Origin of the sequence: Agreia sp. Leaf244 (assembly GCF_001422695.1) — a bacterium.
Taxonomy (GTDB): domain Bacteria; phylum Actinomycetota; class Actinomycetes; order Actinomycetales; family Microbacteriaceae; genus Agreia.
Map to the genome: position 1 here is coordinate 57,672 of NZ_LMLX01000001.1, position 115,343 is coordinate 173,014.

The 115,343-nt window shown below is 68.1% G+C and carries 100 protein-coding genes, 2 tRNA genes and 1 riboswitch (2 of these 103 cut by a window edge); of the genes, 39 read left to right on the top strand and 63 right to left on the bottom strand.

The features are described 5' to 3' along the window. Positions 1 to 428, top strand: partial view of an acetyl/propionyl/methylcrotonyl-CoA carboxylase subunit alpha gene (locus ASF06_RS00260; protein WP_055941911.1) — the final stretch only. It extends 1,345 nt beyond the left edge of the window; 428 of the gene's 1,773 nt are visible here — the last part of the coding sequence; its start codon lies off the left edge, out of view; its stop codon occupies positions 426 to 428. A gap of 94 nt (positions 429 to 522) precedes the next feature. Here ASF06_RS00260 and ASF06_RS00265 read toward each other — a convergent pair whose 3' ends face one another. Then, positions 523 to 1,959: an NAD(P)H-quinone dehydrogenase gene (locus ASF06_RS00265; RefSeq protein WP_055943955.1), complete on the bottom strand. Its 1,437-nt coding sequence runs from the start codon at positions 1,957 to 1,959 to the stop codon at positions 523 to 525. 97 nt (positions 1,960 to 2,056) lie between these two features. Between ASF06_RS00265 and ASF06_RS00270 the strand changes: the two genes are divergently transcribed. Beyond that, positions 2,057 to 2,890: a purine-nucleoside phosphorylase gene (locus ASF06_RS00270; RefSeq protein WP_055941913.1), complete on the top strand. Its 834-nt coding sequence runs from the start codon at positions 2,057 to 2,059 to the stop codon at positions 2,888 to 2,890. Further along, positions 2,887 to 4,587, top strand: coding sequence for a phospho-sugar mutase (locus ASF06_RS00275; RefSeq protein WP_055941915.1), 1,701 nt, complete (start codon positions 2,887 to 2,889; stop codon positions 4,585 to 4,587). The genes ASF06_RS00270 and ASF06_RS00275 overlap by 4 nt, the downstream gene beginning before the upstream one ends. A 58-nt stretch (positions 4,588 to 4,645) precedes the next feature. On the opposite strand, the gene ASF06_RS00280 is transcribed toward ASF06_RS00275, so the two are convergent. After that, positions 4,646 to 5,212 (bottom strand): TetR/AcrR family transcriptional regulator, encoded by a 567-nt coding sequence (locus ASF06_RS00280; protein ID WP_055941918.1) that lies wholly within the window; start codon positions 5,210 to 5,212, stop codon positions 4,646 to 4,648. Positions 5,213 to 5,283: 71 nt separating this feature from the next. Here ASF06_RS00280 and ASF06_RS00285 point away from each other — a divergent pair, with 71 nt between their 5' ends. Next, positions 5,284 to 5,859 (top strand): dihydrofolate reductase family protein, encoded by a 576-nt coding sequence (locus ASF06_RS00285; RefSeq protein WP_055941921.1) that lies wholly within the window; start codon positions 5,284 to 5,286, stop codon positions 5,857 to 5,859. Positions 5,860 to 5,931: 72 nt separating this feature from the next. Here ASF06_RS00285 and ASF06_RS20090 read toward each other — a convergent pair whose 3' ends face one another. From ASF06_RS20090 to ASF06_RS00320, 6 genes are all read right to left on the bottom strand, one after another. Next, a complete protein-coding gene (locus ASF06_RS20090) occupies positions 5,932 to 6,909 on the bottom strand; it encodes an HNH endonuclease signature motif containing protein (protein WP_082500695.1) in 978 nt (325 codons plus the stop codon). A 1,434-nt stretch (positions 6,910 to 8,343) separates the two neighbouring features. Then, positions 8,344 to 8,616: a PTS sugar transporter subunit IIB gene (locus ASF06_RS00300; protein WP_055923621.1), complete on the bottom strand. Its 273-nt coding sequence runs from the start codon at positions 8,614 to 8,616 to the stop codon at positions 8,344 to 8,346. A gap of 22 nt (positions 8,617 to 8,638) precedes the next feature. Further along, a complete protein-coding gene (locus tag ASF06_RS00305) occupies positions 8,639 to 9,094 on the bottom strand; it encodes a PTS sugar transporter subunit IIA (RefSeq protein ID WP_055941930.1) in 456 nt (151 codons plus the stop codon). Positions 9,095 to 9,096: 2 nt separating this feature from the next. Further along, on the bottom strand, positions 9,097 to 10,218 hold the full coding sequence (locus ASF06_RS00310) for an adenosine deaminase (protein WP_055941933.1): 1,122 nt from the start codon (positions 10,216 to 10,218) through the stop codon (positions 9,097 to 9,099). A gap of 10 nt (positions 10,219 to 10,228) precedes the next feature. Continuing rightward, positions 10,229 to 10,975 (bottom strand): IclR family transcriptional regulator, encoded by a 747-nt coding sequence (locus ASF06_RS00315; protein ID WP_157439022.1) that lies wholly within the window; start codon positions 10,973 to 10,975, stop codon positions 10,229 to 10,231. 2 nt (positions 10,976 to 10,977) lie between these two features. Further along, positions 10,978 to 12,153, bottom strand: a complete 1,176-nt coding sequence (locus ASF06_RS00320) for an adenosylhomocysteinase (protein ID WP_200920277.1) — start codon at positions 12,151 to 12,153, stop codon at positions 10,978 to 10,980. Between the two features lie 70 nt (positions 12,154 to 12,223). Here ASF06_RS00320 and uriH point away from each other — a divergent pair, with 70 nt between their 5' ends. Beyond that, positions 12,224 to 13,171 carry a uridine-preferring nucleoside hydrolase UriH gene (gene uriH / locus ASF06_RS00325; protein WP_055941936.1) on the top strand — a complete coding sequence of 316 codons (948 nt, stop codon included), beginning with the start codon at positions 12,224 to 12,226 and terminating at the stop codon, positions 13,169 to 13,171. Between the two features lie 2 nt (positions 13,172 to 13,173). On the opposite strand, the gene ASF06_RS00330 is transcribed toward uriH, so the two are convergent. The 12 genes from ASF06_RS00330 to ASF06_RS00385 all read right to left on the bottom strand — a co-directional run bounded on the left by ASF06_RS00330 (position 13,174) and on the right by ASF06_RS00385 (position 27,766). Beyond that, on the bottom strand, positions 13,174 to 14,112 hold the full coding sequence (locus ASF06_RS00330) for a nucleoside hydrolase (protein WP_055941940.1): 939 nt from the start codon (positions 14,110 to 14,112) through the stop codon (positions 13,174 to 13,176). Between the two features lie 127 nt (positions 14,113 to 14,239). Then, positions 14,240 to 15,325, bottom strand: a complete 1,086-nt coding sequence (locus ASF06_RS00335) for a BMP family lipoprotein (protein WP_055941943.1) — start codon at positions 15,323 to 15,325, stop codon at positions 14,240 to 14,242. A 146-nt stretch (positions 15,326 to 15,471) separates the two neighbouring features. Beyond that, the gene (locus ASF06_RS00340; protein WP_055941946.1) at positions 15,472 to 16,188 is read right to left on the bottom strand and encodes a VOC family protein; all 717 of its coding nucleotides are present in this window, start codon (positions 16,186 to 16,188) and stop codon (positions 15,472 to 15,474) included. Next, positions 16,185 to 17,783 carry an amidohydrolase family protein gene (locus tag ASF06_RS00345; RefSeq protein WP_082500590.1) on the bottom strand — a complete coding sequence of 533 codons (1,599 nt, stop codon included), beginning with the start codon at positions 17,781 to 17,783 and terminating at the stop codon, positions 16,185 to 16,187. The genes ASF06_RS00340 and ASF06_RS00345 overlap by 4 nt, the downstream gene beginning before the upstream one ends. A gap of 380 nt (positions 17,784 to 18,163) precedes the next feature. Further along, entirely contained in the window at positions 18,164 to 19,453 is a 1,290-nt protein-coding gene (locus ASF06_RS00350; RefSeq protein WP_055941949.1) for a thymidine phosphorylase, read from the bottom strand. Positions 19,454 to 19,508: 55 nt separating this feature from the next. After that, positions 19,509 to 19,952 (bottom strand): cytidine deaminase, encoded by a 444-nt coding sequence (locus ASF06_RS00355; RefSeq protein ID WP_055941952.1) that lies wholly within the window; start codon positions 19,950 to 19,952, stop codon positions 19,509 to 19,511. A 10-nt stretch (positions 19,953 to 19,962) separates the two neighbouring features. Beyond that, positions 19,963 to 21,246: an ABC transporter permease gene (locus tag ASF06_RS00360; protein WP_055943963.1), complete on the bottom strand. Its 1,284-nt coding sequence runs from the start codon at positions 21,244 to 21,246 to the stop codon at positions 19,963 to 19,965. A 107-nt stretch (positions 21,247 to 21,353) separates the two neighbouring features. Continuing rightward, positions 21,354 to 22,640, bottom strand: coding sequence for an ABC transporter permease (locus ASF06_RS00365; RefSeq protein ID WP_235500849.1), 1,287 nt, complete (start codon positions 22,638 to 22,640; stop codon positions 21,354 to 21,356). Further along, a complete protein-coding gene (locus ASF06_RS00370) occupies positions 22,637 to 24,172 on the bottom strand; it encodes an ABC transporter ATP-binding protein (RefSeq protein WP_055941955.1) in 1,536 nt (511 codons plus the stop codon). The genes ASF06_RS00365 and ASF06_RS00370 overlap by 4 nt, the downstream gene beginning before the upstream one ends. A gap of 106 nt (positions 24,173 to 24,278) precedes the next feature. Then, positions 24,279 to 25,358, bottom strand: a complete 1,080-nt coding sequence (locus ASF06_RS00375; RefSeq protein ID WP_055941958.1) for a BMP family lipoprotein — start codon at positions 25,356 to 25,358, stop codon at positions 24,279 to 24,281. Positions 25,359 to 25,536: 178 nt separating this feature from the next. Further along, positions 25,537 to 26,592, bottom strand: coding sequence for a BMP family lipoprotein (locus tag ASF06_RS00380; RefSeq protein ID WP_055941961.1), 1,056 nt, complete (start codon positions 26,590 to 26,592; stop codon positions 25,537 to 25,539). Between the two features lie 55 nt (positions 26,593 to 26,647). Continuing rightward, a complete protein-coding gene (locus ASF06_RS00385) occupies positions 26,648 to 27,766 on the bottom strand; it encodes a mannose-1-phosphate guanylyltransferase (RefSeq protein WP_055941964.1) in 1,119 nt (372 codons plus the stop codon). Positions 27,767 to 27,907: 141 nt separating this feature from the next. Between ASF06_RS00385 and ASF06_RS00390 the strand changes: the two genes are divergently transcribed. The 5 genes from ASF06_RS00390 to ASF06_RS00410 all read left to right on the top strand — a co-directional run bounded on the left by ASF06_RS00390 (position 27,908) and on the right by ASF06_RS00410 (position 32,683). Beyond that, a complete protein-coding gene (locus ASF06_RS00390) occupies positions 27,908 to 29,059 on the top strand; it encodes a glycosyltransferase family 4 protein (RefSeq protein WP_055923657.1) in 1,152 nt (383 codons plus the stop codon). A gap of 164 nt (positions 29,060 to 29,223) precedes the next feature. Continuing rightward, complete coding sequence (gene sdhC, locus ASF06_RS00395; RefSeq protein WP_082479639.1) at positions 29,224 to 29,655, top strand: succinate dehydrogenase, cytochrome b556 subunit; 432 nt, start codon at positions 29,224 to 29,226, stop codon at positions 29,653 to 29,655. A 2-nt stretch (positions 29,656 to 29,657) separates the two neighbouring features. Beyond that, on the top strand, positions 29,658 to 30,110 hold the full coding sequence (locus tag ASF06_RS00400; RefSeq protein WP_055923663.1) for a succinate dehydrogenase hydrophobic membrane anchor subunit: 453 nt from the start codon (positions 29,658 to 29,660) through the stop codon (positions 30,108 to 30,110). 11 nt (positions 30,111 to 30,121) lie between these two features. Next, positions 30,122 to 31,924: a succinate dehydrogenase flavoprotein subunit gene (gene sdhA / locus ASF06_RS00405; protein WP_055941969.1), complete on the top strand. Its 1,803-nt coding sequence runs from the start codon at positions 30,122 to 30,124 to the stop codon at positions 31,922 to 31,924. Next, complete coding sequence (locus tag ASF06_RS00410; protein ID WP_055923669.1) at positions 31,925 to 32,683, top strand: succinate dehydrogenase iron-sulfur subunit; 759 nt, start codon at positions 31,925 to 31,927, stop codon at positions 32,681 to 32,683. An 86-nt stretch (positions 32,684 to 32,769) separates the two neighbouring features. On the opposite strand, the gene ASF06_RS19310 is transcribed toward ASF06_RS00410, so the two are convergent. Beyond that, entirely contained in the window at positions 32,770 to 33,354 is a 585-nt protein-coding gene (locus ASF06_RS19310; protein ID WP_157439023.1) for a hypothetical protein, read from the bottom strand. Between the two features lie 185 nt (positions 33,355 to 33,539). Between ASF06_RS19310 and ASF06_RS00420 the strand changes: the two genes are divergently transcribed. Genes ASF06_RS00420 through trpS form a run of 3 tightly spaced genes read left to right on the top strand, consistent with a single transcriptional unit; the run spans position 33,540 to position 36,576 of the window. Further along, entirely contained in the window at positions 33,540 to 34,649 is a 1,110-nt protein-coding gene (locus ASF06_RS00420) for a YihY/virulence factor BrkB family protein (RefSeq protein ID WP_055941973.1), read from the top strand. Between the two features lie 9 nt (positions 34,650 to 34,658). Beyond that, positions 34,659 to 35,507, top strand: coding sequence for an exodeoxyribonuclease III (locus tag ASF06_RS00425; protein ID WP_055941977.1), 849 nt, complete (start codon positions 34,659 to 34,661; stop codon positions 35,505 to 35,507). A gap of 58 nt (positions 35,508 to 35,565) precedes the next feature. Further along, complete coding sequence (gene trpS, locus ASF06_RS00430; RefSeq protein WP_055941980.1) at positions 35,566 to 36,576, top strand: tryptophan--tRNA ligase; 1,011 nt, start codon at positions 35,566 to 35,568, stop codon at positions 36,574 to 36,576. Between the two features lie 16 nt (positions 36,577 to 36,592). Here trpS and ASF06_RS00435 read toward each other — a convergent pair whose 3' ends face one another. The 4 genes from ASF06_RS00435 to ASF06_RS00450 form a co-directional block, all read right to left on the bottom strand. Beyond that, positions 36,593 to 37,723 carry an FUSC family protein gene (locus tag ASF06_RS00435; protein ID WP_235497091.1) on the bottom strand — a complete coding sequence of 377 codons (1,131 nt, stop codon included), beginning with the start codon at positions 37,721 to 37,723 and terminating at the stop codon, positions 36,593 to 36,595. Between the two features lie 9 nt (positions 37,724 to 37,732). After that, entirely contained in the window at positions 37,733 to 39,565 is a 1,833-nt protein-coding gene (locus ASF06_RS00440; RefSeq protein WP_055941983.1) for a hypothetical protein, read from the bottom strand. Positions 39,566 to 39,588: 23 nt separating this feature from the next. Then, positions 39,589 to 40,341, bottom strand: a complete 753-nt coding sequence (locus ASF06_RS00445) for an SDR family NAD(P)-dependent oxidoreductase (RefSeq protein WP_235500850.1) — start codon at positions 40,339 to 40,341, stop codon at positions 39,589 to 39,591. Positions 40,342 to 40,437: 96 nt separating this feature from the next. After that, on the bottom strand, positions 40,438 to 40,968 hold the full coding sequence (locus tag ASF06_RS00450) for a GtrA family protein (protein ID WP_055941989.1): 531 nt from the start codon (positions 40,966 to 40,968) through the stop codon (positions 40,438 to 40,440). A 277-nt stretch (positions 40,969 to 41,245) separates the two neighbouring features. Between ASF06_RS00450 and ASF06_RS00455 the strand changes: the two genes are divergently transcribed. The 5 genes from ASF06_RS00455 to ribH all read left to right on the top strand — a co-directional run bounded on the left by ASF06_RS00455 (position 41,246) and on the right by ribH (position 45,840). Beyond that, positions 41,246 to 42,019, top strand: a complete 774-nt coding sequence (locus ASF06_RS00455) for a polyprenol monophosphomannose synthase (RefSeq protein ID WP_055941992.1) — start codon at positions 41,246 to 41,248, stop codon at positions 42,017 to 42,019. Between the two features lie 33 nt (positions 42,020 to 42,052). After that, a riboswitch (FMN riboswitch) is annotated at positions 42,053 to 42,225 on the top strand. A 94-nt stretch (positions 42,226 to 42,319) separates the two neighbouring features. Continuing rightward, positions 42,320 to 43,411 carry a bifunctional diaminohydroxyphosphoribosylaminopyrimidine deaminase/5-amino-6-(5-phosphoribosylamino)uracil reductase RibD gene (ribD, locus tag ASF06_RS00460; RefSeq protein WP_055941995.1) on the top strand — a complete coding sequence of 364 codons (1,092 nt, stop codon included), beginning with the start codon at positions 42,320 to 42,322 and terminating at the stop codon, positions 43,409 to 43,411. Between the two features lies 1 nt (position 43,412). Further along, positions 43,413 to 44,024, top strand: a complete 612-nt coding sequence (locus tag ASF06_RS00465) for a riboflavin synthase (RefSeq protein ID WP_055942000.1) — start codon at positions 43,413 to 43,415, stop codon at positions 44,022 to 44,024. A 35-nt stretch (positions 44,025 to 44,059) separates the two neighbouring features. Beyond that, complete coding sequence (gene ribA, locus ASF06_RS00470; RefSeq protein WP_200920278.1) at positions 44,060 to 45,364, top strand: GTP cyclohydrolase II; 1,305 nt, start codon at positions 44,060 to 44,062, stop codon at positions 45,362 to 45,364. Continuing rightward, on the top strand, positions 45,361 to 45,840 hold the full coding sequence (ribH, locus tag ASF06_RS00475; RefSeq protein WP_055923703.1) for a 6,7-dimethyl-8-ribityllumazine synthase: 480 nt from the start codon (positions 45,361 to 45,363) through the stop codon (positions 45,838 to 45,840). The genes ribA and ribH overlap by 4 nt, the downstream gene beginning before the upstream one ends. Positions 45,841 to 45,844: 4 nt before the next feature. On the opposite strand, the gene ASF06_RS00480 is transcribed toward ribH, so the two are convergent. Further along, positions 45,845 to 46,660 (bottom strand): ribokinase, encoded by an 816-nt coding sequence (locus ASF06_RS00480; RefSeq protein WP_055942005.1) that lies wholly within the window; start codon positions 46,658 to 46,660, stop codon positions 45,845 to 45,847. Positions 46,661 to 46,921: 261 nt separating this feature from the next. On the opposite strand from ASF06_RS00480, the gene ASF06_RS00485 reads away from it, so the two are divergent. The 3 genes from ASF06_RS00485 to ASF06_RS00495 all read left to right on the top strand — a co-directional run bounded on the left by ASF06_RS00485 (position 46,922) and on the right by ASF06_RS00495 (position 50,564). Then, positions 46,922 to 48,322, top strand: coding sequence for an MFS transporter (locus tag ASF06_RS00485; protein ID WP_055942007.1), 1,401 nt, complete (start codon positions 46,922 to 46,924; stop codon positions 48,320 to 48,322). 93 nt (positions 48,323 to 48,415) lie between these two features. Next, the gene (locus tag ASF06_RS00490) at positions 48,416 to 48,625 is read left to right on the top strand and encodes a hypothetical protein (RefSeq protein ID WP_055923712.1); all 210 of its coding nucleotides are present in this window, start codon (positions 48,416 to 48,418) and stop codon (positions 48,623 to 48,625) included. A gap of 106 nt (positions 48,626 to 48,731) precedes the next feature. After that, positions 48,732 to 50,564: an ABC transporter ATP-binding protein gene (locus ASF06_RS00495; protein ID WP_055942009.1), complete on the top strand. Its 1,833-nt coding sequence runs from the start codon at positions 48,732 to 48,734 to the stop codon at positions 50,562 to 50,564. A 14-nt stretch (positions 50,565 to 50,578) separates the two neighbouring features. On the opposite strand, the gene ASF06_RS00500 is transcribed toward ASF06_RS00495, so the two are convergent. The 11 genes from ASF06_RS00500 to topA form a co-directional block, all read right to left on the bottom strand. Beyond that, positions 50,579 to 52,045: an NAD-dependent succinate-semialdehyde dehydrogenase gene (locus tag ASF06_RS00500; protein ID WP_055942012.1), complete on the bottom strand. Its 1,467-nt coding sequence runs from the start codon at positions 52,043 to 52,045 to the stop codon at positions 50,579 to 50,581. Between the two features lie 21 nt (positions 52,046 to 52,066). Beyond that, a complete protein-coding gene (locus ASF06_RS00505) occupies positions 52,067 to 54,289 on the bottom strand; it encodes an MMPL family transporter (protein ID WP_200920279.1) in 2,223 nt (740 codons plus the stop codon). A gap of 8 nt (positions 54,290 to 54,297) precedes the next feature. Beyond that, the gene (locus ASF06_RS00510; RefSeq protein WP_055942018.1) at positions 54,298 to 54,891 is read right to left on the bottom strand and encodes an isochorismatase family protein; all 594 of its coding nucleotides are present in this window, start codon (positions 54,889 to 54,891) and stop codon (positions 54,298 to 54,300) included. Between the two features lie 87 nt (positions 54,892 to 54,978). Further along, positions 54,979 to 56,448, bottom strand: coding sequence for a D-alanyl-D-alanine carboxypeptidase/D-alanyl-D-alanine endopeptidase (dacB, locus tag ASF06_RS00515; protein WP_055942021.1), 1,470 nt, complete (start codon positions 56,446 to 56,448; stop codon positions 54,979 to 54,981). 71 nt (positions 56,449 to 56,519) lie between these two features. After that, complete coding sequence (locus ASF06_RS00520) at positions 56,520 to 57,506, bottom strand: Gfo/Idh/MocA family protein (protein ID WP_055942024.1); 987 nt, start codon at positions 57,504 to 57,506, stop codon at positions 56,520 to 56,522. A gap of 63 nt (positions 57,507 to 57,569) precedes the next feature. Further along, positions 57,570 to 57,645 (bottom strand) — tRNA-Thr (locus ASF06_RS00525). A 74-nt stretch (positions 57,646 to 57,719) separates the two neighbouring features. Then, positions 57,720 to 58,349: a TetR family transcriptional regulator gene (locus ASF06_RS00530; RefSeq protein WP_055942027.1), complete on the bottom strand. Its 630-nt coding sequence runs from the start codon at positions 58,347 to 58,349 to the stop codon at positions 57,720 to 57,722. 2 nt (positions 58,350 to 58,351) lie between these two features. Beyond that, positions 58,352 to 59,929: an alpha/beta hydrolase gene (locus ASF06_RS00535; protein ID WP_055942029.1), complete on the bottom strand. Its 1,578-nt coding sequence runs from the start codon at positions 59,927 to 59,929 to the stop codon at positions 58,352 to 58,354. Further along, positions 59,926 to 61,083, bottom strand: coding sequence for a DNA polymerase III subunit delta' (locus tag ASF06_RS00540; RefSeq protein WP_055923742.1), 1,158 nt, complete (start codon positions 61,081 to 61,083; stop codon positions 59,926 to 59,928). Before ASF06_RS00540 ends, ASF06_RS00535 begins: the two co-directional genes overlap by 4 nt. A gap of 34 nt (positions 61,084 to 61,117) precedes the next feature. Continuing rightward, positions 61,118 to 61,771 (bottom strand): dTMP kinase, encoded by a 654-nt coding sequence (gene tmk / locus ASF06_RS00545; protein WP_055942032.1) that lies wholly within the window; start codon positions 61,769 to 61,771, stop codon positions 61,118 to 61,120. Further along, positions 61,768 to 64,689, bottom strand: coding sequence for a type I DNA topoisomerase (gene topA / locus ASF06_RS00550; RefSeq protein WP_055942034.1), 2,922 nt, complete (start codon positions 64,687 to 64,689; stop codon positions 61,768 to 61,770). Before topA ends, tmk begins: the two co-directional genes overlap by 4 nt. 223 nt (positions 64,690 to 64,912) lie before the next feature. Between topA and ASF06_RS00555 the strand changes: the two genes are divergently transcribed. Beyond that, entirely contained in the window at positions 64,913 to 65,155 is a 243-nt protein-coding gene (locus tag ASF06_RS00555) for a hypothetical protein (protein ID WP_055942037.1), read from the top strand. Between the two features lie 11 nt (positions 65,156 to 65,166). Here ASF06_RS00555 and ASF06_RS00560 read toward each other — a convergent pair whose 3' ends face one another. From ASF06_RS00560 to ASF06_RS00580, 5 genes are all read right to left on the bottom strand, one after another. Continuing rightward, positions 65,167 to 65,946: an Rv3654c family TadE-like protein gene (locus ASF06_RS00560; protein ID WP_162237664.1), complete on the bottom strand. Its 780-nt coding sequence runs from the start codon at positions 65,944 to 65,946 to the stop codon at positions 65,167 to 65,169. Continuing rightward, positions 65,943 to 66,314 carry a TadE family type IV pilus minor pilin gene (locus tag ASF06_RS00565; RefSeq protein ID WP_055942042.1) on the bottom strand — a complete coding sequence of 124 codons (372 nt, stop codon included), beginning with the start codon at positions 66,312 to 66,314 and terminating at the stop codon, positions 65,943 to 65,945. Before ASF06_RS00565 ends, ASF06_RS00560 begins: the two co-directional genes overlap by 4 nt. Before the next feature lie 14 nt (positions 66,315 to 66,328). Continuing rightward, a complete protein-coding gene (locus ASF06_RS00570; RefSeq protein ID WP_082500592.1) occupies positions 66,329 to 66,565 on the bottom strand; it encodes a DUF4244 domain-containing protein in 237 nt (78 codons plus the stop codon). Positions 66,566 to 66,664: 99 nt separating this feature from the next. Beyond that, the gene (locus tag ASF06_RS00575) at positions 66,665 to 67,591 is read right to left on the bottom strand and encodes a type II secretion system F family protein (RefSeq protein WP_055942045.1); all 927 of its coding nucleotides are present in this window, start codon (positions 67,589 to 67,591) and stop codon (positions 66,665 to 66,667) included. Further along, a complete protein-coding gene (locus ASF06_RS00580) occupies positions 67,591 to 68,691 on the bottom strand; it encodes a TadA family conjugal transfer-associated ATPase (RefSeq protein WP_082500593.1) in 1,101 nt (366 codons plus the stop codon). The genes ASF06_RS00575 and ASF06_RS00580 overlap by 1 nt, the downstream gene beginning before the upstream one ends. A gap of 393 nt (positions 68,692 to 69,084) precedes the next feature. On the opposite strand from ASF06_RS00580, the gene acs reads away from it, so the two are divergent. Then, the gene (acs, locus tag ASF06_RS00585) at positions 69,085 to 71,037 is read left to right on the top strand and encodes an acetate--CoA ligase (RefSeq protein WP_055942048.1); all 1,953 of its coding nucleotides are present in this window, start codon (positions 69,085 to 69,087) and stop codon (positions 71,035 to 71,037) included. 14 nt (positions 71,038 to 71,051) lie between these two features. Here acs and ASF06_RS00590 read toward each other — a convergent pair whose 3' ends face one another. Together ASF06_RS00590 and ASF06_RS19755 are read right to left on the bottom strand one after the other, a co-directional pair. Further along, positions 71,052 to 71,522 (bottom strand): RidA family protein, encoded by a 471-nt coding sequence (locus ASF06_RS00590; RefSeq protein WP_055923769.1) that lies wholly within the window; start codon positions 71,520 to 71,522, stop codon positions 71,052 to 71,054. Continuing rightward, complete coding sequence (locus ASF06_RS19755; RefSeq protein WP_200920280.1) at positions 71,522 to 71,692, bottom strand: hypothetical protein; 171 nt, start codon at positions 71,690 to 71,692, stop codon at positions 71,522 to 71,524. The genes ASF06_RS00590 and ASF06_RS19755 overlap by 1 nt, the downstream gene beginning before the upstream one ends. A 110-nt stretch (positions 71,693 to 71,802) precedes the next feature. Between ASF06_RS19755 and ASF06_RS00595 the strand changes: the two genes are divergently transcribed. The 3 genes from ASF06_RS00595 to ASF06_RS00605 all read left to right on the top strand — a co-directional run bounded on the left by ASF06_RS00595 (position 71,803) and on the right by ASF06_RS00605 (position 75,367). Next, positions 71,803 to 74,280, top strand: a complete 2,478-nt coding sequence (locus ASF06_RS00595; RefSeq protein ID WP_162236909.1) for a transglycosylase domain-containing protein — start codon at positions 71,803 to 71,805, stop codon at positions 74,278 to 74,280. Positions 74,281 to 74,288: 8 nt separating this feature from the next. Continuing rightward, on the top strand, positions 74,289 to 75,233 hold the full coding sequence (locus tag ASF06_RS00600; RefSeq protein ID WP_055942051.1) for a metallophosphoesterase: 945 nt from the start codon (positions 74,289 to 74,291) through the stop codon (positions 75,231 to 75,233). A gap of 57 nt (positions 75,234 to 75,290) precedes the next feature. Further along, positions 75,291 to 75,367, top strand: a tRNA-Pro gene (locus ASF06_RS00605). Between the two features lie 77 nt (positions 75,368 to 75,444). Here the strand turns inward: ASF06_RS00605 and ASF06_RS00610 are convergent. Genes ASF06_RS00610 through ASF06_RS00625 form a run of 4 tightly spaced genes read right to left on the bottom strand, consistent with a single transcriptional unit; the run spans position 75,445 to position 78,983 of the window. Then, on the bottom strand, positions 75,445 to 76,059 hold the full coding sequence (locus ASF06_RS00610; protein ID WP_055942054.1) for a thymidine kinase: 615 nt from the start codon (positions 76,057 to 76,059) through the stop codon (positions 75,445 to 75,447). 42 nt (positions 76,060 to 76,101) lie between these two features. After that, complete coding sequence (locus ASF06_RS00615; RefSeq protein ID WP_082500594.1) at positions 76,102 to 77,196, bottom strand: Rv2578c family radical SAM protein; 1,095 nt, start codon at positions 77,194 to 77,196, stop codon at positions 76,102 to 76,104. Between the two features lie 39 nt (positions 77,197 to 77,235). Further along, a complete protein-coding gene (locus tag ASF06_RS00620; protein ID WP_055942058.1) occupies positions 77,236 to 78,195 on the bottom strand; it encodes a ThiF family adenylyltransferase in 960 nt (319 codons plus the stop codon). Continuing rightward, complete coding sequence (locus ASF06_RS00625; protein WP_055942061.1) at positions 78,195 to 78,983, bottom strand: GNAT family N-acyltransferase; 789 nt, start codon at positions 78,981 to 78,983, stop codon at positions 78,195 to 78,197. Before ASF06_RS00625 ends, ASF06_RS00620 begins: the two co-directional genes overlap by 1 nt. 203 nt (positions 78,984 to 79,186) lie before the next feature. Here ASF06_RS00625 and ASF06_RS00630 point away from each other — a divergent pair, with 203 nt between their 5' ends. Then, entirely contained in the window at positions 79,187 to 80,044 is an 858-nt protein-coding gene (locus ASF06_RS00630) for a hypothetical protein (RefSeq protein ID WP_082479429.1), read from the top strand. Between the two features lie 5 nt (positions 80,045 to 80,049). On the opposite strand, the gene ASF06_RS00635 is transcribed toward ASF06_RS00630, so the two are convergent. The 8 genes from ASF06_RS00635 to ASF06_RS00670 all read right to left on the bottom strand — a co-directional run bounded on the left by ASF06_RS00635 (position 80,050) and on the right by ASF06_RS00670 (position 90,652). Beyond that, positions 80,050 to 80,694, bottom strand: a complete 645-nt coding sequence (locus tag ASF06_RS00635) for a response regulator transcription factor (RefSeq protein WP_055942064.1) — start codon at positions 80,692 to 80,694, stop codon at positions 80,050 to 80,052. Then, complete coding sequence (locus ASF06_RS00640) at positions 80,691 to 83,018, bottom strand: putative bifunctional diguanylate cyclase/phosphodiesterase (protein WP_055942066.1); 2,328 nt, start codon at positions 83,016 to 83,018, stop codon at positions 80,691 to 80,693. The genes ASF06_RS00635 and ASF06_RS00640 overlap by 4 nt, the downstream gene beginning before the upstream one ends. A gap of 34 nt (positions 83,019 to 83,052) precedes the next feature. Then, positions 83,053 to 84,534, bottom strand: coding sequence for a malate:quinone oxidoreductase (locus ASF06_RS00645; RefSeq protein ID WP_268750634.1), 1,482 nt, complete (start codon positions 84,532 to 84,534; stop codon positions 83,053 to 83,055). Further along, a complete protein-coding gene (locus ASF06_RS00650; protein WP_157439024.1) occupies positions 84,531 to 85,673 on the bottom strand; it encodes a hypothetical protein in 1,143 nt (380 codons plus the stop codon). Before ASF06_RS00650 ends, ASF06_RS00645 begins: the two co-directional genes overlap by 4 nt. Positions 85,674 to 85,678: 5 nt before the next feature. Continuing rightward, on the bottom strand, positions 85,679 to 86,827 hold the full coding sequence (locus tag ASF06_RS00655; RefSeq protein ID WP_055942075.1) for a sensor histidine kinase: 1,149 nt from the start codon (positions 86,825 to 86,827) through the stop codon (positions 85,679 to 85,681). Positions 86,828 to 86,892: 65 nt separating this feature from the next. Beyond that, positions 86,893 to 87,498 (bottom strand): response regulator transcription factor, encoded by a 606-nt coding sequence (locus tag ASF06_RS00660; protein ID WP_157439025.1) that lies wholly within the window; start codon positions 87,496 to 87,498, stop codon positions 86,893 to 86,895. Positions 87,499 to 87,604: 106 nt separating this feature from the next. Then, positions 87,605 to 88,303: an SGNH/GDSL hydrolase family protein gene (locus ASF06_RS00665; RefSeq protein WP_055942082.1), complete on the bottom strand. Its 699-nt coding sequence runs from the start codon at positions 88,301 to 88,303 to the stop codon at positions 87,605 to 87,607. 6 nt (positions 88,304 to 88,309) lie between these two features. Next, a complete protein-coding gene (locus ASF06_RS00670) occupies positions 88,310 to 90,652 on the bottom strand; it encodes a glycosyltransferase family 2 protein (RefSeq protein ID WP_082500595.1) in 2,343 nt (780 codons plus the stop codon). A 157-nt stretch (positions 90,653 to 90,809) separates the two neighbouring features. Here ASF06_RS00670 and ASF06_RS00675 point away from each other — a divergent pair, with 157 nt between their 5' ends. Continuing rightward, positions 90,810 to 92,345: a chitinase gene (locus ASF06_RS00675; protein ID WP_200920281.1), complete on the top strand. Its 1,536-nt coding sequence runs from the start codon at positions 90,810 to 90,812 to the stop codon at positions 92,343 to 92,345. Here the strand turns inward: ASF06_RS00675 and ASF06_RS19760 are convergent. From ASF06_RS19760 to ASF06_RS00710, 7 genes are all read right to left on the bottom strand, one after another. Next, entirely contained in the window at positions 92,342 to 92,932 is a 591-nt protein-coding gene (locus ASF06_RS19760; RefSeq protein WP_055942088.1) for a DUF1707 SHOCT-like domain-containing protein, read from the bottom strand. The two genes, ASF06_RS00675 and ASF06_RS19760, sit on opposite strands and share 4 nt — an antisense overlap. 77 nt (positions 92,933 to 93,009) lie before the next feature. After that, a complete protein-coding gene (locus tag ASF06_RS00685) occupies positions 93,010 to 94,077 on the bottom strand; it encodes an aspartate-semialdehyde dehydrogenase (protein WP_055942090.1) in 1,068 nt (355 codons plus the stop codon). A gap of 138 nt (positions 94,078 to 94,215) precedes the next feature. Further along, positions 94,216 to 95,172, bottom strand: coding sequence for a hypothetical protein (locus ASF06_RS00690; RefSeq protein WP_157439026.1), 957 nt, complete (start codon positions 95,170 to 95,172; stop codon positions 94,216 to 94,218). 201 nt (positions 95,173 to 95,373) lie between these two features. Continuing rightward, positions 95,374 to 96,669: an aspartate kinase gene (locus ASF06_RS00695; RefSeq protein ID WP_055942096.1), complete on the bottom strand. Its 1,296-nt coding sequence runs from the start codon at positions 96,667 to 96,669 to the stop codon at positions 95,374 to 95,376. A gap of 60 nt (positions 96,670 to 96,729) precedes the next feature. Beyond that, positions 96,730 to 98,442, bottom strand: a complete 1,713-nt coding sequence (locus ASF06_RS00700) for a bifunctional 3'-5' exonuclease/DNA polymerase (protein ID WP_235500851.1) — start codon at positions 98,440 to 98,442, stop codon at positions 96,730 to 96,732. Between the two features lie 2 nt (positions 98,443 to 98,444). After that, entirely contained in the window at positions 98,445 to 99,044 is a 600-nt protein-coding gene (recR, locus tag ASF06_RS00705; RefSeq protein ID WP_044441714.1) for a recombination mediator RecR, read from the bottom strand. After that, the gene (locus tag ASF06_RS00710; RefSeq protein WP_055942097.1) at positions 99,045 to 101,246 is read right to left on the bottom strand and encodes a DNA polymerase III subunit gamma and tau; all 2,202 of its coding nucleotides are present in this window, start codon (positions 101,244 to 101,246) and stop codon (positions 99,045 to 99,047) included. A gap of 239 nt (positions 101,247 to 101,485) precedes the next feature. On the opposite strand from ASF06_RS00710, the gene ASF06_RS00715 reads away from it, so the two are divergent. The 11 genes from ASF06_RS00715 to ASF06_RS00765 form a co-directional block, all read left to right on the top strand. After that, complete coding sequence (locus tag ASF06_RS00715; RefSeq protein ID WP_055942100.1) at positions 101,486 to 102,031, top strand: hypothetical protein; 546 nt, start codon at positions 101,486 to 101,488, stop codon at positions 102,029 to 102,031. Next, positions 102,025 to 103,083 carry a phosphate ABC transporter permease subunit PstC gene (pstC, locus tag ASF06_RS00720; protein ID WP_235500852.1) on the top strand — a complete coding sequence of 353 codons (1,059 nt, stop codon included), beginning with the start codon at positions 102,025 to 102,027 and terminating at the stop codon, positions 103,081 to 103,083. Before ASF06_RS00715 ends, pstC begins: the two co-directional genes overlap by 7 nt. Positions 103,084 to 103,089: 6 nt before the next feature. Then, positions 103,090 to 104,493, top strand: a complete 1,404-nt coding sequence (gene pstA / locus ASF06_RS00725) for a phosphate ABC transporter permease PstA (protein ID WP_082500596.1) — start codon at positions 103,090 to 103,092, stop codon at positions 104,491 to 104,493. Next, positions 104,490 to 106,154, top strand: a complete 1,665-nt coding sequence (gene pstS, locus ASF06_RS00730) for a phosphate ABC transporter substrate-binding protein PstS (RefSeq protein WP_055942103.1) — start codon at positions 104,490 to 104,492, stop codon at positions 106,152 to 106,154. Before pstA ends, pstS begins: the two co-directional genes overlap by 4 nt. A gap of 81 nt (positions 106,155 to 106,235) precedes the next feature. Then, the gene (locus tag ASF06_RS00735) at positions 106,236 to 108,953 is read left to right on the top strand and encodes a hypothetical protein (protein ID WP_055942106.1); all 2,718 of its coding nucleotides are present in this window, start codon (positions 106,236 to 106,238) and stop codon (positions 108,951 to 108,953) included. A 105-nt stretch (positions 108,954 to 109,058) separates the two neighbouring features. Next, positions 109,059 to 110,114 carry a substrate-binding domain-containing protein gene (locus tag ASF06_RS00740; protein ID WP_055942111.1) on the top strand — a complete coding sequence of 352 codons (1,056 nt, stop codon included), beginning with the start codon at positions 109,059 to 109,061 and terminating at the stop codon, positions 110,112 to 110,114. A 58-nt stretch (positions 110,115 to 110,172) separates the two neighbouring features. Then, positions 110,173 to 111,537 carry a hypothetical protein gene (locus tag ASF06_RS00745; protein ID WP_055923838.1) on the top strand — a complete coding sequence of 455 codons (1,365 nt, stop codon included), beginning with the start codon at positions 110,173 to 110,175 and terminating at the stop codon, positions 111,535 to 111,537. Between the two features lie 126 nt (positions 111,538 to 111,663). Beyond that, positions 111,664 to 112,752 (top strand): WxL protein peptidoglycan domain-containing protein, encoded by a 1,089-nt coding sequence (locus ASF06_RS00750; RefSeq protein WP_055942114.1) that lies wholly within the window; start codon positions 111,664 to 111,666, stop codon positions 112,750 to 112,752. Continuing rightward, positions 112,749 to 113,501 (top strand): hypothetical protein, encoded by a 753-nt coding sequence (locus ASF06_RS00755; protein ID WP_055942116.1) that lies wholly within the window; start codon positions 112,749 to 112,751, stop codon positions 113,499 to 113,501. Before ASF06_RS00750 ends, ASF06_RS00755 begins: the two co-directional genes overlap by 4 nt. Next, positions 113,498 to 114,454, top strand: a complete 957-nt coding sequence (locus tag ASF06_RS00760; protein ID WP_055942119.1) for a sortase — start codon at positions 113,498 to 113,500, stop codon at positions 114,452 to 114,454. Before ASF06_RS00755 ends, ASF06_RS00760 begins: the two co-directional genes overlap by 4 nt. An 11-nt stretch (positions 114,455 to 114,465) precedes the next feature. Then, positions 114,466 to 115,343 carry the 5' portion of a phosphate ABC transporter ATP-binding protein gene (locus tag ASF06_RS00765; protein ID WP_082500597.1) on the top strand. It continues 43 nt past the right edge of the window, so 878 of the gene's 921 nt are visible here — the first part of the coding sequence; the start codon lies at positions 114,466 to 114,468; the stop codon falls past the right edge of the window.

Consider the following 115,343-nt stretch of genomic DNA (forward strand, 5'->3'; position numbering starts at 1 on the left):
AGTACGTCAACGACATCGAGCCCTGGTCGGGCGAGATCGAAGAGACCGCCCCCGCCGCCGAGCGCACCACCGTGGTGCTCGAGGTCGACGGCAAGCGCGTCTCCGTCGCCCTGCCCGCGCACTTCGGCGGCGGCTCGTCGCCTGGCCGTTCCGCGACCTCCGGCTCCGCTCCGAAACGCCGCGGCGCCGCATCCGGTTTCTCGACGGCCACGGGCGACTCGGTCAAGGCGCCCATGCAGGCCACCATCGTGAAGATCGCCGTCGCCGAGGGCGACACCGTCGTCAAAGGCGACCTCGTGCTGGTGCTCGAGGCCATGAAGATGGAGCAGCCCATCACCGCCCACAAAGACGGAACCATCGGCGCGATCTCCGCGGCCGTGGGCGCCACCGTGTCGTCGGGCACGGTTCTGCTCGCGATCACCGACTAGGCGCTCCCGTTCCCTGAGCCCGCCGTTCCCTGAGCTTGTCGAAGGGCCACCTTTATCGGGGCCCGCAGGCAAAGCTCAGGGAACGGAACCAGCGCTACAGAACGATGTGCATCGCGCGGGCCGCATCCGAAATGCTGCCCGACAGCGACGGGTACACGCTGAAGGCGCGGGAGACCGCGTCGACCGTGAGCCGGTGCTCCACGGCCAGGGCGATCGGAAAGATGAGCTCCGAAGCGTTGGGGGCCACGACGACTCCGCCGATGACGGTTCCCGAACCCGTGCGGGCGAAGAGCTTCACGAAGCCCTCCTTGATGCCCATCATCTTGGCGCGAGGATTCTCCGAGAGGGGCAGCTTGTAGATGTCGCCCTGGGCTATGCCCTCTTCGATCTGGCGCTGTGTCCAGCCGACCGTGGCGATCTGGGGCTGGGTGAAGATATTCGACGACACGTTGCGCAGCTCGGTCGGGTTGACCGCGTCGCCCATGGCGTGGAACACGGCCGTGCGGCCCTGCATCGAGGCGACGGATGCGAGGGGTAGGAAGGTCGTGCAGTCGCCGGCCGCGTAGATCGACGGCATCGACGTGCGGGCGACCCTGTTGACGCGGATGTGCCCGGACTCGGTGAGCTGCACGCCGGCTTCGGCCAGCCCGATGCCCTCGGTGTTCGGAATGGATCCGACGGCCATGAGGCAGTGGCTGCCCTCGACTGTTCGGCCGTCTGCGAGGGTGGCGACGACGCCCTTGTCGGTGCGCATGACCGAGTCGGCGCGCGACTTCGAGAGAACCGTCATGCCGTTGCGCTTGAAGACGTTCTCGATGACGGCCGCGGCGTCGGCGTCTTCGCCCGGCAGAACCTGGTCGCGACTCGAGATGAGCGTGACCTTGGAGCCGAGGGCCGTGTAGGCGGAGGCGAACTCCGCGCCGGTGACACCAGATCCGACGACGATGAGATGTTCGGGGACGGTCTTGAGGGTGTAGAGCTGGGTCCAGGTGAAGATGCGCTCGCCGTCCGGCACGGCGGAGGCGAGGATGCGGGGGCTCGCTCCGACCGAGACGACGATGGTGTCGGCCTCGATCTCGTCGAAGTCGGTGCCCTCCTCTCCCTTCGAGGTCGACACGATCACCGAGTTGGCGCCGTCGAGGCGTCCCTCGCCGGTGACGATGCGCACGCCCGAGCGGATGAGGCTGGACTTCATGTCTTCGGACTGCTGGCGGGCGAGGCCGAGCAGACGCTTGTTCACGGCGGCCAGGTTGACCGCGATCTCGGGGCGGACCGGCTTGCCGGTGCCGCCGCGGGTGAAGAATTGCACGCCGAGGTCGGCCGCTTCGCCGATGGCGTTGGTGGCCTCGGCCGTGGCGATGAGGGTCTTCGACGGAACGACATCGGTGAGCACGGCCGAGCCGCCCACTCCGACACGCTCGATGAGGGTGACGTCGGCACCCAGCTGGGCCCCCGCGATGGCGGCGTCGTACCCGCCCGGTCCGCCGCCGAGGACGGCGATTCTCTGCTTGCGCTCGAACTCATAGACCATGACGGCCATTCTCCCGTGTCGCGCACGCGACCGCCAAACCCGCGCCCCGCGCATCCGCCGCCTGCCGGTGAACACCGCGTTAATCTAAGGTGGTTCAATGCTCACCACCACACCCAATCCCCTCGATTCCGCCGACGCCGATCCGTTCGAGATCGCCCGCGAGGCGGCCGCCCAGATCGCCGAGAAGACGGGCGTCGCCGGCCATGACATCGCCCTCACGCTGGGCAGCGGATGGGGCAAGGCCGCAGACCTGCTCGGCGAGACGATCGCCACGGTGGATGCGACGGAGATCGTCGGGTTCTCGGCCTCGGCCGTTCCCGGGCACGGCGGCACCCTCCGCTCGATCCGGCTGCCCAACGGAAAGCATGCGCTGGTCATCGGTGCGCGTACCCACTACTACGAGAACCACGGCGTGCGCAGGGTCGTGCACAGTGTGCGCACCGCCGCCGCCACGGGTGCTACGACCATGATCCTCACGAACGGGGCCGGAGGCATCCGCGAGACCTGGACACCGGGAACCCCCGTTCTCATCAGCGACCACATCAACCTCACGGCCGATTCGCCCCTCGAAGGCGCCACTTTCATCGACCTCACCGATCTGTACTCCTCTCGGCTGCGCGACATCGCGCGCACGGTCGACGCCGACCTCGACGAAGGCGTCTACGTGCAGTTCCGCGGGCCGCACTACGAGACCCCGGCCGAGGTTCAGATGGCGAAGGCGATCGGCGGCCACATCGTGGGCATGTCGACGGCACTCGAGGCCATCGCCGCCCGGCAGGCCGGTATGGAGATCCTCGGCATGTCGTTGATCACCAACCTCGCCGCCGGCATCCAGAAGACGCCGCTGAGCCACGAAGAGGTCATCGAGGCCGGAAAGAACGCCGAGGGCAGGATCGGCTCGCTCCTCGCCCGCATCGTGGGCGAGCTGTGACCGACGTCGAGCTGCTCGATGCGGCTCGCGCGTGGCTCGCCCAGGATCCCGATGACGAGACGCGTGCCGAGCTGTCAGCGCTGATCGACTCCGCCGAGTCGCAGGATGCAGGGGCCCTCGCCGAGCTGCACGATCGTTTCGACGCGCGCCTCGCGTTCGGCACTGCCGGGCTTCGTGGCGAGATCGCGGCCGGGCCGAATCGCATGAACCGGGTGCTGGTGTCGCAGGCCGCAGCGGGCCTGGCCGCGTTCTTGATCGCGCGGGCGGGCGATGGCGAGCAGCCCAGCATCGTGATCGGATACGACGGGCGCAAGAACTCGGCCGTCTTCGCAACCGACACGGCCGAGATCATGGCGGGCGCGGGCATCCGGGCCATCCTGCTGCCCCGCCTGCTGCCGACACCCCTCGTGGCGTTCGCCGTACGGCACCTCGATGCGAGCGCCGGGGTCATGGTGACCGCGTCGCACAATCCGCCGAACGACAACGGCTACAAGGTCTACCTGGGTGGCGCAGACGAGGGATCACAGATCGTCGCTCCGGTGGATGCGGAGATCGCGGCCCAGATCCTGCGCGTGGCCTCCGAAGCGCACGTACTCGAGTTGCCTCGCTCCGATCGCTACGAGATCGCCCCCGAGTCCGTCGTCGAGGCCTACGTGGCCCAGACCGCGTCTCTCGCGTCCCGCCCGACCGCGCAGCCGAAGGTCGTCTACACAGCGATGCACGGCGTGGGATGGCAGACGTTCCGGTCTGTGCTACAGACCGCGGGCTTCGACGAGCCCACGGTGGTGCGCCAGCAGATCGAGCCCGATTCCGCATTTCCCACGGTCTCCTTCCCCAATCCCGAGGAACCGGGCGCGCTCGACCTGGCGTTCCAGACGGCGCGCGAGGTCGATGCAGATCTCGTGATCGCGAACGACCCCGACGCCGATCGGCTCGCCATCGCCATCCGCGATTCGTCGCAGCCGGCGGAGTTCCGCGCCCTCACCGGCAACGAGGTCGGCGCGCTCCTCGGCTGGCGCGCCGCAGAGCTTCTCGATGCCTCGGCGCGCGACGAGCAGTCCGCCTCGGGCACGCTCGCCTGCTCGATCGTGTCGTCTCCGGCGTTGCGCGCTGTCGCCGCCGACTACGGCCTGGAGTTCACCGAGACCCTCACTGGTTTCAAGTGGGTGTCGCGGGCGCCCGGACTCGTCTTCGGGTTCGAGGAGGCGCTCGGATATCTGGTGAATCCCTCGACCGTTCGTGACAAGGACGGCATCTCCGCAGCCGTGGCCCTGCTCGATCTGGCCAGCGGGCTCGCGGCGCGAGGCTTGACGCTCGACGACCAGCTCGATGCCTTCAGCATGCGGTTCGGTCAGTTCGCGTCAGGCCAAGTGTCGGTGCGCGTCACGGACCTGTCGCAGATCACCCGGGTCATGGCGAGGCTGCGGGCCGAGCCGCCCGCCGAGATCGGCGGCATCCGGGTGTCATCGATCGACGACCTCCTGGGCGACGGCGGCGCACTTCCGTCGTCGGACGTGCTGCGTATCCACCTCGACGACGGATCGCGGGTGATGGTGCGCCCCAGCGGCACGGAGCCCAAGCTGAAGGTCTACCTCGACACGCAGTCGAGCGACGGGTCCCTCGAGGAGCGCCGGACCGCTGCAACTGCGGCCCTCTCGCGTCTGGAGGAGGGCGTGCGGGGGCTGATCGCGGACTGAGTGCTGTGCCCAGCAGATTGTTGGGGCACGCACTGATGACGTGCGGCGCGAAGTGGGATCACCGAAGAATGCGGTCGACCAACCGGTCTATGGCGGCGTCGACAGAGAGTCCGCTATCAATCGGTGCGGTGAGACTGTCGAGCATCAGTCCGTCGATGGCGTAGTGGAACAGCGCGATCTCGGTTCGCCCCCCGGGCAGGCCGGACTCATTGTTGAAGGCGACATCGTCCTCGAATGCTCGCTGCCTCCACGCCCCGAGAGCCTTGGCGACGGCCGGACGCCGGGCGGCTTCCAGTCGCAGTTCGAAGAGGGCGAGCGGCACGTGGGGGTCAGTACTGAGTCGCCGCACGGCATCGCGCAGGTAGTCGGCGAAGAGGTCACGATCCGGAGTCCGAGCGGCACGTGACGAAATGCGCGTGGGATCAGGCATGAGTCGCTGTCCGATGCGGTCGACCAATGCGGAGATGAGATCGTCGCGGGACGGGAAATAGTTCGATGCGGTGCCACGCGGGGTGCCGGCTACAGCGTCGACGGCACGATGCGTGAGACCGCGAGCCCCCTGCTCGGCCAGCACGCGAATGCCGGCGTCGGCGAGAGCGGAGCGTCGTTCTGTATTGCGAGCCATATCGATGATGCTAGCCATACCACGACTCCCGTAGTACTTTAACCACGACAGTTGTCGTGATTGGAGACCCTGTGCGAAAACTCATTTACTACGTGGCCGTCAGCATCGACGGATACATTGCCGACCGGGCCGGCGGGTTCGATGCATTCCTCATCGAAGGCGATCACGCGTCAGTCGTGTTCGGCGAGTACGCGGATGCGCTGCCCGCGCACGTGCACGCCGCTCTGGCAATCGAGCCGCCGAAGACTCGATTCGACACGGTCATCATGGGGTGGAACACCCTGACCCCGGCGCTCGACGCTGGAATCAACAGCCCATACCCTCATCTGCGTCAGATCGTCGCAAGCCGCCACGCACGCGACGTCGATCCGGCGATCGTCCTGACCGACGATCCCCTCGACACTGTGCGCGAGCTGAAACGGGAAGAGGGCCTGGATATCTGGCTGTGCGGTGGCGGCCAGCTCGCAGGCGCCCTCATGCCAGAGATCGACTACATCGTCCTGAAACGCAATCCCATCGTCTTCGGCTCCGGCACCCCCTTGTTCGGCGATGCCACCACCCAACCCCGCTCGTACGCCTTGACCAGAACCCGCTCCTTCGAGTCGGGTGTCGTAGTCGAGGAGTACGCCTCACGCGGCAGAGCGTGAGTTCTCGCGACATCGCCCGCCGCCTGAGTTCTGCCTCGCGTCTGCCCTGTGCGAAGGTGCGCGATCGGTAGGTCACCATGGTCTGCCTGTTCGTTGGTGTCCGGCGGGCCGGGGTGTTCGATTCGGATCTTGCCAGCTCGGTGGTCTGACGTGCGGCTTGCCCTTGATCATCACCAGCTGCCACGCCGAGGCGTGGATCGTGGCGTGGTGAAGCGGACACAACAAAGCCAGGTTGTCGATGTCGGTCCTTCCGGGTGGATAGTCGTGGCTCACCCACGGGGTCACGTGGTGGGCCTGGCATCGTGAGGGTGGCGCGGTGCAGCCGGGGATGACGCATCCTCCGTCGCGGGCGGCGAGTGCTCTGCGTTGTCTTCGGGTGGCCAGGCGTTTCGTCTTGCCGTGATGCAGGACCTCGCCATGGTCACCGAAGACGGTGGTGATCGTGTCGCCATGGCAGCGAAGCTGGTCAATGGCGCTGATGGGGATGGGTTCGGTGCTGCCGTCGATCCATGCGGCGCCGCGCCCGGATTGGAGGTCGTCGAGGGTGACGTGCACGTTCACGGTCGGTGCCGCCCCGTTCAGCAGCGACGCGGACGGTGCGGCAGCGGCCATTTCGAGGAGGGTCATGACCGCGTCGAGGAGCTTCTGCTCCGCCGTGCGCGAGTCGATAATGGTGTGGTCGTCTGGGGTGCCGCTCTTCGCCCGTTTTCTTCGTCTCGGGTGACGCCCTGATTGCCGGTGATGCCTGAACCGGCATGACCGAGACCGGTTGCCTCCGGGCCCGCCGCCTGTGGTGGCGGATTCGGTGTGTCGGGCGTGCGCGGGCTGAGGATGGAGTCGACCGCTGCGAGGAACACGCCCAGTTGCAGAGGTGGGAGTGCATACCGGCCGCGGGCCACACCGTCTGCGCCCACTTTCGGGTAGCTGAACCCACGCAGCGACTGCTTGACGGCGTCGCGGGGTTCGGCGCCGTCGGGGTCGAGGTGTTCCCGGATGCGGATCGCGAGCCGGCTGATCTCCTCGACCGTGTACCGCCTCGGCACCCTCCACAAGGCGTCCGCGTCGTCTGTGCCGCCTCCCTCGTCCAGACCTGCATCCGCGCCGGCATCGGCGTCGGCGTCAGTATCGGTATTGGCATCGATGGCGGCATCGGCGATCGTGGCCNCTGTGCCGCCTCCCTCGTCCAGACCTGCATCCGCGCCGGCATCGGCGTCGGCGTCAGTATCGGTATTGGCATCGATGGCGGCATCGGCGATCGTGGCCATCGCGGCGGCGACCAGATGCCGTTCGGCCCGGTCGGTGTCATCCGACCAGCCAGTGCGGTTCACCACCTCGGACAGGGTGCGGCAGATCACCGCCGCCGTATCGACACCCACCTGACCGGCGAAGAACGCCTCCTCCACGACCGGGAAGAAACTGCGGTTCACCACCTCGGACAGGGTGCGGCAGATCACCGCCGCCGTATCGACACCCACCTGACCGGCGAAGAACGCCTCCTCCACGACCGGGAAGAAACTTGGGTTCGGGGTTCCCGAGATCGAGATCGACGACCGCAGCCGCTGACCCAGGGCGATGCGGGTCGCGGCGGTGCGCTCGGAGATGTTCGTGGTCGCGGCGAGGAGCTTTCGCGCTGACGGGAACCCGTGACGGTAGGCGAGACCGGCGGTGTCGAGTTCGCGGCGGGACTCGTTCGCGACTTCGGCCGCGACCCAGGTGCGGGCCGCGTCGCCGGCGCGACCGATCGCCTCCCAGGCGTGGGCCGNGTTCGCGGTCGCGGCGAGGAGCTTTCGCGCTGACGGGAACCCGTGACGGTATGCCAGCCCTGCGGTGTCGAGTTCGCGGCGGGACTCGTTCGCGACTTCGGCCGCGACCCAGGTGCGGGCCGCGTCGCCGGCGCGACCGATCGCCTCCCAGGCGTGGGCCGCTTCGAGCAAGGCGTCACCGGAATCGGCACCCGGGCCGGCACCGGTGTTCACGGCTGCGCGGTTCTCGTCGAGGAGCTCACGGAGACGCTCGGCGATGTCGCCGAGGGATGCGTCGTGGAGGTCCATACGAGAAGTCAAACAGTAGCCACCGACATTGGGTCGGCAGGGGCATTCAATGCATGATCAGGGGATATTGGTGTGGATAACTTGGCCAGAACGGGGGCTGTGGAGGAAAGGAGCGAGGCGAGCTCGGGCGACCCTTCGACAGGCTCAGGGGACGGCGGCCCTTCGACAGGCTCAGGGAACGGGTAGCTCGGAGCGCGGGGGTCTCGATACGCGCTGCTCGTTCCTCGCGAGCGCTACTCGACCGGCGCATGGGGCGAGGCGGACCCGGGCAGCCCTTCGACAGGCTCAGGGAACGGCGGGCTCAGGGAACGCGGCCCTTCGGCGGGCTCAGGGAACGCGGCCCTTCGACGAGCTCAGGGAACGGCGGCCCTTCGACAGGCTCAGGGAACGGGTCGCTTAGCGCGCGGGCGGCGCAGGAGCGCAGCCCAGGCGATCAGCCGAGCGCGATCTCCAGTTTGCGGGTGAGCTCGTCGAGGTCGAAGTAGTTCTCGATGACGACCACGTCGGCATACGTCTTGCCGATGAACTTGACGAGCTCGGGAGAAGCCAGGATGACCTGCGCGTCTTCGGCGGCCACGGCGAGCCCGGCGATGTCTGTGGCCTCGATCTGAGCGTCGATTCCCAGTCGGGCGAGGGCCCGTTCGGCGTTCACCTTCAGAATGGCCGATGTGCCGATGCCTGCGCCGCAGAAGGCGATGATCTTCATGGGGTCAATCTTAGCGTGGCCACTAGGACTCGGATTGAGTCCGAGCCAGCACGGCGCGCACCGCATCGGGTGTCGTCGCCTGCGCGATGGCCCGCGTCGCGGTGGGATCGTTGAACGCGTTGGCCAGCTCCGCCAGAACGGTGACGTGGCCCTCGGTGCTCGTGACCGCGAGCGCCAGCACGACCTCGACGGGGTCGTTGTGCGGATGCCCGAACGCGACGGGCTCGTCGAGCGTCACGACCGCGAGCCCGTCGTGCAGAATGTCGGGCCCGGGCCGCGCGTGCGCGAGCGCCAGACCGGGCGCGATCACGATGTACGCGCCGAACTCCTCGACGACCTGCACCATGCGCTCGGTGTAGGCATCCGTCACCACCCCGCCGGCGACGAGGGCATCGCCGGCGAGGCGCACCGCCTGCCGCCAATCCCCCGCACGCGCCCGCAGCTCGATGACGTCATCGGGCAGTTCATCGAGGCGCATGGCTAGGCGTTCTGGAAGCCCGCGATGATCGTGTCGGCGAGGTCTTGACGCTCGTCGAGCGGCAGGAACGAGGCGTTCGCGGCGTTGAGCTGGAACACCTCGAAGTCTTCGAGGTCGTAACCGAAGGCGTCGGACAGCAGCGAGAGCTCCCGGCTGAGCGAGGTGTTGCTCATCAGCCGGTTGTCGGTGTTGACGGTGACGGTGAAGCCCAGCTGGTAGAGCAGGTCGAACGGGTGGTCCTCCAGCTCGTCGCCCCACGCGGTGATGGCGCCGGTCTGGAGGTTCGACGACGGCGAGAGCTCGAGGGCGATCTCCCTGTCTTTGACCCATTGGGCGAGGCTGCCGATGGTGACGAAGGTGTTCTCGTCGTCGCTCGACTCGATGCGGATGTCTTCGGCCAGGCGCACGCCGTGGCCGAGCCGGAGTGCGCGGCCATCGAAGAGGGCACCTCGGATGCTGTCGAGGCCGTCGGCCTCGCCCGCGTGCACGGTGACGGGGAAGTAGTTCTGCGCGAGGTAGTCGAACGCCGCGCGGTGGTTGCCTGCGGGGAACCCGAGCTCGGCCCCGGCGATGTCGAATCCGACGACGCCACGGTCGCGATGACGAACGGCCAGCTCGGCGATCTCGAGACCCCGGTCGGCGTGACGCATCGCGGTGACCAGCTGGCCAACTCGAACCGACTTGCCGTCGTTGCGCGCGTCGTCGATGCCCTGTTCGATTCCCCGCTGCACGGCCTCGACGGTCTGGTCGAGGGTGAGACCCTTCGACACGTGCTGCTCGGGAGCCCAGCGCACCTCGCCGTAGACGACACCGTCGGCGGCCAGGTCCTGAACGAACTCGCGGGCGACGCGGCTGAGGCCCTCTTCCGTCTGCATGACCCCGACCGTCACGTCGAACGTCGCGAGGTAGTCGACGAGCGATCCAGAGTCGGCCGAATCCTCGAACCACTCGCCGAGAGCTGCGGCGTCGTAGGCCGGCACCTCGAAGCCGATCGAGTCGGCGAGCTCGATGATCGTGGAGGGGCGGAGGCCGCCGTCGAGGTGGTCGTGGAGGGACACCTTGGGGAGAGCATTGATGCTCGTTCGGCCGTTGGCGAGCGTGTACTGCTCTCGTGAATCGTTCATGAGGATCAGCCTAGGGCGTCGATGCCGGGAACAGGCTGGCGGCGATCTGCGAAGCGGTGTCGCGGGCGAGTCGCACCACCTCGTCGACGCTGCTCACGCTCACCCTCGTCGCGACGTAGGGAACCGTCAGCGCAGCGACGGCACTGCCATCGGGCCTCAGCACGGGAAAGACGATGTCGATCACGCCGGCATGCAGCTCATCACCGCGCTCGACGTGACCCGCCGCGCGAACGGCACCGAGATCGGCGTCTCGCGCATCCGGAACCGTGTCTCGAAACGCCCTGAGCACCTCGCCGGTCGCGGACTCGACGAGCGGGAACAGCGCACCCACCCGCACGCGGAACCCGAAGTCGCCGGGACTCTCGACCTGGGCCACGACCCGGGAGAGACCCGCGTCTTCGACGCTGAGGCTGCACGACTGCTCGGTCGCGTCGGCGAGCGCCCGCATCGGGCCGGCGGATGCCTGCAGCAGGCCGCGCAGGGGATCGTGACGGTGGGCGAGATCGAACAGCCGCAACGACAGCACGTAGAGCCCCGACTGCGGATCCCGGTGCGCGTAGCCGCGGCGCTCGAGCGTGCTGAGCACGCGGAAGATCTGGCTGACGCTGCGCCCGACGCCCGCAGCGACCTGGGCCTGGCTGAGGCCTCCGCTCGTGGAGGCGAGGAGTTCGAGGATGTCGAGCCCCTTGTCGAGCGCGGGCGCCGCATACTCCGGCTCGACGGGCGCGGGCGCAGGCACGGCGGGCACGGCGGGCACGGCTACAGGCTCGCGCCCATGGCGGCGACCATCCGACGCGCGATCTCGCGCTCGAGGTCGTCGGGCACGGGCTGGGCGCCCGCGACCAGGGTGCTCGCGCCGGTCGCGACCCGCTCGAGCGACAGCACCTGCAGCAGGAAGCCGAGATCCATCGAGTCGAGCGAGTTGCCCTTCGGAGCGGTGCCCGCGAGATTGAACATGCGCCCGCCGGCGATCAGGATCACGTGCCGGCCGTTCGGCAGGTCGATGCGCTCGATCGTGTCGCCGATCGCCCGGGTCGAGGTCGCAGCCGTACGCAGCGACGCCGTGTCGATCTCCCAGGGGAAGTGGCCGCAGTTCGCGAGGATCGCGCCGTCTGACATGCGCTCGATCGCCGACATCGTGAGCACGTTCGCGCGGCCGGTCGCCGTGATGAACACCTCACCCCACTCGGCGAGGCCGTCGGCCGTGTCGACCCGGAACCCGTCGAGGGCCGCCTCGAACGCCTTCAGCTCGTCGACCTCGGCAACGGCCACCTTGCCGCCGAGCGCGCGCAGGTACTGGGCGACTCCGCGGCCACACCATCCGTAACCGACGACCACGAAGCGACGGCCGGGAATCATGAGGTTCGTGATGCGCATAAAGCTCTCGACGACGGACTGGCCGACCGCATGCTTGTTCTCGCCCAACTGCTTCAGCAGGCTGTCGTTGATCACGATGACCGGGAACGGAACCCGCCCGAGAAGTTCGTCGCGCAACCTGTCGCCGCCGGATGTCGTCTCCTCCGTGCCTCCGATCAGCGAGGCTCCCGCGCCGCGGGCCACGATTCCCGCCGCCAGATCGGCGCCGTTGTCGAGCAGGATGTCGGGGGTCGCGTCGAGCACGGCGGCCACGTTCGCGTAGTGCTGCTCGAGCGTGTCGTCGCGGCGACCGAAGAGGGTCATGCCCTGGTTGCGCAGGTAGGCGACCACGTCGTCCTGCGTAGAGCCGTGGTTTCCGGTGCCGACGATCTCGGCGCCTCCGGCCGCGAGCGTCTCGAGAAGAACGGCCGTCTTCGGCTCGATGTGCAGAGACATGCCGATGCGGTGCCCCTCGAAGGGCCTCGTCTCGGCGAACTGGCGGCTCACCGCCGCGAGCAGGCGCATGCGCGAGCTGATCCACTCGACTCGGGAGGCCGCTGATTCGATGAGGTCTGTCATAGCAGCCAGTGTTGCATATATGAACGTGACTTTCATATATGATTCAGAGATCGACCCGAAGGAGTTGTGCATGCCGCGCAAGATCATTCTCGACTGCGACCCCGGTCACGACGACGCGATCGCCATTCTGCTCGCGCACGGCAACCCCGAGATCGACCTTCTCGCGGTGACGACGGTGGTCGGAAACCAGACCCTCGAGAAGGTCACCCGCAACGCCCTGGCCGTCGCGGAGATCGCCGGCATCGTCGGCGTGCCCTTCGCCGCCGGATGCCCGCGGCCGCTCGTGCGCACCATCGAGGTGGCCGCCGACATCCACGGCGAATCCGGCATGGACGGGCCCGTGCTCCCCACCTCGAGCCGTGAACTCGACGGCCGCCACGCGGTCGACCTGATCATCGACACGATCATGGCGAGTGAGCCCGGCGAGGTCACGCTGGTGCCGACCGGCGGCCTCACCAACATCGCCCTCGCCGCGCGCAAGGAGCCGCGCATCGTGCCCCGCGTTCGCGAGGTCGTCCTTATGGGGGGCGGTTTCCACGTCGGAAACTGGTCGGCCACGGCCGAGTTCAACATCATCATCGACCCCGAGGCGGCGCACATCGTGTTCAACGAGTCGTGGCCGCTGACCATGGTCGGCCTCGACCTCACGCATCAGGCACTGGCCACTCCCGAGGTTCGGGCGCGCATCGAGGCCATCGACACGACTCCCTCTCGCTTCGTGGGCGAGCTGCTCGACTTCTTCGCGACGACCTACCTCGAAGCGCAGGGCTTCGTCCATCCGCCGGTGCACGACCCGTGCGCGGTGGCGTACGTGATCGACCCGACCGTCATGACCGTGCGCAAGACGCCGCTCGACGTCGAGCTCACGGGCACGCTGACGCTCGGCATGACCGTGGCCGACTTCCGCTCCCCCGCACCCGAGGACTGCACAACCCAGGTGGCGGTCGACCTCGACACCGAGAAGTTCTGGGCCCTGATCGAAGACGCCCTGCGCCGCATCGGAGAGCCCACGCGCTGAGCTCACGGCAGGCGCGCGATGAGGGCCAGCAGGCGGTCGTAGAACGCGTCGGCGTCGACGTCGCGCAGGTAGGTGATGTTGCGCGGCAGCTCCGTGATCTGCCACCAGTCGGCCGCGAGCATGCCCATGGTGAGCTCGCTCGAGATCTCCACCCGGGCGTTGATGAGGCGACCTGAGAACAGCTCCGGATACAGGCAGTACAGCGGAACGACAGGCCCGTGCAGGGGCGCACCCTCCCAGCCGTACTTGTCGAGATCGAACGTCTCCGAGAACGTGAGCAGGCGCTCGATGACCTGACCGCAGCGGTTCCCGAGGGCCGCGAAGCGGTCGAGCCTCTCGCGCGTGTTGCGCAGCTGATGCGTGACGTCGAGCGGCAGCATGGCGATGGGGACGCCCGACGAGAGCACGACATCGGCCGCGTGCGGGTCGACGTAGATGTTGAACTCCGCAGTGGGCGTGATGTTGCCGACCTCGAAGTAGGCGCCCGCCATCATGACGATCTGCTTGATCGACGCGGCGATGTCGGGCGCCTCGATCAGGGCCACCGCGAGCGTCGTCATGTTGCACATCTGCAGGACCGTCACCGATTCGGGCGGCGCGGCCCTCAGCATCCGGATGATCGCCGCGACACCCGCTTCATCTTCGGCCTCGAGACGTGGCCGGGGCAGGTCGTAGCCGTCCATGCCGGTGGCCCCGTGCACGTGCGCCGCTGTGACGAGCTCGCGCACGAGGGGGCGTGGCGCCCCGCGATAGACCCGGATGCCCGTGCGCCCGGTGAGCTCGACCACCTGCAGGATGTTGCGCACCGTGTGGTCGAGCGTCGTGTTGCCCGCCCCCGCGACGATGCCGAGCACGTCGAACTCCTCGGGCGCCGCGAGGATCGCCATGAGGGCCGCGGCCTGCTCCTGGCCGGGATCGGTGATGATGATGGTCGGCCTCATGGGGCTGGTCCTTTCGGTGGGAGAGGTGGGAGGAGTGGGGTTCCCTGAGCCTGCCCCCTTCGACAGGCTCAGGGAACGGCGGGCAGGACTGCCCTTCGACAGGCTCAGGGAACGAGGGAACGGCGCGCTACGGAACCGACGGGCTGTCGACGGTGATGCCGCCGTCGACGATCTGCACCCGCAGGGCCTCGATCTCGTCGGCGAGCGCCGGGTCGACCTTCGACTCGTAGTCGTGGAACGGCGAGATCGCCACTCCCCCGTTGGCGAGGGTTCCGATGTACGTCTCCTTCGAGAAGTCGCCGGCCTCGGTGTCCTCGATCACGGTCGCGATCGACAGCGGCATGTCGCGGGCGATCGAGGTGAGGAACAGGTCGGCGTACTCCGGTGCGCTGGTGTACATGTCGGTGTCGACGCCCAGCAGGGCGACCGGTGCCGAGGAGTCACGGATGGCCTCGGCCGTTCCCTGGTAGATCGGGCCGCCCACGGGCAGGATCACATCGGCGCCCTGCTGGATGAGGCCCTCCGAGAGGACCTTGGCGGCGTTGATGTCGGTGAAGTTGCCCGTGAACGAGCCCTCCTGCGTGTCGAAGTCCCAACCGAGCACCTTCACGTCGGTGCCCTTGTCCTCGTTGTACCGGGCCACACCCAGTGCGAAGCCGTCCATGTACAGCGTCACGGGCGGGATCTGGGCTCCGCCGAACGTGCCGACCATGCCCGACTTCGAGTAGCTCGCGGCCGCGTAGCCCACGAGGTAGCCCGACTGCGAGGTGTCGAAGAGGATTCCCTTCACGTTCGGCAGGTCGATCGAGTTGTCGTCGATGATGATGAAGTCGACGTCAGGGTTGGCCTTCGCCGACTCCTCGGTGGCCGCGGCCAGCAGGTAGCCCGCCGCGACGACCACGGTGCAGCCCTGGTCGACCAGGTTCTGGATGTTCGGGGCGTAGTCGCCCTCGGATGCGGACTCGACCTTGATGTGGTCGGTGCCGAGCGCGTCGGCGGCGTCGGTCACGCCCTGCAGGCCGAGCGCGTTGAACGACTTGTCGTCGAAGCCGCCCTCGTCGGAGACGATGCAGGGCAGGAAATCGCTTGCCGCCGCATCCGTCGAACCGGATTCGGCGGGGGCCGACGAGCAGCTGACGAGAAGCAGCGAGCCGAGCGCGATGGCGGCTGCGCCGGCGGCGGCGCGGCCGCGACGGGTGGTGAATGAAGCCATGGGTGATCCTCCAGGAATGCGGTGTGTCGGGTGGTGCGAAACGGGAGCCGGATGCGGCGGGTGGGGTTCGTGGATGCGACGGGTCGCGTCGCCGGGGTCGGGTCGCGGCGGCGGCCCCCGACCGCGGTCGCCGTCGGACTGCCCGGTCATCGCGGAGTCTCCACCCAGGCGTAGATCTCCCAGATGTAGCCGTCGTCATCGAGGAAGTACGTCGATCGCGCGCCCCACTCGAACACCGCCGGCGGGCCGCTCGCCTCGAGGCCGCGGTCGAGCAGCGCGCGGTACAGCTCGTCGACCTGCTCACCCGTGGAGAGTTCGATCGCGAGCATCAGGTGCCCGGTCGACGGCGCGAGGTCGAGCTCCGACGCCTGGGCGAGCGGCGACTGCAGGTTCCTCGCGCCCTCGTAGAGCGTGAGGGTGACCTCGCCCGCAGAGAAGACGCGGGCGCCCTCGACCCGGTCGGTCACCTCGAAGCCGAGCAGAAGCAGGAAGTCCGTGGTCGCGTCGAGGTCTGTCACGGTGAGGTCGATCTCGCTCAGGCGCCGGATGCCGTCGGCCGAGTCGCGCAGGCGCAGAACGAAGCCGTCGGGGTCGACGAGCACGCGTCGATCGCCTGCACGCTCCAGCGCCTCGGACTCGAGGTCGAGGGTGAGCGAGAAGGGCTGACCAGCTTCCGCCGGATAGCTCGGGCCGACGGTCTCGGCGATGCTCGGCCTCGTCCACATGGCGAGGCGCGGACCGGTGCCGAGCACGAAGTCGGCGAAGCGCACGTTGCGCATACGCCGCTCGAGGTCCAGCGCCGAGTAGTAGGCGTCGCTCGCGTCGACATCGCTGATCACGAGGCAGGCGTCGTCGATTCTCATGGTGTGCTCCAGTCGGTGTGCTGAGTGGGAGTGGGAGTGGGAGTTGAGGCAGTGGGGCCTGGAGCGGAGACGTCGGACTGCTCCAACGGCCACGGGGTCTGGGATGCCCGCCGATGCACCTCGGAGACGAGCGGAACCAGCCGGGCGTTGGCCTCACGCATCCGCTCGCCCTCTCTGCGGTAGTCCGCGGCCAACGTACGGAACTCGGCGAGGATCGCCGCCTCGTTTACCCGCGTCATCCGGCCGCCCTGCACCACCAGCTCTCCGTCGACCCAGACCTCGGCGATCGACGAGCCGTTCTCGGAGAACACGAGCTGCCGCGCGGTGTCGCCCGCGGGCGTGAAACTCGTGGTCGCTTCGAGATCGAACACCACGAGGTCTGCGACGCGACCGGGCTCGAGCGCGCCGACCGTGTCGGGAAGCCCCGTGGCCCGGGCGCCGCCGCGCGTCGCAGCCCACAGGACCTCGTCGCTCGACGGCCACGTGGCGGGATCGGGATCCGAGAGAGTGTGCAGCAGCGCCGCCTGTTTCACGACCTCGAGCATGCGCAGCGAATCGTTGCTCGCGGTGCCGTCCGTGCCGAGGGCGACGGTCGCGTCTTCCTCGTGCAGGCGACGCCAAGGCAGCACCCCCGAGCCGAGTTTGAGGTTCGAGAGGGGATTGTGCACGATCGACGCCGATGACGATCCGAGCAGCTCGATGTCGTTATCGGTGAGCCAGATGCCGTGCGCGAGGGTGAGGTTCGGGGTGTCGAGGATGCCCAGCTCGGCCAGGTGCTCGACGATGGTGGCGTCGTAGCGCTGCTGCCCCACGATCGCCTGCAGCTTCGTCTCGAGCAGGTGCATGTGCAGAACCGCCCCGTACTCCCGTGCGAGCTCTGCCGACCCGGTCATGAGTTCGTCGGAGGAGCGCTGCGGCGCGCTGGGGGCGACCGCGAAGCGCAGGCGTCCGTACTCCCGCCCGTGGTGCCGGTCGAAGGCGGCGCGGCAGAAGCGCAGAAACCTCTCCACCACGTACGGCCCCGTCGATGCGGCCTCGCGGGCCTCGGTCAGCTGCTCGGGCGTGAGCAGCCGATCCACGAAGGGAAGCCTGTCGACCGGGGCGACGTCGGCGATGCCGCCCGTGCAGGTCGCCCTGATCCCGAGCTCGGCGTACGCGTCGAAGACGGTGGCCAGGGACTCCGCCGACTGCACGGGCAGTTCGCCGACGTCGTCGAGCAGGCTCGTGGTGCCGCCGCGCAGCGCATCCATGCCCGCCACCAGCGTGCGCAGGTAGACGAGCCTGTCGGGAACCGGCACCGCGTCGATGACCGGATAGGTCTCGAGGCTCCACAGCTCGAGCGGCAGCCGCTCGCTCGTTCCCCTGAAGAGCGACTCCCACGAGTGCATATGGGCGTTCACGAATCCGGGCGTGATGAGAAGGGTCTGCGCGTCGACGACCCGGGCATCCGGCGGCACCTCGAGATCGGGGCCGACGGCAGCGATGAGGGCGCCGTCGATCAGCAGGTCTGCGCGGAACGGTCGGGAGCGGTTCGCGTCGTCCATCGCGATGAGCGTCGCATTGCGCCAGAGGGTCTTCGTGGACGGGGGTTTCATGGGTCTCCAGTGATTCCGGGCACGCCGAAGACCTCCTCGACGGAGGTTCTGTCAGACGGCCCGGAGCGATCGGGTCGATGGTGTCGCCGGTGCGGTTGTCGCGCGGGCGACCGGATGCGAGGGGTGCGGCGGCGCAGGCCTCATTCGGCGACAGACGGCCGGTGCGAGACGGAGCTCTCCCTCGAGACGGAGGCGGCTATGAGCCCAGGCAGTAGACGGAGACGTTGTGCGCGCCGCTTCGGCGACGCAGGCAGAACCACGGCATGAAGCTGCGGCTCGCGGCGATCTCGGTCATGTTCTCGACAGTAGCCCGCCCGTGTAACAGCGACGTTTCGCCGAGGCAACAAGTGCGTTGCCTCGCAGGTACTCGATCAGCGCGATTACTCGATGCGTTCCGCGACCAGCGGGCCGCGCGGCGTCCACTCGGCGGCTTCGCCGATGCTCCAGGCCCCCTCGACGGCCTCGAGAGCGCGCTCGAAGCGCTCCGGCTCGTCGGCCGAGAGCGTGAAGAGCGGCTGGCCAGCCGTGACCGTGTCGCCCGGCTTGGCGTGCAGGTCGATTCCCGCGGCGTGCTGCACCGGGTCCTGGGCGCGGGCCCGGCCGGCTCCGAGCCTCCACGCGGCGATGCCGAAGGGAAGCGCCTCCTGCGTGAGGAGCACGCCGTCGCGGTCGGCGGTCACGACGTGGGTCTCCCGCGCGACCGGCAGGGCCGCATCCGGGTCGCCGCCCTGGGCTTCGATCACTCGGCGCCAGGTGTCCATGGCGCGGCCGTCTGCCAGCGCCTTCTCGACGTCGGCGTCGGGCTGGCCGGCGAGACGCAGCATCTCGCGGGCGAGCGCGATGGTGAGCTCGACCACGTCGGCGGGTCCGCCGCCGGCGAGCACCTCGACCGACTCGCGCACCTCGTTGGCGTTGCCGATGGCGAACCCGAGGGGAACGTTCATGTCGGTGAGCAGCGCCGTGGTCGCCACGCCGGCGTCGTTGCCGAGGTCGACCATGGTGCGTGCGAGTTCGCGCGACTTGTCGATGTCGACCATGAACGCGCCCGACCCGAACTTCACGTCGAGCACGAGCGAATCGGTGCCCTCGGCGATCTTCTTCGACATGATGCTCGAGGCGATCAGCGGGATGGCCTCGACCGTGCCCGTGATGTCGCGCAGGGCGTAGAGCTTCTTGTCGGCCGGAGCCAGGCCGGAGCCCGCGGCGCAGATGACCCCGCCGACGTCGCGCAGCTGCGCGAACATCTCGTCGTTCGTGAGGTCTGCGCGCCAGCCCGGGATGCTCTCGAGCTTGTCGAGGGTGCCGCCCGTGTGGCCGAGGCCGCGGCCCGAGAGCTGGGGAACGGCGACGCCGAACGATGCGACCAGCGGCATGAGCGGCAGGGTGATCTTGTCGCCGACCCCGCCCGTGGAGTGCTTGTCGACCGTGACCTTGCCGAGGCCTTCGAAGCTCATGCGCTCGCCCGAGGCGATCATGGCGAGGGTGAGGTCGCGGATCTCCCGACGCTCCATGCCGTTGAGCACGATGGCCATGGCCAGGGCGGCCATCTGCTCGTTGCCCACGAACCCACGGGTGTAGGCGTCGACCAGCCAGTCGATCTCGGCGGTGCTCAGAGTCTTGTGATCGCGCTTGGTGCGGATGAGGTCGACGGCGTCGAAGGATTCAGACACGGGGTGGAGCCTTTCTGGTTGTTCCCTTCGACACGCTCAGGGAACGGAGGGGGTGTTAGTGCGTGTCGACGTAGGCCTGCAGTGTTCGCGGGCCGAAGGCATCCGGAAGCACCTCGTCGATCGTGCGGATGCCCGAGACGGTCTGCAGGAGCATGCCGGGAGCCGAGTGCTCGTAGAGCAACTGGCGGCAGCGGCCGCACGGCATGAGGGCGTTGCCGTCGCCGTCGACGCAGGTGAAGGCCACGAGGTGTCCGCCGCCCGTCATATGCAGCGACGACACGAGCGCGCACTCGGCGCAGAGCGTGAGGCCGTAGCTGGCGTTCTCGACGTTGCACCCCGAGATGACGCGGCCGTCGTCGACGAGGGCGGCGACCCCGACGGGGAACTTCGAGTAGGGCACGTAGGCCTTGGCCATCGCCACGAGCGCCTCGGCCCGCAGCACACCCCAGTCGATTGCGGATGCCTGCTCGGTGCCGGATGCCTGTTCGGTGTCGGTCATGTCGGACCTCCTAAGACTTTATGTACGGTTTACCGGATGCGGCAGGCCCTCGGACACGGCCGACCACCCCCGCCACCGCGAAGATGGTGACCAGGTAGGGCAGCATCAGCATGAACTCGCTGGGAACGGGCGATCCGATGATCGAGAGCACGCTCTGCAGGTTCGAGGCGAAGCCGAACAGCAGGGCGGCGAGCGTCGCGCGGATCGGATCCCAGCGGCCGAAGATCACCGCGGCCAGGGCGATGAATCCCGCGCCTGCAGTCATCTCCTTGTTGAACGAGCCGACCGAGCCCATGGTGAAGTACGCACCACCCAGACCCGCGATCGCTCCGGCGAGCGAGACGTTCCAGAAGCGGGTGCGGGCCACGTTGATGCCCACGGTATCGGCCGCCTGCGGGTGCTCGCCCACGGCGCGGAGGCGGAGGCCCCAGCGCGTCTTGAACAGGGCGAAGAACACCACGGCGACGGCGATGTAGAGGATGTAGACGATGATCGTCTGCCGGAACAGGACCGGTCCGAGAATCGGGATCTCGCTGAGACCGGGGATGGGAAGCCTCGGCAGGCGGATGGTGCCGCTGTTGTTGAGCAGCTCGGTGTTCTTCGACAGCACCTGCGAGTAGAGGAAGCTCGTGAGGCCGGTGACGAGCACGTTGAGCACGACACCCACGATGACCTGGTCGACGAAGTACTTGATCGAGAAGGCGGCGAGCACGAACGAGACGAGCACTCCGGCCGCCATCGCGGAGAGGAGGCCGAGAACGGGCTGGCCCGTGACCGAGGCCACGATGGCCGAGACGAACGCGCCCGCGAGCAGCTGGCCCTCGATCGCCACATTCACCACTCCGACGCGTTCGGAGATGACTCCTCCGAGGGCACCGAACACGAGCGGCACGCTCAGGCCGACCGCACCGACCAACAGGCCGGGAACCGGGATCGTCGCACCCGCGGATGCCCAGGTGAGGAAGCCCACGAGGAACAGCACGGCGAAGACGACGGTGACCCAGAGGCGCACCGGTCGGCTGCGCGAGACGAGGAACGCGCTGTACGCGGCGAGGGCCACGAGCAGCACTGTCAGCACGATGCCCGTGGCGCGGGTCGGCGCCTGGATCGTGGGGATCTGGAAGAAGTCGGAGTCGGTCGAGAGCCGGAAACCGCTCGTTCCCTCGCGGCCGAAGACCACGAAGAGCAGGATCGCGATGATCGAGAAGACGCCGAAGGCGATGGGCGCCTTCCAGCTCTTCACGACGGTGGTCTCGAGAGCCGGAGGCAGCGAATCCGGGTGGTTGTGCTGCAGGGGCGCGTCCGCGACGGCCGTCTTCAGCTCGGTGCGGCTGACGTTCTCGTCGACGATGGGGCGTTCTGCGTTCACGGCGTCTCGTCCTTCGCGGGGGTCGTCGATGCTCACTTGGTCACCGCCGCGGTGGAGGTGCGCGGGCGTCTGAGGCTGATGCCGCTGGGCTTCGGAAGCCGGAACACCGCACGCACGAGCGGCGGCGCGGCGATGAACAGCACGATGAGCGACTGGATGACGACCACGATGTCGATGGGGATGCCCTCCGACGCCTGCATCGCGAATCCTCCGGCCTTGAACGCGCCGAACAGGATGCCCGCGAAGAAGATGCCCCAGGGCTTCGACCGGCCGAGCAGCGCCACGGTGATCGCGTCGAATCCGATGCCGGCGTCGATGCCCGAGCTGAATCCGGTGGTGACTGTTCCGAGCACCTGCGCCACGCCGGCCAGGCCGACGAGGCCGCCCGAGAACAGCATCGCGTAGACGTACATCTTGTTCACGCTGATACCGGCGACGCGGGCCGCGTTCGGGTTCTCGCCCACCGCCCGGAACTGGAATCCGAGGTTCGAGCGGTTGAGCAGGTACCAGACGTAGACGGTGGCCGCGATCACGAAGATGAAGCCCCAGTGCAGGTTGAACTGCGGGCCGAGCAGGTCGGGGAAGACCGCCGTCGGCAGCGCTGCCGGCGTCTTCGGGTTGTTCGAGCCGGGAGCCTGGAGGAGCCCGGGCGTCTTCAGCATGAACGAGATGAGGTAGAGGGCCACGAAGTTGAGCATGATCGTGACGATCACCTCGTGCGCACCCGTGCGGGCCTTCAGCAGACCGACGATTCCACCCCAGACGGCGCCACCGATGATTCCGGCCGCGACGGCCAGGATCAGGTGCAGCCCGTAGGGCAGCTCGAACGACCAGCTGACCCATCCGGCGCACGCGGCCGCGATGAGCATCTGGCCGCGGCCACCGATGTTGAAGAGACCGACGCGGAAGGCGAGGCCAACACCGAGACCGGCGGCGATCAGCGGCGTTGCGAAGGTGAGCGTCTCGGTCAGCGGCTTGATGCCGGCGATGAAGCCGGGGCGACGGAAGTTGTAGACGGCGCCCTGGAACAACGCCGTGTAGGCGCCGGAGACCGAGTCCCAGACGGCCTTGACCAGGTCGCCGGGACGGGCGAAGAAGTACCCCGCGGCGGCTGACACCTTGTCGTCGGTGAGGGCGATCAGGACTCCACCGGCCAGCATGGCCAGCACGACCGCCAGCACGGAGATCATGGCGCTGCCGCCGACGATCTCGCGCATCACGCCGTGCCAGCGCGGCTCCGGGGTGGATGCGTCGGGCTTGGCGGGCGGGGAGGCGACGGGTGGGCCGGAATCGACGGGTGGAACTGTGGGCTGGCTCACGCTGCCGCTCCTTCGGGTGGGGAGGTGACGGAATCGGGGACTTCGCCGGCCATCATGAGGCCGAGCACATCGCGGGGCGTGTCGCCCGGAACGATGCCCACGATGGTGCCGCGGTACATCACGGCGATGCGGTCTGCGAGGGCGACGACCTCGTCGAGCTCGGTCGACACGACGATCACGGGAATGCCGGCGTCGCGGGTGGCGACGATGCGCTTGTGCACGAACTCGATCGAGCCGACATCGATGCCTCGCGTGGGCTGGGCGGCCATGAAGAGGCGCAGGTCGCGGCTGAGCTCTCGAGCCAGCACGACCTTCTGCTGGTTTCCGCCGGAGAGGCGGCCGACGGGCGTGGTGATGCCCTGGCTTCGCACGTCGAACTCCTTCGACTTCTGCTCGGCGAACTCGTTGAGATAGTTGAGCTGAAGGGTGCCCGCCTTGACGAACGGCGGTCCGTCGCTGCGGTCGAGCATGAGGTTCTCGGCGATGGTGAACTCTCCGACGAGCCCGTCCTCCTTGCGGTCCTCGGGTACGAAGCCGATGCCGGATGCGAGCACCTGCTTCACCGAGAGCCCGCGGATCGACTTGCCGTCGAGGGTGATGTCTCCGCGCACGCGTGACTGGAGGCCCATGATCGCCTCGGTGAGCTCGGTCTGGCCATTGCCCTGCACCCCGGCGATCGCGAGGATCTCGCCCGCACGCACGTCGAAGCTGACGTTGTTCACGACGAGCTGTCCGTGCGGGTCGATGACCGAGAGGTTGGAGACGACGAACGCGTCGGCCCCGGGCTTGGCGGGGTCTTTGTGCACGGTGAGCTCGACGGCCCGGCCGACCATGAGTGAGGCCAGCTCGGCGTTCGTCGCCGTGGGCGACGCCTCGCCGACGACCTTGCCGAGCCGGATGACCGTGATGCGGTCGGCGACTTCGCGCACCTCGCGCAGTTTGTGGGTGATGAAGACGATGGATGTGCCGGCGGCCTTGAGCTGTCTCATAATCGTCATGAGCTCGTCGGTCTCCTGCGGGGTGAGCACGGCTGTGGGCTCGTCGAACACGAGCACCTTCGCGTCACGCGACAGGGCCTTGATGATCTCGACCCGCTGCTGCACACCGACCGGAAGATCGTCGACCAGCGCATCCGGATCGACGTGAAAGCCGAACCTCTCGCTGATCTCGCGCACCTTCTCGCGCGCGGCGCCGAGGTCGAGCACGCCGGCGGCATTCGTCTTCTCGTGGCCGAGCATCACATTCTCTGCGACGGTGAACACGGGGATGAGCATGAAGTGCTGGTGCACCATGCCGATGCCCGCGGCCATGGCGTCGCCGGGACCGGCGAAGTGCTGCACGACGTCGTCGAGCAGGATCTCGCCCTCTTCTGCCTTGTAGAGGCCGTAGAGCACATTCATCAGGGTGGACTTGCCCGCGCCGTTCTCGCCGAGGAGACAGTGGATCTCCCCCGGTTCGATCGTGAGGTCGATGTGGTCGTTGGCCGTGAGGGCGCCGAAGCGCTTCGTGATGCCACGGAGTTCGAGCTTCATAGGGACAATCTACCCATCCGGTCGATGCGTGAAGAGGGGACTTAACGTGGTCGGGGGACCAGCCGTGGCTGGCCCCCCGATCTCACGCGGGTGGAACTGGGTGCGACTACTCGCTCAGGTACGAGGTGACGGTGATGTCGCCCGAGATGATCTTCGCCTTGATGTCGTCGATCTCGCCCCGCAGCGAGGAGTTGACCTTCGACTCGAAGTCGTGGAACGGCGCCATGCCGACTCCGTCGTTCTCGAGCGTTCCGACGTAGGGCTCGTTGCTGAAGCTGCCAGCTGCGGCGTCGGTGACGACTGCGTTGGTGGCCGTCTTGATGCCCTTGAGGATCGACGTCAGGTAGAGGTCCTTGTAGGTGGGGTCGCTCTCGTAGAGGTCGGAGTCGACACCGACCATGGCGATGTCCTTGCCGGACTCCTGGATGGCGACGCCGGCGCTCTGGTAGATCGGTCCGCCGACGGGGAGCAGAACGTCTGCACCCTGGTCGATGAAGTTCTGAGCGGTCGTCTTGGCGACGTCGTTAGCCTCGAAGCCACCGGTGAAGGTAGCGGAGTCAGGGTTGGCGAGGTCGTAACCCAGAACCTTGACGTCCTTCGACTTCTGCTCGTTGTAGTACTTGACGCCCTGGGCGAAGCCGTCCATGAAGATCGTGACGGTGGGGAAGTTCATGCCGCCCCAGGTCGCGACGATGCCCGACTTGGAGTAGTCGGCGGCCGCGTAGCCCGCGAGGAATGCGGCGCCGGCGGTGTCGAACGTGATCGGCTTGACGTTGTCTGCATCGATGCTCGCGTCGTCGATGATCGCGAACTCGACGTCGCTGTTGGCCTCGGCCGCGGCGGAGGTCGCATCGGCGAGCGCGAAGCCGACGGTCACGATGAGCGAGCAGCCCTGGTCGACGAGGCTCGAGATGTTGGGCGCGAAGTCGGTCTCGGAGTTCGACTCGACGGTCACCGGCTCGACACCGAGCGACTTCGCGGCCTCGTTGAGGCCCTCGAAGCCCGCCTGGTTGAACGACTTGTCGTCGAATCCACCGGCGTCGGAGACCATGCAGGGCAGGGCCTTGGCGTCTGCGGAGTCGGTCGAATCGGTTTCTGCCGGCGCGGATGCGCAACCGGCGAGGAGAGCGGCGAAGCCGAGGGTGGCGATGCCACCCATGGCGGCACGGCGAATGGTCTTGCTCAAGGTGTCCTCCAAGGATTGCCCCGCTTCAGATGCGGAGCGCAGGGCTGTGTGGTCTCTCACGTTACCTAATGTGACGCGCGGCTTGCGGCCCGCGGACGGCATCGCGGCCCAGTCGTTACAAAGACGCGTTCACGCCGAAACAACCCCGAAATGTTCACCGGAGAAAAGCCCCGAAAGACTACGGCGTGCTGGGGCTGGTGACCTCGAGCGCGCCCGAGACGATGTCGTTCTTCAACCCGTCGAGCTCGGCCTGCAGATCGGCCGAGACCGCCGCAGCCTTGTCGTGATACGGAGCGAGGGCCACTCCCCCGTTCTCGAGCGTTCCCACGAACGGGGTGTTGTCGAACGTGCCGTCGAGGTCGTCGCCCACGATCTGCACGACGGCGTCACCGGTGTTCTTGAGCACGCTCGTCAGAACGATGGGCTTGTACGACGAGGGCAGGGTCTCGTAGCCGTCGTTGTCGACCCAGATGATCGACACGTTCGGGTTCTCGAGGGCGGCCGCCGCAGCACCCTCTCCGACCTGGCCCGCGACGGGGAGGATGACGTCGGCGCCCTGGTCGATGAAGGCCTGGGTCGTGACCTTGCCCTTGTTGATGTCCTCGAAGTCGCCCGTGAACACGCCGTCCTGGGCGTCCTTGCTCCAGCCGAGGGCCTGGACCGCCGTGCCGTGCACCGCGTTGTACTTGGCGACGCCGTCGACGAATCCGTCCATGAACAGGGTCACGGGAGGCTGGTTGCCGCCGCCGAACGTGGCGACCTTGCCCGTCGCACTCGTTCCCGCGGCCAGGTAGCCGGCGAGGAAGGCCGCCTGCGCCGTGTCGAAGACGATCGGCTTGATGTTCTCACCGTCGACCTGCTCGTCGACGATGGCGAAGTGCACGTCGGGGTTGGCCTTCGCCTCGGCCGAGGTCGCGTCGGCGAGCTCGTAGCCGACCGTGAGCACGAACTGGCATCCGCTGTCGACCGCCTGGGTCACGTTCGGCGCCAGGTCGGTCTCGTTCGTCGACACGATGACCTCGGCGTCGATGGAGAGATCGCTCTTGGCCTTCTCGAGGCCCTCCCAGCTCGACTGGTTGAACGAGCGGTCCTCGAGACCGCCGGAGTTGGTGACCATGCGCGCGCAGTAGTCGCTGGCCGTCTCGGTCGTCTCGGGCGCCGGAGCGCATCCGGCCAGCACCAGGGCCGAGGCGGCGAGAACGACGACGGAGCGCAGGACAGTTGAGGTCGACATAGCCAAAAGACTAGTCGCACGCCGTTCCCTGAGCTTGGCTCAGGGAACGGTGGGGTCAGAGGACGTCGCCCGAGCCGCCGAGGCGCAGGGCGTCGACGACCGACTTGACCCGCTGGGCATGCTCGCTGGTCGTGACGAGCAGCGCATCCGGTGTATCGACGACGACGATGTCCTTGACGCCGATGAGGCTGATCACGCGGCCGCTCTGCGAGACCACAACGCCGCTCGACGAATCGGACAGCACGCGGGCGTTCTTGCCCAGGATCGCGAGCTCCGAGCCGCGACCGGTGGAGTGCAGCTTGGCGATGGAGGCGAAGTCGCCCACGTCGTCCCAGCTGAAGTCGCCCGGAACGACCGCGAGCGTGCCGTCGAGTGCTGCCGGCTCGGCCACGGTGTAGTCGATGGCGATCTTCTTGAGCTTGGGCCAGACCTGGTCGACGACGGCCCCGCGACGCGGAGTGTCCCAGGCCTCGGCCAGCTCGAGCAGACCGGCGAGCAGCTCGGGTTCGGCCTTGCCGAGCTGTTCGAGCAGCTTGTCGGCGCGGGCGATGAACATGCCGCCGTTCCAGAGGTACTTCTTGCTCTTCAGGTACTTCTTGGCCGTCTCGAGGTCGGGCTTCTCGACGAAGCGCTGGGCCACCATCGCTGTCGGGGCCCCGGGCAGGTCGAGGTCGGCTCCCGTGAGGATGTAGCCGAAACCCACGGACGGCTCTGTCGGCGTGATGCCGATGGTCACGATGTAGCCGGCGTCGGCCGCGTTCACCGCCTGCACCACCGTGTCGCGGAACGCCTCGGTCTGGGTGATCACGTGGTCGGCGGCGAAGGAGCCGATGATGACCCCCGGTTCGCGCTGCTGAAGGATGGCGGCGGCGAGTCCGATGGCCGCGGACGACTCGCGCGGCTCGCTCTCGAGAACCACGTTGATGTCGGCGAGCTCGGGGATCTGCTTCTCGACGGCGGCGCGGTGGGCGCGGCCTGTGACCACCATCACCCGCTGCTCGCCCGAGATGGGAGCGAGCCGCTCCCACGTGTCGCGCAGGAGGCTGCGACCCGAGCCACTGAGGTCGTGCAAGAACTTGGGCGCGTCGGCGCGGGAGAGCGGCCAGAGTCTCGAGCCGATTCCTCCGGCCGGAATGACGCTGTAGAAACGGTCCATCGCAGAGTTCTCAGCCATGGCCCCACCCTACCCATCCGGCGTCGCTCGCGATTGAACGAATGCTCACCTGGCCGCCACCCGTCATTAACCCGTCCGCCACACTCCGCTCGTAGCGTTCAGAACGTGCCCGGTGCATCCCCGGGCCGACGGGAGCAGTCCATGAGAGTCGCCGTCGTCACGGAGAGCTTTCTGCCCACGGTCAACGGCGTCACCAACAGCGTCTGCAAGGTGCTCGACTTCCTCGCCGACGCCGGGCACGAGGCCATCCTCATCGCCCCCGCCGCCCGAAACACGCCCTCGAGCTACCGCGGGTTCACGATCCACGCGGTGCCGGCGGTGGCCTACCGGCAGTTCCCCGTCGGACTCCCCCATCCCCAGGTGCAGAAGGTGCTCAGCGCGTTCGGCCCCGACGTGCTGCACGCCGCGTCGCCGTTCCTCCTCGGCGCGCAGGCGATCGCCGCGGCGAACCGCATCGGCGTGCCGAGCGTGGCCATCTTCCAGACCGACGTAGCCGGTTACGCCAAGCGCAACCACCTCGGCAAGGCCGCCGCCCTGGCCTGGCGGTTCGTTCGGTGGATCCACGAGGCCGCCGATCTCACGCTCGTGCCCTCGTCGAGCTCAGAGCACGACCTCGTCGCCGCAGGCGTCACCCGGCTGGCCCGGTGGGGCCGCGGCGTCGATACCGAGCGATACCACCCGCGGTTGCGCACGCATCCGGATGCCGTCGACCTGCACACCCGGCTGTCGCCGAACGGCGAGGTCGTTCTCGGCTACGTCGGCCGCGTCGCCCCCGAGAAGCAGCTCGAGCGCTTCGACCAGCTGCGCGGCATCGACGGCATCTCGCTGGCCATCGTCGGAGACGGCCCCTCGACCCCGTCGGTGGGGCGGCTGCTGCGCGGGATGCCGGTGACCTGGCTGGGCAGGAAGGGTGGTCACGATCTCGCGGTCGCCTACGCGAGTTTCGACGTCTTCGTGCACACCGGCACCGAGGAGACGTTCGGGCAGACCATTCAGGAGGCGCACGCCGCCGGCCTGCCCGTGGTGGCCCCGCGCGCCGGCGGCCCCGTCGACCTGGTGCACGACGGGAGCGACGGGTACCTCTTCGATCCCGACGCGCGGTCGGGAGACACGAGCATGCGCACCCTCGTGGAAGACCTCGTCGTCTCGACCGACCTGCGCCTGCGCATGGGAGAGTCCGGGCGCCGCGCCGTGCGGGCGACCACGTGGAATTCCGTCTGCACCGAGCTGCTCGGCCACTACTCGGCGGTTATCGCTGCCCGACGGCCGGTTCCGGTCGGCGAGGCAGTGTAAGCGGCGAAGCGGCTTAGGGATACCTAACAAGCACGAGCGACGAGAACTTATAAACTGGATACCATCTTCGCCTTCGCCCGATCCTGAACCACCTGCACGAGTAGACCGGCACGACCGCGACGAGCCATCTCCAGCACGGCTTACTCAACCAAGGAGGGTTGTTCGTGTCCAGAACCGAGACAGGAACCCATGCGCCAGGATCCCTGGCGCCCACGGGCAAGAGGCCTCAGGGCACTCTGTACCGCGGGCGAGAGGGAATGTGGTCGTGGGTGCTTCACCGCATCACGGGCATCGCCATCTTCTTCTTCCTCCTCGTGCACATTCTCGACACCGCGCTGGTGCGCGTCGCCCCCGAGGCGTACAACGCCGTGATGAGCACGTACAAGAACCCGATCATGGGCCTCGGCGAGACGGCGCTCGTCGGCGCCATCGCGTTCCACGCCTACAACGGAATCCGCATCATCCTCATCGACTTCTGGACCAAGGGTCCGAAGTACCAGAAAGTGATGTTCTACGTCGTCATCGGCCTCTGGGTCGTGACGATGGCCGGATTCGTTCCGCGCCACCTGATCAACGTCTTCAGCGAGGTGGGTTGATCATGGCGACAACGATCGACGCTCCCCGCAGCCCGTACTCCCGCGCCCCGCGATCGCGTGGCATCAACTGGGAGAAGTGGGGCTGGATGTACATGCGCGCCTCGGGCCTCGTGCTCGTCGTGCTCATCTTCGGCCACCTCATCGTGAACCTCGTTCTCGGCGACGGCATCAAGGCGATCGACTTCGCCTTCGTCGGCGGCAAGTGGTCGAACCCGTTCTGGCAGGTCTGGGACTGCCTCATGCTCTGGCTCGCCATGATCCACGGCGCCAACGGCATGCGCACGCTCGTCAACGACTACGCATCGCACCGCACCACCCGGGGCATCCTCAAGGGCGCCCTGCTCTTCTCTGTCATCGTCCTCATAACGCTCGGAACTCTTGTGATCTTCACGTTCGACCCCTGCCCCGCCGGCGCACCCGCCGATCTCCTCGCCTCGTTCTGCTCGGCGAGCTGACGGCGACCGCTATGACCGAATACGCAGACGGATCCGTCGTCGACGGAGTTCACTACCACCAGTTCGACATCGTCATCGTGGGCGCCGGCGGCGCCGGAATGCGGGCGGCCATCGAGGCCGGGCCCAAGGCGAAGACGGCAGTCATCTCCAAGCTCTACCCGACCCGCAGTCACACAGGCGCGGCGCAGGGCGGCATGGCCGCCGCCCTCGCGAACGTCGAGGAGGACAGCTGGGAGTGGCACACCTTCGACACCGTCAAGGGTGGCGACTACCTGGTAGACCAGGATGCCGCGGAGATCCTCGCGAAGGAGGCCATCGACGCGGTCATCGACCTCGAGAACATGGGTCTGCCCTTCAACCGCACGCCCGAGGGCAAGATCGACCAGCGTCGTTTCGGCGGGCACACCCGCGACCACGGCAAGGCGCCCGTTCGTCGCGCCTGCTACGCGGCCGACCGCACGGGCCACATGATCCTGCAGACGCTGTACCAGAACTGCGTCAAGTTCGGCATCAACTTCTTCAACGAGTACTACGTGCTCGACCTCGTGATGGTCAGCGACGGTTTCGGCGGGCAGAAGCCGGCCGGCGTCGTCGCCTTCGAGCTGGCCACCGGCGAGATCCACGTCTTCCAGTCGAAGGCCGTGATCTTCGCGACCGGCGGTTTCGGCAAGATCTACAAGACGACCTCGAACGCCCACACCCTCACGGGAGACGGCGTCGGAATCATCTGGCGCAAGGGCCTCCCGCTTGAGGACATGGAATTCTTCCAGTTCCACCCGACCGGCCTGGCCGGGCTGGGCATCCTGCTCTCCGAGGCCGCCCGCGGCGAGGGCGCGATCCTGCGCAACAGCGAGGGCGAGCGGTTCATGGAGCGCTACGCCCCCACGATCAAAGACCTCGCGCCCCGTGACATCGTCGCCCGCTGCATGGCTCTCGAGATCCGAGAGGGTCGCGGCGCCGGTCCGCACAAGGACTACGTCTACCTCGACATCACGCACCTCGACCCCGCGGTCATCGACGCCAAGCTGCCCGATATCACCGAGTTCGCGCGCACCTACCTGGGTGTCGAGCCGTACACCGAGCCGGTGCCCGTGCTCCCCACAGCGCACTACGCGATGGGCGGCATCCCCACCAACATCCAGGCCGAGGTGCTCTCCGACAACACCACAGTCGTTCCCGGCCTCTACGCCGCCGGCGAGTGCGCGTGCGTCTCGGTGCACGGCTCCAACCGCCTCGGAACCAACTCGCTGCTCGACATCAACGTCTTCGGCAAGCGCGCCGGAAACGCCGCCGCCCAGTATGTGCAGACGGCGCCGTGGGTCGAGCTGCCCGACGACCCCGCGGCCGGGGTGCGCGAACTCATCGAGAACGCGCGCAACTCCAACGGCACCGAGCGCATCGCGGTCATCCGCCGTGAGCTGCAGGAGTCGATGGACCGCAACGCCCAGGTCTTCAGAACCGAAGAGAGCCTGACCGAGGTGACCGAGGTCATCCACAACCTGCGCGAGCGCTACAAGAACATCCTCGTTCAAGACAAGGGCAAGCGGTTCAACACCGACCTGCTCGAGGCCGTCGAACTCGGCTTCCTTCTCGACCTGGCCGAGGTCGTGGTCTACTCGGCGCGCAACCGCAAGGAGAGCCGCGGAGCGCACATGCGCGAGGACTACCCGACCCGCGACGATGTGAACCACATGCAGCACACCATGGCCTACCTCTCGGGCGACCCCATGTCGGCCGACGCCGGCGACCACATCAGACTCGACTGGAAGCCGGTCGTCGTGACCCGCTACCAGCCCATGGAGAGGAAGTACTAAATGAGTACAGCAACCCTGGATTCTCCGCCGGCCCCCGCTGACGACGTCATCCCCACCTTCACGGTCACGCTGATCGTTCGTCGGTACAACCCCGACACCGACGAAGAGCCCACGTGGCAGGACTTCGACGTCGAGATGTACCCCACCGACCGCGTGCTCGACGCGCTGCACAAGATCAAGTGGGAGCAGGACGGGTCTCTGACCTTCCGCCGCTCGTGCGCCCACGGAATCTGCGGGTCTGACGCGATGCGCATCAACGGCCGCAACCGCCTCGCCTGCAAGACGCTGATCAAAGACCTCGACATCACGAAGCCCATCTACGTGGAGGCCATCAAGGGCCTGCCGCTCGAGAAGGACCTCGTCGTCGACATGGAGCCGTTCTTCGCGTCGTTCCGCGAGGTGCAGCCGTTCCTCATCTCGTCGTCGAAGCCCGAGAAGGAGCGCCTTCAGTCGGCCACCGAGCGCGCACGCTTCGATGACACGACCAAGTGCATCCTCTGCGCCGCGTGCACGTCGAGCTGCCCGGTCTTCTGGACCGACGGGCAGTACTTCGGTCCCGCGGCCATCGTCAACGCCCACCGCTTCATCTTCGACAGCCGCGACGAGGGCGCCAACGTGCGCCTCGACATCCTCAACGACAAAGAGGGCGTGTGGCGCTGCCGCACCACCTTCAACTGCTCCGAGGCGTGCCCCCGCGGCATCCAGGTGACCCAGGCCATCGCCGAGGTCAAGCAGGCCATCATGCGGGGCAAGCCGTAGCCCCTGCCCCTCGTGCACTGATCGAGTGTGCAGAAACGGCCCGTCGCGTTCATTCGCACGGGCCGTTTCTGCACTCTCGGGGCGTCTCAAGGGCGCCAACCCCGCGCGATGAGGGCTTTTCGTACTCTCGTCACGATGTCGGCACGGTCGGAGTTCATGTGTTCCTTGAGCACGCGCACGATACTCCACTCGTCGAAAGCGAAAGCTTCGAGGCGGTCTACATCGCGGTGGAATTGGCGACGGTCGTCAGCATGCTGCGAGCCGTCGTATTCGACGAGCACCTTGAATTGCCGGTAGAGAAGATCGCCTCGGCCGATGAACGTTCCGTCGGGTCCGTAGACATCGCCGTTGAGTTCGGGCTCGGGAAGGCCACCTCGCACCAGGAGCAGTCGCAACTCGGTCTCCTTCGGGGACCCGGAGCCCGGCCGCACCCACTCGAGAGCATGCTTCAGCGTGCGGACCCCGCGCCCGCCAGCGCATGAGTCCACTGCAGAGACAAGCTGTTGAAGACTCTTCTGCGGGTAGCGGCCGCCGACGATGTGATCGCCCGCAATGATGAGTTCATCAAGCGATAGAAGAGGTGCGCATTGGCACCACGCGTCGAGGAGCGCGGGACGCACCGAGAACGCGCGTCTATCAAGCCCGTCGGGAAGTTCCGCGCGTCGGTTCATCCGTCGATGATGCCGATCTCGACGCGAGCAGGGGAAAGTTGTCCCCGTCCGCCGACAGACGATCAATCGAGTGTGCAGTTCTCGTCGGTCGCGAAGCTTCCCTCCGGCAGAAAGTGCTCACTCGGGAAATCGCGGTCGGCGTCAAGTGGGGGCGCAGATGTGCTCGGGCTGAATAGGGTGGGTGGGTGAGCGACAACAGCACCTCCACCGAGAAACCGGCCACCGGCATCCCTGCACTCGTGCAGAAGGTCATGAAGCTGAAGCCCGTGCGGGTGTTCCAGCACTACGCCTCGAACGGCGGACCGCTCATGGCCGCCGGCATGTCGTTTCAGGCCCTCTTCGCCGTGTTCGCCGCGCTCTGGGCGGGGTTCTCGATCGCGGGACTCGTCCTGGCGTCGAACCGCCCCCTGCTCGAGGAGCTGATCACGATCATCGGCAACGCGGTTCCCGGCCTCATCGGAGACGGCGGCGCCGTCGACGCGGACGCCCTGCTCAACACCCCCGCGCTCAGCTGGTCGAGTGCCATCGCCCTGGTCGGACTCGTCTTCACGGCCCTCGGCTGGCTCGCGTCTGCGCGAGACGCCATCCGCCGCATCTTCTCAGTCGGCCCCGACACCACCTTCTTCCTTCTGCTCAAACTGAAGGATGCCGGGCTCGCGCTCGGCTTCGGCATCGTGCTGGTCGTGTCGGCCGGCATCAGCATCGGCAGCACGACCCTCATCGGTCTGGCGTTCGATCTGTTCGGCATCGACAACACCTCCGGCTTCGCCGTGGTCGTGGCCCGCATCGTGGGCCTGCTGATCGCGTTCGCCCTGGACGCGCTCGTGTTGCTGGTCTTCTATCGAGTGCTGACGGGCATCCGGATCCCCTTCCGCCGCGTGATCAGCGGCGCACTCATCGGGGCGGCCGCCCTGGGCGTGCTGAAGGCGCTCGGAGGTCTGCTGCTGGGAGGAGCGAGCAACAACCCGCTCATCGCGTCGTTCGCCGTGATCGCCGGTCTGCTGATCTTCTTCAACCTGATCTGCCAGGTGATCCTCATCACCGCGGCGTGGATCTCCGTCGGAGTCGCGGACGTCGGCCTGGATGTTCGCGGCCTGTCGCCCGAACAGCTTGAGGCCGAGGCTGAACTGAAGCAGGCCGAGGCCCGCGTGGTGGTGGCCGCCGCCGAGCGGCAGCGCCTCGAGGATGAGCTCCGCGAGGCCCACGGACTACGACGCCGTGGTCTCTCGCGCAAGCTCAAGGCGGCGGTTCGCGAGGAGTCGAGACTGAAGGACGAGACCCCGACACCTCGCTAAACTATTCGGATGTCCTCGTCGAACTCTGGCACCCCTCTCCGTATCGCATCCGTCAACGTCAATGGCGTGCGCGCCGCATTCCGCAACGGCATGGGCGCGTGGCTCGACGACCGGGAGGTCGACATCCTCGCCCTGCAAGAGGTGCGGGCGGCCACGAGCGACCTCGAGAACCTGCTCGGCGACGAGTGGGACATCCTGCACGACGCCGCGACGGCCAAGGGGCGGGCCGGGGTCGCGCTGGCGAGCCGCAACAAGGCATCCATTCACCGTGTTGCGCTCGGCGCCGACGACTTCGACAGCGCCGGGCGCTGGCTCGAGGCCGACTACGAGGTGGGCGATAAGGTCGTGACCGTCGTGTCCACCTACGTGCACTCCGGCGAGGCCGGAACGCCGAAGCAGGTCGAGAAGTACAAGTTCCTCGATGCGATGGTCGAGAGGCTGCCGCTGCTGAAAGAGCACAACCCGCTCGCCGTCGTCGTGGGCGACCTGAATGTCGGCCACCGCACCCTCGACATCAAGAACTGGAAGGGCAACGTGAAGCGCGCCGGCTTCCTGCCCGAGGAACGCGCGTACTTCGATCGCTTCCTCGGCGCCGAGGGCGACCCCGACTACAACGCGGGCGCCGGGTTCGGCTTCGTCGACATCGGCCGGCGCGCCGCCGGAGAGGTCGAGGGTCCCTACACGTGGTGGTCGGCCCGTGGCCAGGCGTTCGACAACAACACGGGTTGGCGCATCGACTACCAGCTCGCCACGCCCGACCTGGCGGCCACGGTCACGAACTACACCGTCGACCGCGCCGCAAGCTACGCCGAGCGCTGGAGCGATCACGCTCCGGTGGTCGTCGACTACGCACTCTAACTACCCCCTCCCTTCGACAGGCTCAGGGAACGACACCAACTCAGGGAACGACATACCCATGACCGCCAAACCACGCCTTCTGTCCGGCATGCAGCCCTCGGCCGCATCGCTTCACCTCGGCAACTACATCGGCGCGCTGATGAGCTGGAAAGCCCTGCAGGAGACCCACGACGCGTTCTTCTTCATCGCAGACCTGCATGCCATCACCGTTCCTCAAGACCCGGCGACGCTGCGTGAGAACACCCGTCTCACCGCCGCCCAGTACATCGCCGCCGGCATCGATCCGGCGAAGTCGACCCTCTTCGTGCAGTCGCAGGTTCCGGCGCACGCCCAGCTCGCGTGGGTGCTCAACACCCTCACCGGTTTCGGCGAGGCGAGCCGCATGACCCAGTTCAAGGACAAGGCGGCCAAGCAGGGATCCGACGCGGCGTCGGTCGGACTGTTCACATATCCGATCCTGCAGGCCGGCGACATCCTGCTTTATCAGGCCGCCGAGGTTCCGGTCGGAGAGGACCAGCGTCAGCACATCGAACTGACCCGTGACCTCGCGACCCGGTTCAACGCGCGCTTCGGCGAGACCTTCCGCATCCCCGAGCCCTACATCCTCAAGGAGACGGCCAAGATCTTCGACCTGCAGAACCCGCAGTCGAAGATGTCGAAGTCCTCGGAGTCGCCGGCCGGCATCGTATGGTTGCTCGACGACGCCAAGACCACGGCGAAGAAGATCATGCGGGCCGTGACGGATGCCGATGGCCGGGTCGTGTACGACCGCGAGGCCAAGCCCGGGGTCGCCAACCTGCTCACCATCTTCTCGGTGCTCGGCGACGTGCCCATCTCGTCGCTCGAGGAGGACTTCGCGGGACGCGGCTACGGAGACCTGAAGAAGGCCCTGGTCGAGGTGGTCGAATCGACCCTCGGTCCGGTTCGCGAGCGCACCCTCGAGCTGCTGGCAGACCCTGCAGAGCTCGACCGCATCCTCGCCGCGAATGCCGACCGCGCGAACGAGGTGGCAGCGGCCACCCTCGCCGACGTCTACGACAAGGTCGGCTTCCTGCCGCGCTCCAGTTGAACCGTGAGCCGGAGCGTCAGGGCCTGACGCTCCGCCCCGCCTCGACGATCACCTCGTGAACGCGGCGCAGGTCTTCGATGAGCGAGCCGATCAGAATCCAGTGGGTCGGGCTCGGAGTGATCACCCGGAGCGGCGCCGTCAGGGCGGGCACCTCGCTCGTGAGCGGCTCGGGCTCGTCGCCGTCGAGGTCCGAGTCCTGCATCACCAGGCGCAGGTCGTGGGCCGCCCGGGTCATCTCGTCAGCCAGCCCCGTGACGGTGCTCTCGGTGTGCAGTGACTCGTCGTAGTTGTCGGCGAGACCTCTGACCATGCCGGGCACCCGGCCGACGATGACCCCGAGCATGGCGAGCAGGTCGTCGTCGAGTTCGAGAGCCTCGGAGTTCGTGCGCCGTCGCGGGTTGAAACGCAGGCTCTCCTCCGCACTCGTGACCGCCGCGCGGGCCTTCGCCAGCATGGGGGCGAGCAGGCGAACCTCGACGAGGGCCTGGTTGCGCTGCGCGGCGGTCGACGGCTCGACGAGCAGCTGTGCGAGGCCGTCGAGGCACGCGGCGGTCTCCTTGCCGAGTGCGGCCACCGCGTCGTGGGCGGGCTGGAGCCTGACGGGCGGCACGACGACGAGGTTCACGGCCACGGCGACCAGCGCTCCCAGAGCCGTCTCGATGATGCGTCCGCCCGCGTAGCCCGGGGTCTGCGCTCCGATCGTGAGCACGAGCATGGCGCTGATGGGCAGCTGAACGGTGGTCGACTGGCTGAGTCGCAGCGCCCAGCCCGTGAGCAGAGCGAGCACGATCGAGAGCAGCACGATCCAGGTCGACTGTCCGAACACCAGCCCGACCAAGTAGGCGATCACGACTCCGACGATGACGCCGACGGTGCGCTCCAGCGCCTTGGCGAACGACTGGTTCACACTGGGCTGCACCACGATGATCGCGGCGATGGCCCCGAAGACGGGCAGCTGGGCGGGCAGGATCGCGAGGCACACGATCCATGCGAGGGATGCCGCGACACCCGTCTTCACGATCTGGAGCAGCGGCGCCCTGTCGTCCGACTGCAGCACTCGGGCGTAGCGCGCAGGGGCCAGCCCCGCCTCGACCATCCGCCTGGCGAACGCGCCCCGTCTGGGGCTCTCGGCAGGGGGACGGGTCACGCCCCCAGCCTATTCCTCGGCCAGGCGATCGTTTCCGGCACCGGCTCCCGGGCGCAGCTCGATGCGCGCGACCTGGCCTGCACCGAGCTGCACGGGCGCCGCCTCGCCCGGCACGCTCACCGCACGCCGCTCGGCGCTCAGGTTGCCGAGGATCAGCACCGTTCGGCCCCCGGCCCTCGGTGCGGCCGCGATCACGGCGAGCCCCGGCGCGCTCGCCTCGATCAGGGTCGCGCCCTCGAGCTGCGACAGCCAGGTGAGCGCCTGGACAGCCTGTGGATGGCTCGCCGCGCGCTGCCCCCACTCCTCGACGAAGCAGAGGGTGAGCGCCGTGGGGGCCGCCAGTGACGCAACGCTCGCGACGAGCCAGGCTGCAAGCGACGCCGAGCCCGTCCGTGGATCGCTCGCACCCTCCACCAGCGCAGCGCCGTAGCCTGCCTGGAGGTCGGGGCCGGGAGCCTGCGGCGCGGGCGTGGTCGCCACCGCATTGAAGCGGGCCCCGAGGGTGATCGGTCCGATGTGCAGGGGTCGGCCGTCAGCGAGCCGCCGAGCCGCCCCCACCACCTGCCGCTGCATGGCCACCGACTCGACGAGCTGGTGGCCGGACGTGTCGTGCATGAACGGCGTGATGCTGAACGCGATCGGTCCCCGCCACGAATCGAGGCGATCGATGCCGCGGTTCAGCTCGGTGAAGTGGGCGCGGGTTCCCGCGATGACCTGGATGTCGAGACCCCGGGCGTCGAGCGCCGCCACGAGGGCACGCGACGTGTCGGTGTCGGCCAGGTGTCCCGCTCCCCCGAACAGCCCTATGCGCGCGAAGCGGCCCGATGGATGCGCCGCGAGGGCGTCGAGGACGGGCTCGGCCGCGCCGACACCGGCGGCGATGAGCCTCACATCGAGCTGGCGATCGCCCGCGTCGCGAATGGCCCGTTCGAAGGCTGCTCCCCAGTTTGGCGTGGCCGGGTCGAGCTCGACCAGCAGCTCTCGCGCCCAGGGGGCCTGCGGCCCTTTCTCGTCTCCTCCGGGCGCCGTCGAGGCCATGGTCGTGAGCCGGGGAATCGTCGTGCCCGGCAGGCGCGCGATCAGGGTGAGCGGCACGGTGTCGGCGATGTCGTCGATGTCGTCGTCGGCCGGGCTGTCCCATCCTGCCCGAGCAGGCGAGCAGGCGAGCGTGAGCGACTGCTCGATCACGTCACCGGCGCGAACCTCGACCGGGAAGGGCACCGACAGCGGGGTGGAGTACGTCTTGTACGAGGCGTCGGTCCAGTTGCGCTGGTCCTCCATCTCGAACACGTCGCCGCTCAGCTCGAGGCGGCATCCCACGGGGTCGCCGGCGCCCCCTCCCGTCCACGAAAGGGCCCGGATGTCGAGAGCCGGCTGGTGGGGAGAGATCTCGATCGGAAATGCCGTGTTCGTCGACCCGCCGTCGGGATGCTCCACCGTCAGTTCCCGGCCCGCGAGCTCGGGCGAGTGCAGGACGATCAGGCCGAGCCTGTTGCGGAGGAAGTCGGACTCGGCCTCGGCCCGCAAGGCCACGATGAGAGTCTCGTCGCTCGTTTCGACCGTGAGGCGCCAGCGCACGAGAGCGTCGCCCTGCTCCGCGCTTCCGTGGAGTACGAGCTGCCCGCCCCCTTCGGAGCCCTCGATACGTTCGACGCTCGAGCGCAGGGTTCTCCAGTCGCGGTCTCGCACGACGACGCGCACGCTGCGCAGCACCGGCCTGCCCGCGTGTCGGATGTCGTCGAGCTCGCCAGCGCGGAGCTCGACCTGCCAGGGACCGCGCCGAATACGAGTCGTCGTCAGCTCGTCGGCGCGGAGCAGATCGGCTGGAGGAGAGGTGAGCATGGTCGACCGCGGAGCTTCAGCGGCTAGAGCGTCGTCATTCCGCCGTCGACGCGGAAGAGCGCGCCCGTGGCGAAGCTGGACTCGTCGCTGGCGAGGTAGATCATGATGCCCTCGACGTCGGATGCCGTGCCGGCACGACCGAGGGGGATGCGGGAGACGATCGCGGCGCGGGCCTCCTCGTCACCCGAGATGGCCGTCACGAGCGGCGTCTCCGTGTAGCCGGGAACGACCGTGTTCACGCGTATTCCGTCTGCGGCATACGCAGCGGCGACCGTGCGGGCGAGACCGTGGATTCCCGCCTTCGAGGAGCTGTAGGCGGTGAAGTCCTGGCCCTCGCCGTTCAAGCCGGTCGGGCTGCCGGTGAGGATGATCGAGCCTCCTCGCGCGAGCATCGCGCGCACGGCGTGCTTCACCGTGAGGAAGGTGCCGGTGAGGTTGATGTCGATCGTGCGCTTCCACACCTCGAGGTCGAGGTCGGCGATCTTCGCGTCGTGGCCGAAGAGCTGCACGCCCGCGTTCGCCACGACGACGTCGGGGGCCGAACCCGAGGCATCCAGACCGGCGAACGCGGCGGCGACGCTCGCCTCGTCTGAGATGTCGAGCTCGACGGCGATGGCCGTGGGCCAGGCCGACGCGGCCGACTGCGCCGCGGCGAGGTCGCGGTCGGAGAACACGACCCGCGCGCCCTCTCGGGCGAAGCTCTCGGCCACGCTGCGGCCGATCCCTGATCCGGCACCCGTGACGAGTGCGGTCTTTCCCTCAAGCCGTGCGGTCATCGTTGCCATCTCCTGTGAAAGCATGTGCGGTCGAACGGCCCAACCCTACACCGAATTGGTCAACCGGTGTGCCGCGGGGTAGATGCCCGGCGAGGCTCAGGAGGTCGGGGTGGCCCTGTCGGCTGCGACCGTCACGGGAGCCGTGACCGTGACTGTCTCGAGCGAACGGTTGGCGTTGAATACCCAGAAGCGATACAGCACGAAGCGGAAAGCAGCGCCGAGCACGAGCCCGATCACGTTGCCCGACAGGTTGTCGGCGAACACGCTGCGGAACCCGAGCACGTAGTGCGAGAACCAGAGGCACCCGAGGCCGATCATCATGCCCACGACGCTGACTGCGAAGAACTCGACGCTCTCGCGCAGGATGCGTGTCTGCCGCTTCGACCGGAAAGTCCAGTAACGATTGCCGAGCCAGTTCACGACGATCGCAAGCAACGTGGAGACGAGCATGGCCAGGATCGGACCGCTGTGCACCTCTGTGGGCGAGAAGACGGTGGAGCGGAGGAGGTTGAACACCGAGACCTGAACGACGAAGCCGACACCGCCGACCATGCCGAACTGAACGAGCTCGCGCACGATGCGACGGTAGCGGGATGGCACGAGGCCGAGCGGGTCGATCGATGCCATGGATGTTCCAAACGCGAAGTGAAGGTGGGGCGGATCAACGGCGCTGTCGAACTCTTCGAGGCTAGCAATTACCCCACCGGCGTTACTGTGAGGGAGCTAAGGCTTGCCTTGACGTTCACACAGAATCAACCTCCGAGCCATCTAATCTCCCCGTCGCTCCGAAACACTCGACAGACCACCAGCGAACACCCAGCGATCCGGGCGGTGGCGCCATCTAGAGTGACGACTGCTCCAGTCGAGATCGGCTGCCGTATCGTTCTCGTGAGAGAGGCACCCCATGTCATCCACCCTCGTCGTCATTCCGACGTACAACGAGTTGCACGCACTGTCCGACGCGGTCGAGCGCACCCTGCGCGCCGTGCCGACCACACGCATCCTCGTCGTCGACGACAACAGCCCCGACGGCACCGGTCGTCTCGCCGATGAGATCGCCGCCCGCGACGACCGGGTGAGCGTGATGCACCGCACGGAGAAGAACGGGCTGGGAGCCGCGTACATCGCCGGATTCCGGTGGGCGGAGGATCACGATGTCGACTTCATCATCGAGATGGATGCCGACGGCTCGCACCAGCCCGAGGAGCTGCCGCTCATGATCGCGCAGCTCGAGGCCGGCGCCGACCTCTCCATCGGCGCCCGGTGGATCGCCGGCGGCAAGACCCGCAACTGGCCCCTGTACCGCCGCCTCATCTCCCGCGGAGGAACGGCGTACGCGCGCATCCTGCTGCGCTCGAAACTGCACGACATCACCTCGGGCTTCCGCGGCTTCCGCATCGACACGCTCCGGCAGATCGACCTCGGAAGCGTCGCCAGCCAGGGCTACTGCTTCCAGATCGAGATGGCCTGGCTCGTCGAGAAGACCGGGGGCGACGTACGCGAGTTCCCCATCACCTTCGTCGAACGGGTCGAGGGCAGCTCGAAGATGAGCTCCGCGATCGTGATCGAGGCACTGCTCAAGGTCACCACCTGGGGACTCACCGATCGCTTCGGCTCGTCACGCGGCGACATGGAATATTCGCGGCGCCCCGGCGTTGGGGGTATAAGTAGTAAGTGACCTTCCTGCGAAGGCAGGTCGCATAACAAGCACTACGTGCTCCGGGGTCGGTGGAATTCCGAACCGGCGGTGACAGTCCGCGAGCCGCAGTCGACGCGCTCTCCTCCTGGGGGCGAACACTCTGCGGTTGACCTGGTGGAACTCCAGGACCGACGGTAACGAGGCGAGCTGGTGGCCTCCAAAGTCCGGATGAGAGGATGCACGCGCCACCCGAACGATCGCGCACGCGCGACTTTCTCGGGCGGCGAACTCGTCGATCATGCGACGGGCCCCGGAATGCGTCGACCAGACGGAGACCGGATGACCAGGCAGCGACACGAAGCCGACGCGATGCGCCGTGCGATCGAGCTGTCGCGGCGCGGCCCGGCCAACGGTGCGAATCCCCGGGTCGGCTGCGTGATTCTGGATGCGTCGGGCCTGGTGATCGCCGAAGGCTGGCATCGCGGGCAGGGCACGGCGCACGCCGAAGTCGCCGCGCTCGACGCCCTCGCCGACCGCTCGCTCGCCCACGGCGCGACAGCGGTGGTGACGCTCGAACCGTGCAACCACACCGGCACCACGGGCCCGTGCAGCGAGGCGCTCATCGCGGCCGGCATCGGCCGGGTCGTCTACGCCGTCGCAGATCCGGGCGTCTCATCGGCCGGGGGCGGCCAGCGCCTCCGCTACGCCGGCATCGACGTCGAAGAGGGACTCCTCGGCGCCGAGGCCACCGAGAACATCCTGCCCTGGCTCACCGCGATGCGACGCGGCACGCCCTTCGTGACCGTCAAATGGGCATCCAGTCTCGACGGCCGCGCGGCCGCGGCCGACGGCACCAGCCAGTGGATCACGGGGCCCGCCGCCCGAGCCGATGTGCATCGGCGGCGCGCCGAGGCGGGCGTCATCGCGGTCGGCACCGGCACCGTGCTTGCCGACGACCCCGGCCTGACGGCGCGTGACCCCGAAGGCCGTGAGCTGCCCGAGCAGCCGATCCCCGTGGTCGTCGGACGCCGTGCGGTACCGCGCGAATCGCGCGTCCTCGCGCATCCGGCCGGCGTCATCGAGTACCCGCATCGCGACCTGCCGGGGCTTCTCGCCTCGCTCGCCGAGCGCCACGTGCGCCACGTGTTCGTCGAGGGCGGCCCGACCCTCGCGAGCGCCTTTCTCGCCGCGGGTCTCGCAGACGAGGTGCTCGTCTACGTCGCGCCCACGCTGCTGGGCGGACCCGCGACCGCGGTGATCGACATCGGGGTGCACACCATCTCCGAGCAGCGCCGCATGAGATTCACCCACGTCGAGCGACTCGGCGACGACGTGCTGCTCGTCGCCCGCCCCGAGAACTCCCCCGAGGCGGACGCCGTGCGCACAGACTCCGCCCGCATAGACTCCGCCACACCGAAAGAAGACGACTGACATGTTCACCGGAATCATCGAAGAACGCGGAACGATCACGGCGGTCGTCGCCTCGAGCGACGCGCTGCGCCTGACCGTTCGCGGCCCCCTGTCCGTCTCCGACGCCCGCCACGGGGACTCCATCTCGGTCAGCGGCGTCTGCCTGACCGTCGTCGATCGCGTCGACGACACCTTCACCGCCGACGTGATGGCGCAGACGCTGGCCATGTCGACCATCGGCTCGCTCGTGGAGGGTTCCGAGGTGAACCTCGAGCGCGCGGCACTGGTGGGAGACAGGCTCGGCGGCCACATCGTGCAGGGGCACATCGACGGCACGGCGACCGTTCTCTCGGTCTCCCCCGGCGACGCATGGAGCGTGCTCCGGTTCCGGCTCTCGCCCGAGAACGCTCGTCTCGTCGTCGACAAGGGATCGATCGCGGTCTCCGGCGTCTCGCTCACCGTCTCGGCCATCGGACGCGACGTCGAGGGCGACTGGTTCGAGGTGTCGCTCATTCCCGAGACCCTGTCGGCCACGACCCTGGGAACGCTCTCGCCCGGCGACCGGGTCAACATCGAGACCGACATCCTCGCCCGGCACGTGGAACGCCTCCTGTCGTTCGGAGCCCGCTCATGACCGCCACGCCGTCTTCACCGACTTCTCTCTCGCCGATGACCGAGGTCCTCGACGCCCTCCGCCAAGGCCGACCCGTGATCGTGGCCGACGCGGAGAACCGCGAGAACGAGGGCGACGCGATCCTGGCCGCCGAGCATGCGTCTCCCGAGTGGATCGCCTGGATGGTGCGGCACACCTCGGGATTCCTGTGCGCGCCGATGACGGCTGAGACGAGCGACAGACTGGGCCTTCCGCGCATGGTCGAGCGCAACGAGGACTCTCTGCGCACCGACTACACGGTCACGGTCGACGCGTCGTCGGGCATCACGACGGGGATCAGCGCCACCGACAGGGCGGAAACGTTCCGTCGCCTCGCCGACCCGACGTCGACCCCGCAGAGCTTCATCCGGCCGGGCCACGTGGTGCCGGTGCGCGCCGTCTCTGGCGGAGTGCGCGTGCGACCGGGCCACACCGAGGCGACCGTCGACCTGCTGACGCTGGCCGGCCTCACGCCGGTGGGCGTGATCGGCGAGATCGTCGCCGACGACGGCGAGATGATGCGCCTGCCCGGCCTGCTCGAGCTCGGGGCAGAAGCCGGGCTGCCCGTCACCACGATCGCGGCCCTCATCGACTACCTCGACGGCGTGGATGCGGCGGCCCGGCTCGCCGGAACACCGCCCGAGGCCATCGTCACGGCTCCCGAGGTCGCGAGCGAGCCCCTGCGCGTGACCTTCGAGGTCGAGACCACGGTTCCGACCGTGCACGGAGACTTCAGGATCAGGGCCTACCACGACACCGTCACCGGCTACGAGCACCTGGCCCTCGTCTCGGGCGATCCCGCATCCCCCACAGCCGTGGTGCGCGTGCACTCGGAGTGCCTCACCGGCGAGGCGTTCGGGTCGCTCAAGTGCGAATGCGGTCCCCAGCTGCAGGAGGCCCTCGACCAGGTGCACGCCACGGGCGGCGTGGTCATCTACCTCCGCGGCCACGAGGGACGGGGCATCGGTCTGCTGAACAAGCTCCGCGCCTATCGACTGCAGGAGGACGGCCTCGACACCCTCGACGCCAACCTCGCTCTCGGGCTTCCCGCGGACGCCCGCGACTACGGGGCCGCGGTCGCCATCCTGGCCGATCTCGGCATCCGATCGGTTCGGCTGCTCACGAACAACCCCGACAAGGTGAGCCAGCTCGAGCAGCACGGCGTGACCGTCGCCGAACGGGTGCCTCTCATCGTCGGCGTCGACGCGGCGAACGCCGGGTACCTCACCGCAAAGGCGTCCCGCATGGGCCATGTCATCCCCGAGTGGGTCACTCGCGACCAGCTCTCCCCCACAACCCCCGACGAAAGGCCCTCATCATGAGCGGTGCAGGATCCCCCACTCTCAACACCGACGGCGACGGCCTGAAGATCACGATCGTCGCCGGCCTCTGGCACGAGACCATCACGAACGGCCTCCTCGCCGGCGCGCACCGGGTTCTCGACGCGTCAGGCGCCGAGGTCAGCGAGGTGCGGGTACCGGGCAGCTTCGAACTGCCCGTGGTCGCGAAGGCCGCGCTCGAGGCAGGTGCAGACGCCGTCGTGGCGCTCGGCGTGATCATCCGCGGCGGCACGCCGCACTTCGAGTACGTGTCGGATGCCGCGACCTCCGGCCTCACGCACGTGAGCATCCAGACGGGCAAGCCGATCGGCTTCGGCGTTCTCACGCTCGACGACGAGAAGCAGGGACTCGACCGTGCAGGGCTGCCCGACTCGAAGGAGGACAAGGGGGCCGAGGCTGCCGAGGCCGCCCTCGCGACCGCGCAGGCGATACGCAAGATCATGCTGGAACGCCGCTGAGCTGTCAGTCGGGCTGCGCGCCGACCCACTCGACGGCGCGACCCGCCGCGTCACTCGCGGCCTGCATGGCGGCGCGCGCATCCAGGCCGGCCGCGAGGCCCGCGGCAAGCGTGCCGCAGTAGCTGTCGCCCGCACCCGTGGTGTCGACCACGCGGTCGACCCGGGCTGCGGCGACCTCGATGGAGCCCCAGCGCGAGCCGGCCGAGCCGAGCGTGACCAGCAGCGACTCCGGTGACACCCCGGAGCGCTCGAGCTGCTGCGCCTCGTGCTCGTTCACGACCACCGGGTCGGCCAGCGCGAGGACCTCGACGGGGATCTCCGCGAACGGAGCGAGATTGAGCACCACCCTGGCGCCACGCGAGTGCGCCATGCGCGCCGCCTCGGCGATCACCTCGAGGTCGGACTCCAGGGGCGCGAGAAGCACGTCGCCCGGTTCGACGGACTCGAGGGGGTGGAGGTCTTCCGTCGTGAGACGGGCGTTGGCGCCCGGCGACACGATGATGGTGTTCTCGGCCTGCGCGTCGAGGGCGATCATCGCATGCCCGGTGGTCGAGCCCTCTGTCACCGCGACCCCGCTGGCATCGATCCCGCGAGCGCGGAGCCGAGCGATGTAGTCGTGCCCACCCGCGTCGTCGCCGACACGGCCGATGAAGAGGACCTGTGCGCCCGCCGCCGCGGCTGCAACGGCCTGGTTCGCGCCCTTTCCTCCGAAGAAGGTGGCCACGTCGCCGCCCATGAGCGTCTCGCCGGGTCGGGGGTGTCTCTCCACCTCGACGACCGAGTCGATGTTGAGGGAACCGACGACGAAGACGCGGGGCATGACTGTCCATCCTGAACGGCCACCGTCGGACGCGTTCGGCACAATTGTAGGGGAACTGTGTTCGTATGCCGCTGCGGGAATGCCCCCCCGTGGGGGGCGTGCCGCGCCCGATTCACGCGTATGGTTGTCGGGGCGCAGAACCGGCGCCGACACTTTTCGCATCGATCACGCTCGTGGGGCCGACGAACAACGTTGCCACTCCGGCGTCATGCCGATGCGCTCTCGTCATCGCGTCTCGACGCACTCACCGAAAGCCCGCTCATGTCATCCGCAGCCCCGGCCGCAACAGCGCCCGCGCCCAAGACCAATCCGCGCTCGCGCGTCATCCTCGCCAGCCTCATCGGCACGTCGATCGAGTTCTATGACTTCTACGTCTATGCCACCGCGGCCGTGCTCGTCTTCCCGAAGCTCTTCTTTCCGAACGCCGACGACACCACCGCGCTGCTGAGCTCGTTCGCCGCCTTCGGCGCCGCGTTCGTCGCACGACCCATCGGCTCGATCATCTTCGGCCACTTCGGCGACAGGATCGGCCGCAAGGGCACGCTCGTGGCCTCGCTGCTCACCATGGGTATCGCGACGGTGCTGATCGGATGCCTGCCCACCGCGAGCGCGGACGGCTGGATCGTGCTCGCCCCGACGTTCCTCGTCATCCTCCGCTTCTGCCAGGGCCTCGGCCTCGGCGGCGAGTGGAGCGGCGCGGCGCTGCTCGCGACCGAGAACGCCCCGAAGGGCAAGCGCGCCATCTACGGTACGTTCCCCCAGCTGGGTGCCCCCATCGGGTTCATCGTCGCCAACGGCGTATTCCTCTGGCTGTCGCTCGGACTCAGTGCCGAGGACTTCGCCGCCTGGGGCTGGCGCATCCCGTTCCTCGGCAGCGCCCTGCTCGTCGCCGTCGGACTCTACGTGCGCTTCAAGCTCATCGAGACGCCCGCGTTCCAGAAAGTCGTCGAGAAGGGCGAGGTCGCCAAGCTCCCCCTCGCGCGCGTCTTCAAGACGAGCTGGTGGCCGCTCATCCTCGGCACGTTCATCATGCTGGCCACCTACGTGCTGTTCTACCTGATGACCACCTTCACCCTCACCTTCGGAACGACCCCCGCGACCGTCGAGGCCGGGCAGGCCGCCGCCGAGAAGGCGGGCAAGCCGTTCTCGGCCGACACGTTCGTCGCGGGCCTCGGCTACCCCCGCAACGACTTCCTCGTGATGCTGATCATCGGTGTCGTGTTCTTCGGCATCTTCACCCTGGTCGCCGGCCCCCTTGCCGAGAAGTTCGGTCGCCGCAAGACGCTCATCTGGGTCACGATCGGCATCATCGTGTTCGGTCTGCTCTTCGTTCCGCTCTTCGGCGGCGGCTTCGTGGGTGTGATGGCCCTGCTCATCATCGGCTTCACGCTGATGGGGCTCACCTTCGGCCCGATGGGATCGATCCTGCCGGAGCTGTTCCCGACCAACGTGCGCTACACCGGCTCGGCCATCAGCTACAACGTCGCCAGCATCCTCGGTGCCGCCGTCGCCCCGTTCATCGCCGTCTACCTGTGGACCCTCGCCGACGGCAGCACGTGGCTGGTCGGCCTGTACCTCAGCGCCGCGGCCGTGATCACGCTGGTTGCCCTCATCGCGAGCAAGGAGACGAAGGACGTCGACTACGAGTCGAACGTCTCCTGACCCGCGTCACCGCACGCATCCACGAGCCTGCGAACCGCCGCCAGTGCCCTGCACTGTGCGGCAGTTCGCAGGCTCGAGGCATATGGTGAGGACATGTCGATTCACGCGGGCACGCCGTGGCGCAACGCCGGTTCCTGGCGAGGCGACGAGCCCCGACGGGCGATCCGCGCCTGGCTTCTCGCATCCGGTCTCGGCGGCCTGATGCTCGCGGCCCTTCTGCTCGCTCCCCCGGTCTCGCCCCCGGCGTCGTCGATCGACACCCCCGCGGTCGACACCCCCGCGGTCGTCGTCACCACGCGGTGACCCGCATCGCGCGCACGCGGTGCACAATTGTGAGAGGCACGCGCACTCGGCTCGACCGACCGTGCGGCGCATCGCACTCCCCTCTTCCCGCAGTAGAAAGATCCGCATGAGCACCAGCACGCAGCCACGACGCCGACTGGGCCGATCGCCGAAGGCCGAAGACGGCCCCCGCGCGAAGTTCAGCCAGCTGCTGCCCTATCTCTCCGAGCACCGACCGATCCTCGGTGTCGTCATCGTGCTCAGCATTCTGGGCGCGGCCGCCAGCCTGGCCCAGCCCCTGCTGGTGAGCCAGGTCATCACCGTGGTTCAGGCCGGCGACCCACTGGGAACGCTCGTCGCCGCGCTGGTGGTCCTCGTGGTCGTCTCCGGTCTCATCAGTGGGTTCCAGCACTACCTGCTGCAGCGCACGGGCACGGCGGTCGTGCTGTCGGCCCGCCGCCAGCTGGTGCGCCGTATGCTGCGCCTGCCGATCCGCGAATTCGATGTGCGCCGAACCGGCGACCTCGTGAGCCGCGTCGGCAGCGACACCACGCTGCTCTACGCCGTCATCACCCAGGGTCTCGTCGATGCCATCGGCGGCTCGCTCGTCTTCTTCGGCGCCCTGATCGCCATGCTCATCATCGATCCCGTGCTGCTCGGCCTCACCGTCGCGGTCATCGCCGTCTCCGTCGTCACCGTCGTTCTCATCTCGGGCCGCGTGCGCACCGCCAGCCGCAAGCAGCAGGAGAAGGTCGGCGACCTCGCGGCATCGGTCGAGCGTTCACTCGGCGCCATCCGCACGGTGCGTGCGTCAAACGCGACCGACCGCGAGATCGCGGCCATCGAAACGGATGCGCGGGGCGCGTTCGACATGGGAGTGCGGGTCGCGAAGATCTCGGCCCTCGTCGTGCCCATCGCCGGTATCGCCCTGCAGGTGTCGCTGCTGGTCGTGCTCGGCGTGGGCGGTTTCCGCGTCGCGGACGGCTCGATCACCATCGCCAGCCTGATCTCGTTCATCCTCTTCCTGTTCATGATGATCATGCCGCTCGGCCAGGCGTTCGGCGCGCTCAACTCCGTGAACCAGGCGCTCGGCGCCCTCGGCCGCATCCAGGAGATCATCGATCTGCCGGTGGAGACGCAGTTCGACGCCGACATCGCTCGCACCTCGGCTCCGCCCATCGCATCCGACGGAGTCGCTCTCGAGTTCGACGACGTGCACTTCGCGTATGCCGGCGCGCCCGTCGACGATGCCGACGTGCCCGCGGGCGGGCCCATGGCATCCGGTGTTCTGCACGGCGTGAGCTTCGCGGCCCGCCAGGGTCAGCGCACGGCGCTCGTCGGCCCGTCTGGAGCCGGCAAGAGCACCATGCTGGCGCTCATCGAGCGCTTCTACGATCCGACCTCGGGCACCGTGCGCCTCGGCGGAATCGACCTCAAGGCGATCGACCGCGAGACGCTGCGGTCGCAGATCGGCTACGTCGAGCAGGACGCACCCGTGCTCGCCGGAACACTCCGACAGAACCTGCTGCTCGCGTCTCCCGACGCCACCGATGCGCAGTGCATCGAGGTGCTGCACGCCGTGAACCTCGGCGAGGTGCTCGACCGCAACGACAACGGGCTCGACGCCGCCGTCGGCGAGGACGGCGTAATGCTCTCGGGTGGGGAACGCCAGCGGCTGGCCATCGCCCGGGCCCTGCTCGCGGCCCCGCCCATCCTGCTGCTCGACGAATCGACGTCGAGCCTCGACGGCCTCAACGAGCAGATGCTGCGCGAGGCTATCGACGCTGTCGCGGAGAACCGCACGCTCATCGTGATCGCGCACCGACTGTCGACGGTCGTCGACTCCGACCAGATCGTGGTGCTCGAGCACGGTCGGGTCGTCGGAGTGGGAACGCACTCCGAGCTCGTCGTGTCGACGCCGCTGTACAAGGACCTGGCGAAGCACCAGCTGCTGGTGTGACGGGGAACGGGAATCTACGCGTTCGGGATGAGCGTGTACTTCGTCGACAGGTACTCGTGGATTCCCTCGAGCCCGCCCTCGCGGCCGAGGCCCGACTGCTTGACCCCGCCGAAGGGCGCCGCCGCGTTCGACACGACGCCCACGTTGAGGCCCATCATGCCGGTCTCGAGGCGCTCGATCATGCGCTGGCCGCGGGCCAGGTCGGCGGTGAAGACGTAGCTCACGAGACCGTACTGGGTGTCGTTGGCGAGCCGCACGCCCTCGTCCTCGTCGTCGAAGGTCACGATCGACACGACGGGGCCGAAGATCTCCTCGCGCAGGATGTCGCTGCCGGCTGCGACCCCGGAGACGACGGTGGGCTCGTAGAAGCTGCCGGGGCCGTCGACGCGCTTGCCGCCGGTGACCAGCTCGGCGCCCCGTGAGACGGCGTCCTGCACCAGGGAGTCGGCCTTGTCGACGGCCTTGTCGTTGATGAGCGGGCCGATGTCGACTCCCTGCTCGGTGCCGCGCCCGATCGAGAGGGCCTTCACGCGGTCGGCGATGCGCCGGGCGAACTCGTCAGCGACCGCGGAGTGCACGATGAAGCGGTTGGCAGCCGTGCACGCCTGGCCGATGTTGCGGAACTTCGCGAGCATCGCCCCGTCGACGGCCTTGTCGAGGTCGGCGTCGTCGAAGACCACGAACGGGGCGTTGCCTCCGAGCTCCATCGAGGTGCGCAGCACGTTGGCGGCCGACTGGGCGATGAGCTTCTGACCGACCCCCGTTGACCCCGTGAAGCTGAGCTTGCGCAGCCGAGGATCGCTGATGATCGGTTCCGAGACCTCGCCCGACGTCGACGTGGTGATCACGTTGAGCACGCCGGAGGGCAGGCCCGCGTCTTCGAGCAGCTTCGCGAAGAAGAGCGTCGTGAGGGGCGTGAGCTCGGCCGGCTTGACCACCACCGTGCAACCTGCCGCGAGGGCCGGCGCGATCTTGCGTGTCGCCATGGCGAGCGGGAAGTTCCAGGGGGTGATCAGGAAGCAGGGGCCCACGGGTCGCTGCGACACGACCATCGTTCCCGTGCCCTCGGGGTTCTGCCCGTAACGACCCGAGATGCGCACCGCCTCTTCGCTGAACCAGCGCAGGAACTCTCCCCCGTAGGCGACCTCTCCGGCGGCCTCGGCCAGCGGCTTGCCCATCTCGAGGGTCATCAGCAGGGCGAACTCCGCCTTGCGCTCCTGCAGCATGTCGAATGCCCGGCGCAGGATCTCACCGCGCACCCGCGGAGCCGTGGCCGCCCACTCGGCCTGGGCCGCGACAGCGGCATCCAGGGCCCGGATGCCGTCGGCCGGGCCGGCATCGGCGATCGTGCGGATCGTCTCGCCCGTCGCCGGGTCGTCGACGTCGATGGTGCGACCGCCCTCGGCGTCGACCCAGCGCCCACCGATGTAGAGCTGGTTCGGCACCGAGGCGAGAAGCGAGGATTCGGACGTCGTTGTCATGATTCTCCGTACTGCTGAGCTCTAGCGAGATGGTGTGTCGACGCCCTGCGGCGCCTTCGCCAGCTTACTCGGCCACCAGATGACCCGGCCCAGGTCGTAGGCCAGCGCAGGCACCAGCAGCGACCTCACGAGCAGTGTGTCGAGCAGCACGCCGAAGGCCACGATGAAGGCGATCTGGGCCAGGAAGAGCACGGGAATGACCCCGAGCGCCGAGAACGTCGCGGCCAGCACGATTCCCGCCGAGGTGATGACCCCTCCGGTCACCGTGAGCCCCCGCAGGATGCCGGCGCGAGTTCCGTGCGCGATCGACTCCTCCCGCACGCGGGTCATCAAGAAGATGTTGTAGTCGATGCCCAGCGCCACGAGGAAGACGAATCCGAAAAGGGGCACCGAGGGGTCGGCGCCGGGGAACTGGAAGAGATATTTGAAGACGAGCGCGGAGACACCGAGTGCAGCCGCGAACGAGACGACCACGCTGAGCACCAGCAGCACCGGAGCCAGGATCGACCTCAGCAGCAGCATCAGGATGAGCAGGATGACCACGAGCACGATGGGGATGATCGTGTTGCGGTCGTGCACGCTGGCCGTGTCCGAGTCGATGGCGGTGGCCGTGACTCCTCCGACGAGTGCGCCGGACGTCGTGTCGGCCAGCGCCGACCGCAGCTCGCGCACCGTGTCCTTCGCGGCATCGGAATCGGCCGCGTCGGAGAGAGTCGCCTGCAGCAGCACGTCGCCGTCGACGACCGTCGGCGCCACGGCGATGAGCGTCTGCGCGCCACCCGGGGCCGACAGCGACCCCTCGGCGTCGACGACGGCAGACCCCGAGGGCGAGTTCGCGCTGGTGACCGTGAGCGAGGTCACCCCGTCGGTCGAGAGAACGGTGGATGCGACGTCGGCCAGGTCGGCCTCGGGCGCGACGATCAGCGCCGGGCTTCCCGAACCGCCAGGGAAGTGCTCACCGAGGGCCTCCTGACCATCGCGCGCCTCGGACTGGCCGAGGATGAGATCGCTCTGGGGAACGCCGCTGGCCTGGAGCTGCAGCACTCCAGTTCCAGCCGCGAGCAGCACGACCGTGGTGACGATCCAGATAGTTCTGGGCCGCCAAGCAATGAAGGCCTCGAGCCTCGCCCAGAAGCCCTTGGGCGCGCCATGGGCGGCCTTGTGCGGGCCGAAACCGTGGCGGGTGTGCTCTGCCCCTGCGCGCGGCGCCGCCCCATCCGGTGCCGTGTACTTCGGACGCAGCGGCCAGAACGACGCACGGCCGCAGGCCAGCAGCAGGGCCGGAAGCAGCGTGAGCGACGCGAGCACGCTGAAGGCGACACCCACGGCCGAGACGGGGCCGAGCGCCTTGTTCGAGTTGAGGTCGGAGAAGAGCAGGCAGAGGAGACCCGCGATGACCGTTCCGCCCGACGCGAGAATAGGCTCGAGCGACACGCGCAGGGCCGCCCACGTCGCATCCCACCGCTTCTCGTGGGTGCGCAGCGCCTCCTTGTAGCGCGAGACGTAGAGCAGCGAATAGTCGGTGGCGGCGCCGATCACAAGGATGAACAGGATGCCCTGCACCTGGCCGTTCAGCGTGAAGATGTCCGCTTTCGCGAGCCACCAGACCGTGAGCAGGCTCGTCGTCAGCGCGAAGAGCGAGGTGCCCAGCACCAGGAACGGCAGCAGAGGCGACCTGTAGACGATGAAGAGGATGATGAAGACGGCGCCGAGGGCGGTCAGCAGCAGGATGCCGTCGATCCCCGCGAACGCGTCGCCGATGTCGGCGGTGAAGCCCGCCGGCCCGGTGACGAAGGCGGTCACGCCCTCGATCGAGCCCTCGCGCAGCAGATAGGAGCGCATCGAGTCGACGGTGTCGCCCACCTCGCCCGAGGCATCGATGGGCACGAAGACCTCGACGGCCTGCCCGTCTTCCGACGGAATCGCCGGCGAGATGTCGTCGGCGACCCCTGACACGGTCGCGATCCCGTCGATCTGGTTCTGGATGCCCGTGCGCTGCTCGTCGGTGAGCTCGGCCCCGTCGTCGGTGCGGAACACGATGATCGCGGGGATGGCGTCGGAGTCGGTGAACTGCTTCTGCAGCGCGCTCACCTTGGTCGCGTCGGCGCTGGCGGGCAGGAAAGAGGTCTGGTCATTGCTCGAGACCTCGTCGATACGGCCGAAGTACGGGCCACCGATCGACGCGGCGGTCAGCCACACGAGAATCAGAACGGCGGGGAGGAGGATCCTCAGCCACCGGGGCACGCGCACGGCTAGCCTTCGACTTGCGCGGCGAGCACGAGGTCGGCGCCGGCGCGGGCCATCTCCGCCAGAGCCTCGCGGCTCGACTCGGGCGCGACGCCGGCCACCAGGTCGGTGATGATACGCACGTCGCGTCCATGCTCCAGCGCGTCGAGCGCGGAGGCGCGCACGCAGTAGTCCGTCGCGAGACCGGCGATGTCGATCTGGGTGATGCCGTGGGCGTCGAGCAGTTCGACGACCGATCCGCCCTCCTCCGCTGTCCCCTCGAAGATCGAGTAGGCCGGCTTGCCCTGGCCCTTGCGGATGTGGAAGTCGATCGACTTGGTCGTGAGGTCGTCGTGGTACTCGGCGCCGAACGTTCCGGCGACGCAGTGCACGGGCCAGCTGTCGACGAAGTCAGGTGCCTCGGCCGTGGCGAAATGTCCGCCGTTGTCGTTGTCGGCGTCGTGCCAGTCGCGCGAGGCGAAGACCATGTCGTAGGCGCCGCGATGCGCGGCAAGCAGGTCCGAGACCCCGGCTGCTACGGCCTCGCCGCCTTCGACGCCCAGGGCGCCGCCCTCGGTGAAGTCGTTCTGCACGTCGATGATGAACAGCGCGCGGCCCATGCCGTCTCACTCTCTCTCACTGGCTACCGGTCTCAGCCGATCGAATTAGTCAGCCGGCTTACCAATTGAGTCTAGAGCACACGCGGGTCACTGATTCGACAGGTTATTCCCGCAACGATAGGCCGCGGCCGTCACCGTGTCGAGAGCCTGCTTCGAGCTGTCCGACACGTTGTCGAGCGCGAAGAAGGCGAAGGTCAGGATCGACCCGTCTGCCGCGGTGATGATGCCCGACAGGGTGTAGCCGGTGTCTATCCACCCGGTCTTCGCGATCACGCGACCAGCGGCATTCGAATTCGACCCGGTGAAGCGACCGGCCAGGGTGCCGCTCTCGCCCGCCACGGGCAGTCCATCGGCGATGATGCCGAGGTTGCCCTCCCTGGCGGCGATCTTCGCGAACAGCGCGGTCAGGAAGTTGGGCGATACCCCGTTGTCGTCGGAGAGGCCCGAGCCGTCGACGATGACGAGCCCGGCGGTGTCGAGGCCGTAGCTCGCGAGCGCCGCGGGCGTGGACGCGGCGAGCGAGGAGAAGGAGTTGCCCGAGCCCTGCGCGACGGCTGTGAGGCGGGCCAGCATCTCGGCCTCGGTGTTGTCGGATCGCAGGAGCGCGTCCTGCACCATCGTCGACACCGGCGCCGACTGCACCTGGCCGAGCGTCGCCGTGCCCGCCGGCGCCACGCCCTGGCTGATCGATGCGCCCGTCGCGCCGAGGGCACTCGCGAACGCCGCGCCCGCGCGCCCGATCGGGTCTTCACTGCGGGCCGACTGGCTGCTCGACGGGTCGTCCCGGTCGCCATCGACCTGCAGCGCGGTCACCTCGCTCGACCAGCCGTCGAAGAGTTCTTTCCGGTTCCAGGAGGGCTGCCACGCGTCGCCCGAGAACGCGGAGGAATCGAGCACGATCGAGGTGACCGGCGCACCGCCCAGCGAGGCGTTCACCTGCGCCGCGAGGTCGAGCATGCTGGCCGAGCCGGGGTAGATGTTCGACGAGCCGCTGGCGAGGGTGATGTCTCCGCCGCCGACCAGCACGACCTGGCCGGGATCCGTTCCGGCGACGACGGTGGTGCTCGCCCGATAGTCGGGGCCGAGCACGGCCAGGGCCGCCGCACTGGTGAGCACCTTCATGACGCTGGCCGTGCGGGAGTATGTTCCTCCGGCGTGGTCGTAGAGGATCTCGCCGGTGGTCGCGTTGCGCACGCTGCCCGAGAACGTGCCGAGGCGCGAATCGGATGCCGCCTCCGCGATCGAGCAGGTGCGCACCGGTTGGGCGGCTGGCACGGCGGCGGGCACAGGGCGCGCCGTCGGCGTCGGGGTGGGCGTCGGCGTCGATGTCGCGGTGGCGGAACTGGACGTGCTGGCGCTGGGAAGTGGCGCGACGCGGGCCGCGACATCGGCTTCGGGCGCGCCAACGGCCGCCCCGGCCAGGAGCCCGCCGCCGCCGAGCACGATCAGTGCGGCTGCTGCGGCGGTGATCGCGAAAACCCTCGGATGCCGACGGGCGCGACCCACGAGACCGCTCAGCGGGGTGACGCGCGGCGTCGTTGCAGGAGTCTCGGACATCGTTCCATGCTAACCCGGGCCGGAGGAGCCCGGTCGGGCGGTGCTGGTCGGGCGGTGCTGGTCGGGCGGTGCTACTCGCCCGGGTAGACGACGCCGACCTGGCGCCGCGCCTCGTCGAGAACGGCCATGACCGCGACGCTCTCGTCGAGCGGAAGCAGCTCGCTCTCGCCGCGCCCCTCCGCGACCACGCGCTCGAGCTCCCACGCCTGGAACTGCATGCCGCGCGAGACGACGGTCTCGTCGTAGCGCTCGACGACCTCGCTGCCCTTGCCCGCGTAGACGGTGAAGCTCGTCTGCTCGTACCAGACCGAGTCGATCTCGATACGTCCCTCGGTTCCGACGATGGTGGCCGTGTTGGCTCCCTGCGTGTCGAGCGCGGTGTGCAGCACGGAGGTCGCACCGCCGTCGTGCTCGAGGATCAGCGCCACCTGTCGGTCGACTCCTGTGGCCGTCTTGTCGCCCTTCGCGGTGACCGCAACCGGAGCGCCGAACAGGTCGACCGCGAACGAGACCGGGTAGACGCCCAGGTCGAGCAGGGCGCCGCCGCCCAGGGCGGGGTTGTTGATGCGGTGCTCCGGGTCGGACGGCAGCAACTGGTCGTGGTCGGCGATGAGCGTTCGCACCTCGCCCAGCGTGCCGGCGGCGATGATGTCGCGGATGCGCACCATCGACGGCAGGAACCTGGTCCACATGGCCTCGATCACGACCACTCCGGCGCGACGCGCGGCCTCTGCGACCTCGGCCGCTTCGGCCGCGTTGAGGGTGAACGGCTTCTCGACCAGCACGTGCTTGCCTGCCGCGATCGCGAGGAGCGCGTTGGCCGCGTGCATTGGATGCGGCGTCGCGACGTAGACGGCGTCGACCTCGGGGTCTGCTACCAGGGCCTCATAGCTCGCGTGACGCGAGGCGATGTCGAAGCGCGAGCCGAACGCATCCGCCGATTGCTGGCTGCGCGACCCCACAGCAGTGACCTCGATGCCCGTGGCTCGCAGATCGGTGACGAACATCTCGGCGATCCAGCCGGTGCCGAGGATTCCCCAGCGGAATTCAGTGGACACGATTCTCCTTCGAAGTCGGGCACTTAACGCGAGAAGACCCGGAGGTTCCGGGCCTTCTCAGGATGGGGCCGCCTATCAGAATCGAACTGATGACCTATTCATTACGAGTGAATCGCTCTACCGACTGAGCTAAGGCGGCCTGGCCATCGCTTTTCACAGCGAATGGCACAGCAACAAATCCTAGCCGATGTTCGCGGTGTTTGCCGACACGGATCAGAGCACCCGTCGCAGCAGGGAGAACGACTCGGTGAGCTTCTCCGAGAGAGACTCGTCGTCGGCCCCCTCTGCCCACGAGGTGACAGCGTGTCGGAGGGCGGCGATGGCGACCAGGGCCGTGAGCCGGGCCTGCGCGAGGCGCGAGCCGATCGCATCCTGGCCCTCGCCTTCGGCATCGAGTCGTCGCTCGACGGCCTCGGCCAGCACGGTCTCGAAGCTGTGCATGCCGGCGACCTTGATGATGAACAGCTCGGGATAGCTGCGCAGAACCTGACGGCGCAGCTGGTGCAGCTCGCGGTCTCCCGTTGCGATGAGCGCCATATGCTGCATGAGGTCGAGCAGGCTGTCGACGAGGTCTGCCCCGGCGGAGCCGTCGACGAACGAATCGATCAGGCCCGGCGGCAGCTCGAGCGGGTTGTCTCCGACCATCGCCGCCTCTTTCGAGGGAAAGTAGTTGAAGAAGGTGCGAGGCGAGATGTTCGCGACGCGGCTGATCTCCTCGACCGTCACCTGGTCGAGGCCGCGCTCCACCGCCAGTTCGAGAACGGTGAACTGGATCGTGCGACTCGTGGCCCGCCTCTTGCGTTCACGAAGCCCCACGCCCTCGGCCTGGGCTGTCTCGGTCATCGTCAGCTCGTGCACCGCGGATCGGACGCCGGCACGGTGCCACTGATGAAGTACGCGTCGACGACCCCCTTCACGCAGCTCGACGAGCCGTAGGCCGTGTGCCCCTCACCGACGAACGTGACCAGCTGGCCGCTCGACAGCTGACCTGCGAGGCCCTCTGCCCAGGCATAGGGTGTGGCCGGGTCGCCTGTGGTGCCCACGACGATGATCGGCGCGGCGCCCTGCGCCGTCACGGCGTGAGGGGTGCGGGTGGACTTGTCGGGCCAGACGTCGCACGAGATGTCGCCGTAGCTCCACCATGGCCCGATGGTGGGAGCGGCCGCGACGAGGTCGGCGTTCTGCTTCTGCACGACGGCCGGGTCGTTCGTGTACTGGTAGTCGAGGCAGTTGATCGCCGTGAAGGCCTCGGTCGAGTTGTCGGAGTACGTGCCGTCGGGGTTGCGTCCGTTGTAGCCGTCGGCGAACTGCATGGCGTAATCGGCGTTGCCCGCCATGACGTCGGAGAACATGTCGCTCAGGTAGTCCCATGCGGTGGCGTCGTAGAGCGGGTAGATGATGGCGGTGAGCAGGCTCGACGATCCGAGCTGCCGCCCGTCGCCGGCACGAATCGGGCTGGCGTCGACCTGCGCTAGGAGATCGCCGATCTTCGCCATACCGTCGTCGACGGACCCGTCGAACGGGCAGGAGGACTTCGTGAGGCAGTCGGCCATGTAGGCCTTCATCGCGTTCTCGAAACCGACGGCCTGCCCCACGCTCACATCGAAGTTGCTCGACGTCGGGTCGAGGGCTCCGTCGAGCACGAGCCTGCCGACCTTCTGCGGGTAGAGATCGGCGTAGGTCGAGCCGAGGAACGTTCCGTAGGAGTAGCCGAGGTAGTTGAGTTTGCTGTCGCCGAGGGTGGCGCGGAGCAGGTCGAGGTCGCGGGCCGCACTGACGGTGTCAACGTGCCCGAGCAGCTCGGGGCTGTTCTTCTCGCACGAGGCGGCGAACTGCGTGGACGAGGCGGTGTAGGCGTCGAGCCACTGCTGAGAGCCCCGCTCGCCGGGCAGCACGTCGTAGAGATAGGAGTCCATCTCGGAGTCGGTGAGGCAGCTGATGGCCGAGGAGCGCCCGACACCGCGAGGATCGAATCCGACCACGTCGTATTGCGCCTGCAGGGTGTCGCTCACCGCGAAACCGAGGCTGTCTTTCACGAAGTCGTAGCCGGAGCCGCCCGGGCCGCCGGGGTTGACGAGAAGGGAGCCGAGTCGCTCCCCCGGACCGCTGGCCGGATGCTTGACGAGCGCCAGTTTGATCTCGGAGGTCGACGGGCTCTGCCAGTCGAGCGGGGCGGTGGCCTCTGCACACTGGAACCCGCCTCCGCAGTCTGTCCAGCTGAGCACCTGGTCGTAGAACGGCCGGAGCTCGGCTTCGACGTCTTCGGCGGCGGGAGTCGACTCGGCGACCGGCCTGTCGCTGCCACCCGACGACGAGCGATCGACGAACCAGGTCGAGCACCCCGAGACGAGAACGGTCACCGCGAGCGCGGCCACGGCGAGAGAGACGGACCGTCGCCTGCGGCGCGGAGTGTGGGCTGTCACGGGGTTGTCCTTCGTTGGCGGGTCGTGGTGATGAGTGCGGCCTCGAGTGCGAGCGCGGGGGCGACGTTGGCGGAGATGCGCCGGCGCGCCACGGCGAACGCGTCGAGCACCGCGAGGGTGTCGGCGGGATCGCTGGCGGCCGCGACCTCGTCGAGACGCGACTGGATGGCGGAGTTGATGGTCGGAAGCTCGGACTGCAGCTGAACGAGCAGGATGTCGCGGTAGAGCGACATCAGGTCGACGAGGATGCGGTCGAGCCCGTCGCGCAGGCTGCGGGTCGCCCGCCGCTTCTGGTCGTCTTCGAGGGTCTTGATCTGCGAGCGCAGGGCGGGCGGAACGGCCTGGCCCGCCTCGACCCCCATCGACCTCAGGGTGCTCTCGCGTTCTTCGGCGTCTCGCTCGAGCGTGATCGCCTTGGCGTCGTCGCCGGCGATCTCCATGAGCCGGGCCGCGGCCACCACGGCCTGCGGCACGTTCTGGATGCCGAGTGCCAGACTCAGGGTCTCGTCGCGCCGGGCGCGCGCCTCGTCGTTCGTGGCCAGCCGGTGCGCCATGCCGATGTGGCTCTGCGCCTCGCGCGCGGCGCGCTCTGCGGTGTGCGCATCGACCCCGTCGCGCCTCTGGATGAGGGCGGCGACCTCGTCGACCCGCGGCACGCGAAGGCGCACCGAGCGCACCCGCGACCGGATGGTGGGGATGAGGTCGGCCTCGCTGGGCGCGCAGAGGATCCACACGGTTCGCTCGGGTGGCTCCTCGAGAGCCTTCAGGAGCACGTTGCTCGTGCGTTCGACCATGCGGTCTGCGTCTTCGATGACCATGACCCTGTAGCGACCGACCGATGGAGAGAACTGGGAGCTCGAGACGAGCTTGCGCACCTCGTCGATCGAGATGATGACGCGCTCGGTCGTGAGCACGGCCAGGTCGGGATGCGTGCGCGCATCGACCTGGCGGGTGGTGGCCGGGTCTCCGTCGGCGCCGTGCCGGCTGAGCAGCGCGGCAGCGAAGGCGTAGGCGAGGTTCGAGCGACCTGACCCAGGAGGGCCGGTGATGAGCCAGGAGTGGGTCATGGCGTCACCCGAGTTCGCGGGATCTGCGGCGGCCCGGAAGATGGCGATCGCATCGTCCTGGCCTGTCAAGTCGTCCCACACGGTCATACCGACAACCTACCCGCCGCCGGCGACACAGCCCTCAGGATGCGTCCGTTCCCGCAGGATGCCGGGACAGCAGCGGCTCGACGACACCTCGGATGCGGGCGGCGAGAGTCTCGGCAGGCAGCGACGCGTCGAGCACGAGGAATCGATCGGGCTCCTTGGCCGCGAGATCGAGGAACGCCGCCCGCACCCTGGCGTGGAACTCGCTCTTCTCGTTCTCGAGTCGGTCGAATCGGGTGCGCGCCCCGTCGAGTCGGCGGCGCGCCTCGGTCTCGTCGAGGTCGAGCAGAATCGTGAGGTCGGGAAGCAGCCCCTCGGCCGCCCAGAGCGACAGGCGCCTGATCTCGGCTGAGTCGAGCACGCGACCTGCACCCTGGTAGGCGACCGACGAGTCGAGGTACCTGTCCTGGATGACGACGTCGCCGCGGTCGAGCGCCGGTCGCACCTTGGTGCTGATGTGGTGCGCTCGATCGGCCGCGTAGAGGAGCGCTTCGGCTCGGGGACTGATGTCTCCGCGGCTGTGCAGCACGATCTCGCGCACCTCGGTGCCGAAATCGGTGCCGCCCGGTTCGCGGGTTCGCACCACGGTGCGGTGCTCACCCACGAGCCACGCCTCGAGAAGCGCCGCCTGAGTCGATTTTCCCGAGCCGTCGCCGCCCTCGAGAGTGATGAAGAGTCCGGGCGAGGTCACGTCGTCGGCGCGGCCTTCTTCGCGGGGGCCTTCTTCACAGGAGTCTTGCGCACGGCAGGCTTGGCGGCCGTCGTCGATTCCGCGGTCTGGCCGGCGACCATCGGCGCGGCGGCCTTCTTCACCGGAGCCTTCTTGGCCACGGTCTTCTTCACCGGAGCCTTCTTGGCGGGTGCCTTCTTCGCGGCCGTCTTGCGCGGGGCTGCCGGCCCCTTGGCGCGCTTGTCCGCCAGCAGCTGCACCGCCCGTTCGAAGTCGACCTCCTCGACGGTCTCGCCCTTCGGGATGGTCGCGTTCGTGACGCCATCGGTCACGTAGGCACCGAAGCGGCCGTCCTTGATTCGGATCGGCTTGCCGCTCTCGGGGTCGGCCTCGAATTCCTTGAGGGCCGACGAGGCACGGCGTGCCCCGTACTTCGGCTGGGCGAACAGCTCGAGGGCGCCCGGCAGGTCGATCTCGAAGATCATGTCTTCACTGGTGATGGAGCGGGTGTCCGCACCCTTCTTCAGGTAGGGGCCGAACTTGCCGTTCTGGGCGGTGATCGGTTCGCCCGACTCCGGGTCGTCGCCGACGACGCGCGGCAGGTCGAGCAGGCGCAGTGCCGTCTCGATGTCGATCGTGGCCAGGTCCATCGACTTGAACAGCGAGGCGGTGCGCGGCTTGGGCGCTGTGCTCTTCTTGGCCGCGGGCTTGCGGGCGGGGGCCTTCTTCGCCGTTCCGTCGGCGGTCGCCACCGGAGCCGGCTCGGCGGCTGCGGCGACCTCGACGGGTGTCTCCGGCTCGGGGTCGACCTCGGTCACGTAGGGACCGAATCGTCCGTCTTTCGCCACGACGTTCTTGCCGGTCTCGGGGTTGACGCCGATGACACGGTCGACGACCACGGGGGCATCGATGAGTTCGCGGGCCTTGGCCTCGGTCAGTTCGTCGGGGGCGAGCTCCGCGGGGATGTTGACGCGGCGGGGCACCGCGTCTTCTGCGGCGCCCTCTTCGCGCACTTCGAGGTAGGGGCCGTACTTGCCGATGCGGAGGGTGATGTCGGGCGCGATGACGACCGAGTTGACCGTGCGCGCATCGATGTCGCCGAGGTTGTCGATGACGTTGCGCAGGCCGCGGTGGCCCTCGTTGCCGAAGTAGAAGCCGTTGAGCCAGTCGACCCTGTCTTCCTCTCCGCCGGCGATGCGGTCGAGGTCGTTCTCGAGCGTCGCCGTGAAGTCGTAGTTCACGAGGTCGCCGAAGTAGTCCTCGAGCAGGCGCACGACGGAGAACGCGATCCAGCTCGGCACGAGCGCCTGGCCTCGCGGCGTGACGTAGCCCCGGTCGATGATGGTCGAGATGATCGACGCATAGGTGGAGGGGCGTCCGATGCCCAGCTCGTCGAGCGTCTTCACCAGGCTCGCCTCGGTGTAGCGCGGGGGCGGCGAGGTCTCGTGGCCCGCGGCGTCGACCGACACGGCGCGCAGCAGCTGGCCCTCTTTGAGCGGCGGCAGCTTGGCCTCGGCGGGCTCGGCCGGACCATTGCGATCTTCGTCTTGGCCCTCTTCGTAGGCGTGCAGGAAGCCACGGAAGGTGATGACCGTTCCGCTGGCCGTGAATTCCGCGAGCGCGGGCTCGGTCATGCCCTCGACGGCGGTCGGCCCCGCGGCGATGGTGACGGATGCCGTCACACCTTTCGCGTCGGCCATCTGCGACGCGACGGTGCGCTTCCAGATGAGGTCGTAGAGCTTGAAGTCGTTGCCGCGCAGCGTCGACGACAACTGCGTGGGCGTGCGGAACGTCTCGCCGGCGGGCCGGATCGCCTCGTGGGCTTCCTGCGCGTTCTTGCCCTTGCCCGCGTAGAGGCGCGGCTTGTCGGGAACGGTCTCTGCGCCGTACAGCGACTTGGCCTGCGAGCGTGCGGCGTTCAGCGCCTGCTGCGACAACGACGGAGAGTCGGTTCGCATATAGGTGATGTACCCGTTCTCGTAGAGCGACTGGGCGACGCTCATGGTCTGCCGGGCCGAGAAGCGGAGCTTGCGCGACGCCTCCTGCTGCAACGTGGAGGTGGTGAAGGGCGCGGCGGGTCGACGCGTGTAGGGCTTCGAATCGACCGACGCGACGGTGATGTTCACTCCGGGGGCGGCCAGGGCCGCCGCAAGCGCCTTGGCGCCGGCCTCATCGAGGGCGACGGCCTTCGACTTGAGCTTGCCGTTCTCGTCGAAGTCTCGACCAGAGGCGATGCGTTCCCCGTTGACGCGGGCGAGCCGCGACTCGAAGCCCTCCGAGGTCGACAGCTGTTCGAGTTCGGGCGAGAGCTGGGCGGTGAGGTCCCAGTATCCGGCGGCCGTGAACGCCAGGCGCTCCCGCTCGCGCTCGACGACGAGCCGTGTCGCCGCCGACTGCACGCGGCCGGCGGAGAGGCCCGGACCGATCTTGCGCCAGAGGACCGGCGAGACCTCGTAGCCGTAGAGACGGTCGAGGATGCGGCGGGTCTCCTGCGCGTCGACGAGGGCGCCGTCGATCTGGCGGGTGTTGTCGCGCGCCTTCTCGATCGCCTCGCGGGTGATCTCGTGGAACACCATGCGGTGCACGGGAACCTTGGGCTTCAGCACCTCGAGGAGGTGCCACGCGATGGCCTCGCCCTCGCGGTCTTCATCAGTTGCGAGGTAGAGCTCGCTGGCGCCGGCCAGGGCTTTCTTCAGCTCGGCGACGGTCTTCTTCTTGGCGTCGCTGACCACGTAGTAGGGCGCGAAGCCCTTCTCGACGTCGACGGAGAACTTGCCGAGCGAGCCGGTCTTCAGCTCGGCGGGCAGGTTCTTGGGCTCGATGAGGTCGCGGATGTGACCGACGGACGCCTGCACCTCGAAGCCGTCGCCGAGATACTGGGCGATGGACTTGACCTTGGTCGGGGACTCGACGATCACGAGCTTTTTCGGGCCTGGCACGGTGCTCCTCAGCAGGAAATAGAGATTCGAACCACTCGCGACAATCTCGGGTAAGCGTCTTCGGCGGGATTCGTCGGGCACTGCAGGCCCGTCTGCCACACCATACACACCTCTTTACCCTGATTGCCTAATTGTGCGGTTGCTCGGGAAGAGGCGGGGAGCCCTTGCGGATATCGCTCCGGCGAGGAAGATGGAAGCCGACCCTCAAAGGAGAGGATGCACCATGGCATCGACAGAATACGGAAGCTACACCGCAAAACTCACGGACGGGCCCCTCGAGGGGCGCACCGTGCGCACGGAGTTCACGGACGCGGGCGAGCCGCTCGCTCGTCTCGAGATTCCGGCCGGCAGCGCCAAGCGCTACCTCTATATGCGCAGCAGCGGCGTGGAGTACAACGGCGAAGGTCGCAACGCCGCCCTGCCCTCTGCGGTGGACTATCGGTTCATCGAGGCCCGGCTGGGCTGACGCAGGCCTCATCACCCCGTGTAGTCCCAGTGCCAGGGCTCGTCGGGGTCGGTGAGCGGCTCGAATCCGAACTGCGCTGCGTTGGCCGCCAGCCACGTGTGCGGGTGCGATCCCCGGACGACAGGCGGATTCACGAAGTCGACGGCGGTGCCCTCGCCATGGTTCGACGTGCCGGGGATGGCGGCACGTGGCCACCCGTACTGGTCGAACACCCTCTGCTGCTCGGCGAGGTCGCGGTACCCTTCGTCGACCGGCAGGTAGTCGCCTGTCTCGGCGCGGTAGGCCTCGAGAAGACGCAGCAGGGCGGCGGCGACATCGGATCTCAGGCGCACGGGTGGACTCTCGCGGACGCCCGGGTAGACGACCGGCACGAGCTCGTCGGCCGGCATTGCGCCGTTCGCCACCGTCGGTTTCGCCCTGGGCACGGCGGCGCGGGCTGTGACCGAGAAGCTCGTCGTGAGGATCGGACGACCGACCGCCACCGTCGCCTCGGAATCGCTCACATCGCACCGCAGCAGCGTCGTGCCATTGAGGGATGCCGCTTCCGCCGCGATCGCGCATGACCGCTCCGCCGTCGAGTGCGAGGCGGACTCGGCCGCGGCGATGGCGGCCGAGTCGGCGGCCGCGTGAACGGCAGCCTTGGCGGGCAGCACCGAGAAGAGGGTCAGCGCAAGAACCGAGAAGGCCAGGACACCCGCGGCCATCGCGAGCGCGAGCACTCCGCCCGCTCCCCCGTCGTCGGCGAGCCGTCGAGGGAGATGCGCCTTATGAAGAGCCACTCGGCGAGTCATTGGCCTCCTCCGAGTGCGCATGTCGTCGACGCGACCGGGATCGCGGCGATCACCGATGGGCCGGAGCCCGCCGACGTCGTGACGGTCGCGCACACGAAGCGCCCGTCGACGCGCGACGAGAGCTCGGCCTGCCCTCCCAGGAGTTTCGAGACCGTGTCGGCAGCGCCGGCGTCGTCGCCCCTGCCGAGCAGCCGGGCCGCCGACGACGCGGCGTCGGCGACCCTCATCTGCTGCACGATGAGCTGGAATCCCCCGAGCAGGGCGGCCACGATGACGAGCACGGCCGGAAGCACCGTGACGAACTCCAGGGTGACGCTGCCGTCGTCGCCTCGAAGACCGCGAACCCTGTGACGGAGACTCTGCCGCATCGCGCCTTCCCCTCTCAGCCCGCGACGCTCAAGGCCGTGCTGACGAGATCCATGAGGATCTGCTTCACGGCATCGCCACGAAGGATCGTGACGAGCAGGCCGGCCAGACCGACAGCCGCCATGGTGGCGATGACGTATTCCGCCGTCGCGGCCCCCTCGTCGTCGCCGAGCAGCCGCACGGCGTGAACGGTGCGGCCGACCCGCACGGCCGATCGTGTTCTTCGAGGGGAGGTCTGTGTGGTGACGCTCATCGCTTTTCTCTCTTTCGGTCTCGGCACGAGCTGCTGAATGCGCCCAGCCTCGCCGATGCGGGGATGCCTCATCGATGGGCGAGCGGGATCTGTGGCCGATCACGAGAGTTCGACCATGGTGGAGGAGAAGACCGCGATCATGAGCGGGGCGACGCCCAGGAGCATGAACGCGGGCAGCACGCACACCCCGAGCGGAATCATGAGGGTGGTCGAGAGGGTCGCCGCCTTGGCCTGCGCCCGGCTCGTCGCCTCGCGTCTGATCTGCAACGCCTCGCTCTGCAGGAGTTCTGCCGCCGGCACCCCGGCGGCCCGGGAAAGCTCGAGCACTCGATCGATGCGGTCCGCATCGTCGGGTTCTCCGAGCGCGTTCGCCCGGTGCGCCTCGGTCGCCAGTTCGCGGGCACGCAGGAGCGATCCGCCTCCGGCCAGGGCGACGGCCACCAGCTGGGCGGTGAGGCCCGGCGACGATTCAGGCGGCCGGGCCCGGGCGACGAGGCGGGTAGTCCACCGCGCGGCGGTGACCGAGAGCACGGCGCCGGCGACGAGGCAGACGAGCCCCGCCGTCGTGCCGAACAGAACGCCGATCGTGTCGAAGCCCAGGAGCGCTCCGAACACCAGCCCGAGCAGGGGCATCACACCGACGAAGCGAGCCGTCGACCGGGGGCCCGCGAGGGCTGCGTCGACGTCGCGGTGCAGCTGTCCGAGCTGGCGCAGGGAGTCGGCGATCTCCCTGAGGGTGGCCGCGAGCGGAGCCCCGCTCTCGCTCGCGACGAACCACGCCGCCGCGACGGCCCTCCAGGCGGAACCCGTTCTGTCGGCGTTCGGACCGGTCGCAGCCGCCGCGATCGCCGCCGGGATCGACGCGCCCGCCGCGATCGACGCCGTGACGGCATCGACGACGGGCGACCCGTCGACGTCTCTCAGATAGCGCCACGCGTTCGCGGGCGCCACGCCCGCCCCGAGCATGACCGCGAGCCGCTGCACGACCGAAGCGACGGCCTCGACCGCGCGCGCATCGTCGGCCATCAGCCGACCGACTCGACCCGGAGGCGACCCGCGGGATCGAGACCGAAGCGGCCCACGGCATCCAGACGCCGCGTCGCACCGCGGCGCTCGAGGTGTAGCACCAGACCGATCGCGCTCACGGCCTGCCTGGCCACCGTCTCAGGGCTCATCGCCGCGAGAGAGCCGAGCGCCTCGAGCCTGGCCGGCACATCGTCGAGGGAGTTCGCGTGCAGCGTTCCGGCTCCGCCGTCGTGGCCCGTGTTGAGCGCCGCCAGCAGTTCGCGGATCTCGCCGCCGCGGCACTCGCCCAGAACGAGCCGATCGGGCCGCATGCGCAGGGCCTCGCGCAGCAGGCGATCCAGGCCGACGCCGCCGGCGCCCTCGAGGTTCGGCTGGCGCGTCTCGAGGGCAATGAAATGGGGATGCCCGACGCGGAGCTCGGCGACGTCTTCGACCGCGATGATGCGGTCGCCCGGGTCTGCGGAGGCCAGGAGAGCCGACAGGAACGTCGTCTTTCCGCTGCCGCCCGCGCCCGTGATCAGCAGGTTGACGCGGCGTGCGACCGCGTCGTCGATGAAGGAGCGGGCGCTCTCGGCCTCGGCGCCCTCGCCGAAGAGCCCGGATGCCGTCAGCGAGTCGAGCCGCGGCCTGTCGAGCGGCGGAATGCGGATGGACAGCAGCGTTCCCCTCGGGGCGATCGGGGGAAGCGCCGCGTGCACCCGGATGCCGTCATGCAGCCGCACATCGGCGCACGGGGTGGCCTCGTCGATGTGGCGACCGCCCCGCGCGACGATGGCCACCGCGAGCTCGCGCAGCCTGGCCTCGTCGGGGCACGACCAGTCGGCCTGCCGCACGAGGCCGGCTCCCCTGTCGACCCACAGGTCGTCAGGCCCGTTGACGAACACGTCGGTCACCGCGGGATCGCGCACGTAACGGGCGAGCGGCCCGAAGTCGGATGCGCCGGCTCGGCCGGGCGGGCCGGGATCGAAGCCCGTGCCCGCACCGGGGGGAGGCGATGCGGGCACGGGTCGAGGCGCGCTCAGCACGGGTGCCGCGACGAAGGGTTCGCGCTCGCGCGCTGCCTCGTCTGGGTCGATGTCCGTGGTCTGTCTGCGCGCCATGGAATCGACCGTAGGAGCGGCGGGAGGAAGGCTCCGCCGACGGCAGCGCTGATGTGGATGAATCACGCGCCGCCCGCTTGTGCAGGAGGAGAAGCACGGCCCGAAGCATGGCCGTTAAATAGAAGGGGCGGCACCTAATGGGGGGAAAAGGTGCCGCCGTAGCAACGCTGGATTGGGGGAATCCGTATATGCGTTGCATCTGAAAACGAGTTCCAGTGGGATTGAGTTTACTCGCCCGAAACACAACCGCAACTTCCCTCAGCTTTTTCTCAGCGCACCGCGAGAACACAGGCATGCGGCGCGGGCAACACGTTGCAACCCGGGAGCATCTCGCCCGGGGTGCAGGGCTGACTAAGCTGACAGAAGCCGTCGCAAAGGAGCGAACCGAACCCCATGAGCAACCGCATCGACAACCTTCTCCACGAGGCCCGCCGCTTTCCGCCCACCGAGCAGTTCGCCGCGAACGCCGTCGCCGGCGCCGACCTCTACGAGGCCGCCGAAAACAACCGTCTGCAGTTCTGGGCCGACCGTGCGCGAGATCTTCTGCACTGGCACACGCCGTTCACCCGCACCCTCGACTGGAGCAACCCTCCCTTCGCGAAATGGTTCGACGACGGCGCCCTCAACATCGCGTACAACTGCCTCGATCGCCACGTGCTCGCCGGCAACGGCGATCGCGTCGCACTGCACTGGGAGGGCGAGCCCGGCGACTCGCGCAGTTACACCTACGCCGAGCTCACCAGCGAGGTCAAGCGCGCCGCCAATCTGCTGACCGCGCTCGGCATCCGCCAGGGCGATCGCGTGGCCATCTACCTGCCGATGATTCCCGAGGCCGTCATCTCCATGCTCGCCGTCGCGCGCATCGGAGCGGTGCACTCCGTGGTGTTCGGCGGATTCAGCGCCGAGAGCCTGCGCAGCCGCATCGACGACGCGAGCGCCAAGCTCGTCATCACCGCCGACGGCGGCTACCGCAAGGGCTCGGTGTTCCCGCTCAAGAACGCGGTGGATGCCGCACTGGCGGCAGGCGGCGAGAGCACCGTCTCGCACGTGCTCGTCGTGAAACGCGGCGGTAACCACGTGGACTGGACGGAGGGACGCGACCTCTGGTGGCACGACGAGATGGTGGCCGTCGACGACGAGCACGTGGCGAAGCCCTTCCCTGCCGAGAACCCGCTCTTCATCCTCTACACCTCGGGAACGACGGGCAAGCCGAAGGGCATCCTGCACACCTCGGGCGGCTACCTCACCCAGGCGGCGTTCACGCATAAGGCGGTATTCGACCTGCACGCCGAGTCCGACGTCTACTGGTGCACCGCCGATGTGGGCTGGATCACGGGCCACAGCTATGTCGTCTACGGCCCTCTCGCCAACGGCGCCACCCAGGTGCTCTACGAGGGAACGCCCGACTCGCCCCACCCCGGCCGCTGGTGGGAGATCATCCAGAAGTACGGCGTGTCGATCTTCTACACCGCGCCCACGGCCATCCGGTCGTTCATGAAGGCGGGCCGGCAGATACCCCAGCAGTTCGATCTGACGAGCCTGCGCCTGCTCGGCTCGGTCGGCGAGCCCATCAACCCCGAGGCGTGGATCTGGTACCGCGACGTGATCGGCGGCGGCGAGACCCCGATCGTCGACACGTGGTGGCAGACGGAGACCGGCGCCATCATGGTCTCCGCCCTGCCCGGGGTGACCACCCTGAAACCGGGCTCCGCGCAGGTCGCGATCCCCGGCATCCGTATCGAGGTTCTCGACGACGACGGCCACGATGTCGGGCTCGACTCCGGCGGCCTGCTCGTGGTGAGCGAGCCCTGGCCGTCGATGCTGCGCGGAATCTGGGGAGACCCGGAGCGCTACAAGGAGACCTACTGGGACAAGTTCGGAGACAAATACTTCGCCGGCGATGGAGCCCGTCGGGATCGGGACGGTGAACTCTGGCTGCTCGGCCGGGTCGACGACGTGATGAACGTGTCGGGCCACCGCCTCTCGACCGCCGAGATCGAGTCCGCGCTGGTGTCGCATCCGATGGTCGCCGAAGCCGCGGTCGTCGGAGCCGAGGACGAGGCCACCGGCCAGGCGGTCGTGGCGTTCGTGATCGTGCGCACGAGCCAGGCCGACGTGGCCACGGCGGAGGAGGCCTCAGCCCTGCTGCGCGCCCACGTCGCCGAGCAGATCGGCGCGATCGCCAAACCACGCACCGTCTTTCTCGTCGCCGAGCTTCCCAAGACCCGCTCGGGCAAGATCATGCGACGCCTGCTGAGAGACGTGGCCGAGGGCCGTGAAGTCGGAGACACCACGACCCTCGCAGACACGCAGGTGATGCAGATCATCACCGACAGGCTGAAGTAGTCGGGAACGGCGGGCTAGGCGAACTCGACGATCACCTCGATCTCGACGGGAGCGTCGAGCGGGAGGGCGGCGACGCCCACGGCCGAACGAGCGTGGATGCCCCGGTCTCCGAACAGGTCGACCAGAAACTCCGACGCTCCGTTGATCACGCCGGGCTGGCCCGTGAACGACGGGTCGGATGCGACGAATCCGGTCACCTTGACGACCCGCGTCACGCGGTCGAGCGACCCGATCACATTCTCGACCGCGGCGAGCGCGTTGAGAATGGAGGTCTGCGCGAGCGACTTGGCGATCGAGGGCGAGACCAGCTCGTGGCCGTCTCCGACCTTGCCCGTGTACTCGAGGCTTCCGTCGACGAAGGGCAGCTGGCCTGCCGTGAAGACGAGATTGCCCGAGATCACGGCGGGAATGTAGGCGGCGACCGGCGGAACGACCGTAGGGATGGTGATGCCGAGCTCGGCCAGGCGGGCGGCGATGACACTCATCAGGATGCCTCTCCTTCTGTCGCGACCGGTCGCTTGAGGTAGGCGACGAGGCCGCCCTCCGGTCCGGTGACGATCTGCACGAGCTCCCAGCCCTTGGATCCCCAGGTGTTGAGGATTCCGGTGGTGTTGTGGATCATGAGCGGTGTTGTGACGTACTCCCAGGTGGGCATCCGCGTTCCTTTCTGGCGGTTTGCCAGCATTGTCGATTAGTCTCGAGCATATGTCTGCCCCAAAAGCTAAGGCTAGCGGCGTAGTTGGAGCCATCCTCGGCATCGTGGGCATGAGTGCTATTGCAGGCATTCTCGTCACGGCCATGGTTGCTCCCGCGCTCGCGGTCACAGGAATCGCCACGAACAACTCCATCGGCATGTTCGAGAACCTCCCCTCGAACATCCGCCCCGATGTACTCGCGCAGAAGTCCGAGATCTACGCCACGGGCAGTGACGGTACCCCCGTTCTGCTCGCGTCGGTCTTCGACCAGAACCGCGAAGAGGTCTCCTGGGACCAGATCTCCCCCTTCGTGAAAGACGCCGTGGTCTCGGTCGAGGACCCGCGCTTCTACACGCACGGTGGAGTCGACATCATCTCCGCGGCCCGCGCCGCCGCGCAGAGCGCGGCAGGCGGAGACGGCCCCGGCGCATCCACGATCTCGATGCAGTACGTGCGCAACATCCTCATTCAGAAGACCGAGGAAATCCAGGACGAGGCAGAGCGCGACAAGGCGTTCGAAGACGCCACGAAGACCACGGTCGACCGCAAGCTCAAAGAGATGAAGCTGGCCATCGGACTCGAGAAGGAGTTCACGAAGGACCAGATTCTTCTTGGGTACCTGAACATCTCGAACTTCGGCGGAACGGTGTACGGCATCGAGGCCGCCGCACAGTACTACTACGGAGTCTCCGCCAAGGACGTCTCTCTGGCCCAGGCGGCCAGCCTCGTGGCCATGGTCAACGAGCCCAACGGGCTGCGCATCGACCAGCCCGACGCCCCTGAGAAGATCACCGAGAACCAGGCCCGCCGAGACGTCAACATCCTGCCGGCCATGCTCAAGGAGCACAAGATCACGCAGGCGCAGTTCGACGAGGCCATCGCCACGCCTGTCACGCCGAACATCGTGCAGCCCTCGACCGGCTGCAAGACGGCCAACCCCAACTACGGCGCGGGTTACTTCTGCGACTACGTGTCGTACATCGTGAAGAACGACCCGGCATTCGGCGACAGCGCCGAGGCGCGCTGGCAGAAGTTCCGCACCGGCGGCTACCAGATCTTCACCACCCTCGACCTCGACCTGCAGACCGCCGCGATCAACTCGATGAACTCGAACGTTCCCCAGGTCGCCGACCAGCTGAACCTGGGCTCCGCAATGGTCACGGTGCAGCCGGGAACCGGCAAGGTGCTGGCGATGGTGCAGAACAAGACGTTCAACGACGACCCCGAGACCACCCAGCCGAACGAGACGTCGCTCAACCTCAGCACCGACTACGCCTACGGCGGCTCCACAGGATTCCCCTCCGGATCGACGTACAAGGTCTTCACGCTGGCCGACTGGCTGAAGACGGGTCACTCGCTCAACGAGCAGGTCAACGGAAGCGTGCGCACCTTCAACCTCGCGACCTTCAAGAACCGTTGCGAGGGTTCCGGCGGAGGCCCGTACAAGTCGGCCAACGACGGCTCGGCGAACCCGGGCTCGATGAGTGTGACCGCGGCGACCGCGGCGTCGGTCAATAACGCCTACATCGGCATGGCGCAGAAGCTCGACATGTGCGACATCACCGAGACCGCCGAGTCGTTCGGCATGCACCGGGCCGACGGCACTCCGATGCAGCAGAACGTCTCGAGCGTCCTCGGCACCAACGAGGTGGCTCCGCTGACCGTCGCGGCCGCCTACGCCGGCATCGCCGCCAACGGCCTGTACTGCCAGCCGAAGGCCATCGACCGCATTCTCGACGCGACCGGCGCCGACGTGCCGATCCCCGAGACCACGTGCACCCAGGCGGTGGACCCGAACGTGGCGGCAGCCATGGACGTGGCCATGGCAGCAGTGGTCAACGGCGGTACGGGTGGGGCAGCCCGGCCGGGTGACGGCATCCCGCTGATCGGAAAGACGGGTACCACCGACGGCGAGAAGCACGTGTGGTTCGCCGGCGCATCCACCACACTCGCCACTGCCATCTGGGTCGGCAACATCGTCGGAGACGTCTCGGTGCGCTACACGAGCGTGCCCGACTACGGCAACGTGGCCGACATGCGCTTCAGCACCTGGCGCGAGTACATGGGCCAGGCCAATGCCAAGTTCCCCGGTGGCGCCTTCCCGACTCCGAACAGCAGCCTGACGGCCACCCCGCAGATCGCGGTTCCCGCCGTGCAGGGCAAGACCATCGCCGAGGCGCAGTCGCTCGTCGAGGCTGCGGGCTTCACGTTCCAAGACGGTGGCGCGACCGACAACGAGGCTCCCGCCGGCACCGCCGCGGGCTCGGTGCCGGCTGGTGGAACAGAAGCCACCAAGGGCTCCACGGTCACGGTCTACACCAGCAACGGGGCATTGAAGAGCGTTCCCGACGTGGTCTCCGGCTCCAACACCCTCGGCGAGGCGGCCAACAAGCTGGGTCCGGCCGGCTGGAAGTTCGCGGGCACCAAGTATCAGGTGACCGGCGACGGCTGCGATGAGAAGAAGCCGATCGGCACAGAACCCGCCGTCGGGTCGTACGCGAACCCCGCAACCACCGGCGTATACGTCATCGGTTGCAAGAAGAAATAGCGCCACCGGTGGCCTCGTCCCGCACCGTCACGGCCGCCGCGACAGCCCTCGGGCTGACCGCGGCGGCCGGTGCCGCGGCCTTCGCCTGGGGATCGCTCGTCGAACGCCGGCTCTTCACCCTTCGACGCGTCTCGGCCCCTGTGCTTCCTGCCGGGTCGGCAGACATCCGGGTTCTGCATATCTCAGACCTGCACATGGCCCCGTGGCAGCGCGACAAGCAGGAATGGGTGAGGCGACTCGCCCTGCTTCAGCCCGACCTGATCGTCGACACAGGCGACAACCTGGGTCACACCGACTCCTACGACGCCATCAGCTACGCCCTCGAACCGCTGCGCGGAATACCCGGGGTCTTCGTGAACGGATCGAACGACTACTTCGCCCCCACGTTCAAGAGCCCCCTGCGGTACTTCATGGGCCCCTCGAAGATGCACCGCGATCCGACCCGCCTCGACACGAAGCGGCTCGAGGGCACCTTCGCCGACCTGGGTTGGCAGAACCTCAACAACCGGGCCACGAATCTTGTCGTGAACGGCACCCGCATCGAGTTCTTCGGTGTCGACGACCCGCACCGCCACTACGATCGGCTCGACCGCATTCCAGGAGCGCTCGACGAGCTGCGCGAGGACGAAGACGACGACTACACGGCCGACCTCACGATCGGCGTGACTCACGCGCCATACCAGCGCGTGCTCAACTCCTTCGTGACGCACGGGGCCGACGTCATCTTCGCCGGGCACACCCACGGTGGCCAGGTCTGCGTTCCCGGTTTCGGGGCGCTCATCACGAACTGCGACATTCCGAGAGACCAGGTCAAGGGTCTCAGCGTGTGGCGGCACGGTCTGCGAGCGGCCTACCTGAACGTCTCGGCCGGTCTCGGCACATCGATCTACGCGCCCTTCCGCTTCTCGTGCCTGCCCGAGGCTACTCTGCTGACGCTCACCTCCACTCACTGACCCGTGCACGCGGCCCCCGCCGAAATCGGCTAGGATGATTGAGGCCTTCGGGCTGATCGGGGTATGGCGCAGCTTGGTAGCGCGCGTCGTTCGGGACGACGAGGTCGCAGGTTCAAATCCTGTTACCCCGACCACAACAGGCTCCCTCTCATGCGAGAGGGAGCCTGTCTGGTTTAAGCGCAGTGATCGGGTCAGCAGCGCATCGGTCAGGTCAGGTGCTCGAGCCGAGCACCCCGCCGCTCTCCTCGAGGTAGCAGACTCCGCACAGCGATTCGTAGGTGACATGCTCGCCGTCGATCGCGACCTGCGCTCCGTCGAACACGAACACGTCGTCGATCTTGCGTGAGTTGAAGATCGCCTTGCGCCCGCAGCGGCAGATGGTCTTCAGCTCTTCGAGGCTGTGAGCTATCTCCATGAGCCGCGCACTGCCCGGGAAGGCCGAGGTCTGGAAGTCTGTGCGGATTCCGTACGCGAGAACGGGCACGTCGTCGAGGATGGCGATGCGCAGCGCGTCGTCGACCTGCTCCGGCGTCAGGAACTGCGCCTCGTCGATGAGCAGGCACGAGATGGGGCCGGCGCCGTCGGCGATGGATCGGTCGCGGCGCTCGAGGAAGTCGACCCTGAGCTTCGACTCCGGCGTCACCAGAAAGTCGACGCCACGCGTGACCCCGAGTCTCGACACGATGCGGGTGTCGCCCTTGGTGTCGACCGACGGCTTCGCGATGAGCACGTTCTGGTCGCGCTCCTCGTAGTTGTAGGCGGCCTGGAGCATCGCCGTGCTCTTGCCGCTGTTCATCGCCCCGAACCGGAAGTAGAGTTTCGCCACCGCTCTAGGGTAGTTGCTCTCACGCCAGGCCGACATGCCGCGTCAGAACAGGGTCGGCTGGCCCTGATCTATTTCTTCGGGAATGATCGCCCCGGCAGACACTGTCGGCCTGCGTGCGAGCTGCGGCCCGCTGAGCCCGATGGCCTTGCTGCGGATGCCACCCGACGCCGGGTCTTCGATGCCGCGCTGCAGACCGTGGGCACGAATCAACGGCTGGATGCGGGCGGCCAGCCACTTTCTGTACTCCTTCGGCGCATAGCTGTTCGTGCCGTAGTACATGCGCCCGTACTGTTCGACAAGCTCGGGGTGGGCATTCTGCAGCCACTGGAAGAACCAGGGCTTGACCCCCGGCCGCAGGTGCAGGGCCGTGTAGAGCACGGTGGTCGCCCCTGCCGCCTTGATCTGCCCGAGGGCGTGATCGAGGTGGGCCTTCGTGTCGGTGAGGTAGGGAAGGATCGGCATCAGAAACACGCTGCAGTCGAGCCCTGCGTCTCGCACGGCCGTGACCGTAGAGAGTCGGGCCTTGGTGGAGGGAGTGCCCGGTTCGATCGACTGCTGCAGGTCGTCGTCGTAGACGGCGATCGACATGGCGAGGTCGACCGGAACGCTGGTGTTCGCCTCGACCAGCAGTGCGAGATCTCGGCGCAGCAGCGTGCCCTTCGTGAGGATCGAGAACGGCGTGCCCGAGTCGGCGAGGGCGGAGATGATTCCCGGCATCAACCGGTATCGCCCTTCGGCCCGCTGATACGGGTCTGTGTTCGTGCCGAGCGCGACCGGATGCCTCTGCCACGACGGGCGTCGCAGTTCTTTCTCGAGCACCTCGGCGACGTTGAGCTTGACGATGAGCTGGGCGTCGAAGTCTGCGCCCGCATCGAGATCGAGATAGGTGTGCGTCGGTCGGGCGAAGCAGTACACGCAGGCGTGGCTGCAGCCCCGATACGGATTGATGGTCCACCCGAAGGGTACGGCTGCCGTCTGCCCCGGGATCTTGTTCAGGGCCGACTTCGCGAGGATCTCGTGGAAGGTGACGCCCGCGAACTCGGGGGTCTGCACCGAGCGCACGAGATTGTTGAGCCGGGCGAGCCCGGGCAACGCCGCGGGCTCGGTCGTCGCTATCGCCTGACCACTCCATCGCATCGAGCCATTCGAACATGTATTCGAATGTCTGTCAAGCGGCTAAGAATCCGAGTCGGTGTCGTCTCTGCGACGGTCGATGTCGGCGACGGTGTAGCTGGCGAGCGGATTGCGTCCGAGCTTCTGCCGCGCCGCCGCAACGACGAGGTGGCGCAGATGGCTCCCCCTGCCCGCCCGCAGCACGCGCGCGCGGAAGCTGTAGGCATCCATGTATGCCATACGGGGCGCCCACACCGGCGACGGGCGGCGCGCGGCCACGCCCCTGGTGAGGTGCAGGAATGCCTGCGCCGACGCGATCGACGACAGCAGGTCGATGCCGATGGCGAGCGACGGCAAAGAGACGGATGCGCCGGCGCCGTCGATCTGCCGCACGGACGAGAGCGCCCGGAGGTCGGAATAGGGCGGCACGTACGGGAGACTCCGAGCAAGATCCATGCTGTGGCCCGCGATCTCGTCGAGCGGCATGCGCTCGTCGAGACCCATGAACCGCTCGAAGGTCCAGGGACCCGTCGGGGCGAACGAGGTGACCTGGGCGGCGAAGCCCACGTTCATGGCCATCAGATCCGGTATCCCCCGCTTTCGGGCGGCTCGCGCGATCAGAACGCCGATCTCGGGCTGGGTGGACTCGGACTCGTCGATGACGAGATCCGCCCCGGCCACGAATTCGTCGATCGAGTCGGGAGTCACGCCCGAGGTGAGCACGGTCACTCGCGCGTCGGGATTAATGTCGAGCACACGGTCGCGGAAGACCTCGGCCTTGTTGCGGCCGTAGGTCGACGAGCCGGCGCCCTCGACCCTGTTGGCGTTCTGAGGCTCGAACACCTCCGGATCGGCGACGGTGAAGCCCGAGACGCCCATTCGAGCGAGTTTCAGCCCGAATTGGAACCCGCCGCCGCCCGCGCCGCCGATCGCCACGCTCGAGGCGATCAGCGCCTTCTGCTCGTCTTCACTCCAGAATCCGTAGTTTCGTGAGAATTCCGGAGATCGGAACGAGCGGGTCATTACGCCGCACTCGTCGAGGCGCTGGACACCCGTCCGACGAACACGAGCCGGGGCTCCGCGGCGAGGAGGCGCTCGACGAGATCGCTGGTGCGGGCCGTGACCGTGGCGGTGGAGGCCTCGACATCGATCTCGATGGGAACGTTGTAGTCGAGGTAGTGCTCGATGAACCTCACGTCGCCGACGCGGTGGATCGTGATGATGCTCTTCAGGTGCCGCTCGAACCACGGCTCGATGATGGCGAAGGCTCGGCCGAGGCCGTGGTTCGTGACGTAGGCCAGCATCAGGGCGAAGAGGTGCCACTGTATCGAATCCTGCACGACGGCCTTCTCGTGCCTCGCGATGACGCGGGAGACCTCGACGGCGTTCCACGGCAGTGGCCCGTCGACGAAGGCGTCTGGGCAGAAGTCCTCGACGGGAAGCGGGGCGCCGTGCAGCGAGTCGCCGGCCTTCTTCTGACCTCGCACGATCAGTCTCGAGACCCCGACGACCCGCGTGCCGCTCGGGTGGTTCTCGAGCACGCAGAACGTCACGGAACGCGAGTCGTCCGCATCACGATCCGTGCCGTCGGGCAGAAGGTCCTTTTCGGAGAGCTGCCCGGTCTGGTCGACGTAGACTCGGCGCCTCAGCTGGAAGTGGGCGAGGTACTCTGCCTCGAGCCCGGGAACGGCGACACCATCGACGGCCAGCACTCCCAGTGCGAGTCGGGAACTCGGCGATGAGTCGAAGACGGTCGACGAGACGATGGGAATGACTGCATCGTTCGTGACGGTCTGATCAACGTGTGACATACCGTCCCTGCATCGTAAGTTCCGTGGCACATATGGAGCTTGCGGACAACTGCGCCCCCTCACCTGTCCCGTTCTTGTTCGATCATATGGCAGGCGCGACGTCGTTTGCGGCCGGACAGGTCGCGGAACGCCATCTCCAGCCGCTCCAGAGGCCCCAAAGTTGCTAGTCTGGGCTTCGATACGATCGTGACCGAGGGGACCCCATGCCAGCTGGAGATGCACAGGCCTTCTCGCTCGCGCGCTCGAGCGGACCGCACTCCGAGGAGCGCACGCGCATCCTGTCCATCGCGACCCGCCGCGTGGGCGCATCCGGCCTCGACGTGGGATTCGAGCAGTCGACCCTCGACGACATCGTGCGCGAGGCACAGGTCTCGTCACGGGTGGCCACCCGCATATGGCCCAGTCACGACGACTTTGTTTACGACCTGTTCACTGAGATCGCGCAGCAGACCCGACGCGACCTCACCGATACGGAGACCCTTGTCGCGACATGGGGGTTCCTGAGTTCGCGCCTCAACGATCTGCGCACTCCCGAGGGCCGTCGCAGCATCATGCTCGACGTCGTGCGAACCGCCGCGGAGCAGAATCTCGAGGAGGTCGCGACATCCGCTGCTTGGAGAAGCTATGCGAGCCTGTCGCTCACGATCCTCTCCCGCCCCGAGAGCCCCGGCCGAGCCGCCGTGCTCGAGGCCCTGCGCAACAGCGAACTCGCCTTCATCGACACGATGGAGATGTTCTACCGCAACATCATGGCCACGGTCGGCTACCGCCTCAAAGAAGAGTTCCATAACGACTACCACCCCTTCGTGGTCGCCACGGCGGCGGTCGTCGAGGGCCTGGGCATCTCACGCACGACCGTGCCCGAGATCGTGGACTCGCACTTCTCGCGTGCGGGCGAGAGCGAGGGCAACTCCTGGTCGCTGGTGTCGCTCGCCTTCGTCGGTGTGATCGAGGCCTTCGTCGAGTTCGACCCCGATTACGAGCCCGAAGAGGCCATCTCCCGCCTCAGCGGCGGCGTCGACGTCACGCCGTCTCCCGCCGAGAACCCGCAGGGCTACTAGGCGCGTCAGTCCGCTTCGGAGAGGTAGCCGTCCTCCGCTGCTCGCCGCAGCAGTTCGTCACGGGTGTCCACCCTACGGCCCTGGGATTCGTAGGTCGCCCGGATAGCCTTGAGAGCCGTGCGCACCCGTTCGAACCGCACGCCCTCGATCAGGGCGATGTCGACGGTGCTCTCGCCTCGCGAATACAGTCGCAGCACGCGCAGGTGCCAGTCGTCGAACGGGGGATGCTGCCCCACGGCATCCTCGACGACCGTGTCGGTCTCGGGCTGGTCCCGACCGAGCACCCGCCGCGCAGCCACGAGCACGGCTCCGGCGGGACGCGACTTGGGCACGAACGCGTCGGCGCCGGCTGCGAGGGTCTCGCCTTCCGCATCGAGACCCGCCTCCGTGCTCATGACCACGACGCGGGCGCCTGCGTCGGCGCACACCCGGATCCGCTCCTCCAGCTGCACAGGCGAGTCGATCGTGCGTGCCATCACGACGACGTCGGGGGGAAAGGAATCGTCTGCGATCAGCTCCTCCCAGCTCCCGAGCGCGGCGACCACGTGGAAGTCGGGCGCATTGACGCTGATCCAGTGTGCGAGGCCGTCGACGATCAGAACGTGGTCGTCGAGGAGGGCGATCGTGTTGATGCGAGCGGCATCGTTCACGAGATCACCGCCGTCGTGCCGTGAGACCGGATGCGGTCCATCGTCTGCCTGAACGACTGCGGCCGGCCGAAGTAGTAGCCCTGGGCGCTCCGCACGCCCAGCGCGACCATCACATCGACCATGTCGGGGCTCTCGATGCCCTCGACGATCATCGTGTAGTCGAGGTTGTCGCCGAACCCCTGAAGCGCCTTGATGACCTCGCGCTGGCGCACATCGCCGAGATCGTCGATCAGGCTCTTGTCGATCTTCAGGATGTCCATGGGGAACCGCACGAGCGCCCCCACCGACGAATCGTCGGATCCGTAGTCGTCGAGGGCGATGATGACGCCGGCATCCTGCATCACCTCGGCCTCGCGTCGCAGGTCGTCGGTCACCGAGCGCAGCGACCGCTCATTCAGCTCGATGCAGAGCGAGACGTTCGGATGCGACTTCGCGACCTCGCGGATGAACGGTCCGAGGTGCTCCTCGCCGATCTGCCCCAGCTCGAGGTTCACCGTCATGCAGGCGATGCTCGGCTCGAGGGCGTGGAACTTCTCCGCCGCATCCATGGCCTTGACGATGATCTGCCGCGTGAGCTCGTCCATCAGTCCCAGGCTCTTCGCCCGGGCGACGAGAGACGACGGAGAGATGGGCCCGAGCTCGGGATCGATGTACCGCACGAGCGCTTCGAACGCCCAGATGCGGCCCTGGTCGATGCTCACGATCGGCTGGAAGGCGAGCGTCAGCCTGTCTTCCGTGATGGCGCGGGCGACGATGTCGTTGGTGCGGGTGGAGCGATGCGACGCGATACTCACGCTGCTGCCCTCGGCGGGGCCGCCCTGACGCCTCGAGCGCTTGACCTGCAGCATGCTGCGGTCGGCGTCGACGACCAGCAGCTGCGCATCGATCTCGCGGTGCCCCGAGAAGGCGAGGCCGGCGCTGACCACGGGTCGGAACTCCTGGCCGTCGAGGGTCAGCGGGCGCCCGATCTCGTGGATGATGCCGTCGGCGAGTTCCTTGCTCTGCGCCACGGTCTGCAGCTCGGTGAGGATCGCGACGAACTCGTCGCCGCCGATGCGCGAGACGAAGTCGCGGCCTCCCACAGAGCCGCGGAGGCGATCGGCCACGGCCTTCAGCAGCTCGTCACCCGTGTGGTGGCCTCGCGAGTCGTTGAGCTTCTTGAAGTTGTCGAGGTCGATGAAGAGCACGGCGATGCCGGAGTGGTACGAGCGATTCTCGTTCGCGTCGATCAGCGCGGCCTGGAAGGCGCCGTAGTTGGGAAGCCCGGTGAGCGGATCGCTGTTGGCCCGGCGCTCGAGACTGTCGACATCGTGCTGAATGCGCGCCGTCTCGCTGGCCATGTGCGCCAGGGCGGTCAGTGCCTGCTCCTCCTCGCGCCCGAGGGGAAGGGCGCCGAGTCGCCTCGACGCGATGATGTATTCGTCGACTCCGGGCTCGAGTCGAACGGGCGCACCGATCTCGCCCGGGCCGGGCGGCTCGTCCCTGACCTCGGCCTCGCCCGCCTGCAGCACCATCTGCGCGCGGACCTCGAGCGCCTTGCGCAGGCCCGACTCCGTGGCCCAGGGCAACTCGACCGCCGCTGTGACGACACCGCTGAGCCGCCGGTGCACGGCACGGAAGCGAAGGCGTTGCGCGATCACGAGGAACAGTGTCGCGACGAGGAGGATGACCGCGGGGGTGAGCCGCACATCCGGATCGTGTTCGAGCCAGGGGATGACAGAGCTGTCAACGGCGTTCATCAGGGTCGACACGACCGCCACCAGGAGCACCACCGCGCCCAGCCGCATGGGGCTCAGCGCGGACAGCCCGAACCGCTGGTCTAGGCCCCACCGCCCCCGGGCGCGGATGAACTCGAGCAGCAGCGCGACGCCGAAGTAGCAGGCACTTGCAAGCGCGTAGCTCACGAACTGCCAGACGCCTGCCCGGGTGAGCTCGTTGTGCACCACGACGAAGGCCACGCCGCCCACGAAACTGATGCCGACGACATAGAGGCCGATGGCGACGCTGCGCAGCACGACCGTCTGCGAGATCATGAGCCCCACCGACCAGAGCGCGACGGTGAGCAGGTATTCGGATGCCGGTCGCGAGATCGCGAGGAGCGTCACGGCCACCCCCAGCATGGGGAGCCCGCTGATGCGCCCGATCGGCATGCGCAGGTGCGCGCACATGATGCAGCCGAGCACCGTGACGAGCTCGACCGTCCAGGATTCCGGCGGGGTCACGATGACCCCGACGACGGCGTAGACCAGCACGACCACCGCGAGCACGATGAACGGGGTCACGAACATGCGGTCGAACAACGACAGTTTGAAGCGATCGACCATGAGCCCGGGTCCCCTTTGGCGCCGCGCCCTGCCCTCAGGACGCGAGGTGCAGTGCCTTGGCGGTGCTCGTCAGCACCTTTCGGGCCGTCGCCGGCGAGTCGGTCAGTCGTGTTCCGAACGAGGGGATCATCGTGCGGATCTGCGGAACCCATCGGACGTAGTCGTCGGGGAAGCACCGTTCGAGGACATCGAGCATGATCGGCACGGCCGTCGAGGCACCGGGCGATGCGCCGAGGAGGCCGGCGATGGAACCGTCTGCCGACGCGATGACCTCGGTGCCGAACTGCAGCACTCCCCCGCGGTCTGAGTCTTTCTTCATGACCTGAACGCGCTGCCCGGCCGTGATGAGGTACCAGTCCTTCGGGTCGGCAGTGGGCATGAACTCCTGCAGCGCTGCGAACTTCTTCTTCTTGCCCGCCAGCAGCTCGCCGATCAGATACTTCATGAGATCGAAATTGTCGCGCGCCACGGCCAGCATCGGACCGAGGTTGTGCGCCCGGATCGATCCGGGCAGGTCGAGCCACGACCCCTTCTTGAGGAACTTGGGACTGAATCCGGCGTACGGTCCGAAGAGCAGAGACGGCTCTCCGTCGACCACGCGGGTGTCGAGGTGGGGGACGCTCATCGGCGGTGCTCCGACGGCGGCCTTTCCGTAGACCTTCGCCCGGTGCTCGGCGACGACGGCCGGGTTGTCGGTGCGGTAGAACTGGCCGCTGATCGGGAAACCGCCGAAGCCGCGGATCTCGGGGATGCCGGACTTCTGAAGCAGATGCAGGGCGCCGCCGCCGGCCCCGACGAAGACGAATCGCGCGTTGACGGTGGTGGGGGTCGACCCGACCAGTTCCTTGACGGAGACGTTCCACGTTCCGTCTTTCTGGCGCTTCAGGTTCGACACCGAATGCTCGGTCTTGAGGCTCGCTCCCCGGCTTGTGAGGAAGTCGAAGAGATGCCTCGACAGGGAACCGAAGTCGACGTCGGTGCCCGCGGCGATGCGGGTCGCCGCGACCAGCTCGTTCTTCTTGCGGCGACGCATCAGGGCCGGTGCCCACTCGTAGATCACAGCCGGGTCTTCCGTGTACTCGATGCCCTCGAAGAGCGGCTCGTCTCGAAGCACCTCGTAACGCTTGCGCAGGTACTCGACGTTCTTCTCGCCCCGAACGAACGTCATGTGCGGCGTCGAGTTGATGAAGGTCGACGGGTCGGGGATGTCGCCGTTCTCGACCAGGAACGACCAGAACTGCCGACTCACCTGGAACTGCTCGTTGATCGCGACGGCCTTCGACGCCTCGACGGTGCCGTCGGAGCGTTCGGGCATGTAGTTGAGCTCGCAGAGCGCCGCGTGACCCGTTCCCGCGTTGTTCCACGGGTTGGAGCTCTCACCCGCGACATCGCCCAGCCGTTCGAAGATCCTGATCGACCAGTCGGGCTGGAGGATCGAGAGGAAGGTGCCGAGCGTGGCGCTCATGATGCCGCCACCGATCAGAACGACGTCTACGGGTTTGCCTGCTGCGCTCACATCTCCCATGATACGGCCGCCCGGCCGCCCGACGGGTCGAAGGTGAAGGTCACGGCGATGCCTCCGTCGACGGCGGTGACCTCGACCTGGTCGAAGACGAGACGCACCATGCGCACGAACGGAGTCAGGGAGGGCGGCGGCACCGCACCCGGCGGGGCCGCGAACACGACCGAGCCCCGGGCATCCGTCTCTCGTCGCTCGAGCACCAGCGTCGGCCTGGCCGATTCGCCGATCTGCTCGACGATCTGTCGGATCAGCGCCCGCAGGGCGGCGGTCTGGCGGTCGTCGAGGTGCACGGCCACCCGGTCGTCGTCGCTGTAGCTGTCGACAGCGTCGGCCAGAGAGCCCTGCGAGATGCGCTCGACGATCGCCCTGCGAAGCACCGACGCCAGTTCGGCCGCCCTCACGGCGTCGTCCGGGCCCATCGCGCCCGTCTGCTCCAATCGCGTGAGGAACGGCACCACGTCTCGCCTGAGCGACCCGAGCTCGCCCATCGCATCCGTTTCGGCGAGACGCGTGAGCACGGCGCCGACATGCCGTGTTCGCTCGGCCTCCGCGTCGCGCCGCGACTGCTCGAGGCTGCCGATGAGGCTGCGCGCGTAGGCGGCCGAGCCGAGGCCGATGGCGATCGAAGGCGTCGCGGCGGTGAGTGCGAGGATGCCCAGGGTGACCGTGGTGGTCGAGCTCAGGTTCTGCACGACCGCCAGGACGAAAGTCACCCCGACGGCCTGGACGGTGAACCACACGATCTCGGAGGAGCGTCGATACGGCGCTCCGAGGATCAACGCGAGACCGAGGCACACGCCACCCCAGTCGTCTCTGATGAGGGCGTTCGAGCCGAACTGGCTCAGCGCGTTGAGCACGCTCGCGAGCATCAGCCCGCCCAGGAAGATCTGGAAACGCGAGAGGGAGATGAGCGGTCCGAACGGGTCGGCCGCACGGATGAAGTACGCATACGACGCCGCGAGAACGAGCTGGGCCGCGACGGCCACCACAGGAAGAGAGATCTGGTCGCGACCGGACTGCGTGAGCGAGAGCGCGATCGACAGGGCAACGCTCACGATGCCCACGGCGATCACGAACATGCGCGCCGTCACTCTGGAGACCGGATCGAGTTCAGCCGCGGTCGGCTGCGCCACGCCTGTCATGCTGTGGATCTCGGCACGGTGAGGAGCACCGACGTGCCCGCGCCGGGGCGCGACCAGACCGTTGCCGTTCCCCCGACCCCGAGCATCCGGTCGTATACCGAGATCCGCAGGCCGAGGCGGTCGGCCGGTGCCGAGGACGGGACGAATCCGCTCCCCGCGTCCACGACCATCGCGGTGACCTCCTCGCCCGAGACCGCGATGGCGAGCTCGGCGATCGACACTCCCGCGTGCAGGATCACATTGACGAGGCACTGCTCGACGGCCCCGACGAGCGCCTCCTCCGCGACGGGGTCGAGCCTCGTCAGCTCGGCGGCGTCGCCGGACACGATCACCCTGAGGCCCCGCGCGCCCACGCGGTCGAGTGCGTGCGCCAACCTGCTCTCGCTCGTCGCTTCGATCAATCCCGGGATGGCGCCCGCGCCCGTCGTGCGCATGAGGTCGTCGCTGCGTTCGAGCAGTTCGAGGTCGCGGCGGATCACGGCGAGATGGCTGTCGGGGATGGTGCCCGGAGCCAGCATGGCGAGGGCGTGCAGGTCGCCGAGCACCGTGTCGTGCAGCAGGCTCGAGGCGTGGCCGAGGAGGCGCGCCTCCTCGACGACGCTCTGCTGCATCTTCGCCGCCCGGTCGAGGGCGGGCGCCTGCTGCACGGCTCCTCGGCGTGCGACCCAGAGCACGACGAGCAGCAGCGCGACCGCGACGAACGAGCCGAAGGCCGTGAAGTCCAGCACGACCACGCGTCCACCGAGGTCGGCTCCGAGAAGCGCGGCGCTGGAGGCGGCCGCATACGCGAGGCCGCAGACGACCAGGCACGAGGTCAGCGAGCGACGACCGACCCCTGAGACCGTGGCCGCGACGATGGGCAGGCTGAGCACGATGCTGTCGGACTTCTGCCCCGGGGTGAGCAGGGGCTCGACGCTCAGCGCATAGGCGAACGCCGATGCGCACACGACCAGAAGACCGATGATCGTGTCGACCGGCCCGTGCAGGCGCTGGAGCGCGTAGGCACCGCCGCCCATCACTGCGAGGGAGGCGATGGGAACGGCCGCGCGCCACAGGTCGGCTTCGCCGTCCGTCTGCGGATGGAAGGTGGCGAGCACGCCGACGATGATCGCGACGGCGGCGAGAAGGGTCGACGACAGCCACACGGCCGAGCGCGCGAGGGCCCGAGAGGTGAAGACCCCTTCGGCGTCGGTGCCGAGCGTGAGGCCGGTCAGGACACGAACCCGTCTTCGGCTGCTCTGCGGATCAGGTCCTGCTTCGAGTGGGTCGGTCGGCCCGAAGCCGCGTAGTGGTCGCGGATGCGCGACAGATGGCCCTTGACGACCTCGAACGACAGGCCGAGCTGCAGTCCGATGTCGACCGGGCTCAGCCCGTCGGCGTACAACCGCAGGGTCTCGAGCTCGGCATCGACGAACGCGCCCCTCTCCTGGGCGCCGGCCCAGGTCGACCGAACGGCATCGAGTACGGCGTCGGCGGGAGAGGACTTGGGAACGAAGGCGGAGGCCCCGGCGGCAAGGGACCGCTCGCGGATCTCGTCGGTCTCGAGGGCGCTGACGACGACCACCAGCGCACCGGCGGCCAGACACGTTCTCACCCGCGTCTCGATCGGGATCGGCTCCTGCAGCTGCAGGTCCATCACGACGACGTCGGGGGCGAAGGCAGGATGCCGGATGAGCTCGAACCACCCGGTGGCGCTGATGACGATGTCGAGGTCGGGGGCGTTGCTGCGCATGTACATGGTCAGTCCGTCGAGCAGAAGCTCGTGGTCGTCGACGATACCGACGCGACACGATCGCACGGCCGATTGCGTTTTCACGTTCTCCCCCTGAGTTGACGCACTCGCGCGGGACGACTCCCCCCAGAGGCGCGCGATGCCTTCACACTACTCGCTCTGGAGTGGATCCGCTGGAGCGAACCGGCCTCTAGAGGCCCAGCTGATCGAGCTCGTCCGACATCCGCCGCGCCATCTCGGCGTATCCCTCGTCATTCGGGTGCAGCCCGTCGGCGGCCATCCATTCGGGATGCCCTTCGATCCAGTGCGATGCCCCGTCGATTCGATCGGCTCCGATGGCGCGCGCCTCGTCTGCGACCCACGAGCTGATGGTCTCGAGGCTCTGCGGCCGTTCGTCGGTGTACCAGAAGGGCTCGACCACGATGATGCGCGCATCCGGCAGCGCCGCGCGCAGGGCGGTGAAGTCGGCGACGATGGCCGCGTGCACCTCGTCGGATCGGGCGGGCATCGAGAAATTGTCGTTGAGCCCCATGGTCACGAAGACGATGTCGGGGTCGGATGCGATGACGAGGTCGACGAGATCGCCGTTTGGCGGCAGGAGGTCACGATTGTTGACGAACCCCAGGCCGTTGACACTGGGATTGACCTCGTTCCAGCCGCGGTCCGCGGAGATGATCGTCGACCACCGCTTGCTCGGATCGCTCGCACCGGTGCCCAGCGTGTAGGAGTCGCCGTAGAAGGCGACCACCGGTCCGCCCGGCGCGACATTGCCGGTGCCGGGTTCCGCAGGCGAATCCGAGCCACGAGGTGCGAACACGATTACTCCTCCGACCACGACCGCGAGCACGGCGAGTACACCGAGCAGGATCGCCGGTCGTCGTGATGTCATGTGCGTCTATTCGGAGCGGTCGCCGCCGGAGATTGCCCCGCCAGCATTCACCCGGCTACGCGACGAGGTGCTGCGGATTCCGATGCGGCGACGACGGTCCTTCGACTGCCGCAGGTCGCGGCCCAGCCGCCGGTCGCCGTGGTAGAGGATCGTGCGCCAGTCGACCGGAGCATCCGGGTCGACGGGCGAATGCTCGGGCAGTTCCTTCACTCGGCGCTCGACGTAGAGGAAGTTCAGGAACCCGAGCCACACATCGACCATGGAGTTGCGGATGCCGATGTAGGCGCGGATCGCGCCGGCGGCCATCACGGCGTTGAAGGCGGCGAACAGGGCGTTGCCCCAGTTCTGGAGAACGATGTCACGGTACAGCGTGAAAAGCGAGAACAGCACGATGATGTAGGGAGTGAGCACGTAGAGCGCCGGTGCGGCTGTGCGGTTCTTCACCTTCGGCGTGCGCACGAACGGGATCTTCTCACCCGTGATCATCTGCTGGAACGACTTGAAGACGCCCGCGAGGTTGACCGGCAGCAGCACGAGGTTGAACCCGTAGATGCGGAAGATGTCGCTGAAGCGGTGCCCTGCGGTGCGCAGGTCGCTTCCCATGGCGATGAAGTACGGCAGGGCGGCGAGAAAGACGAAGGGGCTGAGGAGCCGGCTGTCGTAGGGGTAGGCCAGCAGGAACAGCAGTCCGAAGCTCGCCCAGGCGATCGAGGCCATGTAGTTGGTTCTCAACAGGACCTCGCTCAGCAGCACCCGGTCGCGGTTGAACCGACGCTCCCGGAGCTGATCCCAGAACTTCGGGAGGATGAGCAGTCCGCCGTTCGCCCAGCGACGTCGCTGCACGATCAGCGAGCCGAAGTCGGGCGGGGTGGCGCTGTAGCTGAGACGCTCGGGGTAGTTCACCAGGGTCCACCCGTGCGTGCCGAGGTCGATGCTCGACTCGGTGTCCTCGATGACCGTGCGGTCCTGGATGTACGTCTTGACCTCGAAGCCGGCGACGACCTCGACCTCGACGATGTCCTCGAGGGCGCGCTTGCGGATGACCGCGTTCGCGCCCACCCAGAACGTGGCGTTGTAGTAGGTCATGCCCTGATGCAGGACATGCTGCAGGTCTGTGGTCGCGCCGGCGACGCGCTCGATGCGCGTCGGGGCGCCGCGGAACGCGGAGTAGGGCGTCTGGGTCACGGCCACGCGCGCGTTCTCGGGCTGCTCGAGCAGATAGACGAGTCGAACGCAGTAGTCGCGAAGCAGCAGCGAGTCGGCGTCGAGGGTCAGTAGATAGGTCGTCTCGGGGATGACCAGGTCGGCCGAGGCCTCGTCGCCGGCCGGCCGGAGAACGACGCCGTCGGCGGTCTCCTCCGTCGCCCACGCGCCGCCCATGAGGCCGATGTAGGAGTTGAGGTTCATCGCCTTGTTGGCCTCGTGCGAGAGCGACGCGAACTTCTTGCGCTCGAAGTAGTCGAGCTTCGCGGTGAAGATGCGGGAGAGCCGCAGTGCAAGGGTGATGAGGCGGTCCGCATCCGGGTACGAGTGCTGGTCTAGCGCGCCCCCCAGGGCCACGATGGTGAGCCGGAGCTCGCGAGCCAGTCCCATGACGACCTGGTCGACGAAGAACTCGTCGACGTGATCGCCGACCTGTTCGGTGTCTGCCATGGCCTCGAGCCATTCCGCCGCCGCCGTGTAGTCGTCGACCAGCGCCTCGACGTCGTCTCGAAGCACCGTGTCGTCGGTGGCGAAACGCGCCGTCATCGACTCGACCGAGCGGCGGAATCGCTCGCCCGGGACTCTCAGAGCGCCCTCGATCTGGGCGGCGAGCGCGCGGGTCGCCTCGAGCGTCTCGGCCTTCTCAGGATCGCTCGGGAAGGGCGGGTCGTCGAGGAGGAGCACGACGCGCAGGTCGGGGAACTCCTGCAGCGCGGCCGACCACAGGGTGGCCCGCACCACGAGCGTCTCCTCCGCGTAACTCGGAACGAGAACCGTGATGCCGTCGGAGTAGTCGGCGAAGTGACGGTCGAGTTCTCCGCGCGGAACCCGCACGTGGCTGCGGAACCGGTAGAGGGCTCCCTGCCGTGCGAGCAAGTACATCAGAGCGGAGAACGTGAGGATCGTGACCACGATCAGGTAGCTCACCGCCTCGACCGTGAAACGGAAACCTGCACCCGGGTTGTTGACGAGCTCACGAAGAACCGTGGTGATCACGTAGATCAGCCAGAACCCGATCGTGGCGACGATCGAGAGGCGCCCGAGGGTGATCGTGCGACCGCTCGGCTTGGGGTGGACGATCGACAGCGGCTCGCTGCGCCTCTCCGACCCCCATTGCCGTCGCCGGCCCTTTGTTCCGTCCGTCATGACCCATCTCCCCGAGAAGTTCTGAACATCCTTCAAAGTCGACAGTGTCTCACGTATTTGTGCTTAAGTGAGTGTTGATCAATACACTGAGTGCTGATCGAACCTAGGGGAACCCTTGTCCACACGCTTTCCAGGCCGCCGCCTGTCCATACTGCGGTTGTCCGGTGTCCTCATCCTCATCGCAGGTCTCGTCTTCTCCGGCTTCCAGGGGTGGAAGTGGTTCCAGGACGCGAACTCGGTGACTGCCAAGGCCTGGATGGCCGGCTACGTCGACGTCACGGCCACCCCGAGCTTCGCCTTCGAGAACCCGACCGACTCGGCCGGCGACAATGTCGTGCTGTCGTTCGTCGTCGCATCCAAGACCGACCCGTGCAGCCCCTCGTGGGGCACGTACTACTCGATGGACGAGGCCGACCAGGCCCTCGACCTCGATCGGCGCATCGCCCGACGCGACCAGCAGGGCGGCGACGTCATCGTGTCGTTCGGAGGGCTTCTCAACGACGAGCTGTCGACGGGCTGCACCGACCCGGATCAGCTGAAGAAGGCCTACGAGTCGGTCATCGACCGCTACTCGCTCAGCACCATCGACCTCGACATCGAGGGCGCGAACCTCACCGACACCGCCTCGGGCGACCGACGCGCGGCGGCGATCGCGAGCATCCAGAAGGAGCGCGCCGGTACCGACTCGCCCTTGGCGGTCTGGCTCACGCTCCCGGTCGCTCCATCGGGACTCACCACCGACGGCACCGACGAGGTCACCCGGATGCTGTCTGCCGGCGTCGATCTCGCGGGCGTCAACGTGATGACCATGGACTACGGCGACAGCCGCGAGGCGGGGCAGTCGATGCTCGACGCCTCGATCGAGGCCGCGAACTCGGTGCACGGCCAGCTGCGCACCCTATACGACCGACAGAACATCTCGCTCGGCCCGGTCGAGCTGTGGAACAAGGTCGGCCTCACGCCGATGATCGGCCAGAACGACGTGGCCGGCGAGATCTTCACCCTCGACGACGCCAAGGCGCTCAATGCCTTCGCCGTGAAGAACGGGGTCGGCCGCATGTCGATGTGGTCACTCAACCGCGACACGACCTGCGGATCGAACTACCCGGATGTCACGCGCGTCAGCGATTCGTGCAGCGGCGTCGACCAGGGCGATGCGTCGTTCGCCGCTCTCCTCGGTGACACGTTGACCGGCTCGCCGGAGTCGGCGGCCGGCGCCGTGACGACGTCGGTGCCCACGTCGACAGAAGACCTCACCGACGATCCCACCACGAGCCCGTACCAGATCTGGGATGCGGACTCCGCGTACCAGAAGGACACGAAAGTGGTCTGGCACCGCCAGGTGTACATCGCCAAGTACTGGACGCAGGGCGACATTCCCGACAACCCCGTGCTGCAGGCATCGGAGACGCCGTGGGAGCTCGTGGGCCCGGTGCTGCCGGGTGAGACGCCGGTGCCGGTGCCCGTTCTCCCCGCGGGAACGTACCCGGAATGGCAGGGAACGAGCATCTACACCAAGGGCGACTTCGTCATGTTCGACGATGCGGCCTACGAGGCCAAGTGGTGGACCCAGGGCGACAGCCCGCAGGCCTCCGGCAGCGACCAGGACGCGTCGCCGTGGCGGCCCCTCACCGACAACGAGGTGCGCACGATCCTCGGCATCCCCACCGTGGGCACCGGAAACGTCGGCTAGCGCCTGCGCTTGCGGTCGGGCTTGCCGTTCGGCCCGTAGATGATGATGCCGGCGACAGGAATGAGAGCGAACCAGAGCCAGCTGTAGCTCCAGCTGAGGGCGCTGCCCGTGACGAAGAACAGGGCGAGCGACACGAACGGCACGATGGCCATGACGGTCGCTCCGACCCGGCTGACCTCGGCCGGCTGCGGGTCCTTCCACCCCTCGGTCGCGCTCGGGGTCGTGGGCTGAACCACGGGCGAGGCGGCTGGCCGGGCCACGCTCTGGATGTCCGGGACTCCGTAGGCGGGAATGGCATCGCTGGGCGCGGGGTCGGCCGGGGTCGGGGTCGGCTCCGCGAACGTGGTCGGCGCGGGCCGCAGGGCGTCGCTCACCGACGCGGGAAAGGTGGTCGCCGGCAGGTCGTCGAACAGGGGGGCGAGATCGCCTCTCGTGACCGCGTTGCGCGCTGCCTTGCTGCGCTCGGCGAACTCGGCCTCCGAGAGGCGACCCTCCGCCACGTGCTGGCGGAGCTCGGTGACCGCGCGATCACGTTCGGCGGTGCTGAGGCGGTAGCTGGGATTGCCCGAGTAGTCCGGAATGCTCATGAGGCCATTGTGTCAAGGCGTGTCTCCGCGCGCATCCACCAGACGACGGATGCGCGCGAGACGGCAACGGCGACGGCCTAGACGGCGACGGAGACCGACCGCTGGGCCGCGATGTACTCGGCGATCTGCACGGCGTTCAGAGCGGCACCCTTGCGCAGGTTGTCGTTGCTGATGAACAGTGCGAGGCCGCGACCGGCAGGCGCTCCTTCGTCTGCGCGGATGCGGCCGACGTAGCTCGGGTCGTTGCCCGCGGCCTGAAGGGGCGTGGGCACCTCCGACAGCTCGACGCCCGGCGCGCTCGACAGCAGCTCGGTGGCGCGCTCGGGGCTCAGCGGCTCGGCGAATTCGGCGTTGATCGACAGAGAGTGCCCCGTGAAGACCGGAACCCGCACGCAGGTTCCGCTGACGAGGAGCTCGGGCAGTTCGAGGATCTTGCGGCTCTCGTTGCGCAGCTTCTTCTCTTCGTCGGTCTCGTTCGAGCCGTCGTCGACGATCGAACCGGCGAGCGGGATCACGTCGAAGGCGATGGGTCGCACGTAGGTCTGGGGCTCGGGCATCGAGACCGCGTCTCCGCGGTGCACGAGCTGCAGCAGGTCGGGGTCGGCGACGGCGGCCCGCGCCTGCCCGGCGAGCTCTTCGGCACCCTTGAGGCCGCTGCCCGACACCGCCTGGTAGGTCGAGACGATGAGCCTGGTGAGGCCGGCCTCCTCGTGCAGCACCTTCAGCACGGGCATGGCGGCCATCGTGGTGCAGTTGGGGTTGGCGATGATGCCCTTGCGCGCGTCGGCGATCGCGTGGGGGTTCACCTCGCTCACCACGAGGGGAACATCGGGGTCCATACGCCAGGCGCTCGAGTTGTCGATGACGAGCACTCCGGCGGCCGCGAAGCGCGGAGCCTGGGCGCGTGAGCCTGTGGCCCCCGCCGAGAAGAGTGCGATGTCGAGGCCCGACGGGTCGGCGGTTTCGATGTCTTCGACCACGACCTGCTCGCCCCGGAACTCGAGAGTCGTTCCGGCGGAACGGGCGGTGGCGAAGAATCGGATGCTCGAAATCGGAAAGTCGCGTTCCTCGAGCAGGCGGCGCATGACTGTGCCGACCTGTCCGGTCGCTCCGACAACGCCAACGTTCAATGCCTGTGCAGCCACGGTATGTTCCTCAGGTGATGGGCGCGGCCATCTGCCGCAAACTCCTACTTTACCAAGCCGCCTGCGCTCGCCGGGGGTGTTGCCGAACGCGACGGATGTTGCCGGGCGACCGGCAACATCCGTCGCCCCGGGCAACAGTCACCGCCCTGCGATTCTGGGCACCCCGATTCGCAGGAGGCGCCGGGCGATCTCTGGCGGGTTGCGAAGCTCGGGTGGACCCCAGCGGGCCACTCCGTTGTCCTCGTCTCGAAGGTGGTCCTCCCGGATCTTCTCCTCGTAGATGACGTTGCCGGCGTTCTCGCCGAGCTTCAGGGCCTGCTTCAGGTACTTGCCGAATCCGTCGAACTCCGCGATGGCGTTGTGCTGCGGCCACTCGTGATCGGTGTAATAGAAGCCTCCCCTCGGATTGACGTGCTGCACCTGAAGCAGTGGCTCAGGAAAACCGAGCTCGATGATCGCAAGACGACTCAGCGTTTCTCCCGCGTTATCGGCGCCGACCCGCGCCGCATCGATGGCGCGCCTGGCGCGCGCACGGCCGTTCGTGCGCGGGGAGCGAAGGAGGCCTTCGACGAGCTTCTCTCGGGTCAGAACCTGACGGCCGGCGCGCTTCTCGTGCACCGTGAAGTCGATCGCCGCGACGGCGATGGGAAAGGGCATGGTTCGAGCCAGATCGATCGCCGTGCGCTCGAGGCTCGTGACCAGTAGCCCGTTGCGCTCGGTCACATCACCGTCGTGCAGCACCTGACGATGAACCACCACGCCGTTCTTGCTGCGCGAATACGAGTTCGCGTCTGCGACCACGTGCACCTCTGCGGGCCACGGACGGTCGGCCAGCGGAAGGCCCCAGATGGCGGCGGCCGAGGCATGACCAAAAACCGGATGCCGGTGGGTCGACTCGACGGCCAGGACGTTCGTGAGATGGCGGGCGTACGTGTCGAAGCCAGCCCAGGATTCCGAGGCCACGTAGACCCCTCGACGGAGACGGCGCGTATCGGTGCCCGAGGAGCGCTGAAGCTGCCGAAGAGTGTCGGGATCGAGATCGCGCGCGAGGAGGAGATCGCTCGATCGGGGCCGTCGCAAAGTCGGGGCTGTCATGCGCTCCAGAGTGGCGGGAGCAGCGGCAGCCGGACCTGCGATCAGATCAGACGGTGCACAACTCGCAGCAGTCCCGACACGGTGAGGAGTACCCGATGCGCCAGCCCGACTGGAGGCGGGTGTTGCCGAACGCGACGGATGTTGCTGGGCGACCAGCAACATCCGTCGCCCCGGGCAACATTCGCGAAGGGGCGGGGCGGCCTAGCGGCCCGTTCCTCCGTGGACTACTGCCTCTGTGTCGGCGTCGAGGCCGAAGGCGGTGTGCACCACGCGGAGCGCGTCGTTGATGGTGTCGGCCCGGGTCACGACCGAGATGCGGATCTCGCTCGTGGAGATCATCTCGATGTTGATGCCGGCCTCGTAGAGGGCGGTGAAGAGTCGGGCCGAGACGCCCGCGTTCGTGCGCATGCCGGCGCCGACGAGGGCGAGCTTGCCGATCTGGTCGTCGTACTGCAGCGAAGCGAAGCCCACGTCGGACTGGTCGGCTCGCAGGGCGGTGAGCACGGTCTGGCCCTCGGTCTTCGGCAGCGTGAACGAGATGTCCGTGAGCCCGGTGGATGCCGCCGACACGTTCTGCACGATCATGTCGATGTTGGCGCCGGTCTTGGCGACGAGGTTGAAGATCTGCGCCGCCTTGCCCGGGATGTCGGGGACTCCGACGACGGTGATCTTCGCTTCGCCCAGGTCTGTCGCGACTCCGGCGATGAGTGGCTCTTCCACGGCGTTCTCGCTCTCTGTGGGGAGACCCTCCGCGGGGTTCTCCGATGGGTTGTAGACGATGGTGCCCTCGTTGTTGTTGAACGAGGAGCGCACGTGCAGGGTGACTCCGTGGCGGCGGGCGTACTCGACGGCGCGGATGTAGAGCACCTTCGCGCCGTTCGCCGCCAGCTCGAGCATCTCTTCACTCGTGATGCGGTCGATCTTCTTCGCTTTGGGAACCACGCGGGGGTCGGCGGTGAAGATGCCGTCGACGTCGGTGTAGATCTCGCAGACGTCGGCGTCGAGCGCTGCGGCGAGCGCCACGGCCGTCGTGTCGGAGCCGCCACGGCCGAGGGTCGTGATGTCTTTGGTGTCGCGGTTGAAGCCCTGGAAGCCTGCGACGATCGCGATCGCGCCCTCGTCGAGCGCCTCGCGCAGCCGAACCGGCGTGACGTCGACGATGCGGGCGGAGCCGTGCCGGGCATCCGTGATCATGCCGGCCTGGCTGCCGGTGAACGAGCGTGCCTCGTGGCCAAGGCTCTTGATGGCCATGGCCAGCAGCGCCATGGAGATGCGCTCCCCTGCGCTCAGCAGCATGTCGAGCTCGCGCGGCGCCGGCATCGGCGTGACCGCGTGTGCCAGGTCGAGCAGTTCGTCGGTGGTGTCGCCCATGGCGGAGACCGCGACGACGACGTCGTTGCCCGCCTTGCGCGTCTCGACGATGCGCTTGGCGACACGCTTGATGCTCTCGGCGTCGGAAACCGATGATCCGCCGTACTTCTGCACGATCAAGCTCACGTAAACACTCCTGATATGACGAGGATGGGCCCAGCGTGCAATCTTAGCGGGCGCGCGCGGTCACCCTTTGGCCTTGTCGTAGCTGTCGACCACGGCGACCGTCACCGGGAACTGCACGGGCACGGGGCCGAACAGCAGCCTGCCCGCGTCTTCGGCGGCGGCGCGGACCTCTGCGGCGACGGTGTCGGCGAGCGCGGCGGGGGTGTGCACCACGATCTCGTCGTGCAGGAAGAAGACGAGGTGGGGCCTGTCACGCAGCGGAAGGCCCGGGCCGAGCAGAACGAGCCGCCGCCGGAGCCCCGCCATCCACGACAGGGCCCATTCGGCCGCCGTTCCCTGCACCACGAAGTTGCGCGTGAACCGCCCCCAGCTGCGGCGCGCCGTCTTGGCCCGGGTCTGCACCGCCTCGCTCGCACCCTCCTGCTGCGCGTCGTCTTGAGCCTCGCGCCACTCGGCCGACGGGCGGGGCGAGCTGCGGCCCAGATGGGTCGACACGACGGCGCCGCTCTCGCCGAGCCGCGCCGCCTCTTCGACGAAGCGGATGGCATCGGGGTAGGCCCGCGCCAGCCGTGGAAGCATGCGACCGCTCTCGCCCGTGGTTCCGCCGTACATCGCGCCGAGCATTCCGACCTTGGCGTGCGCGCGCGTGTCGACGGCACCGGATGCAACGATGCCGTCGTAGAGATCGCGGTCGCGCCCGGCTGCGGCCATCGCCCGGTCGCCCGACATGGCCGTGAGAATGCGCGGCTCGAGTTGCGCGGCATCGGCGACCACGAACATCCAGCCCGGATCGGCGATGACGGCGCCGCGCACCTGGTGAGGCAGCTGCAGCGCTCCCCCGCCGTCGGCGGCCCACCGGCCGGTGACGACTCCCCCGGGCACGTAGACGGGGCGGAACCGACCGCCCTCGACCCAGCTGTCGATCCAGTTCCAGCCGTTGGCGGTGAGCAACCTCGACAGCTTCTTGTAGGCGAGCAGCGGCTCGATGACCGGATGCTCGTGGCGCGCCAGCTCCCAACGGTTCGTACTCGAGACATCGATGCCTGCGCGGCGCAGCGACTTGACCAGTTCGACGGGCGAGTCGGGATTCGCCGTCGGATCGTCGATCGCGGCACGGATCTGGAGGAGCAGTTCGTGCATGCGCGCCGGCCGCTGGCCGGGCTGGGGCCGTTCTCCGAGCAGCTCGACGAGGAGCTCATTGTGACGGGCCGCGTTCCACGGCAGACCCGCGTGCTGCATCTCGATCGCGATGAGGCTTCCGGCCGACTCGGCCGCGAGGAGGAGCGACAGGCGGTTCGGATCGGGCGCTCCGGCGACGGCCGCCCGCTGCAGCCGGAACTCCTCGACAGGGTCGAGGCCCTCCTCGTCGTCGCGACCGCGCTGCACCCCGAGTTCGAAGAGCGTGTCGGACTGGGACTCGCCCTGCGCGGTCCACATGGCGGGGGCGTCCCACGGGGACGCGGGAGCGAGCGCCAGCTGCGACGAGGCCGTCGCCGACGCGGTGCGCAGAATCGTGTGGCACAGACGCAGGTCGACGCAGCGTTCGACCACCACGTCGTGCGTCAGCAGAGCCGGGTACCAGCGTCGGGTGTCGTCCCAGACCCAGCGCGGTGACAGCCGCTCCCGACGTGCGACCTCGTGCGGGAACTGATCGCTCGAGACCGTCTCGGGCTGGCCGAGCAGCCTGCCCGTGTCGTCGAGCTCGGTCAGGGTCACGGTGTCGCCGGCGCCAGCGCCAGCACCGGCCGAACCAGCACTGACCGCGATGTGCACGATCAGCTCTCGACGAGCCGACGCCCCTCGAAGGCACGACCGAGGGTGACCTCGTCGGCGTACTCGAGGTCGCCTCCGACAGGGAGACCGGAGGCGAGGCGGGTGACCCGGATCTGCAGGGTGTTGAGCAGGCGGGACAGGTAGGTGGCCGTGGCCTCGCCCTCAAGGTTGGGGTCGGTGGCGATGATCACCTCGGTGATGTTCACGTCGGCCAGTCTCTGCATGAGTTCGCGGATGCGCAGGTTGTCGGGGCCGATGCCGTCGATCGGACTGATCGCACCGCCGAGCACGTGGTACAGGCCGCGGAACTCGCGAGTGCGTTCGATGGCGACCACGTCTTTGGCCTCTTCGACGACGCAGATGACCGTCTGCTGCCGGCGCGGGTCGCGGCAGATGGAACACGTCTCTTGTTCGGACACGTTGCCGCAGATGGAGCAGAAGTGCACCTTGTCGCGCACCTCGATGAGCACCTCGGCGAGCCGGGTGACGTCGAACGATTCTGTCTGGAGGATGTGGAACGCGATGCGCTGTGCCGACTTCGGGCCGATGCCCGGGAGTCGTCCCAGTTCGTCGATGAGCTCCTGGACGATGCCTTCGTACACTTAGCCGTCGCTTCTCTGCGTGTTGCGGGGAGCCACGGGCTGCTCCTCGATGAAATTGGCGCCGAGGATCTCGCGGACGACGGCCTCGCCGTAGCGCTGACGGCCGGAATCGGTGGTGGCGACAGGGGTGGCTCGCGGGGCCGGGGTCTCGGGGCGAGCCTTGGCGAATGTGGGCATGGGGGCCTGAGCGGGTGCAGACGGCGAGACGGGCGCGGATGCCGACTCCGGCGCACGGAAGTCGGGCTCGGGCTCACGATCTTCTTCGGGCACCGGCTCGACCGTTGCATCGGGCGTGGGATCGGACTGCGGAATGGCGACGACGGCCCAGGAGCTGGTGACCGCAGCCGGCTTCTGCTCTCGGCCGGCTTCGGGCCGACCGGGGGCCGGCGCTGCCGCCGAGGGCGTGGATGCGGGCGCGGGTGCCGGTGTCGGCTCGGGCGCCCGGGCGGTGGTGGCCGCGGGTGCCGCCGCAGAGCCCGGGTGCTCGACGCGGGCGATGTACTTGACGCGCACGCCGAGCAGGTCGAGGATCGCCTGCCGGAGGATCTCGCTGACGCCCTGCCCTGGAGCCTGCTGCTGCTTGAACTGGTTGACGTCGTTCTCGCTGGGGAACGCCAGCGTGAGAACGTCGTTCTCGAAGGCGCGAACAGTCGCCGTGTAGACGACGAGCCAGGCGCTGCGCTTGGCCTTCTGCACGGCCTCGAGAATCTCGGGCCAGGTGTCTCTCACCTGCTGCAGCGTGACCGGCCCCGCGGGGGCGGCCTGCACCGGGGCGGCGGGCTGCACCGGAGCGGCGGGCTCGGCCTGCTGCTGCTGCTGCGGTTCGGCCTGCTGCGGTTCTGTCTTCTGCGGGGTGGCGACGGCAGCCTCAGCCGCCCGAGCGGGCGCAGCATCGGGAACGGACGGCGCCGCGGCCTCCGGCTCGACGGCGGGTGCAGGTGCAGGTGCGGGTGCAGCCGCCGGTGCTGGGGCAGCGACCGCGGAAGGTACGGCACGCTGAACCGGCGCCGCGGCCCGTGGCGCGTCTGTCGTCTCGACTCCGACACGACGCTCGAGGCGTTCGATGCGGGCGAGCGAGCCGCGCTCGGTGTCGTCGCTGGCGGGCACGAGCACTCGGGCGACCATGAGCTCGAGGTGCAGGCGGGGGCTCGTGGCGCCCGTCATCTCGGTGAGCGCCGCGTTGACGATGTCGGCCGTGCGCGAGAGCTCGGCGTGGCCGAACTGCTGCGCCTGGTGGTGCATGGCCTGCAGCTCGTCGGTGGGCACCCCGCGCAGAACGGCGCCGGCCGCCTCGATGCTGGTGGTGGCGCTGACGATGATGATGTCGCGGAGGCGCTCGAGCAGATCTTCGACGAAGCGCCGCGGGTCTTGGCCGGTCTGGATGACCCGGTCGACCGCGCCGAATGCGGCTGCCGCGTCGCGCACCCCGATGGCGTCGATGACCTCGCCCAGGAGGGCAGAGTGGGTGTAGCCGAGCAGAGCGACGGCCCGCTCGTATTCGATCGTGCTGCTCTCGGAGCCGGCCATGAGCTGGTCGAGGAGCGAGAGGGTGTCGCGGGGAGACCCCCCGCCGGCGCGCACCACGAGCGGCAGCACGCCGGGGGCCACCTTCATGCCCTCGCTGTCGCACAGCTGCTGTACGTATTCGAGCAGCTGCGCCGGCGGAACGAGCCGGAAGGGGTAGTGATGCGTTCGCGAGCGGATGGTGCCGATGACCTTGTCGGGCTCGGTCGTGGCGAAGATGAACTTCACGTGCTCCGGTGGTTCTTCGACGATCTTGAGCAGGGCGTTGAAGCCCTGCGGGGTGACCATGTGCGCCTCGTCGAGGATGAAGATCTTGAAGCGGTCGCGCGCGGGGGCGAAGACGGCCCGTTCGCGGATGTCGCGCGCGTCGTCGACACCGTTGTGGCTCGCGGCGTCGATCTCGACGACGTCGAGCGAGCCGCCGCCGTCGCGACCCAGCTCGACGCAGCTGGGGCACACGCCGCACGGGGTGTCGGTGGGACCCTCTGCACAGTTGAGGCAGCGGGCGAGGATGCGCGCCGAGGTGGTCTTGCCGCAGCCGCGGGGACCGGAGAAGAGATAGGCGTGGTTGACCCGGTTCGTGCGGAGCGCTGTCATCAGCGGATCGGTCACCTGCGACTGGCCGATCATCTCGGCGAACGCCTCAGGTCGATAGCGGCGATAGAGGGCGGTGACCATGCAGCAATCGTAACGGTCGCCACCGACACCCTGCCCGCCGCATCCGGAGCCTGTGAGCGGAACGCGAACGGCGAATCGCCCAACCGATTTTTCCTCACATTCCCCCATAACTGGGGGCAGGTGCAGATCTGTTGCTCATCCGTGAGCCACCCGTCGTTCATTCCCGACACCTCTCGACGCAACCGACCGCCTCGATATTGAGTCGGCACCCGCCCGCACCACCCGATCGATGAGGAAGCATGCCCCCGAGCCCGCGCGTCGTCTTCGCCGCATTCAGCTCGAACGACGAACCGATGCTTCATTCGTGGATCCGTTTTCGCGACCTCGTGGAGTCCGCCGATGCCCTCGGCCCGCGGAGGCGACCCGTGCCCCGCGAAACCGCCCGCACGCCCGAGGTCGCGAGCACGAAGACCCCGCACAGCACGGGAGTCTGGCGTGTGCTCGCCTCGAACAACCGCGAACTAGGCCGCAGCGCGCGCACCTACGCATCGTTCGATGTCGCCCGGGCCCACGTCGCGACGCTGCAGGCGAGCGTCGACGAGCTCGTGGTGACCCCCGTCGTCGGTCCCCAGCCCGGCCTCTACGGATGGCTCCTGGAACACGAGGGGACTCCCGTGGTCACATGCGGACGCTGGTATGCAGCGTCGTCGAGCCGCGAGACGGTGATCTCGACGGTCGCCGCGCTGAGGATCGCCGTGGTCATGGAGGCCCCGCGCGCGCTGCTCGACCCGATGCGACGCAGCGCCGGACGCCGGATCGACCGAACCGCGGTGGCGCCATGGTGATGATCGACCCGGTGCAGGCCGAGCCGCAGCCCGAGCCAGATACGCAGACCGAGCCGCAGCGAGAGACGCAGACGCCCGACGTTCCCCGCGTCCTGGCCGCCAACACCGGCCTCTCCGACAGGATCTTCCGCGGGGTCGCACGTACCGGCGGCACGATCGTGCTGCTCGTTATGCTGCTCGTCGGCGTCTTCCTGCTCTACAACGGCTACAAGGCCATCAGCGTCGCCGGATTCGGCTTTCTCACCACGCAGGCGTGGGAGCCCAACAACGGCGACTTCGGCATCGCCGCCGTGCTCTCGGGAACGTTCTTCATCGCCCTCACCGCTATCGCCATCGCCGTTCCGCTCGCGCTCGGCACCGCGCTCTATATCAACGAGTACGCGCCGCGCGGAATCAAGCGCGCTCTCATCAGCGTGGTCGACCTCATGGCCGCCATCCCCAGCGTCGTCTACGGGCTGTGGGGACTGTTCTTTCTGCAGCCGCTCATCCTCCCGTTCTCGCAATGGCTCGCCACCTATCTCGGCTGGATCCCGATCCTGTCGGCGCCCAACTTCGATCCGTCCGACCCGCTCGCGAGCCCCACGCTGTTCACCTCGTCGACGTTCATCGCGGGGATCGTCGTGGCCCTGATGGTGGCACCGATCGCGAGTTCGATCATGCGCGAGGTATTCAGCCAGACACCGCTGGGCGAGCGGGAGGGGGCTCTCGCCCTCGGCGCGACCCGCTGGGGCGTGATCCGCAGTGTCGTTCTGCCTTTCTCGCAGGGCGGCATCATCGGCGGCACGATGCTCGGCCTCGGTCGGGCCCTCGGCGAGACCATCGCCGTCTACCTGATCATCTCGCCCGTGTTCATCATCCAGCCGCACATCCTCGAGAAGGGCGCCAACTCCATCTCGGCCCTCATCGCGCTGCGCTACAACGAGGCGTCGGCCCTCGAGATCTCTGCCCTCATGGCCGCCGGTCTCGCCCTCTTCCTGGTGACACTCGCCGTGAACTTCGGCGCCTCCACGATCATCGCCCGCAGCCGCTCCGGCGCATCGAGCGAGGGATAGACCGCCATGACCACCGTGCTCCCCGACGCCCCCACCGAGGTCATCGCTCCCGTCTCCGACGGCGAGCTCGAACGGCTGCCGGATGCGGCGGCGCCCGTCACGCCGCCGGCCACGCAGGCCGGCCGGCGCACCGAACTGCCTGCGCGGGCCCCCGCATCCGATGCGCCCGAGACGCGGCGCGCGCTCACCGGCGTGCGATTCTCGGATCTCATGCGCCTGGTCGGCGCAGCCGCCGCGTCGTTCGCCCTGACCTGGTGGGCCTTCAGCCAGCTGCTGCCACTGCAGGGCGTGCTCGGCTTCATCGTGACCTGCTTCGCCCTCTTCGTGATCATCTTCGGCGTGCTCGTGAGCCTCGACGAGTCGGGCCCCACGGTGAAGGACCGCGTCATCAGCGTGTTCGTCCACGGCATCGGCGTGCTCATGCTGCTGGCCCTGTCGTCGGTCGTCGTGTTCACGATCGTGCGCGGCTGGGACTCCCTCTTCCACGGCAATTTCTGGATCATGGACATGTCGGCGACCGGGCCTCTCGACGGCCTCGATTCGGGCGGCATCCTGTACGCCATCATCGGCACGCTGATCATGATCGCTATCGCGCTGGCGATCAGCGTTCCCCTCGGAATCCTCACCGCCGTGTTCCTCAGCGAGGTTCCCGGCCGCTACGCGAAGTTCGTGCGCACCGTGGTCGAGGCCATGACCGCCCTGCCCTCGATCGTCGCCGGCCTGTTCATCTACGCGTCCGTCGTGCTGATCCTCGGTTTCGAGCGCTCGGGCTTCGCGGCGTCGCTCGCCATGACCGTGATGATGCTTCCGATCATCATCCGGTCGGCGGATGTCGTGCTGCGGCTCGTGCCCGGAAACCTCAAGGAGGCGTCGCTCGCGTTGGGCGCCAGCCAGTGGCGCACCGTGTGGAACGTGACGCTGCCCACGGCGCGCTCCGGACTCACGACGGCGGTCATCCTCGGCACCGCGCGCGGCATCGGCGAGACGAGTCCCGTGCTGCTGACCGCGGGAACGACCACATTCTTCAACGTCAATCCGTTCTCCGGCCCGATGGTCTCGCTGCCGCTGGCCACCTTCAACTTCGTGAAGTCGCCCGAGCCCACGATGATCGCCCGAGGGTTCGGAACGGCCGTCGTGCTCATGCTGCTCGTGATCGTGCTCTTCGCCCTGGCTCGCGTGATCGGCGGCCGCGGTGCGGGCGTGCTCTCGCCCCGCCAGCTGCGCAAGCGTCGGCTCGAGTCCGTGCACGACCTCGAGCGCATCACCCGGGGCGAGCGGGCCGAGGCCCACCGACCGACCGTGGAACAGGCATCCGTCGACGCGGTCGCCCAGGCGGCCGCCGTCGCCGCCGCAGAGAGACTCGTGGCGCGCTCGCGGCGCGGCCGCCGACGCAAGGACGACTCCGAATGACCCGCCGACTCTCACGTCTCGTTCGCACTTCCGTCGGCGCGTTCGCCGTGCTCATGATCGTGACGGGCCTGTTCTCGTTCGCGCCGCAGCCCGCGGCCGTCGCGGTCGGCGCCATCCACCAGCCCATCTCGGGGGCCGGCTCGACCTGGTCGGCCAACGCCCTGCAGCAGTGGATACGCAACGTGTACGACAACTACAAGTGGCAGATCACCTACAACGACAGCGGCTCCTCTGCAGGTCGCCAGCTGTTCGCGGCCGGCACCGTCGACTTCGGCGTCTCGGAGATCCCCTACGAGCTGAAGGGCAGCGACGGCGTCGATCCCCGCCCGGCTCGAGGCTTCGCCTACGTGCCGATCGTGGCCGGCGGAACGGCGCTGATGTACAACCTCGTGATCGGCGGCAACCAGGTGACGAACCTGAGGCTCAGCGGCCCCACGCTCACCAAGATCTTCACCGGCGTGATCACCGTGTGGAACGACCCCGAGGTCGCCGCCGACAACCCCTCGCTCGCGCTGCCGGCCACCCCCATCGTTCCCGTGGTGCGCTCCGACGGCTCCGGAACCTCTGCCCAGTTCACGGCCTGGATGCGCCAGCAGTACCCCGACCTCTGGAACGCGTTCTGCGCCAAGGTCGGCCGCGGAGCGACCTGCGGAATCACGTCGAACTACCCGTTCGTGGCCGGCTCGTCGTTCGTGGCGCAGTCCGGGTCGAACAACGTGGCGGGCTACATCGCGCAGGGCCAGGCCGTCGGCGCGATCGGATACGTGGAGTACTCGTACGCCCTGAACTCGGGCTTTCCGGTGGCGAAGGTGCTGAATAACGCCGACTACTACACCGAGCCGACCGCGTCGAACGTGGCCGTCTCGCTGCTCGGCGCCACGATCAACCAGGACACGTCGTCTCCCGACTACCTCACCCAGGACCTGACCGGCGTCTACAACAACGCCGATGCGCGCAGCTACCCGCTGAGCTCGTACTCGTACATGATCGTGCCGACGAGGATCGAGAACCAGTTCAGCGAGGACAAGGGCCTCACCCTCAGCGACTTCGCGAACTACTTCCTCTGCGAGGGACAGCAGCAGGCAGAGGTGCTGGGGTACTCGCCGCTTCCCATCAACCTCGCCACGGCGGGTCTCGACCAGATCAAACGCATCCCCGGCGCCGACCCCGCCGGCAAGGACATCTCGACCTGCAACAACCCCACCTTCTCGCCCGACGGCAGCAACAAGCTGGCCAACGAGGCCCCGCAACCACCCGCGTGCGACAAGCGCGGGGCGGATGCGCAGTGCGCCATCGGCACGGGTGGCGCTGGCGGCCCCGGCGGCTCGGGTGGCCCGGGTGGCCCGGGTGGCGCGGGCGGTAGCGCCGCCGGGGGCACGGATGCCGCATCCGCGGCCGCCGCGGCAGCAGCAGCCGCAGCGGCGGGCGCCGCGGGAACGGCGGGCGCCGGAGCCTCCGCCATCGCCGGAAAGGCGGGGCCCGTGACAGTGGCGGGGACACCGGTGAGCATCGACTCGCTGGTCAAGAGGACTCCCGCCAATGCCATCGCTTTCGCCGCGGGCCTCGTGGCGCTCCTGGGCCTGCTGCTGCCTCCCGTCATCTCGAAGAGACGACGTCGGGCCACAGAGCTGAAGCAAAGCTCAACATTCTCCTCCCGTTAACCGGGCCAGAAGCCACAGCGGGTCGACTCAACACGCACCGCTCCTACATTTCAAGCGTCACCTTCCGAAAGGCTCCACCCGATGTCGCGTGTCTCATCCGTCGCCCTGCTCCGAGTGCTCTCACTCGGCGTCGCGGCGGCCTCGACCGCAGGGCTGTTCATCGCCGCCCCGCTCGGTGCGTCGACCGCGAGCGCCGACATCGTGGCGAGCGACTCGGCGGTCACCGTGGCCTGGCAGGGCGGCACCAGCGACCTCGAGAAGAGCCAGCCGGAACGCGTCGCGACGAGCCCTCACTTCGACGACTTCAAGAACCTCTCGATCACCGTCTCTCAGACCCAGTCGCTGACGGACCAGGCCATCAGAGTGGACTTCACAGGCCTGGCCGGCACCAAGACGGGGACCAGCTCGGGCAACGACGTTCAGAACGCGCAGAACTTCGTGCAGTTCATGCAGTGCTGGGGCGACCCCTCATCCGCGAACTTCCGGAACACCTGCGAGTGGGGCGGGTATGCGGTCACCCCGCCGGCAGGCCTCGAGCGCTCGGTTCCCGCCGAGAGCAACCTGCGCGGGGCGAAGACCCCGGGCACGGCCGACGTCACGTTCCTCTCGGCGCAGGGCAATACTTACTCGGGCGACCAGGCGTTGAACGACAAGGGCCAGCCGTACTGGCCCCTCGGCGAGATGTTCGACGGGTCGTCGAGCAACGAGATCGTGGCCGCACGCGTCGGGAGCTCAGGGGTGGGCACCGTGAACTTCGAGACGCAGAGCGCCAACCGCGCGCCCCAGCTGGGCTGCGGATCGAGCGCGGAGCGACTGCGCTGCTACCTCGTGGCCGTGCCCCGCGGATCGCACTTCGGCGGAGACGTGGGAGTCGGCGCGTGCTCGCAGACCGCGGCAGACGCGAACGGCCCCTACACGAAGGGGCGACCCGACTCCGTGCAGGAGGGATCTCCGCTCAACCCCGCCTGCGACTACTGGGACAACCGCATCGTCATCCCTCTCGACTTCACCCTTCTGGGCAACAACTGCCCCACCGGGTCCGCCGAGCGGCGCACGATCGGCTCGCAGCTCGTGGTCGGGGCGATGAGCTCGTGGCAGCCCGCTGCCTGCCAGACGGCGAAAAGCGTGTACAACTTCAGCACGAACCCCGACAGCATCGCGCGCGGCCAGCTCATCTCGGGTCGCGCGGGCCTGGCCTTCACCTCCTACGCTCCTGAAGACGACACGCTGTCCGCGATCGACACCGCCTCGCTCGCCAAGACCGACATCACCTACGCCCCCGTCGCGATCTCGGGCGTCACCATGGCGTTCTACGTGGAGGACACCACGGGGCGGCGCAGCACGCTCAATCTCACCCCGCGACTGATGGCGAAGCTGCTCACCGATTCGTATCTGTTCCAGAACCCCCTGACCGCCGTGCAAGACGAGGTGTACAGCCTTCCCTACCTCGGAGACACGGGCACGCGCTATCGCTTCTTCAGCCAGGACCCGGAGTTCTGGAGCATCAACCCCGACTTCACCACCGTCGACGACTCCGGAGCGGTCGTTCCCAAGCTGGTGAATCCCGCGCTCGTGCTTCCCGGCCCTGCCGGGGCGGATGCGATCACGCAGATCTGGAAGTGGATCCTCGCCGACAAGGCGGCCGCGGCCTGGCTCACCGGCGTTCCCGACGAGAACGGCATGCGGATCAACCCGTACTACCTTCCGCTCGGAGACCCGGACGCACGGGTTCCGGTGGTCGACGAGGAGACGGGCAAGCCCGTGCTCGATGAGAACGGCGACCTCACCTATCGCGCCGTCGGGCTCTCGAACGTCGACGGGTCGCCCCTGAAGCTCAGCCAGACCGTTCGGGACATCTTCTCGAAAGCGGATCAGACCCTGGCTCCCGCCCAGCTCTCGGCCGGGCAGAAGACCCGGTTCGGTGCACTCCAGTCGGCCCCGTACGCCGACACCCTGCTCAGTACAGCCCGCGCCGCATTCCGGGCCGACCCCGCCAGCCGCACGGTCTGGGATCCGAACAGGATCAACGCCGCGGGCGAGATGGGCGACTGGGTGAGTTCGGGAGCCCAGCTGCCCGGCCAGAAGTTCGTCATCGCCGTCACCGACACGGCGTCGGCGGAGAAGTACGGGCTCAGCGAGGCCTCGCTGTGCAATTCGAACGCCACGTGCACCGCTGCGACCGCCGAAACCGCGAGCACGTTCGTGACGCCCTCGACCGACACGATGTCGGCCGCCGTCGCAGAACTCGCCGTGACGAAGAACCCCGAGGTGAATCAGGTCGACCCGGGAGCCGTATCGCGAGGCAGCTATCCGCTGACCACCGTCACCTATGCCGCCGTCAACCTCACGAAGAGCGACGAACCCGCCCGGGCCGCGTACGCGGCGCTCGTGTCGTACGCCGTGACCGACGGACAGACCCCGGGCATCACGGCCGGCAGCCTCCCTCTCGGCTACGTTCCCCTGACGAAAGCGCTCGTGCAGCAGGCGCTGGTATCGGTGCAGACCATGCTCGGCTATGCGCCGTCGGTTGCCGATTCGCCCTCGGTCGGTGTTCCGCCGGCGAGCGCAGCCGCCCCGGCCGCTCTCACGGCAGCCCCGCTCCAGGCCGCCGCGGCCGCGGCTGCCGTGGGTGCGTCGCAGGCATCCGTGACCAGCATTCCCACAGCGACCGCTACGGCGACCGCTTCGGTTGATACTCCGTGGGCTTATCAGGGCGCACTCGGGGTATCCCTCATCGTCGGACTGGCGGGCGCCGCCTTCGCCCCCGTTCTCATGAGACCAAGGAGGCAGAACGGCTAACGCCCCCGACGAAAAAACCGCCCTGGAAAACCGCAAAGAGACCCAGGGCGGGCCCACCTCAGATACGCACCCAAAGCAAGCACTGCAATCCTAGAAGGGGATTCCATGAACACGAAGACCAAGCTGCGCCTCAGCGCACTCGGCGCGATCCTGGCCGTCGGCCTGACGGTCGTCAGCGGCGCCACCGTCGCCAACGCCGCCGACCCGACGAGCTTCAAGCAGCTCAACGGCGTCGGCTCCGACACCACGCAGGATGTCGTTCGCGCCATCGCCGCGACCACCACGACGCTCGGCTCCTACGACGCGGCCGGGGCGAACCTCTCCCCCACGATCAAGACCACGGCCAGCGGCCCCACGTTCAACCGCCCTATCGGCTCCGGGGCAGGCGTCAAGGCACTGTCGGCATCCGCCCAGGGCCTGAACTACGGCGGATCGGCCGCCCCCATCACCGGCCAGGTCGACTTCGCCCGCTCCTCGAGCGGCCCCGTCACCGGTTCCGTTCTCACGTACGTGCCTTTCGCAACGGATGCCGTCAGCTACGCGGTCAACTCGGCCAGCGACTTCCCGCGCAACATCAAGCTGGGCACGGCCGCGGACTCCGACACGAAGTTCACGCTGCGCAATATCTACCGCTGCACGGTCACGAGCTACAACAACGCCGACGGCGACGCCGTTGCGATCACGCCCCTGCTTCCGCAGACCGGATCGGGAACGCGCAGCTTCTTCCTCGGCAAGCTCGGCCTCACGGATGCCACGACCTGCGGCAACACGCGCAGCAACACCATCATCGAGCACGACGGAACGGTGCTGACCGGCCCCGGCGACATCGTGCCCTTCTCGATCGGCCAGTTCATCGCGCAGTCCAACTCGCCCCTCACGGGTTCGCAGGATCGTCGCGGATTCGCCGAGCTCGGCAAGATCGACAACGTCAAGCCCACCGTGCTCTCGACCGACGGCGTCGCGCTCAACGGATCCTTCCCGCTAGTCCGCACCGTCTACAACGTCGTTCAGACCTCGCGTCTGGGCGAGCCCGCGATCGCTGCAGCGTTCGTCGGCACCTCCTCCTCGTTCTGCGCCAACCCGTCGATCATCCGCACCTACGGCTTCGCTCCTCTGAGCTCCGGCTGCGGCGCCACCACCCTCACCGGTGGATTCCAGTAACCGGCACGCCCGCACCGATTCCTTGAACGACTTCAGACCAGAGAAAGAGCACAAGACAATGATCACAACCAAGCGGAGACTCGTCTCCCTCGCACTGGCCGGCGCCCTGCTGACCGGTGGATTCGTCTCGGTCGCGTCCGCGGCCCAGGCGACGCCGGATCAGATCATCGGCGACCTCACCATCACGACGACGGGAAGCGCGAGCCCGAACGGCACGCGCACCAAGCAGCCCGTCATCGACTCGCAGACCACCACCGTGTCCTGCCCCGTCGGCTACCGCATGAAGGCGAACACCGTCATCGCGCAGAACGACGTGGTTCTCGGAGGCTTCAGCCAGACCTGGGACGCCTCGATCCCGAACACGTTCGGCAACGGCGGCCTCACCGGTCCGGTGAACCTCAACCAGGTCGACAGCGTGGGCCTCAACAGCAACCGTGCGATCAACTCGATCCCCAACGTGACGACGACGCTCGTTCCCGGTGACTTCGAGATGCGCCGCTACTGCTGGTCCGACGAGTTCAACTCGGCCTACGCGACCGACAAGTACTTCGTCTCGCCGGTCCTGACGCTCGACGCGGCAGGAAACTGGGCGGTCAAGACGGCCGGCGCCGCCGGCGTCGCGGTTCCCTTCTCGGCCACCTCGAACTCCGAGACCGGCCAGATCACCCTGAGCGCCACGGTGCAGAAGTCGGCGACCGACACAACGGTCGCCACGGATGCCGCGGGCAAGGTCGAGTTCTACAACACGACTGGTGGAGCGAAGGTCGGCGAGGGCAACGTCACCGCCGGTGTCGCGACCTGGACCTCGGCCCAGCTCGCCTCGGGCACGTACTCCTACACGGCGCGCTTCATCTCGAGCGACCCGTCGAAGTACCTCTCGAGCGAGATGACGGCGTCGCAGGACGTCGTGCACACGTTCTCGGGTGTCTACGAGGGAACCCCGAGCGACGTCAACATCACGGTCGCCATCCCCGCCTCGGTCAGCAACAACGGTCTGAAGCTCACGGTCGCCAACGCGGCCGTCGCCCTCACCGCCACGCAGACCGCGGGCAACTTCGTCGCCACCGGAGCACTCGGCCAGGCCACCGTCGCCGACGCGCGCCAGACCAAGTCCGCCTGGAACCTCAACGGCAAGGTCACGGTCTTCACCAACACGACCGACACCAGCAAGACGATCCCCGCAGGCGCCCTCGGCTGGGCGCCGTCGGTCGTCAGCAGCGACAGCGCTGCTGTCGCCGGTGCCACCGTCGCACCCGGTGCGGCCGGCCTCGGCACGCCGAGCATCCTCGCCCAGGCTGCGGCCAGCACCAAGCCGGGCACGCTCACCACGGTCACCGACGCGACACTGAACTTCTCAGTGCCCGCAACGGGATCGGTCGCGCCCGGTACCTACGGCGCGACGCTGACCCTGACCCTCATCTAGGTCGAGTCGGCAGTCGCAAGACGCTGAACCGCTGCGGATCCGGGGCAACAAGCCCCGGGTCCGTAGCGGCACGTTCACCCCCCGATAACCCCCGAGCCAGCTTCGCCCTGAACAGTAGGAATCCTCGTGAAAAAGTTCCCCGCCGCCGTCCTCTCGGTCGCCATCGCCGGTCTGCTCGCCTTCGCCGGAGCATCCGTGCCGACCTCGGCCCAGGCCGCCGACGGCGACGTGACGTGGAGCGTCGAACCGAGCGGCCCCCAGGGGCCGGACGGCCGACTCCTCTACGACTACTCGGTCGATCCCGGCACCGTCATCAGCGACACGATGGCCATCACGAACTACAGCAGCACCCCCCAGACATTCCAGCTCTACGCGGCCGACGGCCTGAACGACTTCGACAACGGGCAGTTCTCCCTGCAGTCGGGCGGAACGCCGAACGCCGACCTCGGCGCCTGGACATCGATCGACGCCGCAGAGGTCACGATCGAGCCGGGAAGCAGCCAGGCCATCGGGTTCACGGTCACCGTTCCCACCAACGCCACCCCCGGCGACCATTCGGCGGGCGTCGTCGCATCCATCACCCGCAAGGGCACGGGCGACGGCGGCCAGGCCATCGACGTCGAGCAGCGGGTGGGGGCGCGCATCTACCTTCGCGTGTCGGGCACCATCGTCGGCGGCATCAATACGCAGGGTCTCGTCGCCAACTACGACGGCGTGCTGAACCCGTTCGCCGGCGGCGACCTCGAGGGCAGCTACACGGTGCAGAACACCGGGAACACCCGTCTCAACCTCGAACAGACCGCGCAGATCTCCGGCCCGTTCGGAATCCGGCTGGCGACCCTCTCGTCCGACGCGGCCACCAACCTGCTGCCCGGACAGATCATCAGCGTGCCGGTCGTATCGAGCGCCATCCTGCCGCTCGGCCTGCTCACGGTCGATGTCGAGGTACGCCAGAAGGTGCAGCCCGGAGCGGGCACGGCAGACGTCACTCCCGCGACGGAGTCGGCATCCACGTGGGCCATGCCGTGGTCGATGCTGGCTGTGATCGCGCTGCTCGCCCTGCTCGTGGTGGTCATCGTGTGGCGTCGCCGCGTGCACAATGCCCGACTTCGCGCCGCCATCGCCTTCCTGCAGGAGCAGTCGCGCGACTCGGCCGGCGTTGCCGCGCCCGCCTCGCCGACCCCGGCCTCCGAGTCCGTGCCGGTGCGTTCATGAGCCGCGGACCCTCGCCCCTCGCCCGTCGAGCGCTGCTCGCCGCCCTTGCGCTCACCCTCGTCCTGGGCGGCGCGGCCGCGCCCGCGAGCGCCGAGACGGGAGACGACGGCACCATCACCGAGGGCACGCCCGACACGTCGCCCGTGACCGTCGTCATCCCGAAGTCCACGACTCCTGCGGTGAGCCCCGCCACCGTGCCTGCGCCCGCGGGGTCGGGATCGGGATCGGGCGGCAAGACGTCGGCCACCACCTCGACTCCCGCAGGCGGCACTCCCGCCCCGACCTGCTCGATCGCAGAGGACGGCGCTCCCGTCGTTCCCGCCTCGCCGGTCACCACTCAGAACACGCTCATCACCGATAGAGCGGCATACTCCCCCGGCGACACGGTGCATGTGTCCGGGGGCGGCTTCGCGGCATCCCAGCCCGTTCGGGCCATGACCTTCGCCGGCGACGTGATCGTCGCCGACCCGGTCGCGGATGCCGCGGGGGCCGTCTCGTACGACGTCACGATTCCCGACGCCGCGGCGACGGGCGAGCTGGCCGTGCAACTGGTCGGCTGGAACTGCGGCTACGTCGCCGCCGTGACGGTGCTGGTCGGCGATGCGACGCCCGCCGGATTCGGCGGCCTGCCCCAGTGGTGGTGGCTGCTGATCGTGGGCGGTCTCGCCGTGATCGCGACCGTGCTGATCATCGTCGGCCGCAGCAACGGCTGGTTCGCCAGACCCGGAACCCTGGCGCCGCTCGCATGAGCCACGTTGCCCCGTCCGTGAGCCCGGCCGCCGCTGCGGTGGGTCGCCTGTCGCCCGCCCGACTCGCCGCTCTCATGCAGCCTCCCCGGCCCGCACCGGTGAGCATCCGCGACGGCCGCTGGTGGGCAGGGGCCGTGCTGCTCGCGATCTCCGCCCTCATCGTCGCCCTCGCCGTGCAGATCTCGTTCGCGAGCGGCCTGCAGCACGCCCGCGACCAGGCGGTCGGCTACGACGAACTGCGCACCAGCCTCGCCAAGGCGGTCACCCCCGTCGGCCAGCTCGACTACGAGGAGAAGATGGTCGCCTACGGCACCCCCGTCGCGCTCCTCGAGATCCCCTCGATAGGCCTGCGCGAGGTCGTGAGCCAGGGAACGACGGGCACCGTGCTGCGCAGCGGCCCCGGGCACAGCGCCGACACGGTCATGCCCGGCCAGGAGGGCACCAGCACCATCCTCGGCCGTCAGGCCTCCTACGGCGGTCCCTTCAACTCCCTCACCCGTCTCGCTATCGGAGCCGAGATCACGGTCACGACAGGGCAGGGCGCGCAGACGTTCACCGTCTTCGGCACCCGCAAGGCCGGCGACCCGCTGCCCTCGCCCCTGGCTGCGGGCCAGAGCAGGCTCGAGCTGGTGACCGCCGACGGACCGGCCCTGCTGCCGAACGGCGCCCTCTATATCGACGCGCAGCTCACGACGAAGGCGGTCACCACCCCGGCCTTCCAGTTCAGCGCCCTCGCCCTCCCCGAGGCGGACAAGCCGATGGCGATGGACCCGAGCGCCTGGATCGGCGTCTTCTTCAGCATGCAGTGGGTGATCCTCGCCAGCCTCGGCGCCCTCTGGCTTCGCCGCCGTTGGGGTGCGTGGCAGACGTGGATCGTCAGCGCCCCCGTGATCCTCGCCCTCGCCATCGCCACCGCCGACGGCATCGGCAGCGCCCTTCCCAACCTGATCTGAAAGACGACCTCATGACGACGACAGAGCTCCCCCAGCCCGATGAGGCGCAGACGAGCATCGTGCTGCCCCCGGCGTTCGCGCCCGTGACCGACCCGTTCCCACCCATGGGTGACCCGTTCCCGCCCCCGGTGGGCGAGCCGTTCCGCGCCCCCGCTCCTCTCGCCGGCATCGAGGCGCGAGCCATCTCGGCCTGGTTCGGCGACCACAAGGTGCTCGACCGGGTGTCGCTCGACATGCCCGCGGGCCAGGTCACGGCTCTGATCGGGCCCTCCGGATGCGGCAAATCGACCTTCCTGCGCATCCTCAACCGCATGCACGAGCTCGTGCCGTCGGCGTCCCTTGCCGGCGAGGTGCTGCTCGACGGCGTCGACGTCTACGACCAGAGCCGCAAGCTCATCGATGCGCGCCGCCAGATCGGCATGGTGTTCCAGAAGGCCAATCCGTTCCCCGCGATGTCGATCTACGACAACGTGATCGCGGGCCTCAAGCTCACCGGCCGTCGCGCGTCGCGCGACGACAAGGACGCCCTCGTCGAGGAGTGCCTCACGAAGGGCGGCCTCTGGAAAGAGGTCAAGGATCGCCTGCGCCAGCCCGGCGGGGGCCTCTCCGGAGGCCAGCAGCAGCGCCTGTGCATCGCGCGCTCCCTGGCCGTGAAGCCGCGCGTTCTGCTGATGGACGAGCCCTGCTCGGCCCTCGACCCGACATCCACCCGGGTGATCGAGGAGACCATGCTCGAACTCGTGCAGGAGGTGACCATCGTGATCGTCACCCACAACATGCAGCAGGCCCAGCGAGTGTCGCAGAACTGCGCGTTCTTCCTCGCGTCGCAGGGCACCCCGGGCATGATCGTCGAGCACGGAGACACCGAGGCGATGTTCACGAACCCGCA

What these genes read in the sequence shown, in the direction of transcription:
- ASF06_RS00625 (WP_055942061.1), bottom strand. Translation starts at nt 78,983, where the DNA reads ATGTCACACGTTGATCAGACCGTCACGAACGATGCAGTCATTCCCATC.
- ASF06_RS00565 (WP_055942042.1), bottom strand. Translation starts at nt 66,314, where the DNA reads ATGCGGCAGAGTCTCCGTCACAGGGTTCGCGGTCTTCGAGGCGACGAC.
- ASF06_RS00410 (WP_055923669.1), top strand. Translation starts at nt 31,925, where the DNA reads ATGAGTACAGCAACCCTGGATTCTCCGCCGGCCCCCGCTGACGACGTC.
- ASF06_RS00465 (WP_055942000.1), top strand. Translation starts at nt 43,413, where the DNA reads ATGTTCACCGGAATCATCGAAGAACGCGGAACGATCACGGCGGTCGTC.
- ASF06_RS00370 (WP_055941955.1), bottom strand. Translation starts at nt 24,172, where the DNA reads ATGAAGCTCGAACTCCGTGGCATCACGAAGCGCTTCGGCGCCCTCACG.
- ASF06_RS00620 (WP_055942058.1), bottom strand. Translation starts at nt 78,195, where the DNA reads ATGACCCGCTCGTTCCGATCTCCGGAATTCTCACGAAACTACGGATTC.
- ASF06_RS00735 (WP_055942106.1), top strand. Translation starts at nt 106,236, where the DNA reads ATGTCGCGTGTCTCATCCGTCGCCCTGCTCCGAGTGCTCTCACTCGGC.
- ASF06_RS00560 (WP_162237664.1), bottom strand. Translation starts at nt 65,946, where the DNA reads ATGACTCGCCGAGTGGCTCTTCATAAGGCGCATCTCCCTCGACGGCTC.
- ASF06_RS00670 (WP_082500595.1), bottom strand. Translation starts at nt 90,652, where the DNA reads ATGACGGACGGAACAAAGGGCCGGCGACGGCAATGGGGGTCGGAGAGG.
- ASF06_RS00495 (WP_055942009.1), top strand. Translation starts at nt 48,732, where the DNA reads ATGAGCACCAGCACGCAGCCACGACGCCGACTGGGCCGATCGCCGAAG.
- ASF06_RS00440 (WP_055941983.1), bottom strand. Translation starts at nt 39,565, where the DNA reads ATGCTCACCTCTCCTCCAGCCGATCTGCTCCGCGCCGACGAGCTGACG.
- ASF06_RS00390 (WP_055923657.1), top strand. Translation starts at nt 27,908, where the DNA reads ATGAGAGTCGCCGTCGTCACGGAGAGCTTTCTGCCCACGGTCAACGGC.
- ASF06_RS00455 (WP_055941992.1), top strand. Translation starts at nt 41,246, where the DNA reads ATGTCATCCACCCTCGTCGTCATTCCGACGTACAACGAGTTGCACGCA.
- ASF06_RS19310 (WP_157439023.1), bottom strand. Translation starts at nt 33,354, where the DNA reads ATGAACCGACGCGCGGAACTTCCCGACGGGCTTGATAGACGCGCGTTC.
- ASF06_RS00385 (WP_055941964.1), bottom strand. Translation starts at nt 27,766, where the DNA reads ATGGCTGAGAACTCTGCGATGGACCGTTTCTACAGCGTCATTCCGGCC.
- acs (WP_055942048.1), top strand. Translation starts at nt 69,085, where the DNA reads ATGAGCAACCGCATCGACAACCTTCTCCACGAGGCCCGCCGCTTTCCG.
- ASF06_RS00485 (WP_055942007.1), top strand. Translation starts at nt 46,922, where the DNA reads ATGTCATCCGCAGCCCCGGCCGCAACAGCGCCCGCGCCCAAGACCAAT.
- ASF06_RS00510 (WP_055942018.1), bottom strand. Translation starts at nt 54,891, where the DNA reads ATGGGCCGCGCGCTGTTCATCATCGACGTGCAGAACGACTTCACCGAG.
- ASF06_RS00665 (WP_055942082.1), bottom strand. Translation starts at nt 88,303, where the DNA reads ATGACATCACGACGACCGGCGATCCTGCTCGGTGTACTCGCCGTGCTC.
- ASF06_RS00400 (WP_055923663.1), top strand. Translation starts at nt 29,658, where the DNA reads ATGGCGACAACGATCGACGCTCCCCGCAGCCCGTACTCCCGCGCCCCG.
- ASF06_RS00345 (WP_082500590.1), bottom strand. Translation starts at nt 17,783, where the DNA reads ATGAAACCCCCGTCCACGAAGACCCTCTGGCGCAATGCGACGCTCATC.
- ASF06_RS00380 (WP_055941961.1), bottom strand. Translation starts at nt 26,592, where the DNA reads ATGTCGACCTCAACTGTCCTGCGCTCCGTCGTCGTTCTCGCCGCCTCG.
- ASF06_RS00450 (WP_055941989.1), bottom strand. Translation starts at nt 40,968, where the DNA reads ATGGCATCGATCGACCCGCTCGGCCTCGTGCCATCCCGCTACCGTCGC.
- ASF06_RS00715 (WP_055942100.1), top strand. Translation starts at nt 101,486, where the DNA reads ATGCCCCCGAGCCCGCGCGTCGTCTTCGCCGCATTCAGCTCGAACGAC.
- ASF06_RS00570 (WP_082500592.1), bottom strand. Translation starts at nt 66,565, where the DNA reads ATGAGCGTCACCACACAGACCTCCCCTCGAAGAACACGATCGGCCGTG.
- ASF06_RS00755 (WP_055942116.1), top strand. Translation starts at nt 112,749, where the DNA reads ATGAGCCGCGGACCCTCGCCCCTCGCCCGTCGAGCGCTGCTCGCCGCC.
- ASF06_RS19760 (WP_055942088.1), bottom strand. Translation starts at nt 92,932, where the DNA reads ATGAGCATTCCGGACTACTCGGGCAATCCCAGCTACCGCCTCAGCACC.
- ASF06_RS00760 (WP_055942119.1), top strand. Translation starts at nt 113,498, where the DNA reads ATGAGCCACGTTGCCCCGTCCGTGAGCCCGGCCGCCGCTGCGGTGGGT.
- ASF06_RS00540 (WP_055923742.1), bottom strand. Translation starts at nt 61,083, where the DNA reads ATGACCGTGTGGGACGACTTGACAGGCCAGGACGATGCGATCGCCATC.
- ASF06_RS00445 (WP_235500850.1), bottom strand. Translation starts at nt 40,341, where the DNA reads ATGACCGCACGGCTTGAGGGAAAGACCGCACTCGTCACGGGTGCCGGA.
- uriH (WP_055941936.1), top strand. Translation starts at nt 12,224, where the DNA reads ATGCCGCGCAAGATCATTCTCGACTGCGACCCCGGTCACGACGACGCG.
- ASF06_RS00555 (WP_055942037.1), top strand. Translation starts at nt 64,913, where the DNA reads ATGGCATCGACAGAATACGGAAGCTACACCGCAAAACTCACGGACGGG.
- ASF06_RS00490 (WP_055923712.1), top strand. Translation starts at nt 48,416, where the DNA reads ATGTCGATTCACGCGGGCACGCCGTGGCGCAACGCCGGTTCCTGGCGA.
- ASF06_RS00740 (WP_055942111.1), top strand. Translation starts at nt 109,059, where the DNA reads ATGAACACGAAGACCAAGCTGCGCCTCAGCGCACTCGGCGCGATCCTG.
- ASF06_RS00340 (WP_055941946.1), bottom strand. Translation starts at nt 16,188, where the DNA reads ATGAGAATCGACGACGCCTGCCTCGTGATCAGCGATGTCGACGCGAGC.
- ASF06_RS00305 (WP_055941930.1), bottom strand. Translation starts at nt 9,094, where the DNA reads ATGCGCCTCGATGAACTGCCCGATGACGTCATCGAGCTGCGGGCGCGT.
- ASF06_RS00580 (WP_082500593.1), bottom strand. Translation starts at nt 68,691, where the DNA reads ATGGCGCGCAGACAGACCACGGACATCGACCCAGACGAGGCAGCGCGC.
- ASF06_RS00425 (WP_055941977.1), top strand. Translation starts at nt 34,659, where the DNA reads ATGTCCTCGTCGAACTCTGGCACCCCTCTCCGTATCGCATCCGTCAAC.
- ASF06_RS00590 (WP_055923769.1), bottom strand. Translation starts at nt 71,522, where the DNA reads ATGAGTGTCATCGCCGCCCGCCTGGCCGAGCTCGGCATCACCATCCCT.
- ASF06_RS00310 (WP_055941933.1), bottom strand. Translation starts at nt 10,218, where the DNA reads ATGAACGATTCACGAGAGCAGTACACGCTCGCCAACGGCCGAACGAGC.
- ASF06_RS00640 (WP_055942066.1), bottom strand. Translation starts at nt 83,018, where the DNA reads ATGGTCGATCGCTTCAAACTGTCGTTGTTCGACCGCATGTTCGTGACC.
- sdhA (WP_055941969.1), top strand. Translation starts at nt 30,122, where the DNA reads ATGACCGAATACGCAGACGGATCCGTCGTCGACGGAGTTCACTACCAC.
- ASF06_RS00330 (WP_055941940.1), bottom strand. Translation starts at nt 14,112, where the DNA reads ATGAGGCCGACCATCATCATCACCGATCCCGGCCAGGAGCAGGCCGCG.
- pstA (WP_082500596.1), top strand. Translation starts at nt 103,090, where the DNA reads ATGACCACCGTGCTCCCCGACGCCCCCACCGAGGTCATCGCTCCCGTC.
- ASF06_RS00280 (WP_055941918.1), bottom strand. Translation starts at nt 5,212, where the DNA reads ATGGCTCGCAATACAGAACGACGCTCCGCTCTCGCCGACGCCGGCATT.
- ASF06_RS00615 (WP_082500594.1), bottom strand. Translation starts at nt 77,196, where the DNA reads ATGCGATGGAGTGGTCAGGCGATAGCGACGACCGAGCCCGCGGCGTTG.
- ASF06_RS00690 (WP_157439026.1), bottom strand. Translation starts at nt 95,172, where the DNA reads ATGACAGCCCCGACTTTGCGACGGCCCCGATCGAGCGATCTCCTCCTC.
- dacB (WP_055942021.1), bottom strand. Translation starts at nt 56,448, where the DNA reads ATGTCCGAGACTCCTGCAACGACGCCGCGCGTCACCCCGCTGAGCGGT.
- ASF06_RS00745 (WP_055923838.1), top strand. Translation starts at nt 110,173, where the DNA reads ATGATCACAACCAAGCGGAGACTCGTCTCCCTCGCACTGGCCGGCGCC.
- ASF06_RS00595 (WP_162236909.1), top strand. Translation starts at nt 71,803, where the DNA reads ATGAGTGCTATTGCAGGCATTCTCGTCACGGCCATGGTTGCTCCCGCG.
- ASF06_RS00335 (WP_055941943.1), bottom strand. Translation starts at nt 15,325, where the DNA reads ATGGCTTCATTCACCACCCGTCGCGGCCGCGCCGCCGCCGGCGCAGCC.
- ASF06_RS00300 (WP_055923621.1), bottom strand. Translation starts at nt 8,616, where the DNA reads ATGAAGATCATCGCCTTCTGCGGCGCAGGCATCGGCACATCGGCCATT.
- ASF06_RS00265 (WP_055943955.1), bottom strand. Translation starts at nt 1,959, where the DNA reads ATGGTCTATGAGTTCGAGCGCAAGCAGAGAATCGCCGTCCTCGGCGGC.
- ASF06_RS00270 (WP_055941913.1), top strand. Translation starts at nt 2,057, where the DNA reads ATGCTCACCACCACACCCAATCCCCTCGATTCCGCCGACGCCGATCCG.
- ribH (WP_055923703.1), top strand. Translation starts at nt 45,361, where the DNA reads ATGAGCGGTGCAGGATCCCCCACTCTCAACACCGACGGCGACGGCCTG.
- pstS (WP_055942103.1), top strand. Translation starts at nt 104,490, where the DNA reads ATGACCCGCCGACTCTCACGTCTCGTTCGCACTTCCGTCGGCGCGTTC.
- ribA (WP_200920278.1), top strand. Translation starts at nt 44,060, where the DNA reads ATGACCGAGGTCCTCGACGCCCTCCGCCAAGGCCGACCCGTGATCGTG.
- ASF06_RS00500 (WP_055942012.1), bottom strand. Translation starts at nt 52,045, where the DNA reads ATGACAACGACGTCCGAATCCTCGCTTCTCGCCTCGGTGCCGAACCAG.
- ASF06_RS00630 (WP_082479429.1), top strand. Translation starts at nt 79,187, where the DNA reads ATGCCAGCTGGAGATGCACAGGCCTTCTCGCTCGCGCGCTCGAGCGGA.
- ASF06_RS00355 (WP_055941952.1), bottom strand. Translation starts at nt 19,952, where the DNA reads ATGACCGACACCGAACAGGCATCCGGCACCGAGCAGGCATCCGCAATC.
- ASF06_RS00480 (WP_055942005.1), bottom strand. Translation starts at nt 46,660, where the DNA reads ATGCCCCGCGTCTTCGTCGTCGGTTCCCTCAACATCGACTCGGTCGTC.
- ASF06_RS00575 (WP_055942045.1), bottom strand. Translation starts at nt 67,591, where the DNA reads ATGGCCGACGATGCGCGCGCGGTCGAGGCCGTCGCTTCGGTCGTGCAG.
- ASF06_RS00710 (WP_055942097.1), bottom strand. Translation starts at nt 101,246, where the DNA reads ATGGTCACCGCCCTCTATCGCCGCTATCGACCTGAGGCGTTCGCCGAG.
- ASF06_RS00320 (WP_200920277.1), bottom strand. Translation starts at nt 12,153, where the DNA reads ATGACAGACCTCATCGAATCAGCGGCCTCCCGAGTCGAGTGGATCAGC.
- ASF06_RS00530 (WP_055942027.1), bottom strand. Translation starts at nt 58,349, where the DNA reads ATGACCGAGACAGCCCAGGCCGAGGGCGTGGGGCTTCGTGAACGCAAG.
- pstC (WP_235500852.1), top strand. Translation starts at nt 102,025, where the DNA reads ATGGTGATGATCGACCCGGTGCAGGCCGAGCCGCAGCCCGAGCCAGAT.
- ASF06_RS19755 (WP_200920280.1), bottom strand. Translation starts at nt 71,692, where the DNA reads ATGCCCACCTGGGAGTACGTCACAACACCGCTCATGATCCACAACACC.
- ribD (WP_055941995.1), top strand. Translation starts at nt 42,320, where the DNA reads ATGACCAGGCAGCGACACGAAGCCGACGCGATGCGCCGTGCGATCGAG.
- trpS (WP_055941980.1), top strand. Translation starts at nt 35,566, where the DNA reads ATGACCGCCAAACCACGCCTTCTGTCCGGCATGCAGCCCTCGGCCGCA.